Annotated in this window: 107 protein-coding genes, 1 tRNA gene and 1 pseudogene (2 of these 109 only partly in view); 49 read left to right on the forward strand and 60 right to left on the reverse strand. The window is 59.1% G+C overall.

What is annotated here, in order from left to right:
* The 3 genes in view from SynNOUM97013_RS04000 to SynNOUM97013_RS04010 are tightly spaced (each overlapping or abutting the next) and all read right to left on the reverse strand, a layout consistent with a single transcriptional unit that may run on beyond the window.
* Window positions 1–129, reverse strand: the start of a protein-coding gene (locus SynNOUM97013_RS04000) for a chloride channel protein (RefSeq protein WP_255442960.1). 1074 nt of this gene lie to the left of the window's left edge; only the first 129 of its 1203 coding nucleotides appear in the window; it begins with the start codon at window positions 127–129; its stop codon lies beyond the left edge, outside the window.
* Window positions 126–377, reverse strand: coding sequence for a 2Fe-2S iron-sulfur cluster binding domain-containing protein (locus SynNOUM97013_RS04005; protein WP_255442961.1), 252 nt, complete (start codon window positions 375–377; stop codon window positions 126–128). Before SynNOUM97013_RS04005 ends, SynNOUM97013_RS04000 begins: the two co-directional genes overlap by 4 nt.
* On the reverse strand, window positions 374–1900 hold the full coding sequence (locus SynNOUM97013_RS04010) for a cobyric acid synthase (RefSeq protein WP_370586447.1): 1527 nt from the start codon (window positions 1898–1900) through the stop codon (window positions 374–376). The genes SynNOUM97013_RS04005 and SynNOUM97013_RS04010 overlap by 4 nt, the downstream gene beginning before the upstream one ends.
* A 152-nt stretch (window positions 1901–2052) precedes the next feature.
* Here SynNOUM97013_RS04010 and SynNOUM97013_RS04015 point away from each other — a divergent pair, with 152 nt between their 5' ends.
* The 5 genes from SynNOUM97013_RS04015 to SynNOUM97013_RS04035 are packed head-to-tail and all read left to right on the forward strand — an operon-like array spanning window position 2053 to window position 12722.
* The gene (locus tag SynNOUM97013_RS04015) at window positions 2053–3600 is read left to right on the forward strand and encodes a TolC family protein (RefSeq protein ID WP_186480872.1); all 1548 of its coding nucleotides are present in this window, start codon (window positions 2053–2055) and stop codon (window positions 3598–3600) included.
* Window positions 3597–4994 (forward strand): hypothetical protein, encoded by a 1398-nt coding sequence (locus tag SynNOUM97013_RS04020; RefSeq protein ID WP_186480873.1) that lies wholly within the window; start codon window positions 3597–3599, stop codon window positions 4992–4994. The genes SynNOUM97013_RS04015 and SynNOUM97013_RS04020 overlap by 4 nt, the downstream gene beginning before the upstream one ends.
* Entirely contained in the window at window positions 4994–7204 is a 2211-nt protein-coding gene (locus tag SynNOUM97013_RS04025; RefSeq protein ID WP_186480874.1) for an ATP-binding cassette domain-containing protein, read from the forward strand. The genes SynNOUM97013_RS04020 and SynNOUM97013_RS04025 overlap by 1 nt, the downstream gene beginning before the upstream one ends.
* Entirely contained in the window at window positions 7201–9345 is a 2145-nt protein-coding gene (locus SynNOUM97013_RS04030; protein WP_186480875.1) for a peptidase domain-containing ABC transporter, read from the forward strand. Before SynNOUM97013_RS04025 ends, SynNOUM97013_RS04030 begins: the two co-directional genes overlap by 4 nt.
* Window positions 9346–9377: 32 nt before the next feature.
* Window positions 9378–12722 (forward strand): type 2 lanthipeptide synthetase LanM family protein, encoded by a 3345-nt coding sequence (locus SynNOUM97013_RS04035; protein ID WP_186480876.1) that lies wholly within the window; start codon window positions 9378–9380, stop codon window positions 12720–12722.
* Here the strand turns inward: SynNOUM97013_RS04035 and SynNOUM97013_RS04040 are convergent.
* Entirely contained in the window at window positions 12663–13076 is a 414-nt protein-coding gene (locus SynNOUM97013_RS04040; protein WP_186480877.1) for an Npun_F0494 family protein, read from the reverse strand. The genes SynNOUM97013_RS04035 and SynNOUM97013_RS04040 overlap by 60 nt on opposite strands.
* A 32-nt stretch (window positions 13077–13108) precedes the next feature.
* Between SynNOUM97013_RS04040 and SynNOUM97013_RS04045 the strand changes: the two genes are divergently transcribed.
* The gene (locus tag SynNOUM97013_RS04045; RefSeq protein ID WP_186480878.1) at window positions 13109–13684 is read left to right on the forward strand and encodes a nucleoside triphosphate pyrophosphatase; all 576 of its coding nucleotides are present in this window, start codon (window positions 13109–13111) and stop codon (window positions 13682–13684) included.
* 244 nt (window positions 13685–13928) lie between these two features.
* Here SynNOUM97013_RS04045 and SynNOUM97013_RS04050 read toward each other — a convergent pair whose 3' ends face one another.
* Complete coding sequence (locus SynNOUM97013_RS04050; protein ID WP_186480879.1) at window positions 13929–14084, reverse strand: hypothetical protein; 156 nt, start codon at window positions 14082–14084, stop codon at window positions 13929–13931.
* A 444-nt stretch (window positions 14085–14528) separates the two neighbouring features.
* Between SynNOUM97013_RS04050 and SynNOUM97013_RS04055 the strand changes: the two genes are divergently transcribed.
* The 3 genes from SynNOUM97013_RS04055 (at window position 14529) to SynNOUM97013_RS04065 (ending at window position 24060) form a co-directional block, all read left to right on the forward strand.
* Window positions 14529–14819: a hypothetical protein gene (locus SynNOUM97013_RS04055; RefSeq protein WP_186480880.1), complete on the forward strand. Its 291-nt coding sequence runs from the start codon at window positions 14529–14531 to the stop codon at window positions 14817–14819.
* Window positions 14820–15071: 252 nt separating this feature from the next.
* The gene (locus SynNOUM97013_RS04060; RefSeq protein ID WP_186480881.1) at window positions 15072–15485 is read left to right on the forward strand and encodes a hypothetical protein; all 414 of its coding nucleotides are present in this window, start codon (window positions 15072–15074) and stop codon (window positions 15483–15485) included.
* A 61-nt stretch (window positions 15486–15546) separates the two neighbouring features.
* Window positions 15547–24060, forward strand: coding sequence for a YadA-like family protein (locus SynNOUM97013_RS04065; protein WP_186480882.1), 8514 nt, complete (start codon window positions 15547–15549; stop codon window positions 24058–24060).
* 187 nt (window positions 24061–24247) lie between these two features.
* Here the strand turns inward: SynNOUM97013_RS04065 and psbC are convergent, their stop codons facing one another.
* Window positions 24248–25636 carry a photosystem II reaction center protein CP43 gene (psbC, locus tag SynNOUM97013_RS04070; protein ID WP_186480883.1) on the reverse strand — a complete coding sequence of 463 codons (1389 nt, stop codon included), beginning with the start codon at window positions 25634–25636 and terminating at the stop codon, window positions 24248–24250.
* A complete protein-coding gene (gene psbD, locus SynNOUM97013_RS04075; protein ID WP_006041823.1) occupies window positions 25620–26675 on the reverse strand; it encodes a photosystem II D2 protein (photosystem q(a) protein) in 1056 nt (351 codons plus the stop codon). The genes psbC and psbD overlap by 17 nt, the downstream gene beginning before the upstream one ends.
* A gap of 221 nt (window positions 26676–26896) precedes the next feature.
* Here psbD and SynNOUM97013_RS04080 point away from each other — a divergent pair, with 221 nt between their 5' ends.
* Complete coding sequence (locus tag SynNOUM97013_RS04080) at window positions 26897–27433, forward strand: photosystem I assembly protein Ycf4 (RefSeq protein WP_186480884.1); 537 nt, start codon at window positions 26897–26899, stop codon at window positions 27431–27433.
* Window positions 27434–27473: 40 nt separating this feature from the next.
* Window positions 27474–28130, forward strand: coding sequence for a peptidylprolyl isomerase (locus SynNOUM97013_RS04085; RefSeq protein ID WP_186481418.1), 657 nt, complete (start codon window positions 27474–27476; stop codon window positions 28128–28130).
* Window positions 28131–28153: 23 nt separating this feature from the next.
* Here SynNOUM97013_RS04085 and ilvN read toward each other — a convergent pair whose 3' ends face one another.
* Both ilvN and SynNOUM97013_RS04095 read right to left on the reverse strand, forming a co-directional pair.
* Window positions 28154–28684, reverse strand: a complete 531-nt coding sequence (gene ilvN / locus SynNOUM97013_RS04090; RefSeq protein ID WP_186480885.1) for an acetolactate synthase small subunit — start codon at window positions 28682–28684, stop codon at window positions 28154–28156.
* Entirely contained in the window at window positions 28681–29664 is a 984-nt protein-coding gene (locus tag SynNOUM97013_RS04095) for an alpha/beta fold hydrolase (RefSeq protein ID WP_255442965.1), read from the reverse strand. The genes ilvN and SynNOUM97013_RS04095 overlap by 4 nt, the downstream gene beginning before the upstream one ends.
* Between SynNOUM97013_RS04095 and SynNOUM97013_RS04100 the strand changes: the two genes are divergently transcribed.
* The 5 genes from SynNOUM97013_RS04100 (at window position 29659) to SynNOUM97013_RS04120 (ending at window position 33051) form a co-directional block, all read left to right on the forward strand.
* A complete protein-coding gene (locus tag SynNOUM97013_RS04100) occupies window positions 29659–30840 on the forward strand; it encodes a N2,N2-dimethylguanosine tRNA methyltransferase (RefSeq protein ID WP_255442966.1) in 1182 nt (393 codons plus the stop codon). The two genes, SynNOUM97013_RS04095 and SynNOUM97013_RS04100, sit on opposite strands and share 6 nt — an antisense overlap.
* Window positions 30841–30867: 27 nt before the next feature.
* A complete protein-coding gene (petM, locus tag SynNOUM97013_RS04105; protein ID WP_007100308.1) occupies window positions 30868–30966 on the forward strand; it encodes a cytochrome b6-f complex subunit PetM in 99 nt (32 codons plus the stop codon).
* Window positions 30967–31019: 53 nt separating this feature from the next.
* Complete coding sequence (locus tag SynNOUM97013_RS04110; protein WP_186480888.1) at window positions 31020–31982, forward strand: NAD(P)H-binding protein; 963 nt, start codon at window positions 31020–31022, stop codon at window positions 31980–31982.
* A 74-nt stretch (window positions 31983–32056) separates the two neighbouring features.
* Window positions 32057–32272: a hypothetical protein gene (locus tag SynNOUM97013_RS04115; protein WP_186480889.1), complete on the forward strand. Its 216-nt coding sequence runs from the start codon at window positions 32057–32059 to the stop codon at window positions 32270–32272.
* On the forward strand, window positions 32272–33051 hold the full coding sequence (locus SynNOUM97013_RS04120; protein WP_186480890.1) for a methyltransferase domain-containing protein: 780 nt from the start codon (window positions 32272–32274) through the stop codon (window positions 33049–33051). The genes SynNOUM97013_RS04115 and SynNOUM97013_RS04120 overlap by 1 nt, the downstream gene beginning before the upstream one ends.
* Here the strand turns inward: SynNOUM97013_RS04120 and SynNOUM97013_RS04125 are convergent.
* Together SynNOUM97013_RS04125 and SynNOUM97013_RS04130 are read right to left on the reverse strand one after the other, a co-directional pair.
* Entirely contained in the window at window positions 33011–33661 is a 651-nt protein-coding gene (locus SynNOUM97013_RS04125) for a pseudouridine synthase (protein WP_255443068.1), read from the reverse strand. The genes SynNOUM97013_RS04120 and SynNOUM97013_RS04125 overlap by 41 nt on opposite strands.
* Window positions 33640–33888, reverse strand: coding sequence for a Nif11-like leader peptide family natural product precursor (locus SynNOUM97013_RS04130; RefSeq protein WP_186480891.1), 249 nt, complete (start codon window positions 33886–33888; stop codon window positions 33640–33642). Before SynNOUM97013_RS04130 ends, SynNOUM97013_RS04125 begins: the two co-directional genes overlap by 22 nt.
* 230 nt (window positions 33889–34118) lie before the next feature.
* On the opposite strand from SynNOUM97013_RS04130, the gene infA reads away from it, so the two are divergent.
* Window positions 34119–34388 (forward strand): translation initiation factor IF-1, encoded by a 270-nt coding sequence (gene infA / locus SynNOUM97013_RS04135; protein ID WP_006041809.1) that lies wholly within the window; start codon window positions 34119–34121, stop codon window positions 34386–34388.
* Window positions 34389–34391: 3 nt separating this feature from the next.
* On the opposite strand, the gene trxB is transcribed toward infA, so the two are convergent.
* From trxB to SynNOUM97013_RS04150, 3 genes are all read right to left on the reverse strand, one after another.
* Window positions 34392–35753, reverse strand: a complete 1362-nt coding sequence (gene trxB / locus SynNOUM97013_RS04140) for a thioredoxin-disulfide reductase (RefSeq protein WP_186480892.1) — start codon at window positions 35751–35753, stop codon at window positions 34392–34394.
* A gap of 151 nt (window positions 35754–35904) precedes the next feature.
* Window positions 35905–36147 (reverse strand): hypothetical protein, encoded by a 243-nt coding sequence (locus tag SynNOUM97013_RS04145; RefSeq protein WP_186480893.1) that lies wholly within the window; start codon window positions 36145–36147, stop codon window positions 35905–35907.
* 96 nt (window positions 36148–36243) lie between these two features.
* Complete coding sequence (locus SynNOUM97013_RS04150) at window positions 36244–37602, reverse strand: DEAD/DEAH box helicase (RefSeq protein WP_370586461.1); 1359 nt, start codon at window positions 37600–37602, stop codon at window positions 36244–36246.
* A 230-nt stretch (window positions 37603–37832) separates the two neighbouring features.
* Between SynNOUM97013_RS04150 and SynNOUM97013_RS13730 the strand changes: the two genes are divergently transcribed.
* Window positions 37833–37958: a hypothetical protein gene (locus SynNOUM97013_RS13730; protein ID WP_255442968.1), complete on the forward strand. Its 126-nt coding sequence runs from the start codon at window positions 37833–37835 to the stop codon at window positions 37956–37958.
* A gap of 51 nt (window positions 37959–38009) precedes the next feature.
* Here the strand turns inward: SynNOUM97013_RS13730 and SynNOUM97013_RS04155 are convergent, their stop codons facing one another.
* Window positions 38010–38588: an EF-1 guanine nucleotide exchange domain-containing protein gene (locus SynNOUM97013_RS04155; protein ID WP_186480894.1), complete on the reverse strand. Its 579-nt coding sequence runs from the start codon at window positions 38586–38588 to the stop codon at window positions 38010–38012.
* 65 nt (window positions 38589–38653) lie between these two features.
* On the opposite strand from SynNOUM97013_RS04155, the gene SynNOUM97013_RS04160 reads away from it, so the two are divergent.
* Genes SynNOUM97013_RS04160 through SynNOUM97013_RS04175 form a run of 4 tightly spaced genes read left to right on the forward strand, consistent with a single transcriptional unit; the run spans window position 38654 to window position 42762 of the window.
* A complete protein-coding gene (locus SynNOUM97013_RS04160) occupies window positions 38654–39847 on the forward strand; it encodes a Re/Si-specific NAD(P)(+) transhydrogenase subunit alpha (RefSeq protein ID WP_255442970.1) in 1194 nt (397 codons plus the stop codon).
* On the forward strand, window positions 39847–40152 hold the full coding sequence (locus SynNOUM97013_RS04165; RefSeq protein WP_186480896.1) for an NAD(P) transhydrogenase subunit alpha: 306 nt from the start codon (window positions 39847–39849) through the stop codon (window positions 40150–40152). The genes SynNOUM97013_RS04160 and SynNOUM97013_RS04165 overlap by 1 nt, the downstream gene beginning before the upstream one ends.
* Window positions 40152–41570: an NAD(P)(+) transhydrogenase (Re/Si-specific) subunit beta gene (locus SynNOUM97013_RS04170; RefSeq protein ID WP_186480897.1), complete on the forward strand. Its 1419-nt coding sequence runs from the start codon at window positions 40152–40154 to the stop codon at window positions 41568–41570. Before SynNOUM97013_RS04165 ends, SynNOUM97013_RS04170 begins: the two co-directional genes overlap by 1 nt.
* On the forward strand, window positions 41554–42762 hold the full coding sequence (locus SynNOUM97013_RS04175) for an alpha/beta hydrolase (RefSeq protein WP_255443071.1): 1209 nt from the start codon (window positions 41554–41556) through the stop codon (window positions 42760–42762). The genes SynNOUM97013_RS04170 and SynNOUM97013_RS04175 overlap by 17 nt, the downstream gene beginning before the upstream one ends.
* 38 nt (window positions 42763–42800) lie before the next feature.
* Here the strand turns inward: SynNOUM97013_RS04175 and SynNOUM97013_RS04180 are convergent, their stop codons facing one another.
* The 3 genes from SynNOUM97013_RS04180 to SynNOUM97013_RS04190 form a co-directional block, all read right to left on the reverse strand.
* Entirely contained in the window at window positions 42801–43796 is a 996-nt protein-coding gene (locus SynNOUM97013_RS04180; protein ID WP_370586462.1) for a fatty acid desaturase, read from the reverse strand.
* Window positions 43797–44155: 359 nt separating this feature from the next.
* A complete protein-coding gene (locus SynNOUM97013_RS13735; protein WP_186481422.1) occupies window positions 44156–44488 on the reverse strand; it encodes a ferredoxin in 333 nt (110 codons plus the stop codon).
* Between the two features lie 38 nt (window positions 44489–44526).
* On the reverse strand, window positions 44527–45777 hold the full coding sequence (locus tag SynNOUM97013_RS04190) for a 1-deoxy-D-xylulose-5-phosphate reductoisomerase (protein WP_186480899.1): 1251 nt from the start codon (window positions 45775–45777) through the stop codon (window positions 44527–44529).
* An 82-nt stretch (window positions 45778–45859) separates the two neighbouring features.
* Between SynNOUM97013_RS04190 and SynNOUM97013_RS04195 the strand changes: the two genes are divergently transcribed.
* Entirely contained in the window at window positions 45860–47206 is a 1347-nt protein-coding gene (locus tag SynNOUM97013_RS04195; RefSeq protein WP_186481423.1) for a sodium-dependent transporter, read from the forward strand.
* A gap of 15 nt (window positions 47207–47221) precedes the next feature.
* Here SynNOUM97013_RS04195 and SynNOUM97013_RS04200 read toward each other — a convergent pair whose 3' ends face one another.
* Window positions 47222–47635: a DUF2721 domain-containing protein gene (locus SynNOUM97013_RS04200; RefSeq protein WP_186480900.1), complete on the reverse strand. Its 414-nt coding sequence runs from the start codon at window positions 47633–47635 to the stop codon at window positions 47222–47224.
* Window positions 47636–47716: 81 nt separating this feature from the next.
* Between SynNOUM97013_RS04200 and SynNOUM97013_RS04205 the strand changes: the two genes are divergently transcribed.
* Complete coding sequence (locus tag SynNOUM97013_RS04205) at window positions 47717–47956, forward strand: hypothetical protein (protein ID WP_186480901.1); 240 nt, start codon at window positions 47717–47719, stop codon at window positions 47954–47956.
* 3 nt (window positions 47957–47959) lie between these two features.
* Here SynNOUM97013_RS04205 and cysS read toward each other — a convergent pair whose 3' ends face one another.
* From cysS to SynNOUM97013_RS04220, 3 genes are read right to left on the reverse strand one after another with little or no spacing between them, the layout of a single operon-like run.
* Window positions 47960–49453, reverse strand: a complete 1494-nt coding sequence (cysS, locus tag SynNOUM97013_RS04210) for a cysteine--tRNA ligase (RefSeq protein WP_186480902.1) — start codon at window positions 49451–49453, stop codon at window positions 47960–47962.
* A 52-nt stretch (window positions 49454–49505) separates the two neighbouring features.
* A complete protein-coding gene (polA, locus tag SynNOUM97013_RS04215) occupies window positions 49506–52529 on the reverse strand; it encodes a DNA polymerase I (RefSeq protein ID WP_186480903.1) in 3024 nt (1007 codons plus the stop codon).
* 24 nt (window positions 52530–52553) lie between these two features.
* Complete coding sequence (locus SynNOUM97013_RS04220) at window positions 52554–53729, reverse strand: efflux RND transporter periplasmic adaptor subunit (protein ID WP_186480904.1); 1176 nt, start codon at window positions 53727–53729, stop codon at window positions 52554–52556.
* Between the two features lie 101 nt (window positions 53730–53830).
* Here SynNOUM97013_RS04220 and ychF point away from each other — a divergent pair, with 101 nt between their 5' ends.
* Window positions 53831–54922 (forward strand): redox-regulated ATPase YchF, encoded by a 1092-nt coding sequence (gene ychF / locus SynNOUM97013_RS04225; RefSeq protein ID WP_186480905.1) that lies wholly within the window; start codon window positions 53831–53833, stop codon window positions 54920–54922.
* 41 nt (window positions 54923–54963) lie between these two features.
* Here ychF and SynNOUM97013_RS04230 read toward each other — a convergent pair whose 3' ends face one another.
* From SynNOUM97013_RS04230 to SynNOUM97013_RS04240, 3 genes are all read right to left on the reverse strand, one after another.
* The gene (locus SynNOUM97013_RS04230) at window positions 54964–55365 is read right to left on the reverse strand and encodes a hypothetical protein (protein WP_255442973.1); all 402 of its coding nucleotides are present in this window, start codon (window positions 55363–55365) and stop codon (window positions 54964–54966) included.
* A 70-nt stretch (window positions 55366–55435) separates the two neighbouring features.
* Window positions 55436–56113, reverse strand: a complete 678-nt coding sequence (locus SynNOUM97013_RS04235; protein WP_186480906.1) for a Coq4 family protein — start codon at window positions 56111–56113, stop codon at window positions 55436–55438.
* Complete coding sequence (locus SynNOUM97013_RS04240; RefSeq protein WP_186480907.1) at window positions 56079–57311, reverse strand: MFS transporter; 1233 nt, start codon at window positions 57309–57311, stop codon at window positions 56079–56081. Before SynNOUM97013_RS04240 ends, SynNOUM97013_RS04235 begins: the two co-directional genes overlap by 35 nt.
* 26 nt (window positions 57312–57337) lie before the next feature.
* Here SynNOUM97013_RS04240 and SynNOUM97013_RS04245 point away from each other — a divergent pair, with 26 nt between their 5' ends.
* On the forward strand, window positions 57338–58984 hold the full coding sequence (locus SynNOUM97013_RS04245; protein WP_186480908.1) for an alpha/beta hydrolase: 1647 nt from the start codon (window positions 57338–57340) through the stop codon (window positions 58982–58984).
* Window positions 58985–59330: 346 nt separating this feature from the next.
* On the opposite strand, the gene SynNOUM97013_RS04250 is transcribed toward SynNOUM97013_RS04245, so the two are convergent.
* The 15 genes from SynNOUM97013_RS04250 to SynNOUM97013_RS04320 form a co-directional block, all read right to left on the reverse strand.
* The gene (locus tag SynNOUM97013_RS04250; protein ID WP_186480909.1) at window positions 59331–60350 is read right to left on the reverse strand and encodes an ABC transporter permease; all 1020 of its coding nucleotides are present in this window, start codon (window positions 60348–60350) and stop codon (window positions 59331–59333) included.
* Window positions 60350–61897 carry an ABC transporter substrate-binding protein gene (locus SynNOUM97013_RS04255; protein WP_255442974.1) on the reverse strand — a complete coding sequence of 516 codons (1548 nt, stop codon included), beginning with the start codon at window positions 61895–61897 and terminating at the stop codon, window positions 60350–60352. The genes SynNOUM97013_RS04250 and SynNOUM97013_RS04255 overlap by 1 nt, the downstream gene beginning before the upstream one ends.
* A gap of 102 nt (window positions 61898–61999) precedes the next feature.
* Entirely contained in the window at window positions 62000–62185 is a 186-nt protein-coding gene (locus tag SynNOUM97013_RS04260; protein ID WP_370586448.1) for a hypothetical protein, read from the reverse strand.
* Between the two features lie 197 nt (window positions 62186–62382).
* Complete coding sequence (locus tag SynNOUM97013_RS04265) at window positions 62383–63699, reverse strand: homoserine dehydrogenase (protein ID WP_186480912.1); 1317 nt, start codon at window positions 63697–63699, stop codon at window positions 62383–62385.
* A gap of 74 nt (window positions 63700–63773) precedes the next feature.
* On the reverse strand, window positions 63774–64220 hold the full coding sequence (locus SynNOUM97013_RS04270; protein ID WP_186480913.1) for a SufE family protein: 447 nt from the start codon (window positions 64218–64220) through the stop codon (window positions 63774–63776).
* Window positions 64221–64227: 7 nt separating this feature from the next.
* Window positions 64228–64695, reverse strand: a complete 468-nt coding sequence (locus SynNOUM97013_RS04275) for a hypothetical protein (protein WP_255442975.1) — start codon at window positions 64693–64695, stop codon at window positions 64228–64230.
* 76 nt (window positions 64696–64771) lie between these two features.
* Window positions 64772–65383 carry a 5-formyltetrahydrofolate cyclo-ligase gene (locus tag SynNOUM97013_RS04280; protein WP_255442976.1) on the reverse strand — a complete coding sequence of 204 codons (612 nt, stop codon included), beginning with the start codon at window positions 65381–65383 and terminating at the stop codon, window positions 64772–64774.
* Window positions 65380–66156, reverse strand: coding sequence for a class I SAM-dependent methyltransferase (locus SynNOUM97013_RS04285; RefSeq protein ID WP_186480914.1), 777 nt, complete (start codon window positions 66154–66156; stop codon window positions 65380–65382). Before SynNOUM97013_RS04285 ends, SynNOUM97013_RS04280 begins: the two co-directional genes overlap by 4 nt.
* A 165-nt stretch (window positions 66157–66321) precedes the next feature.
* The gene (locus tag SynNOUM97013_RS04290) at window positions 66322–66507 is read right to left on the reverse strand and encodes a hypothetical protein (RefSeq protein WP_186480915.1); all 186 of its coding nucleotides are present in this window, start codon (window positions 66505–66507) and stop codon (window positions 66322–66324) included.
* A gap of 45 nt (window positions 66508–66552) precedes the next feature.
* Window positions 66553–67017 (reverse strand): crossover junction endodeoxyribonuclease RuvC, encoded by a 465-nt coding sequence (gene ruvC, locus SynNOUM97013_RS04295; protein ID WP_186480916.1) that lies wholly within the window; start codon window positions 67015–67017, stop codon window positions 66553–66555.
* 18 nt (window positions 67018–67035) lie between these two features.
* On the reverse strand, window positions 67036–68124 hold the full coding sequence (gene bchI, locus SynNOUM97013_RS04300; RefSeq protein WP_186480917.1) for a magnesium chelatase ATPase subunit I: 1089 nt from the start codon (window positions 68122–68124) through the stop codon (window positions 67036–67038).
* Window positions 68121–69572 carry a DUF3370 domain-containing protein gene (locus SynNOUM97013_RS04305; protein ID WP_255442977.1) on the reverse strand — a complete coding sequence of 484 codons (1452 nt, stop codon included), beginning with the start codon at window positions 69570–69572 and terminating at the stop codon, window positions 68121–68123. Before SynNOUM97013_RS04305 ends, bchI begins: the two co-directional genes overlap by 4 nt.
* Entirely contained in the window at window positions 69572–70717 is a 1146-nt protein-coding gene (locus tag SynNOUM97013_RS04310; protein ID WP_186480918.1) for a serine hydrolase, read from the reverse strand. Before SynNOUM97013_RS04310 ends, SynNOUM97013_RS04305 begins: the two co-directional genes overlap by 1 nt.
* Window positions 70718–70741: 24 nt before the next feature.
* Window positions 70742–71476 (reverse strand): RNA methyltransferase, encoded by a 735-nt coding sequence (locus SynNOUM97013_RS04315; RefSeq protein WP_186480919.1) that lies wholly within the window; start codon window positions 71474–71476, stop codon window positions 70742–70744.
* 7 nt (window positions 71477–71483) lie between these two features.
* Window positions 71484–71891, reverse strand: coding sequence for a cytochrome c (locus SynNOUM97013_RS04320; RefSeq protein ID WP_255442978.1), 408 nt, complete (start codon window positions 71889–71891; stop codon window positions 71484–71486).
* A gap of 32 nt (window positions 71892–71923) precedes the next feature.
* Here SynNOUM97013_RS04320 and petG point away from each other — a divergent pair, with 32 nt between their 5' ends.
* Window positions 71924–72037 carry a cytochrome b6-f complex subunit V gene (petG, locus tag SynNOUM97013_RS13740; RefSeq protein ID WP_006041770.1) on the forward strand — a complete coding sequence of 38 codons (114 nt, stop codon included), beginning with the start codon at window positions 71924–71926 and terminating at the stop codon, window positions 72035–72037.
* 13 nt (window positions 72038–72050) lie between these two features.
* Here petG and rsmD read toward each other — a convergent pair.
* From rsmD to SynNOUM97013_RS04345, 5 genes and pseudogenes are all read right to left on the reverse strand, one after another.
* Window positions 72051–72590 (reverse strand): annotated as a pseudogene (gene rsmD, locus SynNOUM97013_RS04325) (16S rRNA (guanine(966)-N(2))-methyltransferase RsmD); the annotation flags it as partial.
* Window positions 72587–73195, reverse strand: coding sequence for an imidazole glycerol phosphate synthase subunit HisH (gene hisH / locus SynNOUM97013_RS04330; RefSeq protein WP_186480922.1), 609 nt, complete (start codon window positions 73193–73195; stop codon window positions 72587–72589). The gene hisH and the pseudogene rsmD, both read right to left, overlap by 4 nt.
* An 83-nt stretch (window positions 73196–73278) precedes the next feature.
* Window positions 73279–73602 carry a thioredoxin gene (trxA, locus tag SynNOUM97013_RS04335; protein WP_066909933.1) on the reverse strand — a complete coding sequence of 108 codons (324 nt, stop codon included), beginning with the start codon at window positions 73600–73602 and terminating at the stop codon, window positions 73279–73281.
* A 217-nt stretch (window positions 73603–73819) separates the two neighbouring features.
* The gene (locus SynNOUM97013_RS04340; RefSeq protein ID WP_186480923.1) at window positions 73820–74983 is read right to left on the reverse strand and encodes a GuaB3 family IMP dehydrogenase-related protein; all 1164 of its coding nucleotides are present in this window, start codon (window positions 74981–74983) and stop codon (window positions 73820–73822) included.
* A gap of 65 nt (window positions 74984–75048) precedes the next feature.
* A complete protein-coding gene (locus SynNOUM97013_RS04345; protein ID WP_186480924.1) occupies window positions 75049–75735 on the reverse strand; it encodes a CAAD domain-containing protein in 687 nt (228 codons plus the stop codon).
* 138 nt (window positions 75736–75873) lie between these two features.
* Here SynNOUM97013_RS04345 and gyrA point away from each other — a divergent pair, with 138 nt between their 5' ends.
* The 3 genes from gyrA to SynNOUM97013_RS04360 all read left to right on the forward strand — a co-directional run bounded on the left by gyrA (window position 75874) and on the right by SynNOUM97013_RS04360 (window position 83575).
* Window positions 75874–78507 (forward strand): DNA gyrase subunit A, encoded by a 2634-nt coding sequence (gene gyrA, locus SynNOUM97013_RS04350; RefSeq protein WP_186480925.1) that lies wholly within the window; start codon window positions 75874–75876, stop codon window positions 78505–78507.
* A gap of 2 nt (window positions 78508–78509) precedes the next feature.
* Window positions 78510–79739 (forward strand): lycopene beta cyclase, encoded by a 1230-nt coding sequence (crtL, locus tag SynNOUM97013_RS04355; protein ID WP_186480926.1) that lies wholly within the window; start codon window positions 78510–78512, stop codon window positions 79737–79739.
* 158 nt (window positions 79740–79897) lie between these two features.
* Window positions 79898–83575 carry an autotransporter outer membrane beta-barrel domain-containing protein gene (locus tag SynNOUM97013_RS04360; RefSeq protein WP_186480927.1) on the forward strand — a complete coding sequence of 1226 codons (3678 nt, stop codon included), beginning with the start codon at window positions 79898–79900 and terminating at the stop codon, window positions 83573–83575.
* Between the two features lie 43 nt (window positions 83576–83618).
* Here SynNOUM97013_RS04360 and SynNOUM97013_RS04365 read toward each other — a convergent pair whose 3' ends face one another.
* Window positions 83619–85187 (reverse strand): glycoside hydrolase family 57 protein, encoded by a 1569-nt coding sequence (locus tag SynNOUM97013_RS04365; protein WP_186480928.1) that lies wholly within the window; start codon window positions 85185–85187, stop codon window positions 83619–83621.
* Between the two features lie 128 nt (window positions 85188–85315).
* Here SynNOUM97013_RS04365 and SynNOUM97013_RS04370 point away from each other — a divergent pair, with 128 nt between their 5' ends.
* Both SynNOUM97013_RS04370 and SynNOUM97013_RS04375 read left to right on the forward strand, forming a co-directional pair.
* Window positions 85316–86938 (forward strand): 2-isopropylmalate synthase, encoded by a 1623-nt coding sequence (locus tag SynNOUM97013_RS04370; protein WP_186480929.1) that lies wholly within the window; start codon window positions 85316–85318, stop codon window positions 86936–86938.
* Window positions 86939–86942: 4 nt separating this feature from the next.
* Window positions 86943–87788, forward strand: a complete 846-nt coding sequence (locus SynNOUM97013_RS04375; RefSeq protein ID WP_186480930.1) for a carbohydrate ABC transporter permease — start codon at window positions 86943–86945, stop codon at window positions 87786–87788.
* On the opposite strand, the gene SynNOUM97013_RS04380 is transcribed toward SynNOUM97013_RS04375, so the two are convergent.
* Together SynNOUM97013_RS04380 and SynNOUM97013_RS04385 are read right to left on the reverse strand one after the other, a co-directional pair.
* Window positions 87778–88140 carry a signal protein gene (locus SynNOUM97013_RS04380; protein ID WP_186480931.1) on the reverse strand — a complete coding sequence of 121 codons (363 nt, stop codon included), beginning with the start codon at window positions 88138–88140 and terminating at the stop codon, window positions 87778–87780. The two genes, SynNOUM97013_RS04375 and SynNOUM97013_RS04380, sit on opposite strands and share 11 nt — an antisense overlap.
* Window positions 88141–88155: 15 nt before the next feature.
* Window positions 88156–88632, reverse strand: a complete 477-nt coding sequence (locus SynNOUM97013_RS04385; protein ID WP_186480932.1) for a hypothetical protein — start codon at window positions 88630–88632, stop codon at window positions 88156–88158.
* Window positions 88633–88707: 75 nt separating this feature from the next.
* Between SynNOUM97013_RS04385 and SynNOUM97013_RS04390 the strand changes: the two genes are divergently transcribed.
* Both SynNOUM97013_RS04390 and SynNOUM97013_RS04395 read left to right on the forward strand, forming a co-directional pair.
* Window positions 88708–88953: a Nif11-like leader peptide family natural product precursor gene (locus SynNOUM97013_RS04390; RefSeq protein WP_186480933.1), complete on the forward strand. Its 246-nt coding sequence runs from the start codon at window positions 88708–88710 to the stop codon at window positions 88951–88953.
* A 125-nt stretch (window positions 88954–89078) separates the two neighbouring features.
* Window positions 89079–89360, forward strand: coding sequence for a 2Fe-2S iron-sulfur cluster-binding protein (locus tag SynNOUM97013_RS04395; protein WP_186481428.1), 282 nt, complete (start codon window positions 89079–89081; stop codon window positions 89358–89360).
* Between the two features lie 30 nt (window positions 89361–89390).
* Here SynNOUM97013_RS04395 and SynNOUM97013_RS04400 read toward each other — a convergent pair whose 3' ends face one another.
* Window positions 89391–89609: a hypothetical protein gene (locus SynNOUM97013_RS04400; RefSeq protein ID WP_255442980.1), complete on the reverse strand. Its 219-nt coding sequence runs from the start codon at window positions 89607–89609 to the stop codon at window positions 89391–89393.
* Between the two features lie 50 nt (window positions 89610–89659).
* Entirely contained in the window at window positions 89660–90130 is a 471-nt protein-coding gene (locus tag SynNOUM97013_RS04405; RefSeq protein ID WP_186480934.1) for a hypothetical protein, read from the reverse strand.
* An 83-nt stretch (window positions 90131–90213) separates the two neighbouring features.
* Between SynNOUM97013_RS04405 and SynNOUM97013_RS04410 the strand changes: the two genes are divergently transcribed.
* The 6 genes from SynNOUM97013_RS04410 (at window position 90214) to SynNOUM97013_RS04435 (ending at window position 92911) form a co-directional block, all read left to right on the forward strand.
* Window positions 90214–90471 (forward strand): hypothetical protein, encoded by a 258-nt coding sequence (locus tag SynNOUM97013_RS04410; RefSeq protein WP_186480935.1) that lies wholly within the window; start codon window positions 90214–90216, stop codon window positions 90469–90471.
* 85 nt (window positions 90472–90556) lie between these two features.
* A complete protein-coding gene (locus tag SynNOUM97013_RS04415; protein ID WP_186480936.1) occupies window positions 90557–90856 on the forward strand; it encodes an MTH1187 family thiamine-binding protein in 300 nt (99 codons plus the stop codon).
* A 108-nt stretch (window positions 90857–90964) separates the two neighbouring features.
* Window positions 90965–91477, forward strand: a complete 513-nt coding sequence (locus tag SynNOUM97013_RS04420; RefSeq protein WP_255443072.1) for a hypothetical protein — start codon at window positions 90965–90967, stop codon at window positions 91475–91477.
* 8 nt (window positions 91478–91485) lie between these two features.
* The gene (locus tag SynNOUM97013_RS04425) at window positions 91486–91803 is read left to right on the forward strand and encodes a hypothetical protein (protein WP_186480938.1); all 318 of its coding nucleotides are present in this window, start codon (window positions 91486–91488) and stop codon (window positions 91801–91803) included.
* A 41-nt stretch (window positions 91804–91844) separates the two neighbouring features.
* A complete protein-coding gene (locus SynNOUM97013_RS04430; protein WP_186480939.1) occupies window positions 91845–92243 on the forward strand; it encodes a hypothetical protein in 399 nt (132 codons plus the stop codon).
* The gene (locus SynNOUM97013_RS04435; RefSeq protein ID WP_186480940.1) at window positions 92243–92911 is read left to right on the forward strand and encodes an RluA family pseudouridine synthase; all 669 of its coding nucleotides are present in this window, start codon (window positions 92243–92245) and stop codon (window positions 92909–92911) included. The genes SynNOUM97013_RS04430 and SynNOUM97013_RS04435 overlap by 1 nt, the downstream gene beginning before the upstream one ends.
* Here the strand turns inward: SynNOUM97013_RS04435 and SynNOUM97013_RS04440 are convergent.
* Window positions 92875–94992: an HDIG domain-containing metalloprotein gene (locus tag SynNOUM97013_RS04440; RefSeq protein WP_186480941.1), complete on the reverse strand. Its 2118-nt coding sequence runs from the start codon at window positions 94990–94992 to the stop codon at window positions 92875–92877. The two genes, SynNOUM97013_RS04435 and SynNOUM97013_RS04440, sit on opposite strands and share 37 nt — an antisense overlap.
* A gap of 58 nt (window positions 94993–95050) precedes the next feature.
* Between SynNOUM97013_RS04440 and folD the strand changes: the two genes are divergently transcribed.
* Genes folD through SynNOUM97013_RS04460 form a run of 4 tightly spaced genes read left to right on the forward strand, consistent with a single transcriptional unit; the run spans window position 95051 to window position 98902 of the window.
* Window positions 95051–95932 carry a bifunctional methylenetetrahydrofolate dehydrogenase/methenyltetrahydrofolate cyclohydrolase FolD gene (folD, locus tag SynNOUM97013_RS04445; protein ID WP_186480942.1) on the forward strand — a complete coding sequence of 294 codons (882 nt, stop codon included), beginning with the start codon at window positions 95051–95053 and terminating at the stop codon, window positions 95930–95932.
* Between the two features lie 53 nt (window positions 95933–95985).
* The gene (gene crtE / locus SynNOUM97013_RS04450; protein ID WP_186480943.1) at window positions 95986–96924 is read left to right on the forward strand and encodes a geranylgeranyl diphosphate synthase CrtE; all 939 of its coding nucleotides are present in this window, start codon (window positions 95986–95988) and stop codon (window positions 96922–96924) included.
* An 11-nt stretch (window positions 96925–96935) separates the two neighbouring features.
* Window positions 96936–97433, forward strand: a complete 498-nt coding sequence (locus SynNOUM97013_RS04455; protein WP_186481430.1) for a divergent PAP2 family protein — start codon at window positions 96936–96938, stop codon at window positions 97431–97433.
* Entirely contained in the window at window positions 97430–98902 is a 1473-nt protein-coding gene (locus tag SynNOUM97013_RS04460; protein WP_186480944.1) for an AAA family ATPase, read from the forward strand. The genes SynNOUM97013_RS04455 and SynNOUM97013_RS04460 overlap by 4 nt, the downstream gene beginning before the upstream one ends.
* Here the strand turns inward: SynNOUM97013_RS04460 and SynNOUM97013_RS04465 are convergent.
* The 6 genes from SynNOUM97013_RS04465 to SynNOUM97013_RS04490 form a co-directional block, all read right to left on the reverse strand.
* The gene (locus SynNOUM97013_RS04465; protein WP_186480945.1) at window positions 98889–99575 is read right to left on the reverse strand and encodes a GAP family protein; all 687 of its coding nucleotides are present in this window, start codon (window positions 99573–99575) and stop codon (window positions 98889–98891) included. The genes SynNOUM97013_RS04460 and SynNOUM97013_RS04465 overlap by 14 nt on opposite strands.
* A 92-nt stretch (window positions 99576–99667) precedes the next feature.
* Window positions 99668–100021, reverse strand: a complete 354-nt coding sequence (locus tag SynNOUM97013_RS04470) for an acylphosphatase (RefSeq protein WP_186480946.1) — start codon at window positions 100019–100021, stop codon at window positions 99668–99670.
* Complete coding sequence (locus SynNOUM97013_RS04475) at window positions 99970–101367, reverse strand: cobyrinate a,c-diamide synthase (protein ID WP_186480947.1); 1398 nt, start codon at window positions 101365–101367, stop codon at window positions 99970–99972. The genes SynNOUM97013_RS04470 and SynNOUM97013_RS04475 overlap by 52 nt, the downstream gene beginning before the upstream one ends.
* Window positions 101368–101411: 44 nt before the next feature.
* Entirely contained in the window at window positions 101412–102695 is a 1284-nt protein-coding gene (locus SynNOUM97013_RS04480; protein ID WP_186480948.1) for a glucose-6-phosphate dehydrogenase assembly protein OpcA, read from the reverse strand.
* A gap of 42 nt (window positions 102696–102737) precedes the next feature.
* The gene (gene zwf / locus SynNOUM97013_RS04485; RefSeq protein WP_186480949.1) at window positions 102738–104261 is read right to left on the reverse strand and encodes a glucose-6-phosphate dehydrogenase; all 1524 of its coding nucleotides are present in this window, start codon (window positions 104259–104261) and stop codon (window positions 102738–102740) included.
* Between the two features lie 175 nt (window positions 104262–104436).
* Window positions 104437–105621 (reverse strand): phycobilisome linker polypeptide, encoded by a 1185-nt coding sequence (locus SynNOUM97013_RS04490; RefSeq protein ID WP_186480950.1) that lies wholly within the window; start codon window positions 105619–105621, stop codon window positions 104437–104439.
* Window positions 105622–105780: 159 nt separating this feature from the next.
* Here SynNOUM97013_RS04490 and SynNOUM97013_RS04495 point away from each other — a divergent pair, with 159 nt between their 5' ends.
* Window positions 105781–106302 carry an SRPBCC family protein gene (locus SynNOUM97013_RS04495; RefSeq protein ID WP_186480951.1) on the forward strand — a complete coding sequence of 174 codons (522 nt, stop codon included), beginning with the start codon at window positions 105781–105783 and terminating at the stop codon, window positions 106300–106302.
* A gap of 136 nt (window positions 106303–106438) precedes the next feature.
* On the opposite strand, the gene SynNOUM97013_RS04500 is transcribed toward SynNOUM97013_RS04495, so the two are convergent.
* Together SynNOUM97013_RS04500 and SynNOUM97013_RS04505 are read right to left on the reverse strand one after the other, a co-directional pair.
* Window positions 106439–106511, reverse strand: a tRNA-Glu gene (locus tag SynNOUM97013_RS04500).
* A 41-nt stretch (window positions 106512–106552) separates the two neighbouring features.
* Complete coding sequence (locus SynNOUM97013_RS04505; RefSeq protein ID WP_186480952.1) at window positions 106553–107704, reverse strand: histidine kinase; 1152 nt, start codon at window positions 107702–107704, stop codon at window positions 106553–106555.
* Between the two features lie 103 nt (window positions 107705–107807).
* On the opposite strand from SynNOUM97013_RS04505, the gene SynNOUM97013_RS04510 reads away from it, so the two are divergent.
* From SynNOUM97013_RS04510 to SynNOUM97013_RS04525, 4 genes are all read left to right on the forward strand, one after another.
* Window positions 107808–108380 carry a hypothetical protein gene (locus tag SynNOUM97013_RS04510; RefSeq protein ID WP_186480953.1) on the forward strand — a complete coding sequence of 191 codons (573 nt, stop codon included), beginning with the start codon at window positions 107808–107810 and terminating at the stop codon, window positions 108378–108380.
* A 54-nt stretch (window positions 108381–108434) separates the two neighbouring features.
* Window positions 108435–108893, forward strand: coding sequence for a cAMP phosphodiesterase (locus tag SynNOUM97013_RS04515; protein ID WP_186480954.1), 459 nt, complete (start codon window positions 108435–108437; stop codon window positions 108891–108893).
* Window positions 108894–109047: 154 nt separating this feature from the next.
* Window positions 109048–111678, forward strand: coding sequence for an aminopeptidase N (gene pepN / locus SynNOUM97013_RS04520; RefSeq protein ID WP_186480955.1), 2631 nt, complete (start codon window positions 109048–109050; stop codon window positions 111676–111678).
* Between the two features lie 100 nt (window positions 111679–111778).
* Window positions 111779–111982 carry a hypothetical protein gene (locus SynNOUM97013_RS04525; protein WP_186480956.1) on the forward strand — a complete coding sequence of 68 codons (204 nt, stop codon included), beginning with the start codon at window positions 111779–111781 and terminating at the stop codon, window positions 111980–111982.
* A gap of 71 nt (window positions 111983–112053) precedes the next feature.
* Here SynNOUM97013_RS04525 and SynNOUM97013_RS04530 read toward each other — a convergent pair whose 3' ends face one another.
* On the reverse strand, window positions 112054–112093 hold the 3' end of the coding sequence (locus tag SynNOUM97013_RS04530; protein WP_186480957.1) for a hypothetical protein. It continues 482 nt past the right edge of the window; the window shows 40 of its 522 coding nt (coding positions 483–522); its start codon lies beyond the right edge, outside the window; it ends in the stop codon at window positions 112054–112056.

Below are 112093 nucleotides of genomic sequence, written 5' to 3' on the forward strand. Positions count from 1 at the left end.
CCATTGCTGCAGGGTGAGGGCAAGGCTCACCACCACGGCTGCCATCGCACCGCCTGCAGCGCCGGCCAGCAGGGCGCGGAGGCTCCACCACAGCAGAGAACGTGGCCTGGATGTCGAGAAGGTGCTCACCAGTAGGGGTCGGTGGCTAACTCCACCCTCAGCTGGCCTGATGCTGGCGCAGGCACGGTGCTGATGCAGGACCTCACCACGGTCCCGTTCACTTCGATTTCGCAGGCACCGCAGCTGCCACCCAGGCAGCCGGTGGGGATGTGCATGCCCGCCTGTTGCGCCGCCTGCAGCCAGTCTTCCCCTTTGCAGCAGACGCTGCGACGGCCGTTCGGCCAGTGAATCTCCACCTGTGGGGGCTTGGCGCTCAAGGAGGGGATGACAGCAATGGGTCCAGATTCACATGCTGCTCGAACGCATCGGCGAGACGATCGAGCAATGCCTCGCGCTGACGGCTGTGATGGGGTTGATCCTCGTTGAGTTCGGCTAGGTCCCGCCGACGTCGCAAGCGGTTCAGCCAACGACGACGCCAGGGGCCGTTGTCGAATATTCCGTGTAAGTACGTTCCTGCGGCGGCTCCAGCCTGGTTGTTGTGGTGCTTGATCCACCCGAGTCCGTCGTCGGCACAAAGCGGTGTGCAGTCACCACTGACCTCCGTCAGTCCCCGGTGAAGTTCGAATCCCTCCAGCTGCAGCGGGGGCATCTGCGCTGGCCACAGAGCAGTGCTGTGGCGTTGTCGGAGTGCTTTGCCTCCGCCGAACACGGTCCGGATGGGCAGCAGCGCCAGCCCTGGAACATGCCCGCTCGGCGTGTCGGTGTGGGGCTCTCCCTCGAGACCATCCGGATCTTGCAGGGATTCACCCATCATCTGCATGCCGCCGCAGATGCCGAACACCTCTCCCCCCTGCATGGCGAAGTCGACCAGCTGAGCATCGAGGCCAGTTCGGCGCAAACTGGTCAGATCCCGCAGGGTCTGCTTGCTGCCTGGAATCACCACCGCATCGGGGGTGCCGAGCGATTCCCCAGGGGAGACCCAACGCAGTTGAACCGTGGGCTCCGCCTCCAATGGGTCCAAGTCGGAAAAGTTGCTCAGTGATGGCAGCTTGAGCACGGCGATGTCCAGCTCTGCGGAGCGTTTGCGTCCGCGACGTTCCAGCAGATCCAGCGAATCTTCGGGGGGGAACAGCTCATCGAGCCATGGCATCACGCCCACCACCGGCACGCCAGTGTTGGCCTCCAACCAGCGGCGGCCTTCGTCAAACAGCTCCCGGCGGCCGCGAAAACGATTGATCAGCAGCCCACGGATCAGAGGACGTTCTACGGGCCTCAGCAGCTGCAGCGTTCCCACGATCTGGGCGAACACCCCTCCCCGTTCGATGTCAGCCACCAGCAGGCAATGGGCCCTGAGGTACTGCGCCAGGCGGAGGTTGGTGAGGTCGCGTGCCTGCAGGTTCACCTCCACTGGGCTACCAGCTCCCTCCAGCACCAGCCGCCCGCCTGGATGCGCTTCCTGCAGCGTCCTCAGTCCCTGGCGAATGGCGACCCAGCCTGGACGAAACCAATCGCGGTAGTAATGCTCAGCACGGCACTGACCGACCGAGGCCCCAAGGTGAATCACCTCACTGGTTGAGTCGCCCTGCGGTTTGAGCAACACGGGATTCATCGCATGATCGGGCTCCAGCTCAGCGGCCCAGGCCTGGAGTGCTTGGGAGTACGCCATTTCACCCCCGCTTTGATCCACCCAGGCGTTGTTGCTCATGTTCTGGCCCTTGAAGGGCAGCGGACATTCGCCGCGTCGTCTGAGCACGCGACAGAGGGCAGCTGTCATCAACGATTTGCCGGCACCGCTGCTGGTGCCAAGCACCATCAGGGGGGCTGGCTGGGGGCTGCGCATTCGAATGGGGTGGCTGCGATCCGCTGCTGTTGAGCATCGCAAGTCACCCATCGACGTTTCGCGTCGTTGTGAACAGCACGTGATGTCGGACTCGACAGTTGAACAACCTGTGGTTCGATACGGCCAGTTCTCGAGCGATGTCGCGCTGACCAATGCCGGTGAAGCGTGCGGCTCTTTTTCCTCTGGGGCTCGCCTTGTTCACAGGCTTTGGCATGCCTCTTGTAGCCGAGCCGTATCCGTTGGCTCAACGCAATCCTCTGGCGAAGGAGCAAAAGGCGGATGCATTGGTCGACAGGCTTCAGCAACTGCGAGCTCGCGTTGATGCTTCATCCCAGAAAGTCTCCCTCGAGGAGGCGATTGAGCTGGGGCTTCGCAATAACCCTGATCTGGTTGCAGCATTTCGCGCGATCCAGCAGTACGAATGGCAACTGATTGCGGCCCAACGTCAGTGGTACCCCACGCTTGAGCTTTCCAACGGCGCGCCATTTGTCGGTTTAAGTGCGAACACCTACATCCAGAACTTCTACAACTCACAACGGGAGCTGGTGACGTTGTCTCCCGGCAGCGCTCTGGATGCACCAAGACAGGTCAAGCAGTTCACCACCACGGCCGTTTTGCAGCCGGGTGCAACAGCGTCCTGGAGCTTCATCGATCCCACGCGGCAGCCCAACATCAACGCCGCATCAGAGGCACTGCGTCAACAGAAGCTGCTGTTTGATGTCAGCGCTAGAAACCTGATCCTGCAGATCCAGACCTCTTATTACTCCCTGCAGAGTCTTCGTCAGCTCATTGCTGATTTTCAGCAGATCTATGACATCAACCGTCGCCAGATGGAGGTGATCAGAGCCCGGTATGGGATTCAGCTGGCGACCGTTCTGGATCTGGCCCAGACGGAGTCTCAGCTGTTTAATCAGCTCAATCAGCTGGTCTCATTCACGCAGTCGTACATCACAGAAGCTGCTCAACTGGCCCGCCAGCTCGGGTTGCCAGCCAACAGAATGGCGATGCCGGTGGAGAAGGCCAAGCTCTACAACAGCTGGACGGTTCCCCTCCCGGAAACCATTGCCCGTGCCACGCAACTGCGTGAAGAGATCCTCGCCAGCCTTGCCGCTGCGCAGTCGGCGCAGTGGAGTGGGATTGCGCAAATGAATCAATATCTCCCCGTCTTTCAGGTGGTGGGCAGGGGAAGCCTTCGGCTGGAAAGTGGTGTGATCAATGGGGTCCCTGGTCGGGACACCACGTTTGCCCAGTCGGGTTTGAAAACATGGGATGGTGCTGTTGGTATCGGTTTTAATTGGGCGTTGTTTGATGGCGGTATTGATGCAGCCCAGGCCCAGTCTGAATACGCTCAGGCCGAGCAAAAACGATCAATGGCTGAGTCAAATCGTCTGCAGACCGTTGAACAAGTCCGTTCTAGTTATGGCGACTACGAGGCGTCTCAGGTGGCGGTTGACAGTGCACGGATGGCTTACCAGGCCGCACTGACGGCACAAGAGGTTGCGCGTGCCCGATTTGATATTGGGGTTGGTGACATCACCACCATTGTGCAAACGATCGAACAGTGGGGAACGTCATCGCAGCAACTGTCGCAGGCAATCCTGGCTTACAACAAAGCCGTTGCAGAGTTATATCGCTATTCGGCGACCTGGCCTGGAGCCAGCGGTGCATTGGTGCGTGAACAGGAGAAGCGGATGCGATGAGACAGATTTTCGAGACACGCGCCCTGCGCAAACGCCATCAGTCGGGAGACAAACAAACTCCTATCGTTGTGTTGTCGCCGCCGCTGCGTCTCACCCTTGGTTTTGGGGTGGTGTTGGCATCCGTTGGTGTGCTCTGGTCGGTGCTGGCGCGAATTCCGATCGAGGTCAGCGGCACCGGTGTGCTTTTGCCTGTTGGGGTGATTAATAACGTTCGCGCTGCTGTGGATGGCCGAGCGCGCTGGACGTTTGCAGATTCTCGTTATCACTGGGCTGATGAAGCCTTGCGGTTTCAACGTGAGCCTGAATCACTGTCGAATGCCGAGGTGATGGAGCTGTCGCGAAGCATTCTTCGTTCCTATGCACCCTCACAAGTCCAGCCACGATTGAGCTCCGATGCTGTGACGCCTGGACAGACGTCGTATGCACAAGGAACTCTGCTCATCTGGTTGCAATCGCTTCAAGAGCAAGAGGCCTTGCAGTCACAGCTCGACAGGCTGACATCTGTTGGTGTGCTCACGCGCTTTCAGCAGAAAACGCTGGCTGAAAAGCAAACGATTCTGGAAAAAGAACTGAAAAGCCGCCAGGCATTTTTTAATTCGATGCATGCCCTCGCTCAGAAGGGCTACGTCAGCAAGCCCACCCTTCTTCAAAATCAGGCGCAGGTCGATAATCTCGAATCTCAGATCTTTTCCAATCAAGACTCGCTTGCGAAGCTTCAAGCGCAACTGGAGCAGTCGTACATCAAGCTGCGCCAGTCATTGGCTCAGATGATCTCCAATGGTTTGATTTTTGCGGATCACGATGTCTACATCCGTCAGGTGGTTCCCAATGACGGTGAAGGTGTCTCCAAAGGTGATTCACTTCTCCTGCTGAGTCGGGAATCGCTGGCCAACCCAGCTCGGGTGCCGGTGTTTCTCTCAGCCCGTGAATCAGCCCAGGTCAACGTGGGGATGCCTGTGTTGGTGACACCGGTGGGGATGCGTCGCTCCGAGGTGGGTGGCATTCAAGGGCGTGTGGTTCAGCTGGCTGAATTACCAAGCGGTGAGCAGGAGCTGGAGGCGCGCCTGGGTGTGAGTGAACTGGCGTCTGTGATCCGCAAGCGTGAACCCAGTCCCACACTGGCCGTGGTGGAGCTGGAACGCGACGCCGCCGATCAAGGCGACAACCGGGCTGGTTACGTCTGGAATTCCAGAGGGGATCTTCCCTTTGCTCCCAAAACGGCCGATCAGCTCACCGTGGCGATCACGACGCGTCATGTCGCTCCCATTGCATTGGTGATTCCACGCTTGCGCCGCTGGTTCGGCATCGTTCCGCCGGAATCGCGAGATGGGACTGAGGAAATCTCGGGTCAGCCCTCATCGTCGAACCGGTCGACGACCCCAAGGGGCCGTTGATGTCCAGCACACCATCACCACGGGTCAAGGCCACAACGGTTCTGCAATACGAAGCAGCCGAATGCGGTGCCGCCTCGTTGGCAACCATCCTTCGCTATCACGGGCGCATCGTCCCCTTAACGGAGCTTCGTCGTGCCTGTGGCATCAATCGCGACGGCTCCAATGCTCAGCATGTCTTGGTGGCCGCCCGTCAATACGGTTTGAAGACCAAGGCCTATCGCTGTTCCGGGGAGCAGCTGATGCTCCAAGGTCAGTTCCCCTGCGTGATCTTCTGGGGCTTCAATCATTTTCTCGTTGTCGAGGGTTTCGACCAGACGCATGCGTTCCTGAGCGATCCAGCGCAAGGACGTGTGCGCGTTCTGCTGGAGGAATTTCTCGATCACTTCACCGGTGTGGTTCTGGAGTTCTCACCCGGCCCGGAGTTCCGTCGAGGCGGTCAGGATCGATCCCCGTTGTGGATGCTGCCGGGCTTGCTGCGTCCTTATCGCAATCAGCTGCTGCGTTTGATGGTGGTGGCTTCGGCCCTGCTGGTGCCCAATCTGCTGGTGGCGGGGCTCACCGCATCCTTCATCACGGATTTCCTCCAGGAAGAACGGCTCTATTTCGGGATTCCCATCGTGTGGTTGTTGGCCCTCAGTTGCTTGATGTGGCTGATCCTGATGGCGGTGCAGTTTGTGGTGCTGAGGCGCCTGGAGCTGCTGCTTTCCAAAAAGCTCACCGCTGATCTGTTTGAAAAGCTGTTCTCTGTGCCGTGGGCTTTTTTCCAGGTGCGCATGGCCGGCGAATTGTCGTCGCGGATGCTGCTCGGCATGCAAACCACCCAAGTGGTGGTGGCGCAGTTGCTGCGGTTCTTGGTGAGCACCTGGGCTGCGCTGCTGTTGTTGGTGGTGAGCTGTTTGATCTCGTTCTGGCTGACTGCGTTGGTGGCGGTTGTGCTCGCCCTCAATCTGTTGCTCAACTGGTGGCTCACGGCTCAGCGTTACGACGCCAACCGCAAGCTTGCGATTGAACAGGGCAAAGCTCAGGGTCGAGCGCTGCAAGGCATCAACACGATCGAAACTCTGAAGGCGTCAGGGCTGGAGTTCGATTTCCTCAGCCAATGGCAGGGCAATTTCGGCTCGGTCGTGGAGCAAAACCAGTTGCTTGGTGCTCAGCTCGCCTGGTCGAGCATCAGTGCCAGCACCGCCACGCTGTTGCTGTCGGCCCTGGTGATCACCCTTGGGGGAGTGCTGATCATCCAGGGACGCATGTCCCTTGGCCTGTTGGTGTCGTTTCAGTTCCTGCAGGTGCAGTTGATCGCTCCGATCTCCACCTTGCCGCAGTTGAGCTCCACCCTTCAGCGTCTGATCGGTGATCTGGGCCGCCTGGTGGATCTCACGTCCACGGCGAATGACCCCCATGTGCGCAGCTTTCAATCCGCGCGCACAGGCTTTGAAGCGACGCTTGGTGACGATCAACGCCTCAACGGTCGGATCACGCTCAAGGGGGTGAGCTATGGGTTCAATGCCATCGATCCGCCTTTTCTTCCAGCGCTGGATCTCGAGGTTCCCGCTGGGTCACGCTTGGCCCTCGTGGGAGGAAGTGGATCTGGCAAGACCACCTTGATCCGCATGCTCGCTGGGCTGTTGGACCCGTTGGACGGTGAAATTCTGTTTGATGGCAAGACGTGGAAACAGCTGGATGATCAGCTCGTGCGCGGGAGCATCGCCTACGTGCCTCAGCAGGTGTTCGTGTTCAACGCCTCCGTTCGCGACAACATCACGCTGTGGAACCCGGACTACACCGATCAAGATCTGCAGGCCGCCGCTGCTGATGCCCAGTTCCTGGAGCCCGTGACTGGTCATCCGGATGGCTTTCAGCGGCAGTTGCGCGATAACGGCAGTGATCTCAGTGGTGGCGAACGGCAACGTCTGGAAATTTGCCGGGCCTTGATTCGCCGGCCTTCGATTCTGTTGCTCGACGAAGCCACCAGCTCCCTCGACAACCTCAGTCAGCGCGGTGTTCTTGATGCCGTTCAGCGGCGGGGCATCACGGTGGTGAGCGTTGCCCACAGGCTTGATGCTGCTCTGGCCAGTGACCAGGTGCTTGTTCTCTCCAAGGGGCAGGTGATCGAGCGTGGTCACCCGGAGCGGCTTCTGGAGGATCCCCTGAGTGAATTTTCAAAACTCGTGGCCGCCGAACTTCGCGAGTCAATCGAGGTGATGCCATGAGCGAGGCCCGGCGGCGCGCGCTCCAACAGGCGGATGCTCTCGAGCGCGATCTCCTGTTGCAGTCCAGTGAGGATCTGTTGCCGCAGCACGAGTTGCGACTGATTGGGTTCTGTCTGCGTCATCTGCAGGCTCCTTGGCGGCCTCTGATTGCCATCCCTGATGCCGAGATCAGTGTTCAGCTCGATCACAACGACATTCACCATCGCCGTGTGGATCCACCGCGCGAGCCATGGAGCAGTGAATTCCCGATGTTGATCGTTCACGATCGGAACTCCGGAGAAGCGCTGGCACTGTTCCGTGATCAAGGGCGTAACTGGTTTTATTCCGCTAATCGCGATCAACGCTGGCCCGTGCCGAAATCAGCGGACCTCGCTGGTGATGCCTTCGAAATTTATCCGTCGTTGCCTGCCAAGGTCACAGGACCTCTGCGCGTGATCTCGTTCGCTTTCGATACGGAATGGAGGGCTATCTGGGCCTTGATGCTGGCATCGGCAGCCGTGATGGCTTTTCACTTCAGCATCCCAATTTTCACCAACCTTCTGGTGAATCGTGTTTTGCCTGAAAACGATAGCGCTCTGTTATTGCAGGGGTTGGCGATTGTGCTTGTGGTGGTCGCTGGTGTGGCCGCGGCGCAGTATCTGCAAACCGTGATGATGTTGCGGATTGAGAGCATTACGGATCTCAGGTTGCAAACCGCTGTGTTTGATCGCGTGATGCGCTTGCCGATGCGATTTGTCTCGCAATACACCACTGGTGACCTGGCATCGCGTGTTAACTCCATCAGTCAATTGCGTCAGCTGCTGGGCAGTGGTGTTCTTTCCACGTTGCTTTCGGCTGTGTTCAGCGTCGGTTACTTCGTATTGATGGTGATCTACGACAGCACCCTGGCGATCTGGGCCGCGATCTTCACCCTGGTTTCACTGGTGGGCTTGTTGGTACTCACCATTCGTGATATCCAACTGCAGAAACCGCTGTTGGAGACTGGTGCAGAAATTACTAATTTCTCGCTCCAGTCTGTGTTCGGACTGGCTCAGATCCGTAGTGCTGCGGCTGAGCCATTCGTGCTGCTCCGATGGCTGAGGGAAGTAAATCACTATGCGTTACTGCAACTGCGCAGCAACATCTATAGCGACGGGATTGAAATGTTCGGCACGTTGGTCAGTCCCCTGGCCTCATTGATGATGTTTACGGTGGTGACCCATCGGTTGTTAGCCAATGCCAGCAGTTCGGCTGAATTTGAAGCCATTCTGGTGAGCTTTATCTCGTTTAACGCTGCTTTTTCGGGGTTCAATGCATCACTCTCCCAGGCCGCCAACCTCTTGGCCAACACCTTCGGCCGTGCCAGCGTTCTTTGGAAACGGGCAGAACCCATTCTTTATGCCGAAGTCGAACGCGGTTATGAACCCGATGCTGTGCATCATCAGGTGGGGGGGCACTATCGCTTCCGTGATGTCACCTACACCTTCCCTGGAGCATCTGAGCCAATTCTGCGCAACCTGAATTTCGAGATCATGCCGGGTGAACACACGGTGATCACCGGCCCTAGTGGTTGTGGCAAGTCAACGTTGGTGCGCATGTTCCTGGGCTTTGCTGATCCCCAAGCCGGTGAAGTGTTGGTGGATGGCATTCCATTGCCTCGATTGTCGATACGGCACTACAGACGCCAACTCGGCGTTGTGCTGCAGACAGCGCATCTGAATGGCGGTTCGATTTATGACGTCGTCTGCGGCGGGCTTGTGCTCGATGAGGAGCGCATCTGGGAGGCCTTACGCGCAGCCTCCGTGGCCGATGAAGTGGAAGCCATGCCTATGAAACTCGAGACCCTTCTGATGGATGGTGCTGGCAATGTGTCGGGAGGGCAGGCGCAGCGCATTGCCATTGCCAGAGCCCTGATTCATCAGCCCCAGGTGCTGATCATGGACGAAGCCACCAGTGCTCTCGACCCTGCATCGCAGCAGCGCATCAATGCCACCGTTCAATCACTGGGGATCACCAGAATCAGCATTGCGCATCGTCTGGCCACGATCAAAGATGCCGATCGAATCCTGGTGCTCAGAGATGGTGCAATCTCTGAAAATGGCACCTGGGATGAATTATGTGAGCACGGCTACCTTGCGCAAATGTTGTCAAAAGGGCGCTGACGCCGATGTCCGTAATGCAGTCATGGCCTTCTTTGCATCAACTTCTGCAAGCTGAGAAGGGGCAAACCACTGATTCAGCTGTCAGCTGCGACGACCTCAACGGTTTCCAGCAGGGGCTTGGTCAAGCCTGGCTCGACGCGATCGCACCCCAGGAAAGCGACAAACTGGCGCGTCGCTTTGCCTGGTCAGGCCTGGATGCGGAAACCCTGCGTCGCGTCTTGGCCCGTGCCTCAAATCCTGAAGAGGCAGCCATTTCTGAACCCTGGTGGGATGAACTGAAGGCATTGCAGCATGCGCTGCGATCCGACCCTGATCGTGCCCTGCACCCCTACGTCGCTGAGGATTCGGATAAGCAGAAGCTGCCGTTTGCAGACCTCTGGCTGCCGGTTGTCGACGATGCGGTGGCCAGGCTGCGCGACAGCCTTTCCGATTCGCAGACGCGATCTTTCACTGACGACGTCTTCCAGGCTCTGGGGCAATCGTTACTGAGCCGACTCAGCAGCGTCTCTGAGCAGGTGCTGTTTGAGCAGTTCAACCTGTTGCGACCTCCCGGCGTGATGCTGCTGGCCCACCTCGGTGCCGCAGGCGACGGTCAGGGCCCTCCGGTGCGCGAATACTACGAGCGCTTCATTCGTCAGCATCGTGCTGATGGACTGGACGGTCTGCTCAAAACCTTCCCGGTGTTGGGCAGGTATCTGGGTCTGGTGTGTCTGTTTTGGCGCCAGTCCAACAAAGAGATGCTGCGCAGGATTGATGCGGATGTTGACGCCTTGCAGCAGACCTTTGGAATTCCCCCATCTGCTGCGCTCATCGACATCAAGCAGGGCCTGAGTGACCCCCATAACGGAGGGCAGGCGGTCAGTGTTCTGACCTTTGCCACCCCGAATGGCGACAGCACATCACGCTTGGTCTACAAACCCAAGGACATGGGGGTTGATCTTGCCTATCACCAAGCCCTTGATCATCTCAATCGCAACAGTGCGTTGCCGCCCCTGCGCACTCTGAGCATTCATTGCGGTGACGACTATGGCTACATGGAGTTTGTTGAGCATCGTCTCTGTAGTGGAGACGATGAGCTCAAGCGCTTCTACCGCAATGCGGGTCGTCTCACGGCCGTTTTGCATCTCTTCGGTTGTACCGATTGTCACCACGAGAACCTGATCGCTTGTGGGGATCAGCTGTTGTTGATTGATACGGAGACTCTCCTTGAGGCTGATTTACCGGATCACATCAGTGATGCGTCGGAGCATCAAACTTCTCTGAATCAGTCAGATCTTCAGAAACGGTTTCAGAACTCCGTGCTTCGCTCCGGTCTACTGCCCACGTGGTTGTTTGTCGGTCAGGCTCGAGCTGCTGTGGACATCAGTGCGCTTGGCATCGCCCCGCCAGCCTCCACCACCATGAAGAGCGCCGGTTGGTTGGGTCTCAACAGCGACGGCATGATGGCCGGTCGCATCATGATCCCTGCGGAGGTGCCCACGAGTCTTCCGGTGGGCTGTGGCGAGACCAACGGGCTCAACAGGCATCTCGAGATCTTCTGTGAAGGCTTCCGTGAACAGTGCCTCGCCTTTGAGCAGACCCGTGATCACTGGATCGGAGCCGATGGTGTGCTCGAACGCTTCCGTGGTCTTCCGCGGCGCATCGTGCTGAGGGCAACCCGCGTTTATTTCGCGTTGCAGCGTCAACAACTGGAGCCAGCGGCCTTGCGGTCCCCGTTGAGCCAGGGATTGGTGCTGGAGCAGCTCAGTCGCAGTTTTCTGATGGCAACCGATCGGCCCAAGCATTGGCCCGTGTTTGATGAGGAAGTGCGCCAGATGGAAAGGCTTGATATTCCTTTCTTCGTTCACGCCATCGACGGCAACGACCTGCCCCTCAGTGATGGATTCGCTCCTGTTGAGAACTTCATCGAAACGAGTGGTCTTGAATCCAGCCGCCGACGGATTGAGACCTGGGATGCCGCAGCGGTGCAGTTTCAGGAGCAGCTGATTCGCGGCACCAGTCGTGCGCGTGTCACCACTGAACAGGGTTGGCAGAACCAGGAATCGGCTCCCGAGGAGCTTGACGTTGCCGACTTGACGCCTGATCAGTTGCGATTGGAAGCAGGTCGTCTTGTCGATGTTCTGGAGGAGATTGCCATCCGAGATTCCGACGGTTTGGTCGATTGGTTGGGGATGGATCTCGGCAGTGATGGCGAAAAATTCGCCTTCGGCCCTGTTGGCCATTCCCTCTATGGCGGAACGGCCGGTGTGGCTCTTCTGGCGGCCCATTTCCCGGAACACGCTGACCGGTCTGAACTGTTGAAGGCCGTGATTCCTCCCCTTCTGCAGCTTGGAGAACCCAGTCGTGATGGCATGCGTTTGCGCTGGTGGAGAGATCAGCCCCTGGGGTTGAACGGTTGTGGAGGCACGCTGCTGTCTCTGCAGCAACTGGCAGCCCGCAGCGAAACCGACCGACGCCAGTCACTGCAAGAGCTTGAGTCGTTGTTGATTTCAGCCCTGCTGCCGGACCATATCCGTGCTGATCTTGCCCTTGATGTGATCGGAGGTGTTGCTGGTTTGATCGGCCCGCTTCTGCAGAACGGTTCGGCGCGAGCCTTGGAGTGTGCGGTGCTCTGTGGCGATCAGCTGCTCCAGCATCAAACGGAGAACGGGGGATGGTCGCTGGGTGGCCCTGACCGTCATCCCCTGCTTGGGTTTTCCCATGGCACCGCCGGATTTGCCGCTGCGCTGGTCAAGCTTGGACAGTGTGTGGGTGAAGCCCGTTTCATCGACGCAGCGTCGCGTGCCTTGGTCTATGAACGTGAGCGCTTTGATGCCGACCATGGCAATTGGCCCGACTATCGCGACTACAAACCTAACCAGCCCAACCAGTTCATGACGTCCTGGTGCCACGGCGCGCCAGGCATCGCCCTGGGACGGACCTGTCTGTTTGGCACTCCTCTCTGGGATGCGAGCTGTCTGGACGAGATGACCACGGCTCTCCAGACCTTGACCGCGTTCCCCTTACCCATGGCGGATCATCTCTGTTGCGGAACGATGGGCAATGCCTCGTTGCTGCGGATTGTGGCCGAGGGCCCTTGGTCTGATCAGTTGCCGGCGACATTGCGCTCCGCGGCCATCGAGCGCTCGTCGCAGCTGGTGAATCAGTCCATTGCCAGGGCAAGAGGTCTTGGGGGATCGTTCCGATGCTTTGGTACCGCTGATAGCAACCTGTTGCTTCCGGGGTGCTTCACCGGTCTTTCCGGAATCGGCCTGGCCTTGATGGATCAGGTCAACCGCGATGACTGTTTGCAGACTGTGTTGTCGATGGGACTGCTCTCACCATCGGGGGCGGTGACGACGGCACCAGTGCACGAGTCGATGCGTCAATCCAGCTGAGGGGATGGCTTCCGGCCAGTCGGTCAGTACCTCCCGGCCGAGCGGCGTGATACGCACCCGTTCTGTCAGGCCCTGGCCATCCACTTCCCGGCGCAGGACTCCCAGTTGAATCAGCCAGATCAGGTGATCCTCGGTCTGGCTGGCATTGAGGCGTTTCTGGGTCAGGGCTGGCCAGTCGTCGAGAGCCACCAGTTCGCCACTGCTCATGGCACCCGTCTCCAGGTGACGGTAGAAACTGCGCTGAAACGGCAAGCAGCGCACGGCTTGACGCGCTCGTCGCAGAGCATGCCGCGTTAATTCACTGGGGTCCTGAAGGATCACGCGACCGGTTCTGTTGGGAGCTGTTGATGCCATTCTCGTGGTCAGCTTCCCGAACTGAGGGCTTCATGCTGCTGCTGGCTTCCGCGTCCCCGGCACGACGTCGTCTGCTCGAGCAAGCGGCCATTCCCCATCGGGTGCAGATCAGCGGTGTGGATGAGTCCACCATCCAGGATTCAGACCCATCCACGTTGGTTCAGCTGTTGGCCAAGGCCAAAGCAGAAGCGGTGGCGTCGCAGCTGGAAGAAACAGGCATCTCCGCTGTCTTGGGATGCGATTCGGTGCTGGTGTTCAACGGAGTGGTGTTCGGCAAGCCGGTGGATGCCCAACAGGCGGCCGAGCGCTGGCGCAGCATGCGTGGCGGTTGGGGAGAGCTGCACACCGGGCACTGCCTGCTTGTACCGGCCTCGAAGGACTCTTTCAGTCCGCGACGGGCCTGCGTAACCACCCGCGTGTTGTTTTCCGACCTCAGCGATCCGGAGATTGAGACCTATGTGAACAGTGGGGAGCCGCTGCAATGTGCCGGAGGCTTCGCTCTGGAAGGCCGTGGCGGCAGTTGTGTGGAGCGTCTTGATGGCTGCTATTCCAACGTGATCGGTTTGAGTCTTCCGCTGTTGCGGCGATGGTTGTCGTCCTTGCCTTAACGCAACGCCACCATCGGCATTGCCATTTTTTGACGCCCGTAGCTAATGCGAAGTCAGGCCCTTCCTCACACTTTTGGCCATGCTTCGTTGTCTTCTCCCTGTTACGGGTGCACTGTTGCTCGCAGGAACTCTCGCTCTCAGCGCTTCAGGAATGGAGCCGTTGTCAGTGCGTTCCACAGCGTCGCGTTCAGCATCATTGAATCTGTCTGCCGAACAGGACTACCTCATGCAGGCCACAGGGTCACTAAGCGGGGCTGATGCTGGCCAGGCGCTGCCGTCGGCTGGTCAGGAACGGCATGAACCACCTGAGAGCCATACCTTGTTGGATATGGGTTTCTGAGCGAAACACCACGGGGCTTAGTTGTTGCTGGCGCAGCAGGCCGTTGCTGAAGTCGGTCATGCTGCGCACCTCTCTATGGGTGTTTCCTTTTCGGTGCGTGTGGTGTCGACGGTTCGGCTCGCCAGGCGCTTAGGAGTGGTGGCCTGCAGTGAGCGATTCAGGTGTTTTGCAGCGAACCCAGTGATTGAAGTCCAAAAAGCGTAAGCATCGATTCAATGGTCGCAGCATGCTTGATGCCAGTAAAATCGGCTTGAAGATTGTGGCAAAGATGGGTGCAATCACGCTTTTATGCAGAGAGATTATGCTGTTCGACGAGTGAGTTGATAGTAAAGCTATCAGAAATGTGTGTAAGTATTGATGCTTGTTAATTTTTCGGTTTGATGCTCTGATCGACACTTTTTTGCCCTTAGCAAGGGTGTGTTACAGAAATCTGACTGGTTTTGTCTTGCCTTGGTTTGAATCTTACTTCCTTCAGTCGATAATCCATGGGAATGCATTCGACCCATGGCTCAGCAATCGTCGACTTCCACATCCTCTGCTTCTTCCTTTGGGTTTGAGATCAGTGCCGCCGCCGATGCATCTTGGGCAGTGGTCGCTGATGGCTTGCCTGAAACAGTGACGATCAATGGTGTGGAGTACAAATCCGCTGATCTCAATGACAAGGCGCGCAAATTGTTGTCGATCTACGTCGCCGATCAGAAAATTATTAGCAATCAGAAGGAGCTCGTTGCAATGGCTGAGCTGGGGATGAAGTCTTTGTTAGCAGAAATTGAGAGCAACTTGCCTGGGTCTTGAGTGATGCGCTGTCTTGTTGAGTGTGATGCTTTGCTCGCCGCCTCTGCCCGATGACGGTGGTTCTCGGTTGCGCTGTGCGCTTGGTTCCGCCTCAGAAGCAATGTGAGACGTGTGTGTCGAGCGAGGGAATGGTTGAGGCCACGATCCAAATGAACAATTCTTCTATTGCCTGACGCAGGGATTGAAGAAATCTCGAGTTGAGATCTTGTCAAATTGAGTTAAGGTGTTGTTTGGATAAAAGTTAGTCTTGAGATGTCTTTGCAATTGCGACGCTTGGCTCTATGTGGATTTTGCTTTGCAGGCTTGTTGGCTTGTTTGTTCCCTGGTGTGGCAGCTGAGCAGACCATCCAAAATCGCGTTAATCCGATGAGTAAGGATGCTTTTGCGTTGTCTATCAAGCAGGCGGCACTAACTGTTTGTGCATTAAGAAGATTAGACATGGATTATAAACTTGCCTTGAATACAAGCGCTACGCCCGTTTTTCAATTGGTCAAATTTCAATATGGTATGGATATTGAGGGGATTGATCAAAAATTGGAAGAACAGCGTTTTATTCGATTTCTTGGTTACAAAATTAGTGAGATTGCGCTCGAATCTTGCAAAGAGATTCTGCCTTCCAATGTTGAATCAAGTATTCAAAAAATTAAGAGTGGCCCAAATTCTTAATTGTTTTTTAGCCTTTCGCTTCTCAGCGATCTCTAAGGTTTGATGACTGGTTTGAGCAGCCTTGAAATCACGCCACGGCTTGCTGCTCTTTTGGCTATTACAAGTCTCGGTTTCTCTTTATTCTGGTGCCGCGCACTCAGGCGCATTCGATGCTGGAGGTGGTTCTGCAACAAGCAGTGGTGCTGTTGCAATCGGGGAATCAGCTAGTGCGACTGGTGATTTTTCAACTGCTGTTGGAGCTTCATCGAATGCAAGTAATACAAGCGCTACAGCGATCGGCAATGCCTCATGTGCATTGTCACAAGGTGCTACATCTTTGGGTTTTGCTGCGATCAGCAACGGCTCTGATGCGCTTGCAATAGGATCATCTTCTTTAAGTTCAAAAGCCAATTCGTTGGCTATTGGAACAAATTCCAGCTCTGTAGGTGATTTTTCTACAACAATTGGTGCAAACTCTTCTGCATCTAAGGCAAATTCAATTGCATTAGGAACGAATACAAAATCTGCGGGCGTCAATTCTGTTGCTATTGGAACATCTTCGTCTGCTTCTAATACCAGTTCTATAGCTGTAGGAGCTTCATCTTTAAGCAAAGCTGTTAATTCTACTGCGATCGGCGTAGGTTCAAATGCATCAGGCCTTAACTCTCTGGCCTTGGGCCCATCTGCTGTGGCCAGTGCTGAAAATTCAGTGGCCATTGGTGCTGGTTCCGTAGCCAACAAAACCAATCAATTCGCGATAGGTTCTAACGCGAGTAACTATTCAATGCCGGGTCTGACTTCAGGCAAGATGCCTGATCAACTCCCTGCTAAGCCTAATTCTTCTGCAAAAACAAGCGACTCCACATCAACTTACCAAGTAGCTGTATCAGCGGTAGCGAGTGGACACGTTTATAGTTATACAAATACTTCGACGAAGGCAACTCAATATATCAAATGCAATACAGGCATTACTTCCACTGGATGTACATCCTCCGATGGAGACACTACGGTTGATTCCGGTAATGCCAGCGATTTTAAAAAGACAGATGTTAAGTGGTATGCAAATCAATCCACAGTCACCCCTCTGGTCGCAGGTTTTAAGGATCTTGGCTGGTCCGTCTACGCTCAGAGTGGAACAGCTAACTATTCACCCTCGACGCCTTCAGTCGATAGCAACGGCAATCTTTATGCTTCGCAATCTTCGCTAATACCTGATAATACATACTACTTAACTGCTAACGGGTATACGACTGCAGTATCCCAGTCAAGTTATAACCAAAATACTTGTTTTCAGCAGTATTCGAATGCGCAAGGAACTTTTAATTCTACGTCGTGTATTCCACACCCAAAGGCAACGAGCACCGGTTCATCGGCTTCATCCTTTGATCAGGCCTTGGGTTCCACAGTTTTAGGATTAGGTTCACTCCTCAATGGGCTTTCGAAGTCCGTCGCGCCTTCTACTTCTGTTTCAGCCATTGCGCGCCCTAGTGGGGGTGGTGTCTGTGTTCCACCAGCACAAATAACCGCTGCAACAAACGAAAGGTTGCTCACGGTTGCAGGTGATGGCATTCTCAATGTTGCAGGCGAAGTTGGGTTGCTGCAGGTCACAAGTCTTGAGGCAGATGAGTTTACTGGCGATGTGACATTGATCGCAATTGACGGAAGCGTTGATTGCGGTGGTATCTGTGGAGGTGGAGGAACGGTCGATGGTGCCACAAATATTGTTGGTGGTGGCTATATCGAGATGACGGACGTCAATATCGATGATGCAAACATTGTGATTGATACGGAAGGTGAGGCTAATTTTACTTTTAGTGCAGAAGGTGTCGATCTTGTCTCATGTGCCTCAGAAGGCTCAGAAGGTTGGGCCGATTTGGGTGGCCTTGCGACGACGTCTGGGACGCTTGCCATTGGTCCTGGTGCCAACACTGTGGGAGAGGAAACCATTGCGATTGGAGTCGGAGAAGGAGGAGCGGTAGCAAGCGGAGAAAACTCCATTGCGATTGGAGTCGGTGACGGAGGAGCGAAAATATCTGGAACTGAATCCATTGCAATTGGGGTTGGAGAAATAGGTGTGAGCGTCGAAGCAGGAGAAGGTGTTATTGCGATTGGTTCAAATGTTAAAAATACAGCAGGCGGCGATAATGTACTAATTGGCGGATCTTTGACAAATGGTTTTGGTGGTAATAATATTATTATCGGTGATACTTCAAAAATTTTGGAGGCCGATGGCGCGATATCTCTAGGTGATCTTGAAAAATTAGTTGAAGGTTCAATTGTGCTTGGCAATCAATCTCAGGTGTCAGGTGCGAGTTCAATTGCGATAGGTAATACCGCGATAGTTGGTGCTGCCGCTGGAGCGATTGCTATAGGTAATGCGGTCGGAACTGGAGCTAGTGCTGGAGCAATTGCTATGGGTAATATTGCTGTAACTGATGATGGAAAAAACCAAATCGCGATAGGTAATAAAGTCACCGCCTCCAAAGATTCAACAATCAGTATTGGTGACAATGCAAAAGCCACGGCAAAGGGTGCAGTCAGTATTGGGGCAGGAACGGTTGCTTCAGGCAAAGATTCTCTTGCGCTTGTTGCTGCTACCGCTTCTGGTGATGAGTCAATTGCTATTGGAGCTGAGGCTTCGGCTACAAAAGAGAAAGCAATTGCCATTGGAGGTGGGGCTAATGCCACAGCTGAGAAGTCGATTGCAATGGGGGCAGAGGCAAATGCGTCGGAAGTTAATGCCATAGCATTTGGCACTGAATCAAAAGCATCTGGAGTTGGTTCTATTGCGATTGGTGCGGATGCGAAGGCTGCTAATACATCTGCCGTCGCCTTAGGCACTGAAGCCAATGCATCTGGAGTTGACTCTATTGCAATCGGTGCCCGCTCAAATTCTGCGAATTATGGCTCTATCGCTCTTGGTGCGAATGCATCATCAACTGGCACCAATGCGATTGCGATTGGTACGAATACATCGGCTACGTTTAACAACTCCTTTTTGATTGGTGCTGGAGCCATTGCCAATGGCACTGGAGCAGGAGCGATTGGTTACAAGGCGAACACGCAGGGCCAAGACGCGATGGCCGTTGGCGTTCAAGCTTGCGCGTTAGGCAACAATTCCTTGGCCCTTGGCACGCAGGCTGTTTCCTCGGGCGTGGATTCGATTGCGATTGGTTTTAAAGCAAACTCTTCGAAAAGGAACGCAACATCCATTGGAACCAATGCGACGGCCAATGGGATTAATTCCATGGCCTTTGGTGCCCATGCCTATGCAAACGGCAACAATTCCACGGCAATTGGTGCCCAATCATTTGCGAATCGAACCAATTCTTTTGTGATTGGCCCCAACACCACAGCTTGTGGTGTGAATGCTGGTGCGATTGGTGCTAGTGCGAATGCCAATGGCACCTCATCGTTGGCGATCGGTGTTCAATCCTTTGCCCAGCAGGCAAGCTCATTAGCACTTGGAACCAATGCGTCCTCGATTGGGACGAACTCCACTGCTATCGCTGTGAATGCCTCAGCAAAGGGGGCGAATTCGATGGCGATCGGTTATTTCTCCAAATCGGTTGGTGTGAATTCTGCGGCCTTATCGGTTCAAGCCAACGCATCAGGAAATAATTCTGTTGCCTTGGGTGTGTTTGCTAATGCTCAGGGCGGTAATGCCTTGGCTTTTGGTACGGAATCAAAAGCTAATGGTACGAATGCCACCGCAATCAGTTCTAACTCTTCTGCTGCTGGGAATAATTCCATCGCAATCGGTGTGGATTCTCTAGCTACAAAGACGAATGCTCAGGCCTTTGGTGTTTCAGCCAAAGCCATAAAGATTAACGCCACTGCTATCTCTGCCAATGCAACAGCATCTGGTTCGAATTCGATTGCTATTGGTATTGATTCGCTATCGAGTGGGGAGGATTCCGTTGCGATTGCTGCCAAGGCAAAATCAACAGCTGAAAACTCTTTAGCGTTCGGCGTTGCTGCACAGGCAAGGGCCGTCAACACGGTGGCAATCGGCACGAAGGCGATTTCAAATCAGACGGGTGCGTTGTCATTTGGCGCGAACGCCACAGCCACAGCGAATTACACGATGGCCTTTGGTGTTGGTGCCAATGCGAATGCCAATAATGCAACGGCGATTGGACATGCTGCAGCAGCATCATCACCAAACAGCATTGCAGTTGGCTTGGATGCTCAGGCGAGTGGAACGAAGTCGATGGCATTGGGTTTGAAATCACGATCGCTTGATACGGATACGATTGCGATTGGTGCTTATTCAAATGCGAGTAATGCCAATGCCACGGCCTTTGGAACCAATGCCAGTGCTTTAGCCAACAATTCGATGGCGTTGGGGACGAAATCATTGGCGAATACCACGGATGCTTTTGCGGCGGGTCTTAAGGCGAAAGCGACGGGCGTCAACAGCATGGCCTTGGGGATGAATTCATCGGCCACCAGTACCAATGCTTTGGCCTATGGCTCCTGTGCCACTGCCACAGGAAATAATTCGATGGCAACCGGTACGCAGGCGTTTGCTAATGCCTCCAAAGCGATTGCCTCTGGCGTGAAAGCGAAGGCTACAAATACTGGCGCTATTGCCTTTGGTGCCTATGCGAATGCCACGAATGTGAATACGATCGCAATGGGTGGATCTGCGCAAGCGGTTGGAGCTAACAGTACAGCGATTGGTGTGTCTAGTTATGCCGATGCCGATCAAGCACTTGCCGTTGGAGCTTCGAGTAAGGCACTTCAAAATGGGGCGATGGCTCTTGCTGCTTATTCGTATGCCGATGGAACCGATGCGATCGCTGCCGGTTATAAAGCAAATGCCTCTGCTAGTAACGCCATCGCACTAGGCACGAATACAACAGCTAGCGCGAAGGATTCTTTTGCTGCTGGTTATCAGTCACAAGCCACAGGTGTGAATTCAATGGCTTTGGGCAGTTCGGCGAAAGCAACGAAGGACGGAGCCTATGCCGCAGGTTTGCGTGCCAGCGCAACAGGAAATAACTCGGTGGCCCTTGCCACTAGTGCATCGGCAACTGCTACGAATGCCTATGCGTTAGGTGTCGGTTCCCTCGCCACTGCAGCTAATGCCACGGCCTTTGGAACAAAAGCGAATGCCAGTGGTGATGCATCCTATGCCGTTGGTTTGTCTGCCAAAGCAACCGAGACCAATGCCACGGCCTTTGGAACAACGGCTACTGCCAGCGGAAAAAATAGTTTTGCGATTGGTTCTAATGCAACAGCAACTGGTCGTGACGCAGTGGCGCTGGGTGTTTCTGCCAATTCCACCCAGAATGAATCCTTTGCTGCTGGTACGCAATCGCAAGCTATTGCCAATCAGGCTTTAGCTTTCGGTGCGAATGCCAACGCATCTGGAAATTATTCTCTTTCTGTTGGTTCCAATTCTCAAGCCAGCGGTGAGAACGCTCAAGCGCTTGGTGATAGGGCCAACGCATCTGGAAATAATTCCTTTTCGGCTGGTGCCAGGTCAAAAGCATCAAATTTAGACTCGGTGGCAATTGGCACAGGTTCCTCCTCTACGAATACATCGACGTTGGCACTAGGAACCAATGCGAGTGCGAGTGGTTTTCAATCCACGGCGATTGGCTTTAAGGCTAATGCCTTTGCTTATGATTCTGTCGCTGTTGGTGCACAATCACTTGCTGTAGCAAATAATTCGCTTGCTTTTGGAACCTCATCGAAAGCCTCTGCTCAAGGTGCCATGGCTTTTGGGCTTGAGTCACAGTCTTCAGCTCTTGATTCGATTGCTATTGGCTACAAGTCTCAAGCGATTCGAGAAAACAGCACGGCGATTGGTTCTAGTTCCAAAGCGTCAGGTGTGCGCTCGATTGCCTTTGGTCAGAAAGCGACAGGAAGTGGGTCCGATTCAATTGCCATTGGTACTTCATCGATTGCCATTGATCGAGACTCTCTTGCGATTGGTACAAGTAGTTCTTCTACTGGAAATGAAGCATTTGCTTTTGGCACTCGCGCTGTCGCCAGTGGTGAGCGCTCTACAGCTATTGCGACAGATGCATCTGCCATTGGTGTGAATTCGGTTGCTTTTGGCGTAGATGCTCAAGCGAATGGATCGAATGCCTTTGCTTTTGGACCTGGGGCGATTGCTGTTGGAAATAACGCATTTGCGTTTGGTATTGGTGCAGTAGCGCGCGGCGATGACTCTTACGCCTTTGGTGATAGTGCTCGAGCTAATTCTTCTGCTAACGACTCTTTGTCTACAGGGACGAATGCAACTGTTGTTGCTGGTGACGCATCTGCATATGGCCTCGACTCTTATGCAAGTGGTACCCGTGGATATTCTTACGGGACCTCATCACGGGCGATGTCTGATGATGCATTCGCCTATGGCACCGATTCGCATGCTGTGGCTGTTAATTCAACAGCTTTTGGTACAGACAGCCTCGCCCGAGGTGTTAATTCGATGGCCTTTGGTCTTGAGTCAATCGTAGGTACTCAGTCACCTAATTCTTCTGCCTATGGAGTATCGGCCTACGCCAAGGGAACGAATGCATATTCCATGGGTACGAATGCAAACGCGAATGGTGTCAACGTCACGGCGTCAGGCACTGGCGCCCGAGCCGTTGGAACGAATGCAAAAGCGCAGGGCGTGAATGCATTCGCCGATGGAGTGAATGTGACGGCCTCAGGTACATCTGCACGCGCTACTGGCACCAACTCACGTGCGGAGGGCACTGGCGCCAATGCTGCAGGCGTGAATGCATTCGCATCGGGTGTTGGTGCGACTGCAAGTGGCACCAATGTGCGTGCGGAGGGAACGGACGCTAGTGCTTCAGGGTTCAACGCATTCGCCACGGGTGTTGGTGCGACTGCAAGTGGCACCAATGTGCGTGCGGAGGGAACGGACGCTAGTGCTTCAGGGTTCAACGCACTCGCCACGGGTGTTGGAGCAACTGCATCTGGAACGAATGTGCGGGCGTCTGGAACGTTGTCTCTTGCTACCGGTGCCAACACTTCAGCATCCGGAACGAGTTCCCTTGCCTCAGGTTCCAATGCATTTGCAGTGGGTGTTGGAGCTTCGGCGAGTGGCACCAACGTGCGTGCGGAGGGCACTGGAGCGAGTGCTTCAGGTTTCAATTCATTGGCCACAGGTGTTGCCTCAGTTGCCAGTGGCACCAATGTGTTGGCTCAGGGAACATCGGCTTTTGCAAGTGGAGTGAATACGTCAGCCTCTGGATCCGGGGCCAAATCTTCAGGTGTTAATGCAGTCGCCCAAGGTGTGTCTGCAGTGGCGAATGGAACCAATGTCAGTGCTGTTGGCACATCTGCAGAAGCCACTGGAACCAACACACAAGCCTCTGGTGTCGCTGCCTATTCCAGTGGCAGTAATACGCAGGCTTCGGGAACGAATGCCAGGGCGATCGGTTTCAATGCAGTCGCCCAGGGCACTGATGCCGTGGCTGAAGGACGCAATGTGATTGCGATTGGTACGGGAGCGCGAGCACTTGGTTACAACACCAATGGTGTTGCAATCGGCACCAATGCCTTAGCTAGAGGCACCAGTGTTATTGCTGTTGGTGAGCGTGCGAGAGCTTCTTCACGCTTTTCAACCGCGGTTGGTTTTCGGTCACATTCAGCTGCTCCCAATGCACTTTCGCTTGGATCTTCCACAAAGGCGACTGCCCGTGCCGCAACTGCGATTGGTAGTGCTGCTCATGCAGCACACTACGCTTCCACGGCACTAGGGAGTAATTCATTCACGCAAAGAGATCACCAGGTTGCATTAGGGACAAGGCAATCCCCTTACTGGTTGCCTGGATTGGCGAATCCAGATAAAGGTTTTGTCGGTGATCACTATCAACAAAATGGCGAGAAGCGTTTTGTGACGACTGATCGGCGGGGCAATCTTGGTACAACCAATTTCAGTGTTGATTCTCTTCTAGATACTGTGAGTGCTGTTGGGGCTCTCAGTGCATCGTTGAGTGCTATTCCTCAAACGACGCTTCTCCCAGATGAAAATCTCCGCTGTGGTATTGGAACTGGGGCCTATGGCAATCAATGGGCTGGTGCACTTGGATGTGCGGTGAAAATGAAGGAGCGTTTGTTCTTCAATGCTGGTTTGGCGACCACTCCCACTCAGACGCTTGGTGGCCCGTTGATGGGTCGTCTTGGATTCTCGTTTGGGTTTGGTGGCAGTCCTCCGAAGGCCCATACTGAGCGGCTTTCTGCACTTCCTGGGATGAATGGCATGACAGTGTCTGCTCAGGAATTATTAGGGGCTGGTGTTGATATTCCCGTTTTCGATCCGTCATCTGATCAGTCTGAAGCACCTGTTGTGGCAGCCCTTCGAACGGACGATCCTTCTGAAATCCAGCTGTTGCGCGATCGCCTTGCTGAACTCGAAGCAGAAATCGAACGCTTGACTTCGTCTGATGACGGTGATGCTGATCGACGAATTGCAATTCTGGAAAAGCTTCTTGAGGAGAAGAAAGAAAGCGAACGCCGCCTTCTGACGACGCTGTCCGAGATGCAGACTCGCTTGGATGATCAACGCGTCATGCTTGATCGGTTGATGAAGCTGATGGATTCTAAAACTGGCAATCAATCCTCATAACGGGGAGTTGATCCTTATTCTTTTGCCTGCTGATGCGGAATGGTTGACGCATCATTTTGATAATTGGGTTGCGATTTTGTTGGGTGCTGTTTAACCAAGCATTCGTTTGTTCCCAATAAAAAACCCTCGCCGTGAGGCGAGGGTGAATGACAATCGCTTGTATTGACTGGTCGATTGATCGGGGTGATCAGTCGAGGTCGGGCATGGCGAGGGTGGGCTCGGCCTGACGGTCGATGCCTTTCTCGAAGCCAGCAGCAGCAGCGCGAGCGCGGCCAGCATGCCAGAGGTGACCCACCAGGAAGAAGAAGGCGAGCACGAACTGGGTTGCAGCCAGCCACTGGCGGATGTTCACGAAGTTCACCGAGTTGGGCTCGGTGATGATGCCGCCCACTGAGTTGATCGACGCGTTGGGCGCGTGGGTCATGTACTCAGCAGCACGACGAACCTGCCAGGGCTGAATGTCGTTCTGAAGCTTGTCGAGGCTCAGACCGTTGGGGCCACGCAGGGGCTCCAGCCAAGGGCCACGGAAGTCCCAGAAGCGCATGGTTTCACCACCGAAGATGATTTCGCCGGTGGGGGAGCGCATCAGATATTTACCAAGGCCGGTGGGGCCCATGGCGGAACCGATGTTCGCGCCCAGGCGTTGGTCACGCACCAGGAAGGTGAAGCTTTGGGCCTGGGAGGATTCGGCGTTTGTGGGGCCGTAGAACTCCGAGGGGTAAGCAGTGTTGTTGAACCAGATGTAAGCCGAGGCGATGAAGCTCATGAAGCTCAGGGCGCCGAGGCTGTAGCTCAGGTAGGCCTCACCGTTCCAGATGAAGGCGCGACGCACCCAGCCGAAAGGCTTGGTGATCACGTGCCAGATGCCACCAAAGATCAGGGTCAGACCCAACCAGATGTGGCCACCGATGATGTCCTCCATGGAGTTCACACCGATGATCCAGCCCTCACCACCGAAGGGGGCGCGGAACAGATAACCGAAGATCACGCCCGGATCGAGAGTCGGGTTGGTGATCAGGCGGACGTCGCCGCCACCGGGTGCCCAGGTGTCGTAAACGCCGCCGAAGAACATGGCCTTGAAGACCAGCAGCAGGCAGCCGACGCCCAGAAGGATGAGGTGATAACCAATGATGTTGGTCATCTGATTCTTGTCACGCCAGTCCTGGGAGAAGAACGTGGAGTAGTTCTCCAGGATCTCCGGACCACGGAGAGCGTGATAGAGGCCGCCGAGGCCGAGCACGGCAGAGCTGATCAGGTGCAGAACACCGACCACGAAGAAGGGGTAGAGATCGGTGACCTCACCGCCAGGACCAACGCCGTAACCGAGGGTTGCAACGTGGGGGAACAGGATCAGGCCCTGTTCATACATGGGCTTGTCGAAGGTGAAGTGACTCACCTCGAACAGCATCATGGCTCCGGCCCAGAACACCATCAGACCAGCGTGGGCCACGTGGGCACCCAGCAGACGGCCGGACAGGTTGATGAGACGAGCGTTACCGGACCACCAGGCGTAGCCGGTGGAGTCGAGGTCTTTACCGCCAGTGGCGATAAGACCGGAATTAAAGGGCGTTTCCACGGGGCAGAACCTCTTCAGGGAAGACGAAGTTTTCGTGCGGCTGGTCAGCCGGTGCCATCCAGGCACGCAGACCTTCATTCAGAAGGATGTTCTTGGTGTAGAAGGTCTCGAATTCGGGATCTTCTGCAGCGCGGATTTCCTGGGACACGAAGTCATAGGCGCGCAGGTTGAGGGCCAGACCGATGATGCCGATGGAGCTGGTCCACAGGCCCATCACAGGCACGAACAGCATGAAGAAGTGCAGCCAGCGCTTGTTGGAGAACGCAATTCCGAAGATTTGGCTCCAGAAGCGGTTGGCGGTGACCATGGAATAGGTCTCTTCTTCCTGAGTGGGCTCGAACGCCTTAAAGGTGTTGGCCTGCTCGCCGTCCTCAAACAAGGTGTTTTCCACGGTGGCACCGTGAATGGCGCAAAGCAGTGCACCGCCGAGGATGCCGGCGACGCCCATCATGTGGAAAGGATTCAGGGTCCAGTTATGGAAGCCCTGAAGGAAGAGAAGGAAGCGGAAGATCGCAGCCACACCAAAGGAGGGCGCGAAGAACCAGCTGCTCTGGCCGAGGGGGTACATCAGGAAGACGCTGACGAACACCGCGATCGGACCGGAGAAGGCGATGGCGTTGTAGGGGCGGATGCCGACCAGACGGGCGATCTCGAACTGACGCAGCATGAAGCCGATCAGAGCGAAGGCGCCGTGCAGGGCCACGAAGGCCCAAAGGCCACCGAGCTGACACCAGCGAACGAAGTCACCCTGGGCTTCAGGGCCCCAGAGCAGCAGAAGGCTGTGACCCATCGCATCAGCGGGGGTGGACACAGCAGCTGTCAGGAAGTTGCAACCTTCCAGGTACGAAGAGGCGATGCCGTGGGTGTACCAGGAGGTAACAAAGGTGGTGCCTGTGAGCCAGCCACCGATGGCCAGGTAGGCCGTGGGGAAGAGAAGAATGCCGGACCAGCCGACAAAAACGAAGCGGTCGCGCTTGAGCCAGTCATCGAGGACGTCAAACCATCCCCGCTGAGGCGCGCGTCCTACAGCGATCGTCATGAGAGGAGAACGGTGCGGTTAGCCGCAGGCTGTGGGATACCTGGCGACCTTAACAATCTCAACGGGCATTGCGGGGCTGATCTCTTTCACCTGAAATCGCTTGTATCCGAACGTTTCTTCGGGGTTTCTTCCGCTTTTGTGAGTGGGTTTGTGGCAGTGCTCCGCATGATCGCCAGTCGCAACGCTTCAGCGGTCACAATGGGCGCTGCTTCCGGGCTGTGATGGCCGCTGATCTGCTCGAACAACCTGTCGTCGGTTCCCGGCGACTCTCCAATGTCTTGGTGGCTGCCATGGTCACCATCGGCGGCGTTGGATTTCTTTTCGCCTCTTTGTCCAGTTACCTCGGGCGTGATCTGCTTCCGCTCGGGCATCCCGCGGGTCTGGTGTTTGTCCCTCAGGGCCTGATCATGGGGCTTTACAGCATTGCTGCCGCTTTGCTGGCCACTTATCTGTGGTCTGTGATTGCCATCGATGTGGGCGCTGGTTCCAATCGTTTCGACAAGTCAGCTGGGCTGGTGACCATTTCCCGTCGCGGCTTCCGCCGCCCTATCAGTGTGGAAATTCCCATGAAGGACATCCAGGCTGTGAAGGTAGAGGTGCGTGATGGTTTCAACACCCGTCGTCGCGTTTCCTTGCGTGTCCAGGGCCGTCGCGACATGCCATTGACCCGTGTGGGTGAGCCGCTTCCCCTCGCACAGCTTGAGCAAGACGGTGCTGAGCTGGCTCGTTTCCTGGGGGTGAACCTTGAAGGACTCTGATCGCAACGTGATTCGGCAATCGCTTCGGGTTCTGCTTGCGATGGCGCTCTGCCTGCCGTTGCTGGTGAGCTGTGCCTCTGAGACCACCGCTTCCATGCCGGTTGGTTGTGAACAGTCATCCAGTCCTTGTCTTCAAGGCAAAGCGTCTGTGGAGATCACTACCAGCAAAGGTGCGATCACCCTGGAACTCGATGGTGATGCGGCCCCTGTCACCGCGGGCAATTTCCTTGATCTGGTCAAACGCGGCGTCTACGACGGCACCGTGTTTCACCGTGTTGTGCGTGAACCCGTGCCGTTTGTGGTTCAAGGCGGTGATCCAGCTTCCAGTGATGTCTCCACTCCCAAGAGCCAGTACGGCACAGGAAGCTTTGTTGACCCGTCCTCGGGTCAGGCCCGCTTCATCCCTCTGGAGCTGTCGTTTAACGGTGACGAGCGTCCGCGCTACAGCCGGGTGGTGAGCAACCCGAGTGAACTGCTGCAGCTGAAACTGACCCATGAGCGTGGAGCTTTGGCCATGGCGCGCTCCCAGGCTCCGGATTCAGCCAGTGCGCAGTTCTACATCGCGCTGAAGCCTCTTCCCGAGTTGGATGGGCGCTACGCCGTGTTCGGTCGCGTCACCGAAGGGCTTGATGTGGTGGATGCCATCCGTCAGGACGACAAGATCATCAAAGCAACGGTGCTGACGCCGGGTCTTTGATCCCAACTGCAGCGAAGCCTCTGTCAGGCGGGCACACGCCCGCCGCTGATGGAGGCTTTCAGTAATTCAGTGTTCACACCTGAAGCACGCTCAAGAGCGACCTTGCCGGTTCTCGCGATCTCGAGAATGCCGTAGGGAGCCATCAGACGTTCCAGGGCAACCAGTTTCCCAGGGTCACCCACCACCTCAAGGGTGAGCGCGTCATCCGCGACATCCACCACCTTGGCGCGGAACACCTGAACGAGTTCCAGGATGCCGCTGCGTTGCTGTGCTGGGGCCGACACCTTCATCAGCATCAATTCACGTTCAACAGCAGGCCTTTGGGAAAGATCCAGCACCTGAAGCACGTTGACCAGCTTGTCGAGCTGTTTGGTCATCTGCTGAACGGTCTGTTCGTCGCCTTCAACGACCATGGTCAGCCTGGAGCGTCCTTCTGCTTCGCCCGGACCGACAGCCAGGCTGTCGATGTTGAATCCGCGGCGGGCGAACAGGCCGGCAATGCGGCTGAGAGCTCCAGATTCGTCCTCCACCAGGACCGACAGGGTGTGCTTCATGCCTGGTGCTCGATCCCGGATGCGCGTCGTGTGTCACCCAAATTACGGTCCAGCCAGTGCAGCAGCTCCTGATGGAACGCATCCGGCGTCTCGTCATGGGGGCAATGGCCTGTGTTGTCGAGCACCTTCAGCTCCAGCCACGGGTGTTGCTGCTGGACGCTTTCACCAATGACCAGCGGGACCAAGCGGTCCTGGCGTCCCCACAGCAGCAGCACTGGAGGGGCATGGCGTCGGTTGCGCAGACGCTCCAGCAACTTGGGTGCCGTCATCTGAGGTGGCCGCAGAGCCATACCAACACTCATGGCCCGCAGGCTGCGTGGGGCTGACAGACGACGTGCGGGTTGGGCGATCAACCGCTGCAATTCCCTGTCGTTGCGGATCGAGCGCTGGTAAGCACCTTGGAGTCCTGCACGCAGCAGCGGTGTTCGGCTGATCAAGGGAACGATCAGTTCGAGCGGGAGCAACCGACAGCTCGTTCGCACTAGCACCCGTTGCAGGCGTCGCAGCCATCGAGGTGGACGCCGGCGATCAGGTTGGATCAGGGCGGGGTCTGGGAGCGGTGCCGCCACCACCGCCTGCACGAGCTGCGGCGCGAGGGCGGCTGTGGTCAGCGCCGTCAGGCCTCCCAACGAGTTCCCCACCAGCACGGCAGGCCTCTGCACCACCTCACGCAGAAAGGCCGCCAGTTGAAGAGCCCAGAGGCGGTTGTCAAGGCTGCGTCGGGCGCTCAGACCAGGCTGATGGGAGCGGCCGAAACCAATCAGGTCAAGGCTGAACACGCGGAAACCCGCTGCCGTGAGCGGATGGGCGTTGTGGCGCCAATGGCTGCTGCTGGCCCCAAACCCATGCACCAGCACCATCGCGGGAGCATCCGCAGGTCCCAGCACGCGCCAGTGGCAGCGCATGCCCATCCAGGTCCATTCCCCCGCCTCACCCCAGTCGGCACCCGTGGAGGCAGGCTGGAGAGCGGTTGCGTGCACGCGCTGAAATCACCGGATCTTCACTATCGCGAAGGGGCGGCCTGCCTGCAGACCGGCGACGGTTTTTTTCGCAGGGACTCCCGTCCGTCAAGAGATCTTTCGGTGCTTTTGGCTGCCTTGCAGGTTTCGCAGGCGCAGCGGCCTCTGCGCTGGCTCGATTTGATGGCCGGTTGCGGGATCCGAGGCCTGCGCTGGGGTCTAGAGGCGCGCCAGATCGCCCAACGGGAGGTGGAGTTGTGGGTCAATGACGCCGATCCCGACCGGGCCTGCTTGCTAGCGGCCAATCTCCAGTCACTGTGCAGCGCGCCAGCATTGACGTTGCGCACTAGCCATTTGGCAGCTGAACGGCTTTTGCGTCAGGCCTATCTCGACCAGACCTTCTTTGATCTCATCGATCTCGATGCCTTTGGGTGTCCGAATGCGCTGCTGCAATCGGCCCTGGCGGTGCTGCGCTTTGGCGGTGTGCTCATCCTCGCCAGCACGGACGGACGTTCCCCCACCGGCCATGACCGCCCGGCCGCGATCCGACGCTTCGGCGCCGCGGCGCGTGCCCATCCTGCGAGCTGGGAACTAGCGCTGCGGCTGCAACTGGCCGCGATCGCCCGTGAAGCCTGGTTGCTGGGACGCGGCATTGAGCCGGTTGCCTGTTTCAGCGATGGGCGCACCTTCCGACTAGCGGTGCGTCTGCGGAAGCGGGCTGCTGCACGAGAGGAGGCGCAATTGGGGCTGCTGGCGCGGTGCGAGCGCTGCGGCGATCAGGCGGTGCAGTCCTTGCTCAAGCTCTCCGGTTGGAGACCCTGTGCCTGTGAGGACGGCTTGGGCCGTTGGGCGGTGACGGGGCCGCTCTGGACCGGTCCATTGCAGTCGCCGGAGCTGTTGCAAGCGTTGCTCAGACTTGATCCCCTGCTGGCTGGCTCGCTCTCGCCGGCGGGCCGGAGACTGTTGCAGCGTCTGCAAAAGGATGCGGGCCAACCTGTCTGCTGCTGGTCCACGGCAGAGCTGGCCAAGCGTCTTGGCATCGGCGGACCGCCTGCGCTGCAGGCGCTGGTTGAGGCCTTGCGCATCCAGGGGTATCAGGCTCAGGTGAGTGGCGTGATGGCAGGACAGTTGCGCACGGATGCGCCAATGGCAGTGTTGTTACAGCAGTGCGTCGATCTGGTGGCTGAGGGGCGTTAAATGGGAGCTGATTGTGATCCCAGATCAATGGCCTCGGAGATTTTTGGAACAGCAGCGATCTTCTGGGTGCTGATCCCCGTGGGCTTGGCGGGTGGTGCGTTGTTGCTCAAGCTTCAGAAAGACTGATCCTCGTTTCAGCAGGGAGCGCCATTAAGCTCCCTCCTTGCCTTAGAGAGCCCATGCAGGTCCTGGTGGTTGGTGGTACGGGAACCCTGGGTCGTCAGATTGCCCGAAGGGCACTCGACCAAGGGCACGACGTTCGCTGCATGGTGCGCACTCCCAGAAAAGCGTCCTTCCTTCAGGAATGGGGAGTTGAGCTCACCCGCGGTGATTTGCTTGAGCCGGCGAGTCTTGACTACGCACTGGATGGTGTTGACGCCGTCATCGATGCATCCACCAGCCGCCCAGATGACCCCAAGAGCATCTACGAAACAGATTGGGATGGAAAGCTCAATCTGCTGAGGGCTTGTGAACGCGCGGGTGTGAAGCGCTTTGTGTTTCTGTCGCTGCTCGATGCGGACAAGCACCGTGATGTTCCACTGATGGACATCAAGTACTGCACAGAAAAGCTGCTTCGGGAGTCCGAGCTGGACTACACCGTGCTTCAGGGAGCCGCCTTCATGCAGGGCGTGATCAGTCAGTTTGCGATCCCCATTCTCGAGAGCCAGACCGTCTGGGTGAGTGGCAGTCCCACTTCAATCGCCTACATGAACACTCAGGACATGGCGCGATTTGCCGTGTCTGCTCTCGATCACCCCGACACGGTCCGCAAGACCTTTCCAGTGGTTGGGCCCAAGGCCTGGAACACCGGTGAGGTGGTTCAGCTTTGTGAGCTGGCCTCCGGAAAATCGGCTCGCGTGTTTCGGGTGCCTCCAGCGTTGCTTGACCTCACGGCGGGGATCTGCTCATTCTTCGAGCCGGCAGTGAATGTGGCAGAACGTCTTGCCTTCGGGGCTGTCACGGGTGGTGGTGGCAGCCTGAGTGCTCCGATGGAGGAGACCTACAGCAGTTTTGGGATTGATCCTGAAGAGATCACGGGTCTCGAGGAATACATCCGTGAGTATTACGACACGATCCTGAAGCGCCTGCGCGCCATGGAGGCTGATCTCGACAAGGACGCCAAGAAAAAACTGCCGTTCTGACGCGAGCCATTGCAGGCTTGCCTAGTTGATTTGTACTGGTTTTCGTTAGGATGGCGTTCTGATGCCTCCCGTCGATGTCTGCCGCTCAAGTCAAAAATCTGCAGCGCCGTCTCGATAACCTCGCCCGTGAAGCGGAAACCGAGCTCGATCGTGCTTGTGGTCATGATCTCTGGCGCAGCATCGGTTTCGATGCCTTCGACAGCCTGGAGGACAACGACCGCCGTGCCAGCGCGAACTACTACTACGGTCAATGGTCGATCGTGCGTGAATTGCAGGAGGTATTGAGCTGATGAGCGAAGGATGTTGTGGTCCATCCCTGGATCAGACACAGGCTGTTGAGGAGCGTTACGGCGCGGCGGCGCAAGAGCAGGAGGCTTGTCTTTGCACGCCTGTCGCCTTTGATTCCTCTCTGTTGGCTGTGATCCCTGATGCGGTGGTGGAGCGTGATTACGGCTGCGGTGATCCAACGCGATGGGTGAAATCCGGTGACACCGTTCTCGACCTCGGAAGTGGAAGCGGTAAAAACGCCTTCATCTGTGCTCAGGTTGTGGGCGCATCCGGTGCAGTGATCGGCGTCGATCGCAACGCCGACATGCTGGCCCTTTCGCGTCAGGCGGCTCCGGTGGTGGCCGAAAAAGTAGGTTTTGACAACGTTCGCTTTGTTGAAGGCGCCATCGAGTCCTTGGATGCACCCACGGCGGCAGGCGAACCGCTGATTGCCACGGGCAGTGTCGATGTCGTGTTGAGCAACTGTGTGCTCAATCTTGTGAATCCGTCGGGACGGACATCCCTGTTGAACAACATCCGCAGAGTGCTGCGCCCGGGTGGTCGCGTGGCGATCAGCGACATCGTTTGTGATCGACCTGTCCCCGACCATCTGCAGCAAGATGCAGAACTCTGGAGCGGTTGCATCAGTGGTGCCTGGCAAGAAGAGGCCTTCCTGGCTGATTTCCGTTCACTCGGCTTTGAGGAGGTGTCCTATGCCGATCGTTCCGAGCAGCCTTGGCGTGTTGTCGAAGGGATTGAATTCAGGGCCGTGACCTTGATCGGTTCCTTGCCGGCCGCTTAAGCAGAGACATCAGGCGATCCTGTTCGTTGGGCGTGACGGCGCGCCATTCTCCTGAGCGAAGGTCGCTCAGACTGAGTGGTGGGCCGCCATCCATCAGGTCCATGCTGTGGCGAATCAGCCGCAAGGTGGGAAGACCGACTGCGGCCGTCATGCGCCGCACCTGACGATTGCGCCCTTCGGTGAGGCTGATTGTCAGCCAGGCGGTAGGAATGCTTTGTCGTATGCGGATTGGGGGCTCCCGTTCCGGCAGTGCTTGCCAGTACTCGCTGGCGAGATGGTCAACACGCGCCGGTCGAGTGCGCTGTTTCTGAACGACAACGCCCTGGCGCAGTGCGTCCAGCTGCGAGGCGACAGGCATTCCCTCCACCTGCACCCAGTAGGTGCGCCAGTGACCGAAACGGGGATCGGTCAGACGTTGTTGAAGGCGACCGTTGGCTGTGAGCAAAAGGAGACCTTCGCTGTCGGCGTCCAGGCGTCCAGCCGCATAGACCCCAGGGACGTCGACCCAGTCAGCCAGACACCCCCATCGGCTGTCGGGTTCCGGTGTGAACTGACTCAGAACCCCGAAGGGCTTGTGCAGAAGGAGCGTCAGGAGTGCTTTCCAAAGCAGAGCAGCAGGGCTTCACCCCAGCTGGCGGCATCGTTGATGTGATCGTCGTGCAGCTGCTGCAAGCGTTCAGCCTGCATCCTCATCATCGTTGCCTGGGTGAACTCGTGACCCTGTTCTTTCGCGAGATCAACCACGTGCTTGGGTGTGGCGGCTTGACGCACCTGTTCGCGGACCTTGGAATCGGACTGAACCAGGGCAGCAAAGGCGGCGAGAGCTGACTCGGACACAGTTTTGGAGCGTCTGAGCGAAGACTAGGTGGATTTCTGACGGGCTCGCCAAAGATTGACAGCACCGATGGAAATCATCAGAAGCCCCAGATCCATTGAAAGGGGAGGAAGAATCATCGCGGTGTCGTGGCGCAGCGTGACCCTAGGGAGATGACCTTCTTTGTGGGGATGATCCTGGAGCGGATGGCCTTCTAAAATGTTGGTGTGTTTTATCTGGTCAACGCCGGCGCATGATTGAAACCTCGGGTGTGATCGAGAAGGAACAGGGCAATGGGTTCTACCTGGTGACTCTGGAGCAGCCCGCAGGTCACCAATGCCTTTGCCGTGCTGCTGGCAAGCTCACCAAATTCCGGATCAAGTTGCTCGCTGGCGACAAGGTGTTGGTTGAGATCAGCCCTTACGACCTCACCCGTGGCCGGATCACCTACCGGGAACGCAACGCTGGCGCCCCCGGTGGTCGTCCGGGTGGAAACCGTCCCGGTGGCCCGCGCCGTCGCTGAGCCTCAGCGCTCAACCAGCAGTGATTGGATCGAGTCCTTGAACTCGCTGCGCTGTTTGACGCCGCGCCATTGCTGCTTTAGTTCTTTGCCATAAAACAGTTGCACGGTCGGCGTTCCGTTTACACCGGCCTGCTTGGCAATCTCTTGGTCGGCTTCGATGTCGATTTCAATTCCCTGTGCAGCACCCGACAGCTCATCGAGCACGCGTTTCAGCTGCGGCTTGAGCACGTGGCATGGACCGCAGCTCGGGGAGGTGTACACCACGAGTAACGGTTTGGAGCTGTCGTGATAGAGCTTGCGCAAGGCGTAGCTGCCCTTCTGCCAAAGGGCTGAGGGGTCATAGGTCGCTTCCGTTGTTTCCACCGTTGTTTGCGGTGTTTCAGCCGAGGCGGGTTCGGTTTGTTCCCGTGTGACCAGCGATGCCAGATTGTTGTGACTCAGCCACCGTTCAGCGGCAAGGGCAGCCTGACAGCCACTCCCGGCAGCCGTAATGCCCTGGCGCCACTCCGCATCAGCCACATCGCCAGCTGCAAACACGCCTTCCATCGAAGTTTCAGGACGCCCCGGCTGGGTGATCAGATAGCCCTTGGGATCACAGTCGAGCTGGTGATTCAGGATGTCTGTGTTGGGTGTGTGGCCGATGGCATAGAACATGCCGCTCACGGGCAGATGCTCCTCTAAGCCGCTGTCGCGGCGCAGCAGCTTCAAGCCGTTCAGCCACTCATCCCCGGTCACGTCCAGCACCTGGGTGTTCCAGTGAACGGTGATCTGAGGGTTCGCTTGGACGCGATCAGCCATGGCGGCACTGGCGCGCAGCTGGTCTGAGCGCACCAAGAGGTGCACGTGGCTGCCGTATTTGGTGAGATAAACAGCTTCTTCGCAGGCGGAATCGCCGCCGCCCACCACGGCCAGTTCCTCGTTGCGGAACTGGGGGGTGGCGCCATCACAGATGGCGCAGGCACTGATGCCCTGGCTCCAGAAGCGCTCTTCGCTGGGCAGGCCCAAACGATTGGCACTGGCGCCTGTAGCAACGATCAGGGCATGGGTTTCGATCGTCTGGCCATCAGATTGGATTCGATAGGGGCGCTGGCTCAGATCAATGGAATCAGCATCGGCCTCCAGCAGGCGTGTCCCCCAACGACAGGCCTGCGCTTTCATCAGATCCATCAGCTCAGGACCCAGCACCCCATCTGGAAAGCCAGGAAAGTTCTCCACGTGTGTGGTGGTCATTAGCTGACCGCCGGGAATGCCTCCCCGCTGGAATCCCGTGATCAACAGAGGGTTGAGATTGGCTCGTGCGGCGTAAATCGCAGCGGTATATCCGGCGGGACCAGAACCCACAATCACCAGATTTTCGACCGCCATGGCTAATGCGGAATGACTATGACTTGACTCTAAGGGTGCCCCGGCCAAGTTCGGGATACTGGCGCTGACGGAACGGGCTGCGTATCAAGCGGCAAAAGATGAGCCAGCGAAAAAAGTAGTGGCTAAGAAAGATTTAAGGATTTCTTTAGATTTACTGATTCTCTTCCATTGCAGTGCCGAAGTATTGATGCTTCCCCTTGGTCGGGGCTTGCTGAACGCTCATCACCGAGTCCTCCAGCAGTTCTGGATGTTCTCCCAAACAGGTGATCCATTCTCGAAATTCTTCGGTCAACGCGTAGCTGTCCTCATAGCGCTCAGCGCTGTCGAGCACAGCGATTCGGGTGGATGCCCAGCAGGTGGCAACGCTGACGCGACGTTCAAGAGCTGCATCCATGTCTGTCTCCCAGATGTTGACCAGGTTGATTGCTGATGGGTCGCCATCAGCCCTGAATTCGTCAAACGTCGCATTTTTTTCGGCGCACAAATGTTTTCAACGCTGCAAAAATCTGGGTAATTCCGGGGTTTTCATGCGAATCACCGCTCCGGCTCCATCCTCAATTGCCTCCATTGGCAGGCTTGGGCCTCGCCAGGAGCCGCCGATTTCAGTCGGGTCTTGATCGTCAGCTACTGCCGGAACGGCAATCCGATACGGCTCTGACAGCGACCAGCTGCGCGCGTACTGCATCAGCAATGGGTCCGCTGGCGCGAACACATAGGAGGGTTCGCGAGGAATGGATTCCAGGTTGGCCCGTTCGCCGCACATGCGCACGGCACGGGTGATGCCCTGTACGAACCGACTGCGGGTCACCACCGTGGTGAGGTAGGCCACCACCCTGATGCGCGAGGCATCGAAGCCCTCAGCGCACATGTCGATGCTCACCAACCAGTCAGCCTGCCCTGCCTGAAAGCCGCTCAAACGTGCGGCCGCTTCGGAGTCTTGCGAGTGAACGAGGTCGACCCGATCACCCTCTTCCTCCAGCAAGAGGGTGATGGCACGCGCGTGTTCGATATCGCGTGCAATCACAAGACCTCCTGCGCGTGGGTGCTCGTTGCGCACCTTCTCGAGTTGTTTGCGTGCCCGCAGCAGCAGTTGCTGCGCAATGCTGCTGCTGTCGGACAGGCGGATGGCTCGGCGCAGATTGCGAGCGCGCCAGCTTTCCCGCTGTTCGGCCGACAACGGCGAAATCTCTCGGTCTGGGATGCCCTCCTGGCCGTGCTCCACCCAGCCGTCCTGGAAACGGAATTCCAGGGGACGAACATCCCCTGCTGCAATCAGTTCCCTGGGTTCAACGGAGAGATCCGGATGAATCTGTTCCACCAGTTGTCCCTGTTCCTCCACCCGCACACGGCGGGCTGCACAGAAGGCCAGGTTGTCGGCGCGAAAGGGTGTCCCTGTCAGACCGAGGCGCAATCGCGCACGGTTGCTCAGTTCCAGAAAAGTGTGACCCCAGACGGGTCCATCCGGTTCATCGGGGTCGACCCCCAGATGATGGGCTTCATCGGCAATCGCTAGGAGTGTCTCGGCGTTCCATCGCTGGAGATCGGCTGACAGGTTGTGCTGCTGTCGGCCGGCTCCTTGGTAGCTGACGAGCCAGCCATCGACGTCGCCGTTCAGTTGGTTCTGACCGGACCAGAGCTCGAGCTTGAGTCCCAGGCGCGCTGCGGAGCTTTGCCACTGGCTGAGGATGGAGGTGCGGTGGCAGAACACCAGGGCATGCTCGAGTCGGCCCTCCTGCTGCATCGCCTGGAAGGCCAACAAGGCGCCCAGGGTTTTGCCGGCTCCAGGACCGGCATGGATCAGCACATCGCGAGCGGCATGGGACTCGGGTTGCAGCCGTCTGCGCAGCAGCTGAATGAGCTGCTGCTGCCATTCCCTTGGGCGAATGGAGTGACCTTGGGACCTGGCGCCAAGGGCGAAAGACGGTGTGTCGATAGCGGCGCCGAAAGTTAGGTCTTTCTAACCATTTCAAACGTGTTCGCCACCCTTAACTTCCGACCATCACCCCGAGGTCTTACGACCTTGCCGCTATGGCCAGATGTCGGACCCGATCATCCTCAGGACCTGAGTCGCGCCGCTGCTTGGAGCGCTGCTGGTCTCTTGACTGTGACCTGGATTTCATGATTCTTCGGGCCCGTTGGCTGCGCCGCCGGGACCTTCCCGGACAGGCGATCGCCATCGAGGAGGAGCTTCAGCCGATCTTCTGAAGCTCCTCCTCGGTTCGGCAACGTCCATTGGTGGACGTCAGCGAGCGGAATTCAGAGGGATTCCGTGTGATTGCAAAGCAGGCGTTCCACATCCATGAATCCGTCCTGGGCGGCCTGCTGAGCACGATCCAGCCGACCACCGGCCCGTTTTAGAAGCCGAGCGCTGAGCCGTTCTGTCAGCACATCGCGCTTCTCTTCGAGCAAGGTGAGGATCTCCTGCTCGATCAACTCACGCACGGCTTCGCTGCGCAGATGATCGTCAGATGCCTCGTCAAAGGTTCCCTGGACGAGTTCCTGAATGAAAAGTCGATGCACTTCACTGCTGCGCAGGAAGCTTTCCGTGGCATTGATGATCCCGTCCACCAGCGTTCGATCCGGTTCGGAATCCAGCTCTTGAAGCTTGAATTCCCAGTCCAGATGACGGCGCTGCCAGCCCGACGCATGCAGGCTCGGCATCACCGTTTGCGAGAAGGTGTCAACTGACATTTCATAGATGCGTTCCGCCAGCCTTTCGCACCATTCGCGGCCGTGGTCGGCCAGCAGTTGTTCCATGGCCCGACGTTCCACGGCATGACCGCCGTGGTGGCTGTGGCAGACGCCATCTGGGCATTCGATCGCAGTGAGTCCCATGCTGCTGAAGACAGGACCCTCTCCCTAGCCAAAGCTTCAGTGGTGGAGAAGCATCTTCAGAAAAGATGCAGGCCATCAGGCGACCTCGTAATCTTGACTGGGTCGGCGGCATCCCAACCTTGCCCAATCTGTTGATCCCGGTGGAGAGCGCAGCGGGCGAAACCCGCGTTGCGGCTTCTCCGGAAACTGTCAAGAAATTTTCGGCACTCGGCTGCCGGGTCGTACTCGAAAAGGGTGCGGGCCGGGCATCCGGCTATCTCGATGAAACGTATTCCGAGGCTGGCGCCGAGCTGGTGCCCGTCGGAGACGCATCTGCTTGGTCTCAGGCGGATGCGTTGCTGTGCGTTCAATCCCCTTCCGCCAATGCCCTGGGGCGCTTGCGTCGAGGCGCATTGCTGGTGGGATTGTTGGCGCCTTACGCCAACATTGAGCTGGACGGAGCGCTGAAGCGCAGTGGCCTTTCTGCCATGGCTCTGGAACTGTTGCCTCGCATCAGCCGGGCACAGTCCGCCGATGCGTTGTCATCTCAGGCCAACATCGCCGGTTACAAATCGGTGTTGATGGCGTCGGCAGCACTCGACCGCTACTTCCCGATGCTGATGACGGCGGCGGGAACCGTTCAGCCTGCCCGGGTGGTGGTGCTCGGCGCCGGTGTGGCCGGTTTGCAGGCTGTGGCCACTGCGCGCCGTCTCGGCGCCGTTGTGTACGTGAGCGACATCCGACCTGCTGTCAAAGAGCAGGTGGAATCTCTTGGCGCCCGTTTCATTGATCCTCCCGAAATGGAGGACAAGCCCGCCGAGTCCGGTGGTTATGCCAAGCAGGCCTCCGATGCATTCCTCGCTGCACAACGTCAGCAGCTTTCGGATCAGCTGGCCGAAGCGGATGTGGCCATCTGTACGGCTCAGGTGCCCGGTCGCCGTGCACCACGCCTGATCAGTGAAGACATGCTGGATCGCATGCGTCCGGGCTCGGTCGTGGTTGATCTTGCGGTGGCCCAGGGTGGCAACTGTGCCGACACGGTTCCGTCCAAGACGGTGGATCGCAATGGCGTGAAGCTGATTGGTGCCAATGACCTGCCCTGCACCGTGCCCAATCACGCCAGCCAGCTGTACGCACGCAATCTGCTGGCTCTGCTGCAGCCGACCCTCAGTGATGGACAGCTGACCCTCGACATCGAGGACGAGCTGATTGCCGGATGCCTGATCAGTCAGGACGGCACCATCCGTCGCAGTGACGTTCTCACCCCAGGAGCCAACTGATGGATACAAGTTTTGTGGAGTTCCTCTGGGTGCTGCTGCTGGGCAGCCTCCTGGGCCTGGAATTGATCGGCAAGGTGCCTCCCACCCTGCATACGCCTCTGATGAGTGGTGCCAATGCCGTCTCAGGCATCACGGTGCTGGCCGCACTCACCGCCATCATCCGCTCCGGTGACAACCCTGTTCTGCTGATTCTCGGCTCGGTGTCGCTTGGTTTTGCTCTCTTCAACGTGATCGGTGGCTTCCTGGTCACCGACCGCATGCTCGCCATGTTCAGCCGTAAGCCCGCCCGCAAGGAGAACCGCTGATGGATTTTCTGAAATACGCCGTTGAGTTGGTTGCGGTTCTGCTGCTGGCTCTTGGGATCAAAGGTCTTTCCAAGGTTCGCTCGGCCCGCAGCGCCAATCAATTGGCTGCGGTGGCCATGGGTTTGGCCGTTCTCGGCCTCTTGATCAACTACCTCGGCACGTCTGGCATCAGCGCTGCGGCCTGGATCTGGATCGTCATCGGCACGGTTGTTGGTGGTGTTTTTGGTGCCATTACCGCGCAGCGGGTGCCGATGACCTCCATGCCTGAAACGGTCGCGCTGTTCAACGGCTGCGGCGGCATGTCGTCCTTGCTGGTCGCTCTTGCTGCAGCGTTCTTTCCCACGCAATTGGATGCCTTTGGGCTCGTCGCCGTGGTGTCCATCGCCATCTCCGTCTTCGTGGGCGCGATCACCTTCACGGGCTCGATCGTGGCGATGGCCAAGCTCCAAGGCTGGTTGTCCACACCTGCCTGGATGCAGAGCAAGGCCCGTCATGCGGTGAACATCGCGCTCGCCGTGGCGTCTCTTGTTGCCGCCATCAAGCTGATTGCCGATGGAAGCGGCACCCAGGCGCTGACCCTGCTCGTGGTGGCCTCGGGTCTGTTGGGCATTGGTGTCACCCTGCCGATCGGCGGTGCTGACATGCCCGTGGTGATTTCGCTGTTGAACAGCTACTCCGGTGTGGCCGCGGCTGCAGCCGGTTTCGTCGTGGGCAGCCAGCTGCTGATCGTGGCGGGCGCCATGGTCGGGGCAGCGGGCCTGATCCTCACTCAGGTCATGTGCAACGGCATGAACCGCTCGCTGGTGTCGGTGCTGTTTGGCGGTGCACTGGGCGCCAGTGCTTCTTCCGGTGGCGGCGGTGGTGAATACACCAACATCACCAGCTGCAGCGTGGAAGAGTGTGCGCTCACTCTCGAGGCGGCGGAGCGCGTCGTGATCGTTCCTGGTTACGGCCTCGCTGTGGCCCAGGCTCAGCACACCCTGCGGGAAGTGACCCGGTCGCTTGAAGCGGCTGGCATCCAGGTGGATTACGCCATTCATCCGGTGGCAGGTCGCATGCCGGGTCACATGAATGTGTTGCTTGCTGAGGCTGATGTGCCCTACGAGCAGCTCAAGGAAATGGACGTGATCAACCCAGAGTTCCCGGCCACCGATGTGGTGCTTGTTCTCGGAGCCAACGACGTGGTCAATCCCCAGGCCAAGAATGATCCCGATTCGCCTCTCTACGGCATGCCTGTGCTCGACGTGCAACAGGCCCGCACAGTGTTTGTGGTGAAGCGAGGCATGAGTGCCGGTTACTCCGGCATCAAGAACGATCTGTTCGAACTGGGCAACACCTCCATGGTGTTTGGTGATGCCAAGAAGGTGCTCGGTGATCTGCTCGGTGAGCTCAAAGAGCTCGGTGTGGGCAAGAAGTGATCAGCGCGCTTCCATCAGGCTTTTGAAGGCTTCGCACGCGAATCATTCACACAACCCCCAGCTGTTGCGGCAACTGGGGGTTGTTCCCTATCAACAGCGTTTTCCCTGGATCGGTGGCGACCTTCAGACCCTGCGCGACACGCTCCGCCCGGTTGCGCTTCCACTTGATCGTGGGGAACCCGTTCCGATCGCTGTCCCTGCTTTGGCGAGTGGAGCCGCAGCAGCTGGTGAATTACTGGCCTTTCTGGATCTCCCTCTTTCCAGCTCCGAACTAGCCAGCACACCTCCTAGGGCGTTAGTGCTTCTTCTGCACGGCCTCGGCGGCTCCAGTCGGCGTGAGGGACTGAGGCGTCTTGGCCTCACCCTTCAGAACAGCGGCTTTGCTGTGCTCAGGCTGAATCTGCGCGGCGCAGATCCTGGCCGCGATCTCGCCGGAGGCACTTACGCAGCTCGCTGCAACAGTGACCTACTACCGGTCATTCAACACGCGCGCCAGTTGTGTGCTGAGTTGGTCGCCCCATCCACGACGCCATTGCCCCTGTTGGGTGCAGGGGTGTCACTCGGGGGCACCATGCTGCTCAATGCCTGTATGGCCACCCCTGAGGAGCGAGCAACGCACGGTTGGCAAGACCATGCTCCGCTGCTGGATGGTCTCTTCTGCGCCAGCAGTCCCTTGGATCTTGCTGCCTGCAGTGCTTCGATCGAACGACCGCGCAATCGCGTGTATCAGCGTTGGCTTTTGCAGCGCCTCGTGCGCCAGACGCTGGCGGATCCTTTCGGCGTCAGTGCCTTGGAGCAGCAGCAACTCACCCATGAACCGCCCCGGTCGATCCGTGCCTTTGATGCGGCGGTGACGGCGCCGCGTTGGGGCTTCTCATCTGTGGACGACTACTACGCCGGTGCTTCGCCCTTACCGCGTCTTCTGGCGGCATCGGTGCCACTCCCCCCAATCTTGATCCTGCAGGCTCTTGATGACCCTTGGGTGCCAGCAAGTTCTGCGATTCAGCTCCAAAACAGCCTGGTTGCCAATCGTTTGCCCAAGAGTCGCTATCGCCTCGACGTCTTCTTGACAGCTCAGGGAGGCCACAATGGTTTTCATGCACCTGGCGACAGCCTTCTCACAGGCTGTTGGTCTGATCGCTTGGCTTGTGCATGGTTCAACAAACAGATTGAGAGTTCAAGTGCCTCATAAGCCATGGATGATTGGCAAACTGTTGGCTTAAATCTTTTCTAAAAGTAGTAAGAATGGTCTTGAGGATCTTGATACACTGCGCCACCGCATTTTGTCGCAATTCTCCAAAGTGCACGGTGAATTGGTGTGGAGTCGTAACGGACCAATTCAGGGAATTTTTTTCTTAGTAGGGCGGTGCCTCGCCAGGCGTTGTAGTGAGGAATGGCGGAATTGACGTGGTGGCAAACATGGGTTGATCCGATCCCGTGGTGTAGGAGGTTGAGCACGGGTCCATAGGGGCGGTCGACAGTCTGAAGTGCTCCCTTGGCCCACGTCCATGTTGCATTGGAGTGGTGCGGAATATCCTGATCGGTGTGTTGAAGCCAGGTGTAAGTGGTGAGCCACATGTTGATGACTAGGTATGGGATTCCATACACACACAACACGCGAAGTATCGATGATTGAAACGCAGCGATGATGAGAAAGGTGATCATTGCCATGATCCCAATATTGGAGCGCACCATCAAAGTGCGAAATGATTGAGGGAACAGGCTTCGCTTGCCATTTGAGAATGGATTTCCATTCCAGAAATGGGATGTGGGAGAGCCATAGTCTTCCCCTCCGGTTGCTCCAAAAAACAAGTAGAGCTGCCAGCCGATCACTAAATGATTGAAGAGGGAGATCATTCCGAACAGCGTTGGATTGAGTTTCCTTTTAAGTTGTTCTGTGGTTTGACCTAAAGCGGATGTGGCGCGTGGAGGAACGTGCGTTTCTCCTTGCTCAAGGTGATTGCAGTGGGCGTGATGAACGCTATGGCTGCGCGCCCAGCTGTAGTAAGGCACAAGCAGAGCGCTGTGCAGAAGAAAACCAATAACGCCTTCAATGCGTCGGTTTGGGTGAAACGCATTGTGGCCACATTCATGGGCTAAGACCCAGCAGCCCATGGCAATCGTGCCGCAAACGATGCCGTAAAGCACCCACAGCGGAGTGGCCTGGAGGGTGAGGGGAATTTGGGTTCCGACCCCGAAGGCGGCTAGAGACAGGCCTGATGACATGATCAGACTTCCCCACGCTTTGATCGGGTTGAACCGAGTGAGCTCTGGCGGTAATGCGCTAAGAAGTTCTGCCTTGCTCGGATAGGACGGTGACGAGCCGCTTTGCTTGAAAAGAGGAGTTGGTGGGCGAAGGGTGGAGGTTGCCGTGGATGCCGATGCCAAATGAATGCTCGTAAAAAAAGCGGTCGAAAAGATGACGCTTTAGATTTGCTTAAGACTTTAGCGGGTTGTTGATCCCGTTCGTGGACTCGTGTCTTTCGGACATCGTTCTTTTCCGTCCAGAAGCGTGATTGTTGCTGTCTGAGAAGTCTTGCGTGTTGTAATTTAATGACCGCGATGCTTCTTGATTTGCTGAATGTCTAGGTCGATTGGTGTTTCTGGTGTTGAAATGGGGTGGTTTTATAAATCCATTTCTCTATTGGCTGATTGTTGATGATATGGCTGCGGATAATGACTTCAATCCTTTCGGGTGTGACGTCTGAATACCAAATTCCCTCGGGCCAAATCACCAGGATTGGACCACGCTCGCATGCCCTTAGGCAGTCGACTTTGCTTCGTAAAACAATTCCTTGAGGTCGCTGTTCGTTTTCGAGTCCCAGATCTCGCACCAGCCGTTTCAGTGCATTCCAGGTTTCCAGGCCATCGGCTGGATCGCAGCATTTCGCCTTCGTGGGTGTCGCGCAGAGCAACAGGTGGTGACTGATCAACGCCTGAACCTTGGGAGTCGTTTTCACGCAGCAAAGGCCGTTGTCATGCGTTGGGTGCCACGATTCACCTGTTCGCGCACGGCTTGCCGTGCCCACTGGTCAACAGCCAGCACGTCTTCAAGCTGCGGGGTGTCCACACGATCGTTCTTGTGGCGTTCGCAGGCGGCCTCGATCAGGTTTGGAATGTCGAGGAAGTGGACCTTCTCCTCGAGGAACTGCGCCACGGCCTCTTCGTTGGCAGCATTCATCACTGCAGGCATCGTGCCTCCGGCGCGTCCAGCCGCGTAGGCAAGCTCCATGCAGGGGTATTTGGCGGGATCCGGTGCACGGAATGTCAGCTGCCCAACCTGGGCCAGATCCAAACGCTTCCAGGGGGTTTCCAGGCGGGAGGGCCAGCTCATGCAGTAGAGGATCGGCAGCTTCATGTCGGGCCAGCCCAGTTGGGCCAACACAGAAGAATCCGCCAGTTCAATCATCGAGTGGATGATGCTCTGAGGATGGATCACGATTTCGATGTGGTCATAATCCAGCCCGAAGAGATAGTGCGCCTCGATCACCTCGAGGCCTTTGTTCATTAGTGAGGCGGAATCAACGGTGATTTTTCGCCCCATGCTCCAGTTGGGATGGGAGGTTGCATCAGCGACGGTGGCTTTCTCGAGATCAGCCGCCTTCCAGTCGCGGAATGCTCCTCCGGATGCGGTGAGCTGAATGCGACGCAGCCCGGGCGTGGGCACACCAGTGGAAAGTCGCGCGTTTTCGGCCCATGGCGTGCCCTGCAGGCATTGAAAAATGGCGGAATGCTCGGAGTCGGCAGGCAGCAGGCGACTGCCGCTCTTCTTGAGTTCCGGCAGCACCACGGGACCCGCGGCAATCAGTGTTTCTTTGTTGGCCAGTGCAAGATCCTTGCCGGCCCGAATGGCTGCCAGGGTGGGCAGCAGGCCTGCACAGCCCACGATGCCGGTGACCACAAGATCTGCCGTGTCCCAGGCCGCAGCTGTGTTCAATCCGTCGGGGCCACCCACCAGATGCGGCTGTCGTTGCGGCTGCTGGTCGGCCGGAAGTGCCTTCAGTCGCTCGTTCAGCTCAGGCAGCAGCGCTTCGTCGGCCAGTGCCACCACCTCGGGACTGTGCTGCTGAATTTGTTTCACCAGCAGCGCCAGGTTTCTGCCTGCTGTGAGCGCCACCACCCGGAACTGGTCGGGGAAATCCTGAACGATCTCGAGAGTCTGGGTGCCGATTGAGCCGGTGGAGCCCAGCACGCTGATGGCTTTCACACGGAGTCCGGCAAGTGCCGCCATCCTCCCATTTCAATTCCGGGTGCTGGCAAACTTTTCCCACTACACGGTGTCTGGGTTCATGGCCACAGCGCAGAAGGAGTCCTGGCAGTCGGGTTTGGGCTTCGTGCTGGCCGCCGCGGGTAGTGCCGTTGGCCTCGGGAACCTCTGGGGATTCGCTTATCGCGCGTCTCAGGGTGGCGGTGGCACGTTCGTTCTGCTCTACGTGCTGATCGTGGCGACCATCTGCCTGCCGGTGCTGGTGGCCGAGATGGTGCTGGGTCGCAGCACGGGCCGCAGTCCATTGCTGGCACCCGTTCAGGCGGCTGGGCGCAACTGGCAGCCGATGGGCTGGCTGTTTGTCGTCGTGTCCTGCGGAATCTTGGCCTTCTACGGCGTGCTGATGGGCTGGACCGGTCAGACCCTGCTTCATGCGCTGCAGGTGGGATTGCCCAGCAGCATGGGGGAGGCCGAGTTGTTCTTTGCGGGCATCAGCGGTGGCCAGAGTGCGATCGCTGGTCAGGCCGTCAGCATGCTGCTCACCGCGGTGGTCGTTGCGGCTGGTGTGCAGGCAGGGATCGAGCGCCTCTCACGCGTGGCCCTGCCGATGCTGTTTGTGTTGCTTGTGGTTTTGGCGGTCTGGGCCAGCTCCCTCCCTGGTGCAGCGGAGGGCTATCGCACTTTTCTGCTGCGTTGGGACGCCCAGGAACTGCAGAACATCACCACCATCCGCAATGCGTTCAGCCAGGCGTTCTTTTCAGTAGGGACTGGGATCGGCGCGATTCTTGCCTACTCGGCCTATCTGAACCGCAAAGCGCCGATTCCTTCGGAAGCGGTCGCCGTGGTCGGACTGGATACAGCTGTGGGTCTGCTGGCGGGCCTGCTCACCTTTCCGGTGGTGATCAGTTTCGGCCTGGGCGATGCCATCACTGATTCCACGATCGGAACGATCTTTCTCTCTCTGCCCACGGGTCTGGGATCCATCGGGCTGACCGGAAGGGTAGTCGCGGTGACGTTCTTCTCCCTTGCATATCTGGCTGCCATCACTTCGTCGGTGTCGTTGCTGGAAGTTCCCGTGGCGGCCCTGATGGACCGCTGGAACTGGAGCCGCCGCAAGGCTGCCTGGATCAGTGCGGCAGTGATCTTCGTGGTTGGTTTGCCGGCGGCCACCGATCTCAACGTGCTCAGCACGATGGATGATCTCTTCGGGGGCGTGTTGTTGATCGCGGGTGGGTTGCTGATCGCCGTGCTGATGGGATGGTTTGCACCGCGAATCTTCCTCGACGATCTCAAGAACAGTGGGATCACACCTCCCGCGAGGGCTGGGATCATCCTGTTTTTCCTGCGCTGGGTGTCGCCTCTGGTGATCGCCGCAGGCTTGCTGATCAGTGTTGTGGATCTGATCGGCAAGTGGACGGGGCAGGCTTGATCCCTCCGCGGCAGTTCAGAGCACGCGCCGCAGGTGCACCGATGCAATGCGCACTTCACGCAGGAAGCAGAGCGACGCCACCATCAGCAGGACCATGGCCGCAATGAACATGGGCACGACCACAACGGTGAGGTTCAGGCGGCTGATCACGCTCAGGAACAACACGGCCACCACCGCGGAGATCAACAGGGTGGCTGCGGTGAGCAACTCAATCGCCCGGATGATCAGTTGTGCGCGTAAGCGCCAGGTGGAACGTTCCCTGTCATCCACCGTCTCTCCAGCGTCCAGCGCCTCTTTGGCGCGGCGAGCATTCTCCACGATTCGCACGAGACGACCAGAGGTCACATTCAGCAGCATGCCAATGCCCGCCAACAGAAACACCGGTGCGACGGACAGCTGGATGGCTTTGGACAGGCTTTCCGGTTGCATGCGCTAAGGCCTCAACCTCTCGGACCTTAGACCTTGTGCTGGGAGAATCCGGTAGACAGGGCCCTGATGCACACCAACAGGATGCTCTGGCTCAAGCGCTGGAATTTCATCGAGCGGGCCAAGTTGGAGCGGGAGCTCTGGGATGCCTTTGAAGCCCGGCAGGATCCCGACGCCAAGCTGGCTGAACTCAGGGCTTGGATTGACGCTGCCGATCCCGCAGACCCCGCGTTGGGTGACCAGCGTTTCCGACTCGAGGTGTGGACCACGACCCTGGCCCGCATTCGCAAGATCGAGACGATGATGGCTGGCAAGAAGCGCTAGAGCTCAGCTGCGTCGCCACTCAGTGATCCCGCCGGGCTTGTCGATCAGTTCGATGCCCTTGGCGGTGAGTTCATCACGGATGCGGTCGGCGGTCGCAAAGTCTTTGTTCTGCTTGGCCTGCGTGCGTGCCGCAATGGCAGCCTCGATCTCGGCACTTTCGGATGAATCGTCAGCACCTGCGGACGGCGTCGTTTCGAGGCGGAGGCCCAGCACTGCGGCGAGCTCGCGCAACAGCCGCCATCGCTGCTCGAGTCCACCCAGCTCTTCGACGGATTGCTCGGGTTGATCGCCGCGATCCAGGCGATTGGCCAATCCGCGCAGCGGTCTTGCCAGATCGAACAGCACGGCCAGCGCTCCTGAGCTGTTGATGTCATCGTCCATCGCTTCGGCAAAGCGCTGCTTCGCGCCAAGCAGGTCGCCATCAAGGCTGTGATCAGCGGCCACCACAGCCTCTGGGCTCAGTGGTGTCGCTGGTGTCCAACCCAGAACTTTCGCGTGCATCGCCCCCAGGCTCAGTGCAGCATTCAGTCCTTTCCAGCCGGTGGTTGCCGCCTCGAGGGCCTCGGAGGTGAAATCCAGAGGCTTGCGGTAGTGGGCTTGAAGCACGAAGAAGCGCAGCGTCATTGCGGACAGACCGCTTTCCAGCAGCGCTCGGATGGTGGTGAAGTTGCCGAGGGATTTGCTCATCTTTTCCCCGCCCACATTCACCATTCCGTTGTGCATCCACAGCCTTGCTAGGTCCTGGCCTGTAGCGGCTTCCGACTGTGCGATCTCGTTCTCGTGGTGCGGGAAGACCAGATCTGCCCCGCCCAGGTGGATATCAATGGTTTCGCCGAGCTCTTCGCGCACCATCGCGGAACATTCGATGTGCCAACCCGGTCGTCCCTCGCCCCAGGGTGACGGGAAGCTGGGCTCCCCGGGTTTGGCACCTTTCCACAGTGCGAAGTCGAAGGGGTGCTGCTTGCGTGCTTCCTCTGAATCCGCCACGCGGCCATCGGCGTTGGTTTGTTGGTCTTCGAGGTCGCGACCGCTGAGCTTGCCGTAGCCGGCATGCTTCATCACGGCGAAATAGACATCTCCCTCGGCGGAGTAGGCCGCACCTTTGGCTTCCAGTTCGCCAATCAGCGCTCGGATGCCGTCAAGGCAACGGGTGGCCCTGGGCATGCGATCGGGCCTGAGGATGCCCAGGGCATCCATGTCTGTATGAAAGGCCTCAATGTTGCGTTCACTCACTGCCTCCATCGATGATCCTTCTTCCGCGGCTCGCTTGAGGATCTTGTCGTCGATGTCGGTGAAGTTCTGCACGAACGTCACCGCGTAGTTGCTCCAGATCAGATATCGACGGAGCACATCCCAGTTGATGTAGCTGCGAGCGTGCCCAAGGTGGCAGAGGTCGTAGACCGTCACACCACAGCAGTAAATACTCACCTCCCCTGGCTTCAGGGGTTGGAAAGGTTCTGTGCGGCGGGTGAGGGTGTTGGTGAACCGCAGTGCCAAAGACCTTTCCTGACTCTTGGGGGAGGTTACGGCTTAAGCCTTGGGGGGCCGACTATTTCGCCTCCATCCAGTTCGCGCCCATCCCTGTCTCAGCCACCAGCGGCACGCTCAGTTCAACGGCCTTTTCCATGGTGGACACCACCAGCTCCCGCGTGGTGTCCATGGCTTGAGGATCCACCTCCAGCACCAGCTCATCGTGCACCTGCAGCAGCAGGCGTGCAGGCAGCCCCTGTTGCTCGATCGCCGCCTGCAGCTGGATCATCGCCAGTTTGATGATGTCGGCACTGGAGCCCTGGATGGGGGCGTTAGCGGCCGCGCGCAGCTGTTGTGCCTCCATGCCGCCGCGCCTGGCCACATCCAGGTCGATCTCCATGGGGTCTTTCCCCAGCAAACGGCCCAGGCCGTTGCGGTCAAAGTGGAAGGGGCGTCGCCGTCCCAGGATGGTCTCTACGTAGCCGCGGCTCAGGGCCAGGCGCTCCTGCAGTTCCAGGAAGGCGAACACCTTGGGGTATCGCTCCCTGTAGCGGCTCAGGAACTCCTTCGCCTCCGCCTGACTGACCCCGGTCTCACGGGCAAACCGCTGGGCGCCCATGCCGTAGATCACGCCGAAGTTGATCGTCTTGCCTAGCCGTCGCTCATCGGCACTCACCGTGTCTTTATCGAGCAGCAGTCGCGCGGTCAGCGCATGCACGTCGTCGCCGTCTCGGTAGGCCTGCTGCAGCACCTCTTCCCCGGAGAGATGGGTGAGGATGCGCAGCTCGATCTGCGAGTAGTCAGCACTGAGCAGCGTCCAGCTCTCCTGCGGCAGGAAGGCCTTGCGGATGCGTCGGCTGTATTCCGTGCGAACGGGGATGTTCTGCAGGTTGGGGTTGCTGCTGCTGAGGCGACCGGTGGCAGTCACGGCCTGGTTGAAATCCGTATGCACACGCCCGGTCTCTGCTTCCACAAGCTGGGGCAGGGAATCCACGTAGGTGCTCTTGAGCTTGCTGAGCACGCGGTGTTCGAGCACCAGCGGCACCACCGGGTGATCGCCTTCCAACTTCTCCAGCACCGTGGCATCGGTGCTGTAGCCGGTTTTGGTACGCCGGGATTTTTTGCGATCGAGGCCCAGGGTGTTGAACAGTAGTTCTCCCAGCTGTTTGGGCGAGGCCAGGTTGAAGTCAACGCCTGCCGCGTCCTTTGCTCCTTTCTCCAGCTGCTCCAGCGTGTCTCCCATCTCCTTCGACAGTTCTCCCAGATAGGGGAGATCGATGCGGATGCCGGTGGCTTCCATCACCGCCAGCACCGGCTCAAGAGGCAGTTCCACCTGATCCAGCAGGCGAGGTAGCTGGTCGCCGCAGGCCTGTAGCTGCGCCCTCAGATCAATGGCGAGGCGACGTGTGAGATGAACGTCCATGCCGCAGTACAACGCGGCTTGGTCGAGGGGAACCTCGGCAAAGCAGCTGGCTTTGCCGTCTTTGGGCTTGCCGACGAGATCGCTGAATAGCGTGGGGGTGATGCCGTAGTCCCGTTGCGCCATCACGTCCAGACCATGCTTGGCCGCCGCGTCACGCAGGTAATCGGCCAGAAGGGTGTCCATGACAACCCCGCCCAGGGGCATGCCATGGCGCAGCAGGATCAGACGGTCGTATTTCGCGTTCTGAAGGGCCTTGGGATGCCCGGGACTGGCCAGCCAAGGAGCCAGCTGAGCCAGAACGCTCTCCAGCGGCAGCTGCACCAGGGCAGTCGTGCTGTCGAGGGTGGGCTCTGCAGCGGAGCGATGTCCGACCGGGATGTAGGCCAGATCCGCTGGCTCGGGCCCCCAGCACACACCGATGCCCACCAGCTGGGCTTGGAAGGGGTTGAGGTCGGTGGTTTCCGTATCCAAGGCGACGGGTGCCATGGCATCCGTGCAGCCCATCAGCCGCTTCACGAGTGCCTCGAGGTCTGCTGCAGTGCTGATTACCTGTGGTTGCAGTTCAGGTTGCGCTGCAGCGGTTTCGAGCGTGGCGTTGAGCGCGTCGTTTACGGAGGCCGATGGGCCCTCCTCAGCAGGGGTCTCGCTGCTGGTGCTGCTGCGCTTGCGTTTGGGTGTGGTCGATTCGAGCAGATGGCCATTGGCATTCAGTCCGCCGGTGGAGAAGGTGGCGACGAATCCAGGCACCTGGCGCACCAGGCTGTTCAGTTCCAGATCTTCCAGCTGCTGCTGCAGTCCGTCCGCGTCCACCGGGCTCAGCTCGAGCACGGGCTCCTCCGGGAGAGGGATGTCCACCAGGATTTCGGCCAACTTGCGCGACAGGTAGGCGTTGTCGCGGTCGGCGCTGAGCTTGCCTTTGAGCGCCCCCTTCACAGCCCCCCGGCTGGCTTTCGGTCCTTCGGCTTCAACCTCGGCCAGCACCTTGTAAACCCCGTCGAGGTCGTCGTTCTCCTTGAGCAGATTGATAGCTGTCTTCGGGCCAACCCCCTTCACCCCGGGGATGTTGTCGGAGCTGTCACCGGTGAGGGCCTTGAGGTCCACCACCTTGTTGGGCATCACGCCCAGCTTCGCCACCACGCCCGCCTCATCAATCAGGGTCGGACCACTGCTGCGTGCATAGGGTCCGCCCCCCATGTACATCACGGCGATGTCGCGCTGGTCATCCACCAGCTGGAACAGGTCGCGATCGCCGCTGAGGATGCGCACGCGCCAGCCAGATTCAGCTGCGCGGTTGGCCAGAGTGCCTAGAACATCGTCGGCTTCGAATCCTGGAGCTAGGCAGAGCGGCAGCTGCAGGAACTGGCGCAGGATTCCCTGCAATTGGTCCAGATCCTGGAAGAACACCTCCGGCGCCACATCGCGATGGGCCTTGTAGTTGGGATCGGTTTCGTGCCGGAAGGTGGGTTCCGCGGTGTCGAAGGCGATGGCGACACCCTCGGGCTTCAACCCTTTGCAGTTATCCAGCAGTGCCTTGAGAAACCCATACGTCACGCTGGTGGGCCGGCCATCTTTGGTGGCGAGCCCTCCATCACCTCCCTTGCTGAAGGCGTAGAAGCTGCGGAAGGCCAGGGAATGGCCATCCACCAGTAGCAGCAGCGGTTTCTCCTTGGTGTCAGGCATGGATTCGGGCAGGTCCGTTGTCGGTCAGTCGCGCGTCTTCGCCCAGGGCGGCATGTCAATGAACACCCGAGTGCCGGGCGTCACACCGGAGAGAATGGCACTCTTGCTGCCACTGCTGGCCCCCAGCTCCACCGGCTGGAATGCGGGTTCGTTGTTGTCGCCCACAAGAAGAACGCCGGGCTTCCCGTTTTCAGTCACGATCGCCACCGTGGGCACCAGGGTGCTTTGCGCCGTGCGACCGGTTTGGAAGTCAACATCCACGGTCATGCCGATGCGAAGGCTCGGCGGCGGGTCGATCAGGGATAACTCCACTTCAAAGGAGATCACGTTGTCGGTTTTTTCGGCGCGGGGTGCGATGTCACGCACCAGCGCGGCAAAGCGCTGGTCGGGATAGGCATCCACGCGCACGACAGCCTCCTGACCCACACGGATACGGCCGATGTCGCTTTCGGGCACCTTGGCCGCCACTTCCAATCCCTCCGACAGCTCCACAATCGATGAGCTGCTGGCTCCGGCACTGGTGGAGGCCGTGGTGGTGGGTGTGACGTAGGCGCCAGGCTCGGCAAACCGTTCGGTGATCATCCCGTCGAACGGCGCTTTGATGTCCAGGTCACTGCCCTCCACCTTGCGCTGCTCAACCCGTTCTTGGGCCGCCGTCAGGGCCTCTTTGCTGCTGATGAAGGCCGAGCGGAAGCCGTCCAGGTCGGACGCGCTGATGGCGCCGCTTGCTAACAGCTGGCGATGGCGAATGAAGTCAGCCCGTTTGGCTTCGTACTCAGCACGGGCCTGACGGACAAGGGCGGAGAGTTCATCCATGCGGTCCTTGAAATCACCGCTGTCCATGCGCGCCAGCACCTGCCCCTTGCGCACCACATCCCCTTCGTCCACGAAAAGAGCTTCAAGGCGCCCTTGATTTTTGGGACTGACATTCACGCGGCGGATGGCCTCCAGCTCGCCACTGGCGGTGATCACTCCGGGGAGGGATCCCTCCTCCGCGGCAACGGTGTAATCACCCAATTGGCGGACGCGACCATTTCCTGAGCTCTGGCTCCAGATCACACCGCCACCCACCAGCACCAGCGCCGCAGCCGCAGCACCCATCAGTTTTCGACGACGTCGTTTCATGCCGCTCAGGCGGGACAGGGATCGCAGCGCGTCCTGACTGACTCCCCCAGGGGACTGGCTTCGACGGCTGCCCATGGCCCCACTTTCATCTTTCGTTACGCAGTCTCGCGCGTCAACGTCCTGAATGTGTCGAGCCAGGGGGATTGCGGCTGACGCCTGCCGATAGATTCCCCCCCATGCTTAAAGCCGGAATCGTCGGTTTGCCCAACGTGGGCAAATCCACTCTCTTCAATGCTCTGGTCGCCAATGCCCAGGCTCAGGCTGCGAACTTCCCGTTCTGCACGATCGAGCCCAATGTCGGCACGGTGGCGGTTCCTGACGCGCGTCTCCAGCAGCTCACAACGCTGAGCAGCAGTGCGGAAACCATTCCTACGCGCATGGAGTTTGTGGACATTGCTGGTCTGGTGAAGGGTGCCAGTCAGGGGGAGGGTCTCGGCAACAAATTCCTGGCCAACATCCGCGAGGTGGACGCCATCGTGCACGTCGTGCGCTGTTTTGAAGATGACGACGTCATCCATGTGTCCGGTTCGGTGGGACCGGCTCGGGATGCTGAGGTGATCAACCTCGAGCTGGGTCTCGCGGATCTGGCTCAGATCGAGAAACGTCGGGAGCGCCTTAAAAAACAGATGCGCACCAGCAAGGAGGCGCAGGTTGAAGATGCGGCGCTTGAACGCATTCAGGCGGTGCTTGAGGACGGTGGTGCTGCCAGAAGTGTCGAGCTGGCAGAGGATGAGGCGTCCATGATCAAGCCCCTCGGGCTGCTGACGGCCAAGCCGATCATCTACGCCACCAACGTGAGCGAAGACGATCTGGCTGCTGGCAATGCGTTCTGCGAGGAGGTGGTGGCGCTGTCCAAGGCCGAGGGTGCCGAGACCATTCGCATCTCTGCCCAGGTGGAGGCCGAACTGGTGGAACTGGGTGAGGAGGAGCGCAAGGACTACCTCGATGGTCTGGGCGTGACAGAAGGTGGACTTCAGAGCCTGATCCGTGCCACCTATCGGCTTTTAGGACTCCGTACCTATTTCACGACGGGTGAGAAGGAAACCCGGGCCTGGACCTTCAAGGCTGGGATGACGGCTCCCCAGGCCGCTGGCGTGATTCACACCGATTTCGAGCGCGGTTTCATTCGTGCGCAGACGATCGGCACGGAGAAACTGCTGGAGGCGGGTTCCCTGGCGGAAGCTCGCAACAAAGGTTGGCTGCGCAGTGAGGGCAAGGACTATGTGGTGGCAGAAGGAGATGTGATGGAGTTTCTGTTCAACGTCTGATCAGTCCCGACTCTCTGTTTGGGATCGTTGTGGCATCTGGCTTAAAGCGCATCAATGGCCTCCATGGCCGGGATGAACTGGGGGCTGCTCTGGTCGAAGTCGTTGCAGCTGGTGTTCATCGCTTCGCTGGTGAGCGTCACCACACGGACGGCCTGTGGCGACTGCAGCCAATTGCTCTCCTGCTGCCAGCCGTTGTTTTCGATGCCGGCCTTGATGATGGCGTCGGCGCGAGCGCGGCTGTAGCCGTCATGCAGCACCTTGCATTCCGCGTAAGCCGCGAGTCCCACGAGCGCCTTGCGCGTTTCCTGCTGATTGGCGGAGGCGGGAAGAGCCAGGGCTCCCAACAGTGCCGACGCCATCGCCAGTGGTCCCCAGGTCCATATCCAAGACCGCAACGCATCGCGCGTCAGAGCTTTGAAGGAGCCTGGGATCTGCGATGCCATGGCAGCAGCGACACTCGCGGCAGTTTATGGAGTGCCATCCGCCTTTGCTGATGGATCTGTGGCTGGAGCGTCAGTAGATGGCGCCGAAGAGTCCATGCTCCACGGGTTTGACCCCCAGATCTGTCCGCCACTGGCTCAGGGGTTTGTCCCAGCCCTCTTCCCAGCGCTGCAGCACCAGAGGGGAGGCCTCCAGCCCGATGCGACTGCCATAGGCAATGGCCTGACTGATCACCTCCTGCTCCTTGGGTTGAAAACGAAAAGCGCGGAAGTTGGCCAGGATGTTGAGCAAAACGTAGGCAGGGAAACCGATCTGGGTGGCGGTGATGGCCAGCACACCCGATTCGCCCGCTGGTTCGGTGTTGAAGCCTGCGACCACATGGTGCAAATCATGGGTGGAGGCGATGCGCTGGGTCAGCCACAGCGCTTCTGTGCTCGTGTCTCTGGGGCGAAAGAAATCGGCGTCGTAATTGAGGCGGTGGATCATGCCGGCATAGGCATGACCCAGGGTTCCCTTGGGAAGTTTCTCAAGAGCCGGGATGTCCGGTTGAAAGGGCGGGTAGCGCTGTTCCACCATCTCTGCTCCTCCGGGAAGCGCTTTGAAGCGTTGTAGGCAGACCTCCATCGCTTCACTGTCGATGAAGTTGTCGACCAGGTCTCCGACGCTGTCGAGGCCGCCTTGGCTTTTGGCCAGATCTCGCAGAATCGACAGGTTCCTAACGGACCGAAGCAGCTCGCGGGCTCGTGACATCGTTCCCGGTCTCCAACAACGTGGCGTTCAGTCCTGCTGTATAGCGAGGGCGCACCGTTTTGAGCAGGGGCAACATGCTCAGACAGATGCTGGCCATCAGCAGCCAAAGCAGCAGGCCGTGGCCCTGACGATCCAGCAGTAAACCCGCCATCAATGGTGCCCCCGTGGCGCTGATGGCGAAGCATTGCGAGAACAGCGCCATGGCCAGTCCGCGATGTTGCAGCGGGGTTTCCTCGACCATGGCCTCGGCTGCAGTTGGCAGAAAAGCTGCCTCGCCGAAGGCAATCGGCACCATGGCGATGGCGATCAGGGCAATACCACCACTCCATAGAGCGGAGCCTGCGAGCAGCAGACAGCCGGCCACGAAACCTCCCAGGCCCATGCCAAGGCCGAAACGCAGGCTGCGCTTGGCGACCCAGTTGCCGATGGGCCACTGGAGCAGCACCAACAGGCCCAGTTGCCATGCAATCAAGATGCCGCTCCATGTCTCGCTCAGAGGCGGACGGGCCAGGCCTCCGCGCACAAGGTCCAGTGGCAGAGCGCTCTGCATAAGAGCAATGATCCCCGTGGCCACGATGCTGACTGCCAGCACCGGAAGCAGAGGCGTGAGCCAACCTGCGCCCTCATCAACTGCTGCATGTTGATGACCGGTTTCTTCCGGGCTGTTCAGGTGAAGTAACGGAGCCCGTCCATCCGGCAGCGGGCGCCAACCAAGAATCAGCAACATCGCCACCAGCGCGCCCATCTCCACGAGATAGACCGCACGAATCATTCCCAGAGCTGTGACCAAGGCCCCGATCAGGGCTCCGAGTGCCACACCCAGGGCGTCAGCACTGCGGGCCAGGGCATAGCCCCTGCTGGAATTGAAGCCTGTGCAGCTGAGGGGAACGGCCAGCTCAATGGCCGGAAAATACAAACCTGCAGCAATCCCGATCAGTAGTTGCCCGGCGAGGTAACCACCAAAACCATCCGCGTTGAGCAAAGTGAGATCGGCAATGAAACCAATCACTGCTGCGGCACGCACTGGCCACGAGCACGACAGTCCGCGATCAAGCAGGACGCCGCTCAACAAACGCGCGGCCGTGCCGATCAAGGCTGAAGCCGCCAGCCCCTGGGTCACCTGGCTGGCACTGAAGCTGGCCAGGTGAAACACCAACGGTGTCAGATAGATGACACCACCTGCCCCCAGCGAGGCCATCAGCCGGATTGACGCCAATTCCTGCAATGGTGCGGGAAACTGGTGCCACCAGTGAACGGGCTTTGGCCTTGCGAAGACGCTCAACAGGACAACGGATTGCCGTGGGACTGGTGTGCAGTCTGCTGCTCCATGGCCTGTCACCGCGACCTGTTCAGGCGGCACGGGAGCTGGTGGTGCGCCTGGATGGGATGGAACTTCCTTTCACCGTCAATGATCTGGGCGGCTGGGTGCGCAATGAAGGGACGTCGTTTTCAGAGCTGGGAATCTGGCTCAACTTGCTCGAAGAGGAAAGCCGGCAAGGGGTGATTGAACTGCTGCAGGCCCCTCTGATCAACGATCGGAGCATGGCCCGCCAAATGCTGAACAGCTGGGCGGGCCGCCGTCTGTTGGATCAGGTGGGAGATCTTGTGCTGGTGGATGGAGACGTCACGGGGCAGAAAGTTCAGGAAACTCTTGAGGGGCTCCTGAACGAGCGCGAGCAAGTGTCCACAATTGATCTGCTGGAGGCTCTGCCAGCTGAGCGCGTGCATCTTGATCTGGATGCTCTGCTGACCGTGGCCAGAAGTTGGCGGCGTCAGTTGCAGCGTCAGCAGGCCTTGGTCAAAAACCTGCATCAACAGCCCCTTTCGGCCAACAACCGCCAGATCGCCCCCGCCATATCGGAGGCTCTGATCTCGGACCAGGATCTGCGTCGGGTGACGCTTGCGGTGGATCACCGGGACCGCCCGCTGCAGCTGCAGCTGTGGTCACCATCAGCTGTTGGTGGCGATCTCAGGCGCCACTGGCTCGTGCTGATGCCCGGACTCGGTGGCAGCCCTGATCATTTCCGCTGGCTTGGCCGCTCGCTGAGCCGCCGAGGCTGGTCTGTGCTGGTGCTTGAACATCCCGGCAGCGATGCCGTCGCCTTGCAAGCTTTGCTTGAGGGCCGTCTCCCCCCTCCGGGAGCGGAGGTCATTCCCGATCGGCTTCTTGATCTTCAGGCTGTGTTGGCAGCCCGAGAGAACGGCATGTTTGAGCTGCCAGGTGAGCGTTTGGTGTTGGCAGGACACTCGCTTGGAGCGCTCACCGCTCTGTTGGCGGCCGGTGCACGTCCGCAAGAAGGGTTGGCGCGGCGTTGCGGACAAGATCTGGATGACCTACCGGTCAGCAACCTCTCCCGACTGCTGCAATGTCAGATCGAAGACGTGGAGCTCCCGTTCTTTCGTCCTCCTGATCAGTTGGCTGCGGTCGTTGGACTCAACAGTTTCGGGAGCCTGCTTTGGCCTCGTCGCCTTGATCTCAAGGATTCACTGCCCGTGTTCCTTAGTGGTGGCACCCTCGATTTGATCACCCCGCCCTTGACTGAACAGGTGGGTCTGCTTCGGGTGTTGCCCTTTCACCCAGACAGCCGCGCTGTGTTGGTTGAGGGTGCCAGTCATTTCTCCCCCATCCGCGTGGAGGGGCAGAACGGCACCGGTCGCGGTGAGGACGTGTTTCAGCTCGGGGAGGAGTTGGTTGGCGTGCAACCCCTGCAGGTTCAGGCCCAGCTGGAACTTGAGATCAGTCAATTTCTGATGACTCTCGAAAATGATCAGCGCTCAGCTGACATCCCTGGTGGTATCGAACACCTGATGGTGGGTGATCTGCACCTGCATCGGCTCGATCAGACCGGCGCTGTTCGTCTGCTCGATTGAAGCCTGGACACTGTGGCTTGCAGTTGCCGCAATTTCATTTCAAGAATCGGCATCGCCTGCTCATCACGAAGCCTGTAAATACCCAGAGGGCTCAGGCTCGACTCCTGTTCGGACGGGATCTGACGGGGGCCTGGAACTGTTAATCGCTGATAAATCAGGCAGGCCATGCTGAACGCTTCAGGCTCAGAGACGATTGAAGATTGCATCGCATCAACCCCAACGCTCCAATGATGTTGGGTAGACAAGATCGCGCAATCAGAATGCTCTGAACAGCTGATGAGAAACCACTGATTGTGTGCCCACGGATTCAGTGCAGTCGGCTGTTAGGCAGTCGGCTCAAATGGTGTTAGTAGCGAACGCGTGGATCGAGCAGAGCAACCAGTAGATCCACCGCCACGCTGACCAAGACCACCAGCGCGGCTACCACCACCACAATGCCTTGCACCACGGGATAGTCGCGCTGGTTGATGCTTTCTTGGAGTCGTAGTGCGATTCCTGGCCAGGAGAAGGTCACTTCGATGAGCAGCGCACCACCGATCAGGGACGCCACGGTGATCCCCGCAATGGTGAGCACCGGAAGCAAGGCATTGGGCAGGGCATGGCGAAGAACTACCTGGGTTTCGCTGAGGCCGCGGCTGCGTGCAGCCTCCACATAATCCGAGCGAAGACTGCGGTTGAGGTTGAGCCTCAAGGCATTGGTGAACACGCCGCTTAACAGCAGCCCCAGCGTGCAGGCCGGCAGCACCAGGTGACGAATTGCGCCCTGGAGCGCCCTCCAGTTGCCTTGGAGCACGCTGTCGGCAATCAAAAAGCCGCTGCCCTCTGGAGGCATCATTCCTGGCGGGAAACGTCCGCCGACCGGTAACCAACCGAGGACCACTGCGAACAGCAATTGCACCAGCATCGCTGCCCAGAACGGCGGCAGGGCATAGGTGCCGATGCCGTAAAAGCGTCCAGCCAGGTCGATGCTCCCTTCCGATTTGGCAATGGCTGTGAAGCCCACCGCCAGTCCTGCAATGGCCGCTACGAACAAGGCGGTGATGCTCAATTCGAGGCTGGCGGGCAGTGCCCGGCCAATGATCTGGCGTACGGGTTCCTGATTGATCAGTGCTTCGCCAAGGTCTCCATGGAGCAATCCGCCAAGAAAGTCCATGTACTGATGCCAGAGAGGTTGATCAAGGCCAAGCCGTGCTCTAAGCACAGCCTTGGCCGCCTCGGGAGCTCGGCTTCCCAGCACTGCATCCACGGGATCACCCGGTGCAACCCGCAGGAGCAGAAACACCAGCGTGGCAATCAGCCAAAGCATCAAAGGCGCCAATGCCAGTCGGGTGGCCGTGTAGCGCAGCAGTTCACGACTTCGCCCCATCAGCTCGCCTCCTGCAAACGGGCCAGTTTCAGTCGACCGTTGCCATCAAATTCCGGAGTCGCCAGTTCAGGCAGGCTCCAGGCCCTCGGTGTCACCAGCCAAACGGGAATGTAGGCAGCGCCTTCAGCCGCCATGGTTTCCACCTGGTCGAGATCACGCAGACGGGCTGCGCCGCGGCTGCGATCAGAGCGCAGCAAGGTGTCTTCGAGTCCTGGGGCTGTCCAGAAACTGCCGCTGATGGCGGCTTCGCCTCGCTCGCAGATGCTTCCGTTGGCTTCGCTGCAACTCAGCAGCGGGGTGAGATAAGCGGCCGGATCGGGATAGGAGCCCCGCCAATCAAGCATCACGGCCTGAAACGCCCCTTCCCCGAGTTGTCGGTAAACCGTGGTGGATTCCACGCCATCCAGTTTCAGCGCAAGGCAATCGGAGAGGTCCCGTTGGATCTGGGCTTGCCAGGTGAGCGCCATCAACCGATCCGCCGGCACATTGGTCCGATAGGTGAAGGGCAGCGTGAAGACCTTCCCATTGCAGTAGCCAGCCTTGAGGAACAGATTTCGGGCCTGCGCGGCGTCATGACGGGGCCAGGGATCGACGTCGCCACCGGGCAGTCCAGGAGGAACCAGCGAGAGCAAGGGGGGACGCAGTCCGTGGCTGACCCGTTGGCTGATCAGTGGTCTGTCCAGGCTGTAGGCCAGTGCTTGGCGCAGAACGGGATTCTTGAGAGGCCCGCTGTTGCTCAGCAGCGTGATGTAGCCGATCACCAGTGCAGGACCCTCTCCCACGCGCAATCGTCCTTTCTCGGCTAGGCGATTGAGGGCCAGTCGTTGATCTTCATCGATGGAATCGGAGATCAGCACATCCACCTCTCCGCTGCGAATGGCGCCGAACAAAGCCGTTGAGTTGCTCAGATAGATCAGGTTCAGTCCGGGGTTGCTGGGTGCCTGACCCCAGTAGCGATCGAAGGGTTCCAAGCGTTGCTGCACCGCCTGGAAGCTGGCCAGGCGATAAGGGCCCGTGCCCACGAAGTTGTCATTCAGGAATCGATCCTGATAGTCGCGGTAGGCCGTCGGAGAGACCGGGGTGAGATTGGTGGAGGTCAGCAGGTTCTCCAGGGAGCTGGAGGGCCGATTGAGCCGCAGTCTCAGTTCATAGACGCTGGGCGTTTCGACGGCCTTGATCCGATCGCCCACCACATAGCTGAGCGTGCCGATGGCCAGGAAGCGCCGCAGGCTGAAGGCCATCGCCTCTGCATTGAATGGAGTGCCGTCATGGAACAGCACGTCCTCACGCAGGGGAATGGTGACGGTGAGTCCGTCATCGCTGATCTCTGGCAGACCTGCTGCGAGCGAAGGCAGCAGGTCGCCGCCGACCGACCGCGTGTACAGCGTGTCTCCAAGGGCACTGATGACTTGCTGAGCGCCAAATGTGCTCGCCTGTGCGGGATCCAGAGACGTGATTCGTCCAGCACTGGCCACCGTGAAGCGATCGTTCGGGCGACTCGGCTGACAGGCGCTCTGGCTGAGTCCGATCGCGGCGGCAGCGCTCACCTTCAGCAAGGTGCGCAAAAGCTGTGTTAGCGGGACTGAGCGTGGCGGTCGGCGTTGATCGATCACGCTTCAGGTGATTCGGACCACGCCATTCAAAGGCCTTCAGGCTGAATCGGCACTGAGGGGTGGAGTGATCTGCTCAAAAGGAACCTCAAACACTGGAGATCCCTTGGAGGTGAGGGGCCATTGACGCACCCAGCAGCGTTCGTGATCGTCGTCGATGCCGATCACTTGGAACAAACCGGTACTGGTACTCAGACGGATGCAGTCACCTTGATGAAGCCTCATGAAGGATCGGTGGCCCGACTGAAGGCAGCGTTGCCCCTGCAGAACTGAGAGTTCGTTCGACATGAACGGTTTGCAGCATGGATCTGCGAATGCAGACCTCATCTGTGATGGTTCTTACGACTCTGCCTCATGCGAGGGGGTGATCGCCAGTGGTCGGTCTGTTGATGTGTGTCCGATCACGACCCCTGAGGTTTGGATCAGAAGCAGCCGAGGTGGGCGGCCAGGGTTCGCACCTCCGGCAATGCCGCGATGGCCTGGAGGGCATTTTGCATGTCTCCATTGCCCACCTCATGGGTGATGACAACGATTTCTGCGCCTTGGTCGCTGGCGTCGAACTGGACGATGGATTGAATCGAGACGCCTTGCTCGCCAAAGCAGCTGCCGATGCGACCGATCACGCCAGGGGCGTCTTCTGTGTGGAAACGCACATAGTTGCGTTGGCGTATCTTGCTGCCGTCCACGAGATGGCAGGACCGCCAGCTGCTGGCGGCCAGCAGTGGATCGAGGCCGCCATCGCTGCTCTTCAGTTGGCGAATGCCCGCAATATTGAGAATGTCGGCGACCACGGCAGAAGCCGTGGGGCCAGACCCCGCCCCTGGGCCGTAAAACATCACCCGTCCAATGGGGTCACCTTCGACGAGGATCGCGTTGTTGACGCCGTTGACTCCGGCGAGGGGGTGATCCTTGGGGACCAGGGTTGGCTGAACCCGAACGGCCAAGGGCAGAGAGCCTCCTGGCTCCCCGTCGCTTTCCAGGCGTTCTGCAATGGCAAGCAGTTTCACGCCGTAGCCCAGCTGCGTGGCGTAATCCACATCCCGACCCTGGAGGTTGCTGATGCCATGGGTCGGAACACCGCCACGCTCGATGGGGCCACCGAAGGCCAGTCCTGAGAGGATGGCGATTTTGTCGGCAGCGTCGTGACCGTCCACGTCTGCGGCTGGATCAGCCTCGGCATACCCCAGATCCTGGGCTTCCTTGAGAACCGCGTGATAGTCAGCACCCTCATCGGCCATGCGGCTGAGGATGTAATTGGTGGTGCCGTTGATAATGCCGCTCACCCGGTCGATGCGGTTGCTTCCCAGGGACTGCTTCAGCGGCTCAATGATCGGAATACCTCCTCCCACAGCGGCTTCGATCAGCACGTAAACGCCAGCGGCAGCAGCCGCTGCGGCGATCTCTTCGCCGTGACGGGCTATCACGGCTTTGTTGGCCGTTACGACGGATTTTCCAGCGGCAATTGCACGCATGATCAAGGTGCGGGCTGGCTCGATGCCGCCGATCACCTCCACGACCACATCCACGTTGGGGTCGTCCACCACCTCCTCGGGGTTGGTTGTGAGGCACTCTTGGGGAATGGAGACAGGCCGAGGTCGCTGCAGATCACGAACGGCGACGCGCACCAGATCGAGGTCGGCAATCAAGGGATGGCGACCGTCAGGGCTGCTCAGGATGCTTGCAACGCCTGCGCCGACGGTGCCGAGGCCGAGCAGGCCGATGCCGATCCTTGTCGCCATGGGGCGTGTCCGTGAGTTTCGCTGAGCCGTCGACTTTAGGCAGCTGCCGGTCCAGACCTGCCTGTCGCTGCGCTTCAATCCGCTGGTTTCAGGATTCGCGCCTGTTCCTGCATCGTGCGCAGGATGTTGAGGAAGCCGTTGGCTCGCGACGGCGTGAGGCTGGCCTGCAGTCCCGTGGCGGCGATGAAGCCTGGATCTACAGCCATCACCTGATCCGGCGTTAAGTCGGAGAGTCCTTTGATTAACAGCGCCAGAAGGCCCTTAGTGATCAAGGCGTCGGAATCGCCCTGCCAACACATCCGGCCGTCTACCAGGTCGGAGGCAATGAACACCTGAGAAACGCATCCTTTGACCTTGCGGTCGTCTGTCTGCAGTTCCGCTGGCATGGCTGGCAATTTTTTCGCCAGCCAGAGGACGTATTCGTAGCGTTTGCGCGGATCGGCCGTGCCGTTTAGTCGCTCGGCCAGTTGATCCAGGGCCTGGCTGCCGTATTGGGATGTGGAGCTGCCTGGTTCAGCCATGGCTGGATCAGCGTTGCTGCTTGGAGCTGCGCACCCTAACCATCAGGCCAACCATCCCGACCAAGGCTGGTGCTGCGGCCCAGGGAAGGGCCTTGAAAGGGAGAGGGGTGCTCACCACTTCGTCCAGATTCACCCGTCCCTGCTCCAGCGGCAGGGTCAGATAGTCGCGGTGACCTGGCCCTCCATCCACCTGCAGATCCACAAGGCCGTCGGTCAGATCGGGAAGGTTCACTTGCAGGCGACCGGAGGCGTCCATTCGACCGAGCTCTGCGCCTGCGCTGCCGTCGGCTTCGAGCAACCGCACCACTGCGCCCTCCACGGGTTCGCCAGTCGAAAAGCTGCTGTTCAGTTCCAGTTGTCCGTCGAGATAACGCAGGGTGCTTTCCACGCCATGGGCGCTCACGTTCTGCACGTGCCCGAGTCCCATCGCCAAGGCCGTCATGCTCATCAGGGCAAAGCGGAGAGGAGCTGGCATGGCGATGACTGAGCCTGGGTGCCCATCCTGCGGCTCATGGGGGACGGGCGCCAGTCGGATCTGGAGGCAGTCAGCATTAAGTGCTGCGTTTAGTGCTGCATTCACAGCCTTTTTCTGTCACCCAGCCATCGAAAGGTTGGTCCCAGTCATTGAGGGGGAGGGGCTCTTGACTGACACAGGCTTCTGGCACCACCACGAGTGCTGGACGCTGCTTCCAGGTCGCTTGGCAACGCAGGCGGTCGTAGTAGCCGCCTCCGTAGCCCAAGCGGATGCCGTGTTGATCCACCGCGAGAGCCGGCACCAGCAGTAGCGCCAGTTGTTCGGGGCTTAACTCCGGCTCATCGAGGGGCGCCGCGATGCCGCAGCCATCGGGTTTGAGCGGAGCGTCGGTCCAGGGGTGATAACGCAGAGCGCCTTCACCATCCGCTGCTGGGAGGGCCATGGACAGTCCCAGCTTGTGTTGCAGGACGTCGCGCAAAGGACGCAGGTCCGCTTCCCCTGCTAGTGGCCAGTACAGACCCACGAAGCCCTGCAAGCTGCCGCCGCGATGGCGGCAGTGGATTTCCTGTTCAACCTGGTGTCGGATCTGGATCTGCAGGTTGTCCTGCTGCTGGAAACAGCGCCGGCGCTTCGAGCGGTAGTGCTGACGCAGGGATGGTTTGGTCCATTCGGGCGATGGGATGGTCAAGGCGCTAGCCCCCAGCGGCCCATCAGCGGTAGCCGCAGTTGCAGTGTTTCCGACTGCGAAGGCCAGATCTCTCTGAGTTCGCTGGCGAGTGCAGGCAGAAGCGAGCCTTGTTGCTGATGCGACCCCAGCCTTTGCTCGATGCACCGCATGGCGGACCAGGTGCTGATGAAGGACAGCAGCTCGTCCTGGCTCCATTGCACGGTCATCGCGAACCCTTCAGGAATGGCTTGGCTGGGAACGGGAAAGTCGAGATCGGTGTAATGCCGGTCCACATGCACGCGTTGGGGAGGCCAGAAGCTGCGCAGCCGTTGGTGATACAGGTTCTCCAACCAGCTCTGCAGGGCTGCAGGTGCTCCTTCAATGGGCTGATAACCCAGCCAGACCAGCAAGCCTTTTGGCTTCAGCACCCGCAGTGCTTCACGGTTGAAACGATCCACGTCCAGCCAGTGAATGGCCGCGGCGACCAGCACCGCATCCATGCTGCGGTCGTTGAGGTAGGTGCACTCTGCCTCTCCCACGCTGTAGGTCACACCAGGATGCGGTTGAGCCGCATTAATCTGCTCGGGGCTCAGATCCGTGGCCGTCACATGGTCGAAACAGTCAGCCAGGCCGATTGAGGCCTGCCCGTTGCCGCAGGCCGCATCCCAACAGTGCTCCTGGGAAGGAGCATGTTCGGCCATCCATTGAAAAATTGCATCGGGGTAGCGGGGCCGAAATCGGGCGTAGTCCTGCGCGACAGCGTCGAACCAGCCGTTGTTGGGGGTGATGCTCATCGACTCCTGGACCGGATCGATAAGCCCAGCCGATGGCCAAGGACGCTTTCACTCATATCGCTTGCTGGTCAATGCAGTCGTTGCATATCTTCTCCCCAAGAGAACTGCGTCGAGCCTTCGTCCTGCGAGGGCTCTTTTTTTTTGGTTTTCAAGGCGGGGCTGGAATCAGCTGTCCAGAAAGTTGCATTCCAGAAGCGCTGCGGTCAGGAGCGTCTTCATCTCCTGAAGATCGTCCTGTTCGGCGGGGTCACCCCCCGGCCAGCGTTCAAGCTCGTGGCTCACAGCGTTCACAAGCAGTCGCAGGCCTGCTGCATTGAGCGTGAGATCAACGGTGCTTTCAGTTCGGTCCATCACAGCACCGGATTTCAGTGGGACCATTCTGATGCCAGACCCCAGTCAACGCTGGAACCAACCCGTGAGGGCCACGGCAAGGGCATCGGCGGCGTCATCGGGTCGCGGCGGAGACTCCAAGGTGAGTTCACGCATCACTGCTTCCAGAACTTCGTCTTTGTCGGCATGGCCATGGCCTGTGAGCGCTTGCTTGATCTGCATCGGAGGGAATTCGACCACCGGTAGTCCAAACCGGCTCAGGGTCATGATCACGACCCCACGGGCCTGTACCACCGCGATGGTGTTGCTCGAGCGATAAAAAAAGAATTTCTCGACCGCCGCAAGTTCCGGCCGCCACACCCGGATGAGCTGACGGAGATCCCTGGCGATCTCCACCATGCGTTCACCTTCCGTTCGACCGGGATCCGTGCGGATGATCCCGCAGTCGAGCATGGTCTGCTCACCCCCACTGGTGTCGATGACCCCGTAGCCCACGCGGGCGAGCCCGGGGTCGATGCCGAGGATGCGCACAGGCGTGGCCTCCCGTGCTTAAGCGGCCAAAGCCAGCTCGAACTCAGCCCGATCACTACTTTCGCTGCGTTCAAACACCTTGCAGAACACCTTGACCACGCGATCGCCTGAATCGATCTGCTCCAGGGGATCTTTACGCAGGCGGTGCCGAAGGCAACATGACGCCACCCGGGCAACATCCTCTTCAGTCACTTCGGTGCGACCTTCAAACGCCGCCAGGGCGCGCGCGGCCCGGTTGGTAACGATGTCACCACGGAGCCCATCCACATCCAGTTCGCCACACACCGCTGAGATGCGCAGACGCAGATCGTCATCGATCTGAACCTGGTCAAGACGTTGCTGAGCCTCCACCACGCGTTGCTGCAGGGCTTGCTGGCCAGCTTCAACAGCTGTGCTGAATTGATCTGGATCCGTGTCGAACGCTGTGCGCTGATCCACCACCTGCACGCGCAGTTCGGGGTCACGCACGGTGCGCACCTCCACACTCATGCCGAAGCGGTCGAGCAGCTGAGGACGCAGTTCACCTTCCTCGGGGTTGCCGGAACCGATCAGCACAAAACGGGCGGGGTGGCGCACCGAGACGCCCTCCCGTTCCACGGTGTTCCAGCCGGACGCGGCTGAATCGAGCAGAACGTCCACTAGGTGGTCGTCCAGCAGATTCACCTCGTCCACATAGAGCAAACCCCGGTTGGCTTTGGCCAGCAAGCCCGGTTCAAAGGCACGAACGCCATCACTGAGCGCCTTCTCGATGTCAATGGTTCCGCACAGTCGATCTTCCGTGGCCCCCAGAGGGAGGTCGACCATCGGCACCTGGCGTTCTTCGGTCCCGAGGGTTTCGCCGTGCTCGAGACGCTGAACCACGTCACTGCTCTGCAGATCCGGATCCGTGGGCGAGCTGTTGTAGGGGTCACCCGCCACCACTTCAATCCCGGGCAGCAGATCTGCCAGAGCCCTGATGGTGGTTGATTTGCCTGTGCCCCGATCGCCCATGATCATCACCCCACCGATGCGGGGATCAATCACGTTTAGCAGGAGGGCAAGCTTCATCTCCTCCTGCCCGATCACAGCGGTGAAGGGGAAGACTCTGCGCTTGCGCGTTGAACTCACGGACGATCGTCTTGTGCTGGTGAGGATTGTTTCACAGGTCGGAGGCTCAGCACCTGTGGTGGTGTGGCATCCGCTGGGTAGATCAGTCGCACGCGCACGCGCCGACTCTCGCCCGGGCCAAGCGACACCTGACCAAGCTCCGGGCCTTGCTGTCCCCGTCGCAGCACCAGGTGAAAACGCCGGGGGCCACTGCGTTGCCCGTCATTCCCGTCCAGCCCCGTCACTTCGATCGGCCCGCGGAACATCACCGGCCCGCCTTCGCTGCGGCTGAAGGCGAGTTGTTGGTTCGTGCTTTGGTTTTTATCGGGCGATTCCAGGGCGATCGCTACGGTCCGCGTCTCAGCGCTGGCATTGCGCAGGGGCAGTGTGAGGTCGTACTCCACGCCGTAGTTGCCGTGCGCTGCCCAGGCGGTGCCTGGGTCGAAGGCCTCGAGCTCCGCTGTCTGAATCTGTCCGGTTTGAAGATCGCCATTGATGAGGCTGCTGATCGGCCAGGAGATCGTGTTTTCGCTCAGGTCGAGATAACTGGATCCGGGGTCAGTCAGCTGTGCTTGCCAGGTGCTGCCGATCTGGACGCCACTGACGCGGGAATAAATGATGCGCCCCCTGGCACCGCGGGGCGTCGGTTCGTGTTCTTTCGGACTCTGTACGCCAGCATTCAGCAGCTTCTGCCAGTCGGCAGCGCTGGGTGCCTGACGGTTGTCGCCGAAGGCGGCGAGTGTGGCCATGTGCACGGGCCCTGAGCTGTGCAGCCTCATCTGCAGATTGCGACCGTTCAGCAGCGGGTCCAGGCCGGCCACAGGAATGGGGAGCATCACCAGAGTCGTTGCTGTCCCCGGCTGGATGGTCCATTGCCGGGGGAGTTCGGTTGCCGAGTCTCCACGCAGCAGATCGCCAGCCACGCGGCTGCCAGGACCTGAAGAAATGGGAGTTCCGCTTTCCGCCATCAAGGCAGGCAGCGGCAGAAAGGGCGATGCGGTTTGCTCCTTGCTGACCGCCTGGGAGAGCGCGGTGCTTCCGCCCAGCAGGTCCAGCGTGACGGCCTGATCGGTGGCTGGTTGAGCGATCACAGCAAGCCAGAGCGTCGAGTCGAGGCGGTCAGGTGTTCCGGCGTAGACGTGATGGCTGAACAGGTCGAAACGCCCGTTCAAGGCCAGATCAAGCCCAGGGCTTTGCGGGAATGTGGAGACCAGAATTCCCTCACCGCTGATCAGTTCAGGGTTGTTGTCGTTCAGGACCAGCACCGGATCCAGACTGCCGGGCAGGCTGCGCACTTCCTGGCGTCGGATCTGCGGACCGTCGTCAGCAGCTTTGCCTTCGCCAGCCGCTTGGCTGGTGGATGTCTGATCTTGCGCCCATGCCATCGGCGGAGTGATGGACTGGCTGGCTGCGGAAGCCGCCATCGCCGCCAGCGTGACCAGCATCGGAATCCGGGAGAAGCGTTTCATCACTGGTTGGTGCTGGGTTGGGACACGGCAGGGCTCACGGCTGGTTTGGGTTTGAGCACCGGGGCCATCGCTGCTGTGAGCTTGCGGATCATTTCCGTTGAGCGTGGGTCGTTGAAAGGACCTTTCACTAGGAAGGCGGCGACGGCGCGATTGCCATCGGGCAGTTCGATCAACCCGGCATCGGCATAGGCGATCCCGATGTCACCGGTTTTGTTCAAGACCCGATAGCCCTTGATCATCAGGCTCTGATCCGGCTTTCCCTGCTGACCGCCGAGCCCTCGCATCAGCCCACGGGGGATGAGGGTGTTGGTGATGGAGGTGCCCATCACCTGACGGAACAGATCGCGGCTGCGGATCGACAGAGCTTCGCCGGTGTCGACCAGAGCGATGGCGTGGGCGAGGTCTCTGGCGCTGGTTGTGTTGGTTCCCCCAAGGTCCGGGAGCCAGTTGTTCACGGCGGTGGCGCTCAGCCCAAGGGCGTTGAAGCGAAGATTGAGTGCTTCCTTGCCGCCGAGACGATCGATCAGCAGGTTGGTGGCTGTGTTGTCGCTGACACGGATCATCTCCGTGGCGACTTCATGCGTGGGGAAGCGGGTGCCGATGGGCTTCGAAGCCATCCAGCCGGCTCCTCCTCCCACCACGGTTTTGGTGAGGGTGAGGGGCTCATTCCAGCGCAAGCGCCCGGCATCCAGCTCCTCCAGCGTCACCAAAAGAATCGGCGTCTTGATTGAACTCGCCGCCGGTAGCGCGGTGTCGGGTTCGAGCTGGGCGTAGCGACCGTCATCCAGCACGAGCATGAAAGCGCTCACCTTCAGATCCGCTTGGGTCGCGGCCAGTTCTTTCCAACGTTGACTCAGGGCAGTGAGTTCATTGCGCGTTTCAAAACGACCAAGGTTGTCGTTGCGGCTGGAGAGCGGGGCACTACTGCCCGTTGCCGTCACCGCCTCCTCGTCCTGCGGCGCGATGTCCGTTGACACCAGCCAGCTGGGAATCGGCCAGTCACCCCGCTGGGCTCCCGTGCCAGCAAGCTTCAAGGCAGACCCAGTGATCACTCCCAGGCCGACGCCCATCAGCACAAGGCGTAGCAACAGACGCAGCGGTCGTCCCCAGCCTGGGGTCTGGCGACTGGATCGACTTGTGGCCAAGGAGCGGTGTGTGAAAGCCAGAGATTACGGGCGGTTGCTACGAATCGCCCAACGAAGTTGACGCACCATGCCGCGCAGTAGTGCCACTTCCTCCGGGCGAGCCAAGGCCCTTTGCAGCAGTGCTCTCACCTTGGCCATTCGTGCCTTGGCTGTGTGTTCCAGCAGAAAACCCGCCTCAAGCAACAGATCCTCTGCATCGCTGAGGCAGGCATCCAGCTGAGGAGGCAGTGCGGCTTCTACCGCCTGAAGCGGCTCTGGGGGACCTGGATCGGGTTGCCTGCGGGTGCGTTCCAGCTCGTGCAGAAGCACAGCCACCGCGTGGGACAAATTCAGGGATGGGTAGGCATCGCTCGAGTGCAGTCGCACCACGCGCTGACTCAGCAGCAGCTCTTCGTTGCTGAGTCCACGGTCTTCTCGGCCGAACACCAAGGCAACGCGGGCGTTGGTCTCGAGCCCCTGATGAACCCAGGGCATGGCCTGTTCCGGTGCCTGCAGTGGGATCTCTCCGTGGTCCAGGCGTCCGCAACTGGCCACAACCCGCTGGCAATCGGACAGGGCATCAATCAGTGATGGAGAGTGCCGTGCGTTCTGCAGAACGTTCTGGCCATGCACGGCCATGCGCAGGGCCTCTGGATCCTTGGGGTCGCAGCGGGGGTTGACCAGTCGCAGCTCATCCACTCCAAAATTGGCGCAGAGCCGGGCGACGCTGCCCACGTTGAGCGGTCCGGCAGGCTCCACCAGCACGACAACGAGCGTCAAAGGGCAATCAGTCGAAGGTGTGCAGATAGCTCAGCAGGTCAGCCATCCCTTCCGGTTCGATTTCGAAACGGGGCATGGGTGGTGTTTCTCCGCTCACGATCTGGTGAATCACAGCGCGATCGGACCGGCGTGTGCTGAGGCCCTGAAGGCTTGGACCCACCAACCCCTGGGCGGCAATGCCATGGCAGCCGGCACAGTTGATCCTGAAAATCTGTCCACCATGTTGGATGTCACCCGTTATGGCCAATGTGGCTTTGCTGTAGGGGTCGAGTCGGGTTCCCGCGTAGAGCCAACCCACCAGCACCAGCGCGGTGATCACAGCGACGGCAACCAGCGCCGGCACCAACCCACGCTTGCGCTCAGAAGCAGCAGTTGATGACGTTGAGGTCACAGATGCGTCGCATGCATGGAACAATTGTGGTCAATCCTTCCATTCGGCGCGACGCCATGATCGAACCCCTGCTCTGCGGAATCGTTTTGGGCTTGATCCCCGTTACGCTTCTGGGACTGTTCGTGGCTGCTTGGAATCAGTACCGCCGGGGGAGTGCTCTGGGGGGCTGAGGATCAGCAGGCTGCTGTTTCCGTAACGCCGACGATCCCTTTCAATCCAGGGAGCCGGAGCTTCAAGTCGAAACTTGCTTGCGTGTTCGCATATCACAAAACCCTCGGACTGCACCCATCCGCCATGGTGCAGCAGTCCGAGGGTTTTGTTGTAGATCTCCGCTGCATAGGGCGGATCGAAGTACACGATTGAGAAGGCGGGTTCACTGGCAGGACGTCCGCTCTTCAGCCAGCTGAGCAGATCCCTGCGAATCACGCTTACCTGAGCGCTCTCAGTGTCAGCTGAGGCCACGAGCTCGAGATTTTCCCGGCAGATCGTTGCCGTGCGCGGGTTGTTTTCGACCGCGACCACCCGTTCCGCTCCATGCTGCAGCGCTTCGCATCCCATCACGCCACTGCCGCTGCAGAGGTCAAGCCAGCGGCACCCCTGCAATTCCGCCTGAAACATGTTCATCAATGCTTCTCGGACGCGAGATGTAGTCGGTCTCGTGCTCTGACCGGCAGGGCTGCGCAATCGACGTCCTCCGATCAATCGCAGTTGCCCGCTGCTCACGTGGGATCAGACGCACCGTTCTGAAGCCATTGCAGCCAGCGCGTCAGCAGTTGTGATCCGGCAATGGATGACTTTTCAGGATGAAATTGACAGGCTCCTGTGCGTCCTTTCCAGACCAACGCGGTGGCGGTGCCGTGGCCGAAGGAGACGGTGGCAGCAAGATCGCTTTCTGAGGCAGGGGCCGCGGCAAAGGAGTGCACGAAATAGACCCAAGGTTCTTCGGCGTCATCCGGCAGCAGCGGGCAGGCATTGTGCCGTTTCAGCTGCCCCCAACCCATGTGGGGGATCCGCTCTCCTTGGCCGCTGGGCAGTTTGCGGACGCCACCCTTCAGCAAGCCAAGACCATCCTCATGGCCCTCATCACTGCGCTCAAACAACAGTTGAAGACCTAGGCAGATGCCGAGCAGGGGACGCGCTTCGTCATGCCACTGCTGCAGGGGAGCTACCAAGCCTGAGGCATGAAGTCTGTGCATGGCTGGATCAAAGGCACCGACGCCTGGAAGCACCAGGGCATCACAGGATTCCAGATCCTGCGGATGCTGAACCGCAATCAACGGTTGCCCCAACCGTTCGAAGCAGGTCTGGACGGAATGAAGGTTGCCCATGCCGTAATCGATCAGACCGATCCTCTGGATCGGTCTCGTGTCGGCTGGGGATGAAGTGTCTGCAGTCGAGGTCAGTGTTGGCCTCAGAGATATTTCGCAATCGTGCCAGACAGCGTTGCCTTGGGAACAGCACCGACAACGGTGTCGACCTTCTGGCCGCCCTTGAAGACCATCAGGGTGGGGATGCTGCGGATGCCGAACTGACTGGCCACGTTGGGATTCTCATCCGTGTTCAACTTGAACACTTTGATCTTGCCCTCGAATTCCTTGGCGATCTCATCAACAATGGGAGCCACCATGCGGCAGGGGCCGCACCAAGGTGCCCAGAAATCAACCAGCACGGGAACGTCACTCTGAAGCACGTCCTGTTCGAAGGAGGCGTCGGTAACAGCAGCAGCGCTGGACATTAAGGATGTGTCGAGATGGGCGAAATTTAGCAACCGAATCCGGGGTTGCCTTTCGATTTCGACCTCTCTGCGCCTGAACTGTGATGGACGGCGTAAAACTGAAAGCCCGAACGCGTCGGGCCGGGGGGTGTGAGGAGTGTGTGGGCCGGAGCCCGCACACGATCAACTTTACCTGTGTCTCACTTGGTGGAACGGGTCTCGGGCTGCGACTTTGTGACTACTTGCCCATGCCTAGTTGCTGGGCTTTTTGATACACCTTGCCTTCGGTGAGTAGTGATGGGGCCACCACCACGTCCACCTGCTGCATTTCCTTAATCGTGCGGGCACCCAGCGTGCCCATGGATGTTTTCAAGCAGCCCAGCAGGTTGTGGGTGCCGTCATCCAGCTTGGCCGGCCCACGCAGGATTCTTTCCAGGGTCCCTGTGCTGCCGACGTTGATGCGCGTGCCGCGGGGAAGCACAGGGCTGGGTGTGGCCATGCCCCAGTGGAAGCCGCGGCCTGGCGCTTCTTCCGCCCGCGCGATCGGCGAGCCGATCATCACGGCATCGGCGCCACAGGCAATGCATTTACAGATGTCGCCACCGGTCACGATGCCGCCATCGGCCACGATCGGCACATAGCGACCCGTTTCCTTTTGGAAGTCATCCCGGGCTGCGGCGCAGTCCGCGACCGCTGTTGCCTGAGGAATGCCGACGCCAAGCACGCCGCGGGAGGTGCAGGCGGCGCCAGGGCCAATGCCCACCATCACGCCGGCAGCACCAGCACGCATCAGCTGTAGCGCCACGTCGTAGGTGACGCAGTTGCCGATCACCACGGGAACACCCATGTCACGGCACAGCGCCTCGAGATCAAGGGTTTCCTGTCCTTCGGGGCCAATGTGGTTGGTGGAGACCACTGTGGCCTGAACAAAGAACAGGTCGGCACCGGCTTCCGCGATGGCTTTGCCAAAGCGCATGGCCGCCACAGGGGTGCCGCTCACCGCTGCGATGCCTCCCTGGGCCTTGACGTCCTGGATGCGCTTGCGGATCAACGCTTCCTGGACAGGCTGGCTGTAGATCTCCTGCATCAGAGGCACGAACTCGTCCTTGCCCACAGCGGCGATGCGGTCAAGAACGGTGTTCGGATCTTCGTAACGGGTCTGTACGCCTTCGAGGTTGATCACGCCGAGAGCGCCCAGCTGAGACAGCTTCACGGCCATGCCAACGTCCACAACGCCATCCATGGCGCTGGCGATGATCGGAATCTCGCGGTTGATTCCCCCGAGGCTCCAGCTGGTGTCGGTCACTTCCGGATCAACGGTCCGGCCGCCGGGCACCAAGGCGATTTCGTCGATGCCGTAGGCCCGACGTACAACCTTTGAGCGTCCGAGCTGAATGTCCACCGCAGGATTTAACAGAGTTTGATCAAACTACCAATCGGTGCTTCCTGCTCTGCCCGGTCGAGGCCCTATCCCTTGCCGCCTCCGCGGATGCTGTTCCAGATGTCCTGAAGGTTGCGGGAGACCTTCTTGCGCTCATCGCTTTTCACCAGTCGCGTCGCGGCATACCAGGCGGAATAAATTGCTCCGACCAGCTGGAACATGCGCGGTGCGAGGGGCACGGTGGCAATGGCATCGAGGATGCCCCCATAGATCCTCAGGGTGAGGATCAGCCCGATCAGAACGCCAACCAGAACCAGGGGCTGGCGCAGGCTCTGCCACCACTCCACAAGGTTGTTGGCTTCCCAGAAGTCTTTGATCCGTCCCGAAAGCATCTCCCATTCGCCGCCGCTCTCGTCGCTGGCTCCACTCGGCGCCTGCGCCGGCACTTGGACGCGTTCTGCGATCGAAGGGGTTGGCGGGCTGGGCTGAGCCGCTGGGGCTGATGCCTGCGCAGCTGGTGCCGGCTTGCTTGTCGACGGGGCTGGAGGCTCTGCCTTTGGCTGGTTCTCTGGGGTCGCAGCCGCTTCGCTCGCGCTGGCGTCTGATGCCGTGGGTTCGTTTGGGGTGATTTCTTTCTCAGAGGTGGCGATCACCGCGTCCGTTTCCGTGTTGACCGCTGCCTTGGAAGTTGCGCTGACCGCGCCTGCTTCAGCTGCGTCGCTGCTGATGGTGTCCTCGGTGCCCTTGATTTCCGGGGAGTTGTCGGACGACATCGTCTTCAGATCACACAGCGACGCCAAAGCGTAAGGGCAGGATCCGGAATCGAACTGTGTCGACAGCAAAAGGAGACGTGAAGACTGTTCTCAGGTGGCCCATCCGCGATAAACTGAAAAGCGGTATTTAGGTCTTGTATGGCGGATCCAATGGGGCCCGGCGGCGGCGGTCCCGGAGATTCGGACGATCGGATCATCCAGACGGATCTGCGCAACGAGATGTCGCGCTCGTACCTCGAGTACGCGATGAGCGTGATCGTGGGTCGGGCCCTGCCCGATGCCAGGGATGGCCTCAAGCCGGTGCACCGTCGCATCCTGTACGCGATGTACGAACTGGGTTTAACCAGCGATCGTCCGTACCGGAAATGCGCCCGTGTGGTCGGTGAAGTGCTGGGTAAGTACCACCCCCACGGCGACACCGCTGTCTACGACGCTCTGGTGCGCATGGCGCAGAGCTTCTCTATGTCGATGCCCCTCATCGATGGGCACGGAAACTTTGGCTCGGTGGATAATGACCCACCTGCTGCCATGCGATACACCGAATCGCGGCTGCAAGCGCTCACTACCGACAGCCTCCTTGAAGACATCGAGGCCGAGACCGTCGACTTCATCGACAACTTCGATGGATCGCAGCAGGAACCGACGGTGCTGCCGTCACGGATTCCTCAGCTGCTGCTCAATGGATCTGCCGGCATTGCTGTCGGCATGGCGACCAACATTCCGCCTCACAACCTCGGTGAGCTGATCGCCGGACTGTTGGCTCTGATCGAAAATCCCGAGCTCGACGATCAGGAGCTGATGACCCTGATTCCTGGTCCTGACTTCCCCACCGGCGGTCAGATCCTCGGTCGCACCGGGATCCGCGAGACCTACCTCAGTGGTCGCGGCTCCGTGACCATGCGTGGTGTCGCAGAGATCGAAACCATTGAGGCGACGGGCCGTCCTGACCGGGACGCCGTGATCATCACCGCGTTGCCGTACCAGACCAATAAGGCGGCGATGATCGAGCGCATCGCCGAAATGGTCAACGACAAGAAGCTCGAGGGCATCTCCGACATCCGCGATGAGAGTGATCGCGACGGCATGCGCATCGTGGTGGAGCTGCGCCGCGATGCCTACCCGCAGGTGGTGCTCAACAACCTCTACAAACTCACGCCCCTGCAGAGCAACTTCAGTGCCCACATGCTGGCGCTGGTGAACGGTGAGCCGATCCTGCTCACCCTGCGCAAGATGCTCGAGGTGTTCCTCGACTTCAGAGTCGAAACCATTGAGCGACGCACGCGCTACCTGCTGCGCAAGGCCGAGGAGCGTGATCACATCCTTCTCGGTTTGTTGCTGGCCCTTGATCAGCTGGATCCGATCATTGCGCTGATCCGTGCGGCATCCGACACGGCGACGGCAAAACAGCAGCTGCAAGACCGCCACGGACTCACGGACATTCAGGCGGACGCCATCCTGCAGATGCAGTTGCGGCGTCTCACTGCTCTCGAAGCCGACAAGATTCGCCTCGAGCATGAGGATCTTGTCTCCAAGATCGCCGACTACAAAGACATCCTTGGCAGGCGTGAGCGTGTGTTCGGCTTGATTCAAGACGAACTTGCTCAGCTCAGGGATCGCCATGCCGTGCCGAGGCGCACGGAAATCCTCGACCTCGGTGGTGGGCTGGAAGACATTGATCTGATCGCGAACGAGCGTTCCGTCGTTCTGGTCACCGAAACCGGTTACCTGAAGCGGATGCCGGTGAGTGAATTTGAAGCCACCAGCCGAGGCACGCGTGGCAAGGCCGGAACGCGCAGCCAGGGCGAAGACGCGGTCAAGCTGTTCATTGGCTGCAACGATCACGACACTCTGCTGCTGTTCAGCGACCGGGGTGTGTCTTATGCCCTGCCGGCTTATCGGGTTCCCCAGTGCAGCCGAGCCGCAAAGGGCACGCCCGTGGTGCAGCTCCTTCCCATCCCCAGAGAGGAGGCGATCACATCCCTGTTGGCTGTGTCTGAGTTCAACGACGACACCGATCTGCTGATGCTCACCAGCGGTGGCTTCATCAAGCGCACGCGCTTGTCGGCTTTCAGCAACATCCGCTCCAACGGTCTCATTGCGATCAACCTTGAGGACGGAGACGCACTCACCTGGGTGAGGCTGGCGGTTCCTGGCGACAGCGTGCTGATCGGGTCTAAGGCTGGAATGACCATCCATTTCCGCCTCAGTGACGATGAACTTAGGCCGCTCGGACGCACCGCCCGTGGCGTGCGCTCGATGAATCTCCGTGATGGCGATGCGCTGGTGAGCATGGACGTCTTGCCCGTTGAACTGGCGGATCAGGTGGCCGCCAGCAACGATGACGATGACGATGCCGCCAGTGAAGGTCCCTGGGTGCTGGTGGCCTCGGCCGCTGGTCTGGGCAAACGGGTCCCTGTGACGCAGTTCCGCCTTCAAAAACGTGCTGGTATGGGCCTGCGGGCGATGAAGTTCCGCACGGATGCCGATGAATTGGTGGGCCTGCGGGTGCTTGGTGCCGGCGAAGAGCTGTTGTTGGTGAGCGAGAAGGGAGTGATTGTGCGCACCAGTGCCGATGCCATCCCTCAGCAGTCCCGTGCAGCCACCGGCGTGCGTCTGCAAAAGCTCGACAAAGGCGATCGCTTGCTCAAGGTGGTGCTCGTGCCACCGCAGGCAGAAGGCGACGATGCCGATGCAGACGATGGCGTTGATGTGGACGCTGATGCTGATGCTGTTGCCGCACCGGAGACGAACGCTGATGCACAGGACAGCTGACCTTGGATGAGCCGGTTGATGTGCTGGTGCTGGGGGGCGGTCCTGCTGCCCTCTGCATTGCTTCGGAATTGAACCAACGGGGGGTGGCTGTTGCCGGCATCGCCCCGGAACCGGTCGACGATCCCTGGCCGAACACCTACGGCATCTGGGCCGATGAACTCAAAGCGGTGGGGCTTGAGCAACTGCTGGAGCACCGCTGGATCGATACCGTCAGTTATTTCGGCGAAGGCGGCTCAACGGCTCAGGACCAGAGCCATGCCCATGGGATCGACTACGGCTTGTTCGATCGGGCGGCATTGCAGCGCTACTGGCTGGAGCGGGCTGATGGTGTGGTCTGGCGTCAAGACACGGCCGAACGGGTGGAGGTGCGACGTGCAATCACCCATGTCAGTTGCGGGTCGGGAACGACGTTGCAGGCGCGCTTGGTGATCGATGCCTCGGGCTCGCGCACGCCCCACATTCGCCGCCCGGATCAGGGGCCGGTGGCGGGCCAGGCGGCTTACGGCGTGGTGGGACGCTTCTCCAAGCCTCCGATCGAGGCGGGTCGGTTTGTGCTGATGGACTACCGCTGCGATCACCTCAGTGACGAGCAGCACCACGAACCGCCGACGTTTTTGTATGCGATGGATCTCGGCAATGGCGTGTTCTTCGTGGAAGAAACTTCCCTCGCCTTGGCCCCCGGGGTTCCCTACGACGTTCTCAAGCAACGGCTGCAGCAGCGCTTGGATCAACGCGGTGTGCAGATCACCGAGGTGATCCATGAGGAGTTCTGCCTCTTTCCGATGAACCTGCCGCTGCCGGATCGCCGTCAGCCTGTGTTGGCCTTCGGTGGTGCGGCAAGCATGGTGCATCCCGCCTCGGGCTACATGGTGGGATCGCTGTTGCGACGGGGGCCCGGCTTGGCTCAGGCACTGGCCGAGGCTCTTACGAATCCTGCCTTGGGTTCAGCGGCCTTGGCACAACGGGGTTGGCAGGCGCTCTGGCCCATCGAGCTGGTGCTTCGTCATCAGCTCTACCAATTTGGACTGGGGCGGTTGATGGGTTTCAACGAAGCGCTTTTGCGCACCCATTTCGCCACCTTCTTCTCCCTGCCGAGAGAGGAATGGTTTGGCTTCCTGACGAACACCTTGCCTTTGCCGCGCTTGATGGGCGTGATGCTGCGCCTGTTTGCGTTGTCTCCCTGGGAGTTGCGCAGAGGTTTGGTGTTGGGAATGCCGGCAACGAAGCTATAACTGTTGAATCGCTTCAAGTGGCCCATTGAACTGTCTAGTCGTTGAAGTCATTTGCAGGTCTGTGTTGGTTGAAGTCGGCACTAGTTGACAATGTTGTGAAAAGCGGTTTTCACTTCGAACTTGCTGATTAATCTTTGTACTCCCTAGAGGAGTTTCAGATGACGGCGTCTTCCAGGTTGTTGTGGGGCGGATGTCTGCTGTTTGCTCTGTCTGCGTCCTGCAATCAGCTGGTTCTTGCTCAGTCTGTGGGCGAACCAGGTGTGGAGTCGGGTGAGTCGATCAGCGAAAATAAGAATTCATCGAACCCTCTAGATTTCGAGAAAAATGGAACATTGGGACCAGAAGGTCTCAGCTCTTCCTACCCAACCCTGATTGATTACAGAAATTTTAATACTGCCTTTTTGATTGGTAACGATGTTATCGAGATTCTGCAAAAACTTAATTTTGGTGCTGCTCAGGCCAATGATGGTGACTTTGGCTCAGAAGCTTCCAAGCTAGTCGATGAGCGTTATGTCAATCCTGGCCAAGTCCCTGAGGTGCCTTTTGGTTCAATGTTCGTGACGGGAGAAGGTAGCAATTTGCAGATTGGCCAATATCTACACTTTTCAACGCAATGTCAGGATTCACAAGCGAAGCCTGCTGGTTGCCCTTCCAAAGGTGAGATTAATCAATCTCCAGTCAGCTCAAATGACTACGTGGATGTCGGTGGGCAATTAACAATTTCTTACAGTGGAAATAATGTTGTGAATCGGGGGTTTCGAACCTTTGGAGGGAATGACGTTGTCTTAATCAGGACAACAGGTGATGTCAATATTGATGCTGACTTTGATTTGGGTGGTGGTAACGATCAGCTGAATCTGCAGGGGCTGATGACCGTTGGTTCGGATTTTATTGCTGGTAACGGTAACGACCAGATTGAGATGCCGGTTGGTAGTTACCTTGACGTTCGAGGTGACCTGATATTGGGTGATGGCCGGGATCGATTCATTTCCCGGGGCAAGATCAAGGTCGCTGGTGATTTAAATGCGGGCACTGGTGATGATCTAGTTGAGATTAGAGGAGAGAGTACTGTTGGCTATGGATCACTCATGGTTGAAGGCAGTGTTGAGCTTGGAGAAGGAAATGACACCTTCTTGCTCAAAGCCCCGCTGGATCTGCAGTACTCACCCTCTGAAATCAAAAAAAGATTGTTTTTTGATGTTGGTGATGATGTACTCGATGTGAGGCTCGCATCAACAAGGCTTTTGGTTGGTGCTGAAAGCGACAGAAAAGAGAAAAATTATAATATTAATTTCGGCGAAGGAAATGATACCTTGATTAATAAGGGGGATGTTTTTAGTGGTTGGGGGATTGTCTTCAATGGAGGAGATGTTGACGATCAAAGTGGTGAGTGGGGCGATTTAATCATTAATTATGAGAACGCAAAAATTTCCACTTATGCAGGAATCAATTTCAGTGGAAGTGGCCGTGGGACGATCGATAATCGGGGAACCATTGAGGTTGGCCTGGATCAAGCGAGGCAGATTATTTTTGGCGTAGGTAATGACCGAATCATCAATCGCAATGGTGGCGTCATCAATGTCAAAGGCAACATCAGAATGGGTGATGGTGATGATCTGATACTCAATGATGGCGTCATGGCTGCCACAAGAGGCATTGACATGGGTTCCGGCAATGACATGGTCAGGCTTGGAGGTGAATGCTTTTCATCAGATGGCAAATTCAGTCAATGCATCACGCTTGACAATGGTCAGTTTGTTGATGGAGGTGCTGGACGCGATACGCTCGAATTCAGTGATTCAAGTTTTTCGAGTAATATCCCTTTTGGCGTTGATGCATCTCAGCCGTCATCGTTCAGTCTTCAGCTGATTAATGCTGCTGTTATTTCGGATCGGTTCGTCAATTTCGAAAATCTGATTCAAGGTGAAGGCCGCTATCAATATGAGGGAGATTTTTCGAGCAATTTTGAAAGCGTTGTTGTCCGTAATGGTATTTTTGTTGCGAGTGAGAAGTCTCCAGCAACGTTTGAAAATCTCGTGTTGGAGTCCGATGGCACAATCATTGTTGGCATGATCAATTCGGGGTCTGATAGTGATGATCAGGCGCCGATTGTTGTTACGGGTGAAAAGGGATTTGTGTATTCCTCTGGAAGTTTCGTCATTAGTGCTGATCAGCAAGATGATCCAGAGGGCTCTTATTTTGTAATACAAGGTAATGTGATAAATGCAAAGGCTCTTGCTGCCAATGTGTCACTTGTGTATGACTGTGATTTGGACAATGCAGATTGCACTCAGCAACAGTTTTCAGGGCTCGGTCCGGAGAATGGTGTTGATTCTGCGTTGAGAGATGTCTATCTCGAAGAAGGGTCGCTGCAAATTGTTGTCGAACCTAAAGAATCCGCACCGTTTCCGATTAAGCCGGATCCGTTGCCTGGGTGTGATGTTGGTGATGATCTTTGTGATGTCATTAGCGATGTTGATGGTGATCAAGATGATGCAACTGATCAAGAGGAAGAGTCGTCGGCTGATGCGATCGATGGTTTGATTGATGGCTTGGTTGAGGATAAAATTGACCTGCCATTAATTAATTATGGAACTCTCGCCCGCCTAGTCACCAGTGGTTTGTTGCCGCGCAATGTGGATGCGCCGGGGCGGAGCTTGTTCAACTACAACAATTTGCTGGTGGACACGGTGTTCGAACGGTTGCCGTTGCGCCAGTTCCAGCCTGTTGAGGTGTCGGCGGTGGTGAACGAGGAGGCAGTGATGGAGGAGCCTGCGCCGGTGGCTGAGCCTGTATGTGGCTTGTGGAGCCAGCAGCCGGGCATGCAAGAGGAGCAGGTGCAAGCGTTTGTGGGCCAACAGATTGCGCAAGCTGAGGAGTTGGTGGAGACGTCGATCGCGATGGAGATCGATGCTGTGGGTTATGTCGAGGATCCATCGCTGACGGCGCAATACGCCAACCGAGATGGTGTGCGGGCTTGGTATCGCGGCTTTGGTGGTGATTTGGGCCCCACCACAACATCAACGCTCTATGGCGATTACAACGCCAGTGCCAGCGGCATGGTTCTGGGCGCGGATGTGTCGATTGGATCGAACGTGCAGATCGGCGCCTTCGCCAACTATGGCGATGTGTCGCTCTATCAGTTTTCTGGTGAGACCGGTTCGGGTGCCTGGAGTCCCACTGGGTGGGGCGGGGGCGTGACCGCCGACTGGTGGAGTGACAATTTCTATGTACAGGGTCTGATCTCGGCGTCGAGTTTTTCGGGCAGCCAGTCGCGCAACATCATTGCGATCAATGAGCAGTTAGGTGATGACACCGCGCGTGGCGAGAAGAACGTCACCAGCTATGCCTACGCCCTGCGGTTGGGAGCACCGTTCCAGAGCGGCAGTCTGCTGCTGGAGCCGCAGTTCACCGCGGCCTGGACGCAGAACCGGGAGAGCGGTTTCAAGGAGAACGGAGCGAATCAGCTGAACCTGCGCTACAGCAATCGCACCACTAATTTTCTGCAGACGGAACTGGGCATGAGGCTGGCGTTGCCGATCAAGAGCGGCGAGCGAGGTGAATGGGTGCCGAATCTGCGTGTGGCCTGGCTGGGTGATTGGGATATGAGTAATGAGGATCAATCGATTGGCTATGTCTTCACCGACAAAACAGTTGGTGTGGCACCGCTGGAAAACGATCAGAACGGTGTGCTGATTGAAGCGGGCTTGGATTACACGATGGCCAACATCAACAGCGGTTCCTGGAAGCTGTATGTGCGTGGTGGCGCTGAGGTGTGGGGCGGCGAGCGGGGAACGGACTGGCGCGCCAGCGGCGGCATGACCTGGCAGTTCTGATGTCGTGCTCCCCGTTTGAGGGGAGCTGGATGCGTGCGGATGGTTAAGGGCTGACCCTGGCCCAATCCGCCGGCTGAATCATTGGGAATAGGGCATCTTCCCGTTCCAGTTCATCCAGCCAGCCCTCCGGAAGATCCTCGCGGCCTTCGATGGCCGCCATCAAACGCCAGAAACGCTGGAGGTGACGTTCGATGCGTTCCTTCGCCAGTTCTGTGGTGGTCCCCGCTCTCAGGATGAAGCTCCAGTCGGATGACTGCGCTAGCAGCAGTTCGCGCCCCGCCTGATGGAGCAGGCGCAGATCCACTTCGCTGCCGACACCGCGGCTGCAGCGCTCCACCATGGCGCGACCAGCCCGGCTCCATTCAGGAATGATCCAGGCATTGGTTTCGTTGAGCCAGTAATCGTGAAAACCACCGCGTCCCCAGCTGGAGGGACAGGGATTGCACAGTTGCAGATTGGGTTGAGCACTCAGCACGCTGCGCAAGCTGGTGAAGCGAATGCCTTCGCTGGGTCCCTGACGGAACAGTTCCGCCAGGAAGCGGGGACCTTCGAACCACCAATGGCCAAAGAGTTCAGCGTCAAAAGGTGCCACCAGCAGGGGTTCGATGGCCATGCCGGCCTGCAACCGATCCAGTTGTTGGCGTCGGCCCTGTAGGAAATGCTGGGCATGCTCGCGGGTACGCTCCAGCGCCCTTTGGGGTTGGTAGGGCTGCTTGTCATCAAGCCCGCCGCTGGGATCGCTGACGCGGTGCAATTTCAGGCCAAGGGGTCTACCGGTGGGTAGCCCTTCGGAAGCAATGGTTTCCGCCGGGAGATCCCAGCCAAGGTCCCGGTGAAATTCCCGATACCAGGGGTCTCCTGGATAGCCATCTTTGGCAGACCACACCGGGAGCGTCGCGTCGCTGTCACGACCAAAAAAGGCCACCCCCTGACGGCTCACGATCGGGGCATACACCCCGTAGCGCGGTCGAGGGTCGGCATGGAGAAGACCATGGCCATCGAGCACGGCGTAGCGCAGGCCCGCGTCCCGCATCCAGCGGTCAAGACCTTCGTAGTAAGCGCATTCCGGCAGCCAGATCCCCAGTGGGCGTTCACCCAAAAGCCGGTGATGTTCCCGCACAGCCGTGCGCAACTGGGCACGCACCGCCTCCGGGTGCTCGCGCAGCAGGGGTAGATAGCCATGGGTGGCACCGCAGGTGAGCAGATCCAGCACACCCTGACGCTGGAGGGCTGCGAAGCGGCCGATCAGATCCCCTTCACATTGATGCCAGGAGCTCAGGTGGCGTTGAAAGCTGTCGGCCAGGTGTTCGGCGGCGACCTTGCGGTTGTCCGGTGTCTGCTTCAGCAGGCTGAGGCGGGCCTCCATCCAGGCCGGGAAGCGCTGCTGAAGGGTGCGATCCGACAGCAGCGACAGCAGCGTGGGGGACACCCCCATGGTCAGCTCGGGTGCCTGCTGCGGATCGGCTGCTGCGGTCTCCAGGGTCTCCAGCAGGGGCAGATAGCACTCGATCAGTGCTTGGAAGAACCAGTCCTCTTCCAGGGAGTGCGCTTCCTCTGCCCGCACATAGGGAAGGTGTGCGTGCAGAACAAGAGCGAGTGCCCCGGGTGCCACGATCCCGTCCCATCAATCGTGTGAATGTACCGGGATTCCTTCCGGGTTCTGCAGGAATCGACACTCTCACTCGCTTAGACTGGCCTAACTCATAGTCATTCCGACTAAATCGCGTCGAGGCTTTTGCCATGGCCCACGATCCAGGCCGCGTTTTGATCTTCGACACCACCCTCAGAGATGGTGAGCAATCTCCTGGAGCCAGCCTCAATCTCGAGGAAAAGCTGGCGATTGCTCAACAGCTGGCTCGGCTCGGCGTGGATGTGATCGAGGCTGGTTTTCCTTTCGCAAGCCCCGGGGATTTTGCCGCTGTGCAACGCATCGCCCAGCAGGTGGGTGGCGAAAACGGTCCGGTGATCTGCGGACTGGCGCGGGCATCCCGGGGGGATATCAAGGCCTGCGCGGATGCTGTTGCGCCTGCGCCCCGCAGGAGGATCCACACTTTCATCGCCACTAGCGACATCCACCTTGAGCACAAGCTGCGCAAGAGCCGCAAGGAGGTGCTTGCCATCGTTCCCGACATGGTGGCCTACGCCCGCTCCCTGGTGGATGACGTCGAGTTCTCCTGTGAGGACGCAGGCCGCAGTGATCCTGAGTTTTTGTATGAGGTGATTGAGGCTGCGATTGGAGCGGGTGCCAGCACCATCAATATTCCCGACACCGTCGGCTACACCACCCCGAGCGAATTCGGTGCACTGATCGCTGGCATTGATCAGCATGTACCGAACATTGCCGATGCGGTGTTGTCCGTCCATGGACACAACGACCTGGGGTTGGCGGTGGCCAACTTCCTCGAGGCGGTAAAAAATGGTGCGCGTCAGCTCGAATGCACGATCAACGGCATCGGTGAGCGGGCTGGCAATGCGGCACTGGAAGAGCTGGTGATGGCGCTTCATGTGCGCCGCCGCTACTTCAACCCTTTCTTTGGGCGCGAAGAGGATTCACCGACGCCGCTCACAGCGGTACGTACCGAAGAGATCACCAAAACCTCCCGTCTGGTGTCCAATCTCACCGGAATGGTGGTGCAGCCCAACAAGGCCATCGTTGGTGCCAATGCTTTCGCCCATGAATCCGGCATCCATCAGGACGGCGTTCTCAAGAACCGCCTCACTTATGAGATTGTCGACGCACGCACCGTCGGATTGACCGACAACAGGATCTCCCTGGGCAAGCTCAGCGGTCGCAGTGCCGTGCGTGCCCGTCTAGAGGAGCTGGGTTACAACCTCAGCCGAGAGGATCTCGATGATGCGTTCGCGCGATTCAAGGATCTGGCCGATCGCAAGCGGGAGATCACTGATCGTGATCTGGAAGCGATCGTTAGCGAGCAGGTGCAGCAGCCGGAAGCCCGCTATCAGCTCAAGTTGGTGCAGGTGAGCTGCGGGAGCAGCCTCAGCCCCACCGCCACCGTCACCCTGGCGGATGAAGACGGAGAAGAGCAGACCATGGCCTCTATCGGCACAGGACCCGTGGATGCCGTTTGCCGTGCGCTCAATGCCTTGGCGGGTGAACCCAATGAATTGGTCGAGTTTTCGGTCAAGTCCGTGACCGAAGGCATTGATGCCATGGGTGAAGTCACCATCCGCCTGCGACGCGATGGGGAGCTGTATTCCGGCCATTCCGCTGACACCGATGTGGTGGTAGCGGCGGCTCAGGCCTTCGTGAATGCCCTCAATCGTCTTGTCGCAGCGGCGGCCCAGCCGGCACTTCATCCTCAGCGGGATGCGGCGCCGCTGGATTCGAGCCCAGCCCGTTGAGTTGATGCAGGCGTCCCCAGGTCGTGCCGGCGTTCGTCCCGGTGCTCTGCTTCAGCTTCTGCTGCTGATCCTTCTGGCGCTGGCCGTTCTGGTGCCCCTGCTCTGGTTGGTGAGCACGTCACTCAAAGGACCGGCGGAGGACATCTTTACGAGTCCTCCGGCGCTGCTTCCCGTCCAGCCAAGTCTTGAGGCCTACTTTCGCCTGTTCCAGGACAATCCCCTGGGGCGTTATCTGCTCAACAGCGCGATCGTGAGCCTGGTAGCGGTGGTGGCCAACCTGCTCTTCTGTTCGTTGGCGGCGTACCCCCTCGCGCGCATGCGCTTCGCTGGTCGTGGCCTGGTACTTGGGTTGGTAGTCGCCACGATCCTGATCCCCTTCCAGGTGGTGATGATCCCGCTTTACCTGCTCATGGTTCAGCTGGGACTGCGCAACACGTTGCTGGCTCTGGTGATCCCGCAGGCCGCGACTGCTTTTGGGCTGTATCTCCTGCGTCAGAGCTTTCTTGGGGTGCCTGTGGAGCTGGAGGAGGCGGCCCGGATGGATGGTTGCAGCAAGCTCGGCGAGTGGTGGAACGTGATGATTCCGGCTGCGCGAGCCGACCTGATCACCCTGGCGATGTTTGTGTTTATCGGCACCTGGAGTGATTTCCTCTGGCCGCTGGTGATCCTCGATGATCCACAACTGTTCACCCTGCCCTTGGGGCTTCAGCAGTTGGCCAGTAGTTTTTCCCTCGATTGGCGCATCGTTGCCGCCGGCTCGGTGGTCTCGATTCTTCCCGTGCTGCTGCTGTTCATTCTTTTGCAGCGTTTCATCCTGCCCAGTGCCAGCGGTGATGCCGTCAAGGGGTGATGCTGGGCTCCGGCGGCGCCTGCAGGCCATCCGGACGAATGAAGGGGCTTGGGTTCAATCGCTCCAGCAGCCTCCGTTCGCGTTCCCGTGACCCGCTGCGCCAGCTTTCAAGGTCCAGGATCTTCCCCTGCAGTCGCCGTTGCCGGGATTGCAGGGCGCCCAATTGCTGTTCGATCAGCTGCTGACTGGTTTTTTGCTCTACGCGGTCAAACCCTTCCAGAACTTCGACGCGTTCGATGAGCTCCTGCAGCACCAAATTCTGACGTTGAACGGCTTGCCAGAGCACCACAAACAACACAATCAGCAGTGGGAATCCTGCGGCGGGAAGGATGAGCCAGAGGCGTTGACGCATGGGAGTTTCGCAGGTTTAGTTGCAACCTTGAACGGAAATCCGGTAGCTGAATCCTGTGGAATTGGGATCGCTGCCAGCGCCGATTTTGAAGTTCACCTGATTCACCTGCTTGCCTTGAGGAACGGTAAAAGGCCCGAACATCCTTCCTGTGCCGATGGGTGGGGTGAGTGATTCCTTGACCACCCGCAGATTGCTGCCATCTGTGAATTTCAGGAAGGCTTCCACTGGATAGGTGCCGCTGGCGGTTGAGTCCGCGGTGAAAAACAATTTGTAGCTCGTGTAAGGACCGTTCACAGCGAAGTCGGTGTTCCAGTTGGTGTGGCCGATGAGCTTCGCTTTCCCCACTCGTTTTTTGACAATGTCGCTGTTGCCGTCACCGCCGACTGGCGGCAGAAACTTGCAGGCGGCCTGCGTGGCAGACCAGCCAAGGTCGAGGCTGATCAGGCTGGCTCCAAGGCTTAGTGCGACTGCGCTCAGACGAGGGAGGGTCATAGAGATGTGCGGCACTTTCGCGATGTCTAGCAATGGTCTGATGAAATGAGTCCTGTACGCGTGAGGCTGCCGCCCATGTCTCTTCAGGATCTCGATGCCCTGCTGCAACGGCGAAAGGATGAGCCTGAACTGGCGCAACGTTTGGCGGAACCCCTGTCTTTGGACAACCTGATCGCGCTCGGACGTGAGCGTGGCCTCGTGATTACCGAGGAGGATGTTTTCCTGGCGCAGCAGCGAGAAGAGTCGTCGGTGTCCTCTTCCGAGTTGCAGCAACGCATGGCTGATGAGTCCAGACGCTTGCGCCATTTCATTCCTGGCTGACGACCACCTTTCCAGAGCTGAAGCCCACCGTTAAAGTCCTCGCCTGTGACTTGCGTCAGCGTTTCCTAACCGGCGTGACTGGATGGTGCATCACCGCCTACGAACAGTTTGGTGTTTTCAAGTTCATGGCTACTTTCACCATCACCCTCGAGGGCGGCAAAGGTTTTACCTGCGCAGATGACCAATACATTTTGGATGCAGCAGAAGAACAAGGAATTGATCTTCCTTATTCTTGCCGTGCTGGCGCCTGCAGCACTTGTGCTGGAAAAGTGACCGCTGGAAGTGTCGATCAGACTGACCAGAGCTTTCTGGATGATGAACAGATGGGCAATGGATTTGCCCTGTTGTGTGTGAGCTATCCGCTGTCAGATTGCACCATCAAGGCCGAGGTCGAAGACGAGCTCTGATCGAGTTGGTGGGCGTTGGTCCGTGCATGGTCAAATCATTTTCACAACATCGGGCGTCTGGCCGAACACTTCGCCGATCCAGATGGCATGGGTGACAGCACCGTCATGGGTGTGGAATTCCCAGGCTGATTCTGGACTGCTGCTGCGTTCGATCTCCTGACTCTCTTCGTTGACTCGCAGATAGTCACCCGTGCCCTCATGGCGGAGGACATAGCGCTCAAGGCGTTGTGTTCTCATCTTTGCTGTCATCCCTGCCTGATCAATGCCTAGCCAGCTCGCTGTGGCTGGTGACATCCACTTCAGCTTTTTGTGGGTTTTTCGTTGATCAATTGATTCTCCGTTTCCTGGTAGCGGGTGCTGCGAATCCAGTACAGGGGCTCAGCAAGGGTGATTCTCACCTGGTAGCCGCTATTGCGAAACCAGCGCTGTTCGCTTGGTGTCATCAGTGTTGGTTGGCACTGCCAGCGGTTCATCAGGTACGTCTCGATCAGGTCGGAGTCGGGTGGGGAGTCCTTTTGCCAATGGACCAGCGCCAGTTCTCGGGTCTCTGAGGTCAGGGTGGCGATCCGTCCGTTGGGCCCTGCGTCTAGGTCCGGTTCCACCTGTTCTTGCAGCTGTTCTCGGGCCACGAACAGACGGAGTGGACTTTCGCTGTCACGCCCCTCGAGGCAGTACTTGTCGAGGTACAGCCTTCTGGCACGGGCAAAGAGAGGTGCGGGAGCCCGGTTCAGCAGTGCCTCGTAGGCGTCGGCGAGGACTTGGCTGGGCATCGCAACAAGGTGGCTCGGTTCAGCATCCGCGATGGCGGGTCTGCATGTGCCGTGGAACACTGTAGACAGATGCAGAAGTGAACATGCCCGAGTCCGGTCGCCCGATGTACAGGCTCGTGGCGCTGGATGGAACACCGCACCCGGTGCTGGATGCCCCCTATGAATCGGTGGCGGCAGCTGAGGCGGCGGCGAGTCGCTGGTGTTCTGGGCAGGGACGATCCCTTTCCGTTTGCGAGCGCGGCATGGCACTCGAGGTGCAAACCCGATGCGGTGAGTGGCGCACGCTCGGTTATCCCAGTGCTTGTCTGATGAGGGGGCAGGAGCTTGGCGGTGGTCAGTGAGAGGCGTTTGAGCTGGCTTTGACAGGGATTCCTTGCGCCCTTCCACTTCCAGATCAAGCATGGTCGGGTGTGATGGGCGTGAGCCATGAACGTGAGTGTTGATCTCTGTTTGGTGCCGCTTGGGGTCGGTGTGTCTTTGGCTCCGTATGTGGCGATCTGTCAGGAGGTGATCGAGTCCTCGGGGCTCGAGCATCAATTGGGGCCGGATGGAACCGCCATCGAGGGCGAATGGGATGCCGTTTTCGCCTGCGTGAAGGCCTGCCATGAGCGTCTCCATGCCGAGGGGGTGCCGCGTTTGCATGCGTCGTTGAGGGTGAACACCCGGGTCGATCGCGTCCAGTCTTTCCGCGACAAGGTGGACAGCGTGCGCCGATTGGCGCCCTGAATTCGGCGAACGGGGATGCCATTTTCGTCCAGCGCGTCTTGAATGAGACCAGGGATTGGATGCTTTGCTTTGTTGGGTCTTCCTCCATCAAGTCGGCTGCCAGTCGCTGTGGCGCTCGTGCTGGCGTTGTTGGCTCCCCTCCATCCAGGCCGCGCCAGGGCGGACACGTGGGATCGCATCGGCCGCTATGCCGCTCTGATTCGGCGAGCGGGCACGGACACGATGGTGGCCAAGGATTGTCCTGAAACGCTGCTCGGGGCGTTTCATGCTCCCCGGAACGCCCTGCTTCTGTGTGCCAACAATCTCGAGGATGATCCGCGGCAGGTTTGGGTGGTGCTGGCCCATGAGTCCGCCCACGTGATGCAGCACTGCCACGGTGCACCGCTTCTTGCGGACCATCAGGTGGGCGATGCACTGGCGAGGATCGAAGCTCAATCCAGTTCGGCATTCCAGGAGCTGCGTTTGTATCACCAGTCTCAGCGCCGTGATGAGATCGAAGCGCGCTTGGTGCAGGGCATGCCCCCTGCCGAAGTGGAAGCGCTGTTCCGCAGTTTCTGTGCCGAAGAGTTGCGGGGTGGCGGTCCCATCCCACCCCTGGAATCACCGTTGTCCCCACCTTGATGACTGCCATGAAGGAGGAACCCATCACCCCCAGCGCTGGCCCCACGCTCGATGCGCAAGGCCGCTTGACCTACATCGGAGAGGACGGGCAGCGCTATGTCGTTTTCGATGCGCTGGAGCTGGATCACCAGGCATCCATGCGTGTGGCCAATGCGCTCCGCGACGCAGGGTTGCTGATGGATCAGATCGAGAGCCTTGCGCGACGCTGGATGGATCAGGTGTCTGCTGAGGCCCTCAGTCGCGAGGATGCACTTGATTTGCTGCTGGCGACTCTCGAAACCGACCTTGAAGATGAAGCCGCGTCTGCGGATGGGGTCATCGATTAATCCAGCAGACCGTACGGTGAGCACATCTGTGCACGCTTTTGATGGGTCCCCGGATGCGCGGTTACTGGTTCATGACCTGGCTCGGTCTGGTGGCCAATCTCTTGGCGCTTCCTGCGATTGGTGTGCTGGCGTTTCGTCCCGATAGCTCAGCCGGTTTTCAGGCCACCAACATCAGCCTGGCGTTCTCCCTGGCCTGGCCGGCCACGATCGTCGGCATCGTCGCCTGTGCCGGTCTGCTGGCACAGCGCGGCTGGGGTGTGATTCTGGCGATCGTCGCGCTCTCGATGAGTCTTGCGGGCTCCCTCCCGTACGGCATTGTTCGCCTGGCCATGGGGGCTCAGCCTGCCGTCGGTCTTTGGTCCGTTCTGCTGGCCGTGCTTCATGTTCTCGCCCTGATCTACTGGTGTCGTTCTGAACATCGGCGGGGCGGCCGGCTCTGATGGGTGAGCTCTCTGGCATTCCGCTGGTGCTTTGCCATCCACGCTTTCTTGTGGTGCAGAAACCTGCAGGTTTGCTCAGTCAGCCAGGACTCGGGGCCGATCAGCAGGATTCGCTGATCACGCGGCTTCAGCGCTGCTGCCAGCAGCTTTCTCTGGTGCACCGGCTGGATCGCGACACCTCCGGGCTGTTAGTGGTGGCCCGCGACCCAGACAGCCTGCGTGATCTGAGTGCTCTCTTTGCGGCCCGTCGGGTGCAGAAGCTGTACTTAGCTGATGTGGTGGGAACGGTTGATAAGCAGCGGGGTTGCCAGGATCAACCCCTGGCCCGGCTGGAGAGGCATCCACCGCGTTACGGCCCGCATCCCGATGGCAAGCCTTGTCGCACGCTTTGGCGTCAGCGCGCTCGGTTGGCAGGAACAACGCGCCTTTGGCTGCGCCCGCTCACCGGCCGTTCGCATCAGCTGCGGGCCCATCTCGCTGCGATGGGAACACCGATTGTTGACGATCCCATCTACGGCCTCTCCGGCGGAGGCAGTCCGGGGCCGATGCGGTTGCACGCGCTGGCGTTGAGTTTGCCGAATCTCGACGGCCCGGGTCGTGTGCGGGTCAGGGCGCAACTCCCCGGTTGGGCTCAGGCAGAGAATCGTCGCTTGGCAGGAATCGGATAAGGGATGCGGCGGTGACGCATCCGTCGCCACACCCGCACAAAGGAATGCATCACCAGTTCCAGTTCAGCCCGGCTGAGACTGCTCTGGGTCAGCTGACCATCGCTGATCCGAGCTTCAACGATCCGCTTCACCGTGTTCTTGGCTTCCTGTTCGCTGGTGTCGGGTGGCAGGGAACGCAGGGCTGCTTCACAGCCGTCAGCCAGCATCATGATTCCCGTCTCTTTGGAACGGGGCGTCGGTCCGTGGTAGCGGAACCGTGCTTCCGCAACGTTCGGGTCCTTCTCTCGGGCCTGGTGCAGGAAATAGCCCATCCGCAGCGTTCCCTGATGCTCAGGAATGAAGTCGGCGATCGGGCGAGGCAGCCGGTGACGTCGCGCCAGCTTGAGGCCCTCGTCCACATGGGCCTGAAGCACCCCGGCGCTGGCCAGCGGATCGTTCAGTCGGGTGTGGGGGTTCTCCCCGCTGGTCTGGTTCTCGATGAACCAGTCGGGGGCATGCAGTTTGCCCACATCGTGATAGAGCGAGCCTGTGCGGATCAGATCAACATCGGCACCGATGGCACGGGCTCCTTCTTCGGCCAGTCCGCAGATCATCAGGGTGTGCTCGAAGGTGCCAGGGGCTTCGGAGGAAAGCCGCCGGAGCAACGGTCGCTCCTGGTCGGCCAGCTCCATCAACCGGGCTCGGGTCAGGAGGCCGAAGGAGCTCTCGAGCAGAGGAATGACCAGGATGGCCAGCATCATCATCAGCCCAAGCAGCAGTGCTTCCGGTGCGCGGTTGCCCGCATTCGGGAGCAGCGGCATCCAGGAACCAGTGAGGGATAACCCCCCTTGAGAGGGCAACAGCAACTCAGCCAGCCAAGCACCGATCGGCAAGAGCACCGCCAGTTGGAGCAGCTGGGCACGGCTGCGCAGGCGGCCCGCCTGAATGGCCGCGACGGTGGCTGTCGCAGCAGCGATCAGCAGTCTTCCCTCACCCAGTCCTGTGACAGGCGTCGGCCAGAGCAGGCTGGCCATGGCAAGCCAGGCCAAGGCACTCGTGGTTCCCAAACCCTGCGCCAAAAGCAAGGTGGGCGGCACGATCACCGCCAGAGGGCTGACGGAAGCTCCGAACCACAGCTTGCAGGTTTGGCTCAGTAGCAGCAGCCCGAGTGCCAACAAGCCGTGGGGTGCCTCAAGGCAAGGACGTTCCCTGCGCATCACCAGCAGCAGCACACCGCAACCGGCGAGCGCTTCGGTGAAATGGCTGATCCACAGACCGAGCTTCGGACGTCGATTGACCATGCCGAAGTAATCCAGCACGTCGTAGGCCTGAGAGCTGATCGGCTCCCCCTTGCGGGTGATCACATCGCCTTTGGTCACTTCGATGGTGGGGATTCCCTGCTGCGTGATCAGTTCCTCGATCAGCTTCTGGCTGCGCAGGGGGTCGGTTTGCAGATTGCTGGTGCCTTGGAGTGTTGTTGTCAGCAGCTTGCTGCCCAGGCTGCGCGCTGCCGGGGTCTTGGTGGCCTTAATCCCCTTGAGCTGAAGTGCCGTCGATTGCTGCAGTTGTTCCAGGGCGAGATTGTTGACCAGCCCCTGGCTGAGCATGCGGTCCAGGGCCCGGCGCAGCGCCATGTCCCATTGGCGACCTTGTTCAGGGGTGCGTTGTTCAAGCCATTGCTGTTCATCGGCCGAGAGATTGACGGGGCCGATCCGCTCAGCCTCCTCACTGTTGGCCACCCGTTCCAGTTCGCTCAGATATCGCTCCAGTCGCATGCGGATCTGCTGGTTTTCGGCGGGATTGAGCACCTGAACAAAGGTGCTGGAACCAAGGCTGGAGCGGCGTTGCTCCAGTGCTTCGCTGTCCACCACCCGCGCTTCTTTGGGCGCCACTGCATCGAACGGAGCGGTCAGTCCCGGTCGTAGGTCCGGTTCCACCAGCCATGGCCAGCTCGAGACCAGTGCCACCAGCACACACAGGATCAGTAGTGCGCTTTTCTGCACGCGGCTCCAGCGCAGCACGGGGCGACGCGGCGATTCACTCCGCAACCAGGATCTCCAGAGCCGTGACAGGCGGTGCGAGCGCAACTCAACGGACGGCATCCAGACCAAACGCTAGCTCTGCCGGAGCGGCATGCTGGATTCAATGGCAAACAAGGCAATGGCCCTCAGATTGGATGGCAAGGCGCTGGCCAAAGAACTCGAACAGCGGTTGCAGGCGCAGATCCAATCCGCATGCTCTGTAGCGGGGCGTCCACCTGGTTTGGCTGTGTTGCGGGTGGGGGACGACCCTGCCAGTGCCGTCTATGTCTCCAACAAGGAGAAAGCCTGTGCCCGGATCGGCGTGGAGAGCTTCGGATCCCACTTGCCCGCTGATGCAACAGCAGCCCAGGTGTTGGAGGCCATCTGCGCTCTCAATGCCGATGAACGGGTGGACGGGATCCTGCTGCAACTGCCCCTCCCTGAGGGGTTGGATGAAACGCCATTGCTTGCCGCTATTGATCCGGAGAAAGATGCCGATGGACTGCACACCCTGAATCTGGGTCGGCTGCTCAAGGGCGAACCTGGCCCGCGCAGTTGCACCCCGGCCGGTGTGATGGCGATGCTGCGCAGTCAGGGCATCGATCCATCCGGAAAGCGGGCTGTGGTGGTTGGGCGCAGCATCCTGGTCGGCCAGCCGATGGCGCTGATGCTCCAGGCCGCCAATGCCACGGTCACCGTGGCCCATTCACGCACCCGCGATCTGGCCGCTGTGACTCGTCAGGCCGAGATCCTGGTCGTGGCCGCCGGTCGTCCCGAAATGCTGGGGGCTGACCATGTCAGTCCCGGCACAGTGGTGGTGGATGTCGGCATCCATCGCAGACCCGAGGGCGGGCTTTGTGGTGATGTGAAAGCTGCCGAACTGGAGCCGATCGTGGCGGCCCTGTCCCCGGTGCCTGGAGGTGTGGGGCCCATGACGGTCACCATGCTGTTGGTGAACACGGTGGTGGCCTGGTGCCGGCGTCACCAGATCGATCACGATCTTGCCGATCTGATCGTGTGATGCTCCTGTGATGGCCAGTGGCCTGACAGAATTCCGCCAGCATTGCGCTCCCCATGACCGCAACGGCGACGAGTCCTGAAGGTGTTCCGCCGTCGGGTGAGCCCAAACTCAGCTTCGATTTCAACGCTTACTTGAGCAGCGCTCGCGAACGCGTGGAAGCGGCTCTTGACGCCTCGATGGGGCCTGAGCGGCCGGAATCCCTGCGGGAATCCATGCGCTACTCGCTGCTGGCCGGCGGCAAGCGGTTGCGTCCGATCCTCTGCCTTGCCGCTTGCGAGTTGGTGGGGGGCGACGCTGCGTTGGCCATGCCCACGGCCGTGGCGTTGGAGATGATCCACACCATGTCGCTGATCCACGACGATCTGCCGGCGATGGACAACGACGATCTGCGGCGCGGCCGTCCGACCAATCACAAGGTCTATGGCGATGCCATGGCGATCTTGGCCGGTGATGCGCTGCTCAGCCGTGCCTTCGAGATGGTGGCCGTCCGCAGCAAAGGGGTGTCTCCCGATCGGTTGGTTCAGGTGGTGGGCGAGCTGGCGCTGGTGTCTGGTGCTCCCGGGCTGGTGGGCGGTCAGGTGGTGGATCTGGAGAGTGAAGGCAAACAGGTCGATCTGGAGACGCTGGAGTACATCCATCTCCATAAAACGGCAGCGTTGCTGCGGGCCTGTGTGGTGACGGGTGCACTGATCGGTGGTGCCGATGCGCAGCAGGTATCGGCCATGCGGACCTATGCCAACGGCATCGGCCTGGCGTTCCAGATCATTGACGACATCCTGGATGTCACGGCAAGCAGCGAGGTACTGGGCAAGACCGCTGGCAAGGATCTGGTCGCCGACAAGACCACCTATCCGAAGTTGCTCGGCCTTGAGTCATCCCGATCCCGGGCCCTGGAGCTGGTGGCAGAAGCCAAGTCGGCGCTCGAACCCTGGAAAGACAAGGCACAACCGCTTCTGGCCCTGGCTGATTACGTTGCCAGCCGTGATCGTTGATCATGGCGGTCATGACCGTGCCCATGCCCCTGCAGATTCTCGATAATGCCGTTCTGGCCTGGGGCCTTGCGGCCTGTGGGCTGGCTCAGCTCTCCAAACTGGTGATTGAACTGGTGCTGCACCGCCGTTGGCGCCCTGCGGTGCTGATTGAAACTGGTGGGATGCCCTCCAGTCACTCGGCTCTGGTGACCGGTACGGCGACGGCGGTGGGTTGGCAGGACGGCTTCAACTCGGCTGCATTTGCGTTGGCCGCCACTGTGGCGTTCGTGGTGATGTACGACGCCAGTGGTGTTCGTCGGGCCGCCGGTTTCACGGCCGAACGGGTGAATGCGCTGCCCGATGCCGTGTGGGACACGGTTCCTGAGAAACCACTCAAGGAACGGCTGGGGCATTCCCGCACCGAAGTGTTGGTGGGAAGCCTGATGGGTCCGGCGATCGCCTTGACCGGTCTGACCTTTGTGGGTTCTCCGCTTCAGTTAGCGCACACCATCGCCAACGCTCTGGGGTGACATCGCCTCCCCATGCCGAACTGAGCCTCACGCAGGATCAGACCCTGGCCGCCGCTGCCTTCTCCGACTGGCTGCAGCAGAAGGATGCTGGACTGCCCTTCGTGTTGAGCGGTTTCGCCGGTAGCGGCAAGACCTTCCTCTCCATGCGCCTGCTGCGTGAAGTGGAGGCCAGTGGTCTGTGCTGGACCGTGGTGGCTCCCACCCATAAGGCCGTCGGCGTGTTGCGCCAGGCGCTGACACTTGAGGGCTTGCACCCCACCTGGTATCCCTCCACGATTCACCGCTTGTTGCGCTTGAAGCTCAAGCGCCAGGGGGACCGGGAGCTCTGCGAAGCCACCGAGCAGACCGCTGCTGCCTTGGAGCATCTGGGATTGGTGCTGATCGATGAGGCCTCGATGGTCGACAGCTCGTTGTTGTCGATCGCCTTGCAATGCGCTCATCCCTTCAAGACGCGTTTGGTGTTTGTGGGTGATCCCGCCCAGTTGCCGCCGGTGGGTGAAAGCGACAGCCCTGTGTTTGCCATGAACCGGGCTGTCACCGCCTGCCTGCGCCAGGTTGTGCGGCATCAGGGTCCTGTGCTGCAGCTGGCCAGTTGCCTGCGCGATGGGCGACTGCCCTGTGAAGTGCCGCCGATCATGCCGCCCGTGCGCACCGAGCTCGGTCAGGTGGGGGTGTTGAACCGCAACGACTGGCTGGAGCGAGCCAAGGAGGGTCTGCGTCAGGCCGCGGCCTGCGACAACCCTGACGCCGCCAGGATCCTTTGCTTCACCAATCGCCGTCTGGAGGCGCTGGTACCTCATGCCCGCCGGGCGATTCATGGGGAGATGGCCGACCAGATGGCGGTGTTGCCGGGTGAGGTGTTGATCACCCGCACGGCGGTGATGGCCCCCGCGTCACGGGATGGTGGTGAAACGGGTGAGGAGCCCGATCTGGTGTTGGGCTCCAACCGCGAGGTGGTGGTGGAAGACGTGACACCGGAACGCTGTGACCTGGCTGAGTTCGGCGTGGCCGGAGACACGCAGCTGTCACTGGCTGGCCTGGGAGCTCCTGTGATCGAAACCCTCAATGCCCGGGTGCGCAGCGGTGAATTGGAGCTCAATCTGCGCCTGCAGCCTCCATCAGGCAGCCAGGCCAGGCAGCAGTTGGATGCCTTGATGAAGCGTCTGGCACAGGAGGCGCGCGAGGCCGGCAAGCGCGGTGGCCGGTCGTTGTGGCGCCGGTATTTTCTGGTCAGAGATGCCTTCGCCTCGCTGGGACCTGCCGCTGTGCTCACGGTGCATCGCAGCCAGGGCAGCAGCTTCGGTGAGGTCTTCGTCGCCGACGACGTGTTCTGGCCGCAGGACCAGGCTCTCCGTAAGCAACTCGTTTACGTGGCAGTCAGTCGGGCCAGAGAGGGGGTTTGGCTGGCCGGTCGCTCTGCCCCGGCAGAGATGGCTGAGCGCTGGACGACAGCGCTCAGGTCAGAGTGAGCCCGCTCACACCTTGCCAGCCCAGGTAGATCCCCAGCCCAAGGCTGAGCCCGCCGACGACCAGTTCGCCCCGAGCGAAGAGCACGGTTTTGCCCTTCTCCAGCAAAGGAATCACCTTGTCGCGTCCGATGATCACGGCGACCAAGGGAGCCAGCAGGAACAGACTGGCGCCAACCGTGAATGCGAGCAGGCCGACTGCTTCCTGCCAGGTGGGCAGCTGGGCGGACAGCACCACCCCGGCTGATTTGGCGAAGAGCACCAGATCATCGGGGCTGATGAGCTCACCGACGGTTCCCAGCAGCAGCAGCAGTGGCAGCGGCATGGCCACGAACCGGTCAATTCCCTTGGTCCAGCCGGGAGGCTCACTGCCTTCCGTGACTGATTTGATCAATTCCCGTCCGCCGACGGCGACCAAGGCGCCACCTGCCAGAAGATCCAAGCCTGTGCGGTGATGGGAGCCATGGCTCATGTCCAGCACGAGGGCGTGTCCCACGGTTACCAGCAGGGTTGCAGCCACCAGGGTGGTCACCACCCAGCCGGCCACAAACCAGCCTCCTCGCTTGATCGGTTGGGGGCCAAGCAGCAGCAGCAGCAACACGGCGATATGGATCGGCGAAAGGCCAATTCCGGTGCCGTAGGCCAGCAATTCAGCCCAGAGGGTGGTGTCGCTCATCAGAACCGGCCTTCGGCGGGTGCAATTTTGCGAAGGATCGCATGTTTCCCACTGCACTCACTCAGCAAATCAATGGTTGGTGAGCAGTTGCTTCAGCTTCGGATCTCAAACCAGTCGTCGCCGGTGATCGGGATCTGGGATGGCCTTACCAGGCGAACTCGCGCATGACTGGGGCCCTGCTCACACCAAAGCCGCATTTCGTTGAGAGGTAACGACTCGCCCTCCACCTGAACTTCCACCCGTCCATCAGCGAGATTGCGCACCCAGCCACTGAGTCCAAGCTCCATGGCGCGTCGCCTGCAGGCCTGCCTGAAGCCCACCCCTTGAACGTGTCCTTCCACCAGAAAGCGCCAGCGCTCCCGCAAACGGTTGATCCGTGGGCGATTGCTTCGGCTTACCCAACGGCGTTGTTCCGACTCGCTGCGGCCGCGAGTGCGGCGCGCCATCGGCATGAGATCGTCGAGGATCCGGCCCAGTGGAGGTGGACCCAGCTTGCGTGGAGGTTGGGTCTGTTCCATCCCTCAGCTCTTCGCTTGATCTTCCAACCTTCAACTTGCCACAGCGGTCCTGTTTTGCCCATCGCGGCATCGGCTTCTTGGCTCAAGTTCCAGCGATGAAACTCATGGCCTTTGAGTTGTTCGCCTTGGCGCATGAGCAGTGTGTCGCTCGTGACTTCGAGCGTGCGATAGCCCACCTGCAGTCGGCCTCGCTTGGCTTCAAAGGGCAGTAACCCCGCCATTGGATGCTGTCGGCCCTCAGGATCAGCCAGGTTCTGGCCGAGCAGCAACATGCCGCCGCATTCAGCATAGATCGGTTTCGCCTGAATCCAGGCATGCAGGCCTGAGAAGCTTTGTTTGCAGCCGCTGAGTCGGTCGGCATGCAGTTCCGGAAAGCCCCCCGGCAGCACCAGCCCCTTGGCCTCCTCAGGCGGTGGAATATCCGCCAATGGGCTCCAGGGCAGCACCGGCATGTTGAGGGCTTCCAGGCACTCCTGCATCTCTGGATAACGGAAGTGGAAGGCTTCGTCCTGGGCCACCGCCACAGGCAGGGCAGGCAGTGGCTCTGAAGCAGTGAGGGCAGGGCTGAGGGCGGTCTGTATGGGGTCGGGACCGGCAGAGGGAGCCTTGAGCAGCTGTAGGAACACATCCATCGCCAGATGCTCTTCAGCAAGTTCGGCCCAGCGGTCGAGTCGTGGTGCGAGCTGGCGCAGTTCATGGGCTGGTGCCAGGCCAAGGTGGCGACTGGGGAGATCCAGGCTGGGATCCTTCGGTAGGCACCCGAGGCAGCGCGCGCCGATCTGTCCGAGCACCTCCTCCAGCAAGTCCCGATGACGCAGGCTGTTGACCCGGTTCAGGACGACACCCGCTAGCTGTAGGCGAGGGTCGAGTGCTCGGAAGCCGGCCACCAGAGCGGCGAGTGAGCGGGCCTGCCCTCCGGCATCCACCACCAGCACCACGGGTCGTTCCAGTTGGATCGCCACATCGGCGCTGCTTCCTTCCGAACTGGAGCCAATGCCGTCATAGAGACCCATAACGCCCTCAATCAGGGCTAGGTCGCAACGCCCTCCGTAGCCGTTGAAACTCAGATCAATCCAGGCCTTGCCACAGAGCGGCAGGTCGAGATTGCGGCAGGGTCGCCCTGCTGCAAGTGTGAGGAGCTGCGGGTCGAGATAGTCAGGCCCAACCTTGAAGGGTTGAATGCTGAGCTCGTGGCGCCTCGCCCAGGCGATCAGACAGAGGCTGAGCAGGGTTTTGCCACTTCCGCTCGCCGGAGCAGCGATCACGCAGGCCATGGGCTGAGCGGAACAACGACATCAGGTCCCGCTCAGCGGGGGGTTCAGCTGATCAGCTTGGCAGCCAATGGAGCCGCAGCCGCCAAGAGTGGGTTGGTGGAGTCATGGCCACCTTCCAGCAGCCGGGACACATCGGCTTCCACAGGAAGATGCTGCACCGGCACAACCTCTTCAATCAGCTCCAGGCTGGCCATGCCGCCGGCTTCGAGGCGCATGCAGCCTCCGGACTCAGCGCAGAGAATCACGCAGATCGCCGGTTGGTCGTCGGGTTTGCAGATCAGACGCAGTCCCACGATCTGGCCGGGATGGATGCTGGGCTGACCCATGGGAACCGGTGCTACACGCATCTTCACCGCGGTGCCATCAGGACGCTTGAACGTGGCGGTGATGCTTTGATCGGAATGGTGTGCATGGTTGTCCAGCGTCCAACCCAGGCGATCTGCGATCCAGGAGCCCAGCAGCAGGCCTTGCACCGGGTGATTGCCTTCCACATCAATGTCGAGCTGCACCACGTGGCCCAGGGCATCACGCCGGTGTGGTGGATCAAACACCATCGCCAGCGTCTGATGCCAACTGCCCAGACGCAGCCAGTTGAGATCATTCACGGCCTGATGGGCCGCGATTCGGTCGGCAAGAAGATTGAGGCAGTGCCTGGGCTCTCCTAGCGCTGAATCAAGGATCAGTCGCCGGGGTGCACTGGCCAGTTGTTCCAGCAAATCGGGGGCTTCATCGAGGGCTCCGTTCCACCACACCCAAGCCGGCAGATCATCGGGCAATAGCGGATCAAGAATCGACAGACCTTGCTGCAGAGACGGTTTGCCACCACGCAGGACCACCACGTCACCGCATGCTGCTGTGCCACCACCCTCCTCTGGCAGCGGGCAATAGGCGGCCACCAGGGTTTCCAGCTGTTGCTCTGTTTTGAGGTTGGGTGCCAGCGTGATCAGCCGGCGTGGCCGCAAGTGGCTGAGGACCGCATCCACATGCTGACCACGCAGATCTTCACTGGTGTGGTCGCCATCCATCTGACTCAGGCAACGGGCCACGTCCTGGGTCAGTGGTGGGGTGCCGATGGGCAGGTCGCCGTCGATCACGGCTTGCCGTCCCGCTTCGATCAGCTGCGTTCGTTGCACACCGGTGATGGGTCCATCCAGTCGCCCCGTCCGCACCAGTTGCTGTTCCACCCAGGCCGGCTGCCAAATCAGTAGGCAGAAGGTGTGGGCTCCGACGTTGTTGGGCTGATCGCGTGACCAGAGCTGTTCCAGGTAGCTGGGCACTTCCGAAGGGGGAAGTTCCAGTGGGGTCTGAAGGGTGAGCTGAGGAGACATGGCAAACCGTGGGATGGAGCAGGTCGGAGTGGGCGGATCAGGTCAGGGTCGGCGCCACAGCAATCCGTCGCGTGCGAGCAGAGCATCAGAGGCGGCGGGGCCCCAGGTGCGGGATTCATAGGGATGGATCGGCAGCTGCCATGGGCTGTCTTCGATCAGTTCCAGCAGGGGGGTGTACAGGCGCCAGGCCGCTTCCACCTCATCACTGCGGGTGAACAGGGTTGGATCGCTCAGCATGGCGTCGGCCAGCAGTCGCACATATCCCTCATCGGAAGGTTCTCCAAACGATTCGTCGTAGGAGAACTCCATCTCCACCGGGCGGCTGCGCATGCCGGAACCGGGTGACTTCACTTCGAACTTGAATTCAGCACCCTCATCGGGCTGAATGCGCAGAATCAGTTGATTGGCGGTGGGCCCGCCACCGGCGGCATCGAACAGATGCACCGGTGCTTCACGGAAGGTGAGCACCACTTCGCTCAGTCGTTTCGGCAGGCGTTTCCCTGTCCTCACATAGAAGGGCACCCCCTGCCACCGCCAGTTGTCGATAAACAGCTTCATTGCCACATAGGTCTCTGTGGTGCTGTTGGGATCCACCCCGTGTTCCTGGCGATAGCCAGGCAAGGGGGATTCCTGGGTGCCTCCTGGTCCGTACTGTCCGCGGATGCAGCAGTTCCAGGGTTCGTTCTCATCCGCGAGACGTGCGGCCTGCAGAACCTTGGCTTTTTCACTCCGGATCGCTTCAGGGTCGAAGCGACCGGGGGTTTCCATGGCCGTGATCGCCAACATCTGGGTGAGGTGGTTTTGCACCATGTCCCGGAGCGCACCGGAGGTTTCGTAGTAACCAGCGCGTTCCTCCACTCCGACCGTTTCTGCTGCTGTGATCTGGACGCTTGAGATGTAGTTCCGGTTCCAGATCGGCTCGAAAATGGTGTTGGCGAACCGCAGAACCATGATGTTCTGAACAGTTTCCTTGCCCAGGTAGTGGTCAATGCGGAAGATCTGATTTTCCTGTCCGCAGCTTTGAACCACGCGATTGAGAGCCTGGGCACTGCTGTAGTCCCGACCGAAGGGCTTCTCGATCACCACCCGGCTGCGTTGGGGGTCTTTGAGCAGGCCAGCATCGGCGAGGGCACGGCAGCCACCCGCGTAGAACTTTGGAGATACCGATAGATAGAACGTGCGGTTGTTCCGGGTCGCCCTCAACCGGTCGATTTCATGCAGCCGATGCCCCAGCTTCACCAGATCTTCGGGTTGCTGGAGATCCACCGGTTCGTAAAACATGCCCGCTGAGAACTGTTCCCAGGCCTCGGGGCTCTCCGCAATGGTGTCTTCCATTGCAGCAGCCATCTTCTGTCGGAAGTCGGCATCACTCCATGGCCGGCGCGCGCAACCGAGCAGCGCGAACTCACTGGGCAGTCGTCGTTGCTTGAAGAGTTCAAACAGCGCAGGCACCAGTTTGCGGTGGGTGAGGTCACCACTGGCCCCGAAGATCACCAGGCACTGTGGGGCGATCACGCGCTCTTGACGCAGGCCCACCCTCAACGGGTTCGTGATCGTTGCGCTCATGGCACTGCAATCTCTGTCGCAGGTTTAACCAGGAATCCTCGAGATGACAGTGCCCCCGGCACATCACGCCATGTTTTGTCGCCGTCTCGTCACAACTTCGACACCCATCAAAAAACCCGCCTTGCGGCGGGTTCGGAGCGTCTGAACCAAGCGATGGCTCGGTTTTGAGCGGCAATCAATAGGTTTCAACGTGCCAGCGGTCGGCTTTTTTCAGTTGAGGGCGCAGTTCCGACCAGTCGAGCCCTTTGGCAGCAGCAGCAGCGGTCATGGCTTCATCAATGCCGGGTTCCATGCCGCGCAGACCGCACATGTAGACGTGCGTTTTGGGATCTTCGATCATCGCGAAGATTTCATCAGCATGCTCCAAGACACGATCCTGGATGTACATGCGACCACCTTTGGTGTTCTGCTGCTCGCGGCTGATCGCCTTGGTGTAGCGGAAGTTGTCAGGGAATTCAGTCTGATAGTGCTCGAAATCGCCGTCGTAAAGAAGGTTTGGAGTTTTGGGAGCGCCCATGAACAACCACGCTTTACCGCGGAAGTTCCAACCGTTCTTCTCACGCTCGGTGGGTTCGAACATGCGACGTAGGTAAGTGCGCATCGGCGCAATACCCGTGCCAGTGGCCAGCATGATCACATTGGCTTCCTCATCATCGGGAAGCAGCATCTCTTTGCCGACAGGACCGGTGATCTTCACCTTGTCCCCTGGCTTGATGTCGCAGAGGAAAGTCGAGCAAACACCTTTGATCTGCTCGCCGGCTTCGTTCTGATATTCGAGTTGACGAACGCAGAGCGAAACTGTGTTGCCCGCCATGTTGTCGCCATGGCGGGTGCTGGCGATCGAATAAAGACGAAGCTTGTGGGGTTTGCCTTTGGCGTCTGTGCCCTCGGGGATGATGCCGATGGACTGACCTTCGACGTACTCAAGATGGGGGTCGCCACCGCTGAGGTCAAAGGTGATGTGCTGAACCCGGCCGATGGCCCCTTCATCGAGAAGGCTGTAGTTCTCGGTGACGGTGCCGATGAAAGGAGATTTCGGCTTGTAGAGATTGACGGGCACGGAGTTGTGAGCAGGTTTGGCGGGCTTGGCCTTGGATGCGGTGGGTTTCGCAGCAGCTTTGGCGGGCGTCGGCTTGGGGGCCGGTGCATCAGATAGTGCTTGGACAGGAGCGCCTGCAGCCGTTACCGACTGAATGCGTCCACCGGCAGCATTGATGCGTTGGACAGTGGCCTGTAACTGGTTATAGGCAACATTGATGCGTTGTTCGGATCTGCGTTGAGAACCGGACTGCAGCCCAACGATGACCAACGTGAACATCCGTTCGTTGTAGTTGCTGGTACCCGCCGAACTGACACGCATGAGTGAAGGCTTCCCGCTTTTGACCGCGCGATCATAGGCGTGACGACTCGATTCCTCACCCAGCTGTCACAGGGTTGTCTCGGATCATTGGCTGGACGGTCAGCACACTTTCATTAGGATCCGGTTGTTACCTTTCTCAGGTTGAACTTCGCCGACTCCTTGACGACTCTTCAGCGAGCAACCCGAGGCCGTCAGCAGACGATCGAGCAGACCGTCGAACGTCTGCCTCAGGGAGTGAGGCGTCTCGCTGTTCAACTCCGCACCAGCTACAGCGTTGACCAGCTTTGGCAAGTGTTGACTGATTACGAGGGTCTCAGCAATTTCATCCCCAATCTCAGTCAAAGCTCACTGCTGGAACGGAAGGGAAATCGAGTCACCCTCGCTCAAGTAGGTAGTCAGCAACTGGTTCTTGGTCTGAAATTTTCGGCTGAAGTTCAGCTCGAGCTCACCGAGCACCGCCCAGAAGGCTTCCTGCAATTCCGGATGACCAAAGGTGATTTCCGCCGGTTCGAGGGGGCGTGGCGACTGCAGTCCGTGCCGGATCAAACCCTGCTGCTCTACGAGCTCACTGTTCAAGGCTGTTTAGGAATGCCCATCGGGCTGATTGAACAGCGCCTTCGTCAAGATCTCAGCGCCAATTTGCTGGCGGTTGAGTCAGAAGCTGCGCGTCGATTCGCTTGAATTAGTCCGCGAATTCTTCCTTTTGCTGTTGGATTTAGCGAAATTTCAGCGTTTCACAACCGTGAAGCTGTGATGTCTTTGTCATAAAAAAACACTCACCGGGGTGAGTGTTAGTAAATGATGACTGAAAAATCAGTACCCCCAAGGGGATTCGAACCCCTGTCGCCTCCGTGAAAGGGAGGTGTCCTAGGCCTCTAGACGATGGGGGCGAGGCCGTGATCTCAGGAGATCTCCTGAGCACCAGATGAAATTACGGGTCGGACGGACCCTCCGTCAAGACAGTTGTTGACTTCTCTTGCCCCTGTCCTTGCCAGACAGGAACGTTGAAGGTGAAGCACGCACCCTTGCCTGGTTCTGAAACCACCCAGATCCGTCCGCCGTGCACTTCAACGATGCGTCTGCAGACGGATAAGCCGACGCCGAAGCCGGACGTTCCCCCTGAGGTCTGCGGAAGGCGAACGCGGTCGAGAAAGATGCGTTGCTGCTCTGCCTCAGGAATGCCGGGCCCACTGTCACTGACGCTGACCTGAACCCATTGGTTGGTGCGATGCACCAGGGCCAAGGAAATCGTTCCACCGTCTTGGGTGTATTTGAGTGCGTTCTCCAGAAGGTTGAGAATCACCTGACGCATGCGTCGCTGATCGGCATACACCAGGGGCAGATCTGCTGGGATGTCGGTGTTCACCGTCACATCTCGGCCCAGCCAGAGTTTCTCCAGTTCAAGAATGGCTTCGGCCGCCAGGCTTGCGAGATCGAGTCGTTGCGGGTTGAACAGGGCTTCCCAGCGAGTGCTTCCCACCTCCAGAAGGTCTTTGGAGAGCAGGGCGATCTCCTCAAGCCGCCGTTTCAGCACGTCGCGGAAACGATTGAGATCGATCTGCCCCAGTTGCTGGCTCTGCACGGCGAGCGTGGCAGCGGTCAGTGGGGTACGCAGCTCATGGGCCACCATTCGCAGCAACCGCTCCTGGGACTGCAGCCGGTCGATCAGTGTTTCGTTCTCCTGACGTAGCACCAGCAACTGGTCTTCGAGCTGGAGTTCGCGCTGGGTTCGGCTGCCGTCCAGTTCGGTGGGCTTGAGGCTCAAGCCAAGACCACTGACGACTTCATCCTGTTGCCAGCGTGGCACCCAGCCGCGCAGCTGCTGAAAGATGCTGCTGCCGGCGAACACCTGTTTGGGCAGTGGTTGCAGTTTGACCAGTGCCGGCGTCACCACAAGCCGATGCAGTTCAAGCAGTTCCGGCTGCTGGACCGGATCTGCCACCTGGAGTGTCACGTCAAAGCCGCAGTCCTCATGCTCCAGAAACTGGATCAGTGACCGCAAGTCACCACTGGAGAGGTGATGACGACCTGCAACGAGGAGCAGTGTCAGCTGTTGACGTGGTGTGGGATCGATCCCGACCACCAGGTGAGGCTCCGAAAGATGAGCCTCACCTTATGGGTTTTTGCAAAGCGCAGCAGAACCGCTAAGACGATTTTGAACAGACTGTTGTCAGGTCACGCAGTTCATGCCCCTTCTCCCCGTTGAACGCCGCGGTGCTCAGCCTCCAGACGGAGAGCCTCCGGTTTCAACGCGGGTGCATCTCGACAGCAATCTGCGCAGGTGGTTTGCGCGCAACCTCGGCCTCTGGCGGTCACGCCGTCAATATGTGTTCAAAAACGAGGAGGTTCTCTTCCTCGACATGATGATTCGAGTCGAAATCTTCGCTGAATCAAGAGTTGGCAAGCCGCGTTACCGGATGAGTTGGTGGCCGGAACACGAAACCGACTTTTTTGAGCGCAAACCCCGTTACCAGCGGGAGGGGGTGATGGAAGCCACTCTGCTGGGCCATCAGCTTCAGCGCAGTCGTGCCTATCTCGAAGAAGTGGAAGCGCGCACGCAGATCCGTCAGGTTGATGAGCATGAAGTGGTGTTCGAGTCGCATTACCTCGATTGGGATGTGCAGGAATACACCCGTCTGATTGATCAGGATCGGTTCCGTTCCCGTGCCATCTACAGCTGGCAGAAAGGGGAATTGGAGATTGTTGAACACCACCATGAAACGCGTCTGGAGGATGCATCAGCGCCCATCCCCAGCTGATCGCCGAGGACGGTTTGCATTCAGTGCTGAAGCAGGTGGTGCGGAACCGTTCAAATGCGGCACCATGGCCGCATTCTTAAGTCAGGACTCTTGACTTCTATCCGTCGTTTCCGTGCAGCGCTGGCTGCTCCCCTGGCTCTGATGCCGATCCTGCTGGGAGGTCCCGCAGTATTCGCCCAAGCGTCCGGTCAGGCTACGAAGCCTGCGTCCAATGAAGACGTGTTCCTCTATCGCGGCATGGGGTCGTCCTACGTCTGCAATGCCCGTTCGGCTGGGATTGAGTTCCCCAAGGCGGTCGGCATCGCCGCTGCCACCTATGTGCAGCTGTTGAATGGCCGTCACGGTGGCCTCGTTGCATCCGCTGGTAACAAAAAGCTCACCAATGAACAGCTGTTCGCCGGGGCTGAATTTCAGATCATCACCGGTGCGATGCAGTTCTGTTCCGACCTCGTCCCTGCGGACGTGAAAAAGAAGGTGGATGAAGCGATCAAAAAGCAGGCTGGCGCCAACTGAGATCAACACTGACCCAACCTGATTGTCCCGGCGGTTGCAGCGTTGCAGCTTCCGGGATTTTTGTTGATGGAGGGCCGCCTGTCGTCTGGGTGAGGTTTTCCCTCCCACCGGTTGCTGCTGATGCCAGGCAGGATCAGCAAAGCATGAGTTGCTCATGGTTTCCGCCGCCGCACCCCAGCCCACGGTTCGTCTGAGTGACTACCGCCCGTATCCGTTTCGCATTCCTGCAATCGACCTGAATGTGGTCGTGGGCGATGCGCTTGTGACCGTGACGGCTGCGTTTCAAGTGGAACCGATGGATGCTGTGGCTTCCACGGCCATGGAGCTTCGCGGTGTTGATCTCGAGCTCGTGTCCATCACGATCGACGACCAGCCTCTCCCTCAGGAGGCCTATTCACTGACGGGTGGCGGGTTGGTGATCCGGAACCCACCCACGCAACCCTTCAAACTCACGACCGTCAGTCGCCTTAACCCCAAGACCAACACGTCGTTGGAGGGGCTGTATGTCAGTGGTGGCATGCTCACGACGCAGTGTGAGGCCGAGGGCTTCCGGCGGATCACCTTTCACCCCGACCGCCCCGACGTGTTGAGCCGCTTTCGCGTGCGCATTGAGGCGGACCGCCAGCGCTACCCCGTGCTGTTGTCCAACGGCAATGCGATCAGTGTGGAACCCCTGGCTGATGATCCCTCGCGCCATGTGGCGGTCTGGGAAGACCCATTCCCTAAGCCGTCTTACTTGTTTGCGCTTGTTGCTGGTGACCTCAGGGAGATTCGCGATCATTACGTGACCGCGTCGGGTCGTGACATCACCCTCAGGCTTCATGTGGAAGCGGGTGATGAACCGTATACGGCCCATGCCATGGCATCACTGAAACGGTCGATGTCCTGGGATGAATCGGTCTATGGCCTGGAATATGACCTCGATGAATTCAACACCGTCGCTGTGCGCCATTTCAATATGGGCGCGATGGAAAACAAGGGGTTGAATATTTTTAACTCCAAACTGGTGCTTGCCGATGCTGAGTCGGCTACGGATGGCGAACTGGAACGGATTGAAAGTGTTGTTGGGCATGAATATTTCCACAACTGGTCCGGCAATCGCATCACTTGCCGTGACTGGTTTCAGTTGTCATTGAAGGAGGGCCTCACCGTTTTCCGAGATCAATGCTTCACCGCTGATCTGCACTCAGAACCATTGAAACGGATCGAAGATGCAGCGATGCTTCGCAACACTCAGTTTCGGGAAGATGCCGGGCCCACAGCCCATCCGGTGAAGCCCGATGCGTACCAGGCAATTGATAATTTCTACACCACAACGATCTATGAAAAGGGTGCAGAACTGATCCGCATGTTGCGCACGTTGCTGGGCCCCGAGCGGTTCATGCAAGGAATGCGCCTCTATTTCAAGCGTCATGACGGTGAAGCCGCCACCACGGAAGATTTCGTCACCGCCATCGTCGAAGGAGCCTCCTCCGACGGTCAGTCTTTGGGATTTGACCCCGATCAATTCCGCCGTTGGTATCACCAGGCCGGGACGCCCCGAGTCACGGTCAGCTCGCAATGGAACGGAGAAGACGGGCGACTGACGCTCACCCTGGAGCAGATCACCGCCCCCACGCCGGGGCAGCCTGAGAAGCTGCCGCTGGTGATCCCAGTGCTCTGGGCCGCCATTCGTCCCGACGGTCGTCCTGGAAAGGAACACTTGCTCGTGCTTGATCAGCAACGACAGACGCTGGTGGTGGAGGGCTTGCCTCCGGCAGTCCAGCCCCCTGTTCTCTCGCTGTTCCGCAATTTTTCTGCGCCGGTCACCTGGGATGCTGCTCAGTCGACGGACGATCTGTTTGCCCTGTTTGCAGGGGATGACGATGCTTTCGCGCGTTGGGATGCCGGTCAGCAGCTCTGGAAACAACTGATGCTGGCTCGTGCTGCCGGCACGCCTGCCCTGGCGCTGGAGGCGCGGATGCTGGAGGCGCTGCGTCAACTGTTGTCTCAGCAGGGTGAGAACGATCCAGCTGTTTTGGCCACGCTGCTGGCGTTTCCTGGACAAGCGGAACTGGAAGCGCTCCAGACCGAAGCAGATCCTCCGGCTCTGGAACGCGCTGCCTGCGAACTGCGGGAGCATTTTGGGTCGCAGTTGGCATCGCTGCTGCAAGCCCGTCTGGATGCTGTGGCTTCAGGGCTGGAACAGGTTTGGCCAGCCGGCCAGGGTGAGCGCCAACTCACCGGCGTGATCTGGAGTTGGCTTGCGGCCGCTGGCGATACCACGGCACGGCTTTCGTCCGTTGCGGCGGTCAATGGTGCGTCGATGACGCTGGCACGATCAGGCTTGCGGGCCTTGCAACCGTTGGATTGTCCTGAACGGGATCAGGCGTTGAAAGCGTTTCACGACCGTTGGCAGGAGCGCCCCGTGATTTTTGACACCTGGTTTGCCCTGGAAGCATCCACGCCACGCACTGATGCATTGGAGCGGGTGGCGGCCTTACTGGAACATCCCAAATATGACCCGATGGCCCCCAATTCCGTGCGTGCGGTTCTTGGCGGCCTTGTGGGCAACCCCAGGGTTTTCCATGCACTGGATGGCAGTGGTTACCGATTCATGGCTGAGCAGATCATTGCTGTGGATCAGCGCAACCCCATCACGGCCTCTCGCCTGGCCAAGGTGTTCAGCCGCTGGCGCACCTACGGCATTGAGCGCCAAGCGGCGGTGAAGCAGGCGCTGTCTGTGCTTTCTGACGCAGACCTGTCCACGAACACGCGCGAAGTGGTCAGTCTGATGCAGGCCTGATGCTCCGGACGCCGGATTGCCTCGGTGTGAACTGGCCGCAATCCAGTTCAATGTTGCGCATTCATGGCTACCAGAAGAGTGTCCCTCCTCTTCAGGGGTCATGGATTACAACTACGCGGTGTTCTGGCATGTCCCTCAGGGAGGGGCAGGCATCGATCGTCTCAGGGTTGCCGATGCTGATGAAGCACGCTGCACCTGCAGTGAACGTCATCCAGGCGCGATCCTGGCAGCTTTCAAAAAAACGCAGTTCACTCCTGATCAAGTGAATCATGTGTTCCTTGATTGGTTGAATTCGGTGGTTTGAGGTTTGAGTATTCCCTTATTCAGTCGTCTCGGATGTGAAGAAATCTGTTGTCGTCTTTTTTATTTTCGTCATCAACAGAGGTCTGGGATGGCGATGAACTCAATCGGAACT

The sequence above is a fragment of the Synechococcus sp. NOUM97013 genome (assembly GCF_014279815.1).
Taxonomy (GTDB): Bacteria; Cyanobacteriota; Cyanobacteriia; order PCC-6307; family Cyanobiaceae; genus Synechococcus_C.

Excerpts from the sequence above, each read along its gene's own strand:
- SynNOUM97013_RS04050 (WP_186480879.1), bottom strand. The coding sequence starts at position 14,084 with ATGACCGACTTCAGCAACGGCCTGCTGCGCCAGCAACAACTAAGCCCC.
- SynNOUM97013_RS04085 (WP_186481418.1), top strand. The coding sequence starts at position 27,474 with ATGGCGCTCTGCCTGCCGTTGCTGGTGAGCTGTGCCTCTGAGACCACC.
- SynNOUM97013_RS04110 (WP_186480888.1), top strand. The coding sequence starts at position 31,020 with ATGCAGGTCCTGGTGGTTGGTGGTACGGGAACCCTGGGTCGTCAGATT.
- SynNOUM97013_RS04440 (WP_186480941.1), bottom strand. The coding sequence starts at position 94,992 with ATGCCGTCCGTTGAGTTGCGCTCGCACCGCCTGTCACGGCTCTGGAGA.
- SynNOUM97013_RS04025 (WP_186480874.1), top strand. The coding sequence starts at position 4,994 with ATGTCCAGCACACCATCACCACGGGTCAAGGCCACAACGGTTCTGCAA.
- trxA (WP_066909933.1), bottom strand. The coding sequence starts at position 73,602 with ATGTCCAGCGCTGCTGCTGTTACCGACGCCTCCTTCGAACAGGACGTG.
- SynNOUM97013_RS04145 (WP_186480893.1), bottom strand. The coding sequence starts at position 36,147 with ATGGATGCAGCTCTTGAACGTCGCGTCAGCGTTGCCACCTGCTGGGCA.
- SynNOUM97013_RS04415 (WP_186480936.1), top strand. The coding sequence starts at position 90,557 with ATGAACGTGAGTGTTGATCTCTGTTTGGTGCCGCTTGGGGTCGGTGTG.
- gyrA (WP_186480925.1), top strand. The coding sequence starts at position 75,874 with ATGGCGGATCCAATGGGGCCCGGCGGCGGCGGTCCCGGAGATTCGGAC.
- SynNOUM97013_RS04400 (WP_255442980.1), bottom strand. The coding sequence starts at position 89,609 with ATGACAGCAAAGATGAGAACACAACGCCTTGAGCGCTATGTCCTCCGC.
- hisH (WP_186480922.1), bottom strand. The coding sequence starts at position 73,195 with ATGGGCAACCTTCATTCCGTCCAGACCTGCTTCGAACGGTTGGGGCAA.
- SynNOUM97013_RS04510 (WP_186480953.1), top strand. The coding sequence starts at position 107,808 with ATGCCCCTTCTCCCCGTTGAACGCCGCGGTGCTCAGCCTCCAGACGGA.
- SynNOUM97013_RS04395 (WP_186481428.1), top strand. The coding sequence starts at position 89,079 with ATGGCTACTTTCACCATCACCCTCGAGGGCGGCAAAGGTTTTACCTGC.
- SynNOUM97013_RS04045 (WP_186480878.1), top strand. The coding sequence starts at position 13,109 with ATGCTGCTGCTGGCTTCCGCGTCCCCGGCACGACGTCGTCTGCTCGAG.
- folD (WP_186480942.1), top strand. The coding sequence starts at position 95,051 with ATGGCCCTCAGATTGGATGGCAAGGCGCTGGCCAAAGAACTCGAACAG.
- zwf (WP_186480949.1), bottom strand. The coding sequence starts at position 104,261 with ATGAGCGCAACGATCACGAACCCGTTGAGGGTGGGCCTGCGTCAAGAG.
- SynNOUM97013_RS04425 (WP_186480938.1), top strand. The coding sequence starts at position 91,486 with ATGAAGGAGGAACCCATCACCCCCAGCGCTGGCCCCACGCTCGATGCG.
- SynNOUM97013_RS04515 (WP_186480954.1), top strand. The coding sequence starts at position 108,435 with ATGCGGCACCATGGCCGCATTCTTAAGTCAGGACTCTTGACTTCTATC.
- SynNOUM97013_RS04020 (WP_186480873.1), top strand. The coding sequence starts at position 3,597 with ATGAGACAGATTTTCGAGACACGCGCCCTGCGCAAACGCCATCAGTCG.
- ychF (WP_186480905.1), top strand. The coding sequence starts at position 53,831 with ATGCTTAAAGCCGGAATCGTCGGTTTGCCCAACGTGGGCAAATCCACT.
- SynNOUM97013_RS04195 (WP_186481423.1), top strand. The coding sequence starts at position 45,860 with ATGGCCACAGCGCAGAAGGAGTCCTGGCAGTCGGGTTTGGGCTTCGTG.
- SynNOUM97013_RS04470 (WP_186480946.1), bottom strand. The coding sequence starts at position 100,021 with ATGGCGCGCCGCACTCGCGGCCGCAGCGAGTCGGAACAACGCCGTTGG.
- SynNOUM97013_RS04245 (WP_186480908.1), top strand. The coding sequence starts at position 57,338 with ATGGTGCGGGAAACTGGTGCCACCAGTGAACGGGCTTTGGCCTTGCGA.
- crtE (WP_186480943.1), top strand. The coding sequence starts at position 95,986 with ATGACCGCAACGGCGACGAGTCCTGAAGGTGTTCCGCCGTCGGGTGAG.
- SynNOUM97013_RS04360 (WP_186480927.1), top strand. The coding sequence starts at position 79,898 with ATGACGGCGTCTTCCAGGTTGTTGTGGGGCGGATGTCTGCTGTTTGCT.
- SynNOUM97013_RS04390 (WP_186480933.1), top strand. The coding sequence starts at position 88,708 with ATGTCTCTTCAGGATCTCGATGCCCTGCTGCAACGGCGAAAGGATGAG.
- SynNOUM97013_RS04305 (WP_255442977.1), bottom strand. The coding sequence starts at position 69,572 with ATGAAACGCTTCTCCCGGATTCCGATGCTGGTCACGCTGGCGGCGATG.
- SynNOUM97013_RS04465 (WP_186480945.1), bottom strand. The coding sequence starts at position 99,575 with ATGAGCGACACCACCCTCTGGGCTGAATTGCTGGCCTACGGCACCGGA.
- trxB (WP_186480892.1), bottom strand. The coding sequence starts at position 35,753 with ATGGCGGTCGAAAATCTGGTGATTGTGGGTTCTGGTCCCGCCGGATAT.
- SynNOUM97013_RS04160 (WP_255442970.1), top strand. The coding sequence starts at position 38,654 with ATGCAGGCCATCAGGCGACCTCGTAATCTTGACTGGGTCGGCGGCATC.
- SynNOUM97013_RS04290 (WP_186480915.1), bottom strand. The coding sequence starts at position 66,507 with ATGGACCGAACTGAAAGCACCGTTGATCTCACGCTCAATGCAGCAGGC.
- psbD (WP_006041823.1), bottom strand. The coding sequence starts at position 26,675 with ATGACGATCGCTGTAGGACGCGCGCCTCAGCGGGGATGGTTTGACGTC.
- SynNOUM97013_RS04080 (WP_186480884.1), top strand. The coding sequence starts at position 26,897 with ATGGCCGCTGATCTGCTCGAACAACCTGTCGTCGGTTCCCGGCGACTC.
- SynNOUM97013_RS04285 (WP_186480914.1), bottom strand. The coding sequence starts at position 66,156 with ATGAGCATCACCCCCAACAACGGCTGGTTCGACGCTGTCGCGCAGGAC.
- SynNOUM97013_RS04275 (WP_255442975.1), bottom strand. The coding sequence starts at position 64,695 with ATGCCAGCTCCTCTCCGCTTTGCCCTGATGAGCATGACGGCCTTGGCG.
- SynNOUM97013_RS04030 (WP_186480875.1), top strand. The coding sequence starts at position 7,201 with ATGAGCGAGGCCCGGCGGCGCGCGCTCCAACAGGCGGATGCTCTCGAG.
- SynNOUM97013_RS04180 (WP_370586462.1), bottom strand. The coding sequence starts at position 43,796 with ATGTCATCAGGCCTGTCTCTAGCCGCCTTCGGGGTCGGAACCCAAATT.
- SynNOUM97013_RS04370 (WP_186480929.1), top strand. The coding sequence starts at position 85,316 with ATGGCCCACGATCCAGGCCGCGTTTTGATCTTCGACACCACCCTCAGA.
- SynNOUM97013_RS04455 (WP_186481430.1), top strand. The coding sequence starts at position 96,936 with ATGACCGTGCCCATGCCCCTGCAGATTCTCGATAATGCCGTTCTGGCC.
- petG (WP_006041770.1), top strand. The coding sequence starts at position 71,924 with ATGATCGAACCCCTGCTCTGCGGAATCGTTTTGGGCTTGATCCCCGTT.
- SynNOUM97013_RS04235 (WP_186480906.1), bottom strand. The coding sequence starts at position 56,113 with ATGTCACGAGCCCGCGAGCTGCTTCGGTCCGTTAGGAACCTGTCGATT.
- SynNOUM97013_RS04205 (WP_186480901.1), top strand. The coding sequence starts at position 47,717 with ATGCTCTGGCTCAAGCGCTGGAATTTCATCGAGCGGGCCAAGTTGGAG.
- SynNOUM97013_RS04490 (WP_186480950.1), bottom strand. The coding sequence starts at position 105,621 with ATGCGTGTCAGTTCGGCGGGTACCAGCAACTACAACGAACGGATGTTC.
- SynNOUM97013_RS04220 (WP_186480904.1), bottom strand. The coding sequence starts at position 53,729 with ATGGGCAGCCGTCGAAGCCAGTCCCCTGGGGGAGTCAGTCAGGACGCG.
- SynNOUM97013_RS04405 (WP_186480934.1), bottom strand. The coding sequence starts at position 90,130 with ATGCCCAGCCAAGTCCTCGCCGACGCCTACGAGGCACTGCTGAACCGG.
- infA (WP_006041809.1), top strand. The coding sequence starts at position 34,119 with ATGATTGAAACCTCGGGTGTGATCGAGAAGGAACAGGGCAATGGGTTC.
- SynNOUM97013_RS04475 (WP_186480947.1), bottom strand. The coding sequence starts at position 101,367 with ATGGCCTGCGTGATCGCTGCTCCGGCGAGCGGAAGTGGCAAAACCCTG.
- SynNOUM97013_RS04265 (WP_186480912.1), bottom strand. The coding sequence starts at position 63,699 with ATGGCGACAAGGATCGGCATCGGCCTGCTCGGCCTCGGCACCGTCGGC.
- SynNOUM97013_RS04155 (WP_186480894.1), bottom strand. The coding sequence starts at position 38,588 with ATGGGACTCACTGCGATCGAATGCCCAGATGGCGTCTGCCACAGCCAC.
- SynNOUM97013_RS04060 (WP_186480881.1), top strand. The coding sequence starts at position 15,072 with ATGTCTTTGCAATTGCGACGCTTGGCTCTATGTGGATTTTGCTTTGCA.
- SynNOUM97013_RS04380 (WP_186480931.1), bottom strand. The coding sequence starts at position 88,140 with ATGCGTCAACGCCTCTGGCTCATCCTTCCCGCCGCAGGATTCCCACTG.
- SynNOUM97013_RS04200 (WP_186480900.1), bottom strand. The coding sequence starts at position 47,635 with ATGCAACCGGAAAGCCTGTCCAAAGCCATCCAGCTGTCCGTCGCACCG.
- SynNOUM97013_RS04170 (WP_186480897.1), top strand. The coding sequence starts at position 40,152 with ATGGATTTTCTGAAATACGCCGTTGAGTTGGTTGCGGTTCTGCTGCTG.
- SynNOUM97013_RS04250 (WP_186480909.1), bottom strand. The coding sequence starts at position 60,350 with ATGGGGCGAAGTCGTGAACTGCTGCGCTACACGGCCACCCGACTGGCA.
- SynNOUM97013_RS04385 (WP_186480932.1), bottom strand. The coding sequence starts at position 88,632 with ATGACCCTCCCTCGTCTGAGCGCAGTCGCACTAAGCCTTGGAGCCAGC.
- SynNOUM97013_RS04010 (WP_370586447.1), bottom strand. The coding sequence starts at position 1,900 with ATGCGCAGCCCCCAGCCAGCCCCCCTGATGGTGCTTGGCACCAGCAGC.
- SynNOUM97013_RS04410 (WP_186480935.1), top strand. The coding sequence starts at position 90,214 with ATGCCCGAGTCCGGTCGCCCGATGTACAGGCTCGTGGCGCTGGATGGA.
- SynNOUM97013_RS04260 (WP_370586448.1), bottom strand. The coding sequence starts at position 62,185 with ATGAGGCTTCATCAAGGTGACTGCATCCGTCTGAGTACCAGTACCGGT.
- petM (WP_007100308.1), top strand. The coding sequence starts at position 30,868 with ATGGCCTCGGAGATTTTTGGAACAGCAGCGATCTTCTGGGTGCTGATC.
- SynNOUM97013_RS04525 (WP_186480956.1), top strand. The coding sequence starts at position 111,779 with ATGGATTACAACTACGCGGTGTTCTGGCATGTCCCTCAGGGAGGGGCA.
- SynNOUM97013_RS04015 (WP_186480872.1), top strand. The coding sequence starts at position 2,053 with ATGCCGGTGAAGCGTGCGGCTCTTTTTCCTCTGGGGCTCGCCTTGTTC.
- SynNOUM97013_RS04040 (WP_186480877.1), bottom strand. The coding sequence starts at position 13,076 with ATGGCATCAACAGCTCCCAACAGAACCGGTCGCGTGATCCTTCAGGAC.
- SynNOUM97013_RS04430 (WP_186480939.1), top strand. The coding sequence starts at position 91,845 with ATGGGTCCCCGGATGCGCGGTTACTGGTTCATGACCTGGCTCGGTCTG.
- SynNOUM97013_RS04375 (WP_186480930.1), top strand. The coding sequence starts at position 86,943 with ATGCAGGCGTCCCCAGGTCGTGCCGGCGTTCGTCCCGGTGCTCTGCTT.
- SynNOUM97013_RS04240 (WP_186480907.1), bottom strand. The coding sequence starts at position 57,311 with ATGGCCTCGCTGGGGGCAGGTGGTGTCATCTATCTGACACCGTTGGTG.
- ilvN (WP_186480885.1), bottom strand. The coding sequence starts at position 28,684 with ATGAAGCACACCCTGTCGGTCCTGGTGGAGGACGAATCTGGAGCTCTC.
- SynNOUM97013_RS04120 (WP_186480890.1), top strand. The coding sequence starts at position 32,272 with ATGAGCGAAGGATGTTGTGGTCCATCCCTGGATCAGACACAGGCTGTT.
- SynNOUM97013_RS04165 (WP_186480896.1), top strand. The coding sequence starts at position 39,847 with ATGGATACAAGTTTTGTGGAGTTCCTCTGGGTGCTGCTGCTGGGCAGC.
- SynNOUM97013_RS04115 (WP_186480889.1), top strand. The coding sequence starts at position 32,057 with ATGTCTGCCGCTCAAGTCAAAAATCTGCAGCGCCGTCTCGATAACCTC.
- SynNOUM97013_RS04345 (WP_186480924.1), bottom strand. The coding sequence starts at position 75,735 with ATGTCGTCCGACAACTCCCCGGAAATCAAGGGCACCGAGGACACCATC.
- polA (WP_186480903.1), bottom strand. The coding sequence starts at position 52,529 with ATGCCTGACACCAAGGAGAAACCGCTGCTGCTACTGGTGGATGGCCAT.
- pepN (WP_186480955.1), top strand. The coding sequence starts at position 109,048 with ATGGTTTCCGCCGCCGCACCCCAGCCCACGGTTCGTCTGAGTGACTAC.
- SynNOUM97013_RS04270 (WP_186480913.1), bottom strand. The coding sequence starts at position 64,220 with ATGGCTGAACCAGGCAGCTCCACATCCCAATACGGCAGCCAGGCCCTG.
- SynNOUM97013_RS04435 (WP_186480940.1), top strand. The coding sequence starts at position 92,243 with ATGGGTGAGCTCTCTGGCATTCCGCTGGTGCTTTGCCATCCACGCTTT.
- SynNOUM97013_RS04230 (WP_255442973.1), bottom strand. The coding sequence starts at position 55,365 with ATGGCATCGCAGATCCCAGGCTCCTTCAAAGCTCTGACGCGCGATGCG.
- SynNOUM97013_RS04480 (WP_186480948.1), bottom strand. The coding sequence starts at position 102,695 with ATGTCTCCTCAGCTCACCCTTCAGACCCCACTGGAACTTCCCCCTTCG.
- SynNOUM97013_RS04055 (WP_186480880.1), top strand. The coding sequence starts at position 14,529 with ATGGCTCAGCAATCGTCGACTTCCACATCCTCTGCTTCTTCCTTTGGG.